The organism is Corallococcus sp. AB038B, from assembly GCF_003668955.1.
GTDB classification, from domain to species: domain Bacteria; phylum Myxococcota; class Myxococcia; order Myxococcales; family Myxococcaceae; genus Corallococcus; species Corallococcus exiguus.
Genome location: NZ_RAWO01000009.1, coordinates 166,482 through 281,824 on the forward strand (window position 1 = coordinate 166,482; position 115,343 = coordinate 281,824).

At 69.5% G+C, this 115,343-nt stretch carries 85 protein-coding genes (1 of these 85 only partly in view); 31 read left to right on the forward strand and 54 right to left on the reverse strand.

Features of this window, described 5'->3' with window-relative positions:
* Window positions 1-210 (forward strand): phospholipase D-like domain-containing protein (locus D7Y04_RS29450; RefSeq protein WP_199749750.1); only part of this gene is annotated, 210 nt, incomplete at its 5' end.
* A gap of 139 nt (window positions 211-349) precedes the next feature.
* Here the strand turns inward: D7Y04_RS29450 and D7Y04_RS29455 are convergent.
* Window positions 350-1,912: an AAA family ATPase gene (locus tag D7Y04_RS29455; protein WP_120575510.1), complete on the reverse strand. Its 1,563-nt coding sequence runs from the start codon at window positions 1,910-1,912 to the stop codon at window positions 350-352.
* On the reverse strand, window positions 1,909-5,619 hold the full coding sequence (locus D7Y04_RS29460) for an N-6 DNA methylase (protein WP_147452006.1): 3,711 nt from the start codon (window positions 5,617-5,619) through the stop codon (window positions 1,909-1,911). Before D7Y04_RS29460 ends, D7Y04_RS29455 begins: the two co-directional genes overlap by 4 nt.
* Before the next feature lie 321 nt (window positions 5,620-5,940).
* Between D7Y04_RS29460 and D7Y04_RS29465 the strand changes: the two genes are divergently transcribed.
* The gene (locus D7Y04_RS29465; RefSeq protein WP_158624352.1) at window positions 5,941-6,465 is read left to right on the forward strand and encodes a phospholipase D family protein; all 525 of its coding nucleotides are present in this window, start codon (window positions 5,941-5,943) and stop codon (window positions 6,463-6,465) included.
* Window positions 6,466-6,528: 63 nt separating this feature from the next.
* Here the strand turns inward: D7Y04_RS29465 and D7Y04_RS29470 are convergent, their stop codons facing one another.
* The 5 genes from D7Y04_RS29470 to D7Y04_RS29490 form a co-directional block, all read right to left on the reverse strand.
* Window positions 6,529-8,727 (reverse strand): ATP-grasp domain-containing protein, encoded by a 2,199-nt coding sequence (locus D7Y04_RS29470; protein ID WP_120594960.1) that lies wholly within the window; start codon window positions 8,725-8,727, stop codon window positions 6,529-6,531.
* A complete protein-coding gene (locus D7Y04_RS29475; protein WP_120594961.1) occupies window positions 8,712-9,329 on the reverse strand; it encodes an RDD family protein in 618 nt (205 codons plus the stop codon). Before D7Y04_RS29475 ends, D7Y04_RS29470 begins: the two co-directional genes overlap by 16 nt.
* Before the next feature lie 23 nt (window positions 9,330-9,352).
* Entirely contained in the window at window positions 9,353-9,763 is a 411-nt protein-coding gene (locus D7Y04_RS29480; protein WP_233601627.1) for a hypothetical protein, read from the reverse strand.
* 210 nt (window positions 9,764-9,973) lie between these two features.
* Entirely contained in the window at window positions 9,974-10,942 is a 969-nt protein-coding gene (gene hemB / locus D7Y04_RS29485; protein ID WP_121761428.1) for a porphobilinogen synthase, read from the reverse strand.
* Between the two features lie 63 nt (window positions 10,943-11,005).
* On the reverse strand, window positions 11,006-11,215 hold the full coding sequence (locus D7Y04_RS29490; protein WP_120594963.1) for a hypothetical protein: 210 nt from the start codon (window positions 11,213-11,215) through the stop codon (window positions 11,006-11,008).
* Between the two features lie 393 nt (window positions 11,216-11,608).
* Here D7Y04_RS29490 and D7Y04_RS29495 point away from each other — a divergent pair, with 393 nt between their 5' ends.
* The 4 genes from D7Y04_RS29495 to D7Y04_RS29510 all read left to right on the forward strand — a co-directional run bounded on the left by D7Y04_RS29495 (window position 11,609) and on the right by D7Y04_RS29510 (window position 17,816).
* Complete coding sequence (locus D7Y04_RS29495; RefSeq protein ID WP_233601628.1) at window positions 11,609-12,529, forward strand: ABC transporter ATP-binding protein; 921 nt, start codon at window positions 11,609-11,611, stop codon at window positions 12,527-12,529.
* Window positions 12,530-12,591: 62 nt separating this feature from the next.
* Window positions 12,592-13,365 (forward strand): hypothetical protein, encoded by a 774-nt coding sequence (locus D7Y04_RS29500; RefSeq protein ID WP_233601639.1) that lies wholly within the window; start codon window positions 12,592-12,594, stop codon window positions 13,363-13,365.
* A 2-nt stretch (window positions 13,366-13,367) separates the two neighbouring features.
* Window positions 13,368-14,489 carry a hypothetical protein gene (locus D7Y04_RS29505; RefSeq protein ID WP_120594965.1) on the forward strand — a complete coding sequence of 374 codons (1,122 nt, stop codon included), beginning with the start codon at window positions 13,368-13,370 and terminating at the stop codon, window positions 14,487-14,489.
* Window positions 14,490-14,606: 117 nt separating this feature from the next.
* Window positions 14,607-17,816 carry a fused MFS/spermidine synthase gene (locus tag D7Y04_RS29510; protein WP_121761429.1) on the forward strand — a complete coding sequence of 1,070 codons (3,210 nt, stop codon included), beginning with the start codon at window positions 14,607-14,609 and terminating at the stop codon, window positions 17,814-17,816.
* A 21-nt stretch (window positions 17,817-17,837) separates the two neighbouring features.
* Here the strand turns inward: D7Y04_RS29510 and D7Y04_RS29515 are convergent, their stop codons facing one another.
* The 4 genes from D7Y04_RS29515 to D7Y04_RS29530 form a co-directional block, all read right to left on the reverse strand.
* Window positions 17,838-18,824 carry a DUF6268 family outer membrane beta-barrel protein gene (locus D7Y04_RS29515; RefSeq protein ID WP_120594967.1) on the reverse strand — a complete coding sequence of 329 codons (987 nt, stop codon included), beginning with the start codon at window positions 18,822-18,824 and terminating at the stop codon, window positions 17,838-17,840.
* Between the two features lie 105 nt (window positions 18,825-18,929).
* The gene (locus D7Y04_RS44605; RefSeq protein WP_158627607.1) at window positions 18,930-19,088 is read right to left on the reverse strand and encodes a hypothetical protein; all 159 of its coding nucleotides are present in this window, start codon (window positions 19,086-19,088) and stop codon (window positions 18,930-18,932) included.
* An 11-nt stretch (window positions 19,089-19,099) separates the two neighbouring features.
* Window positions 19,100-20,245 carry a DUF1015 family protein gene (locus D7Y04_RS29525; protein ID WP_120594969.1) on the reverse strand — a complete coding sequence of 382 codons (1,146 nt, stop codon included), beginning with the start codon at window positions 20,243-20,245 and terminating at the stop codon, window positions 19,100-19,102.
* Between the two features lie 67 nt (window positions 20,246-20,312).
* On the reverse strand, window positions 20,313-21,587 hold the full coding sequence (locus D7Y04_RS29530; RefSeq protein WP_171807210.1) for a hypothetical protein: 1,275 nt from the start codon (window positions 21,585-21,587) through the stop codon (window positions 20,313-20,315).
* A 95-nt stretch (window positions 21,588-21,682) separates the two neighbouring features.
* Here D7Y04_RS29530 and D7Y04_RS29535 point away from each other — a divergent pair, with 95 nt between their 5' ends.
* Together D7Y04_RS29535 and D7Y04_RS29540 are read left to right on the forward strand one after the other, a co-directional pair.
* Window positions 21,683-23,152, forward strand: coding sequence for a deoxyribodipyrimidine photo-lyase (locus tag D7Y04_RS29535; RefSeq protein ID WP_121761431.1), 1,470 nt, complete (start codon window positions 21,683-21,685; stop codon window positions 23,150-23,152).
* Window positions 23,153-23,256: 104 nt separating this feature from the next.
* A complete protein-coding gene (locus D7Y04_RS29540; RefSeq protein WP_120594972.1) occupies window positions 23,257-23,580 on the forward strand; it encodes a polyhydroxyalkanoic acid system family protein in 324 nt (107 codons plus the stop codon).
* A 33-nt stretch (window positions 23,581-23,613) separates the two neighbouring features.
* Here D7Y04_RS29540 and D7Y04_RS29545 read toward each other — a convergent pair whose 3' ends face one another.
* The 6 genes from D7Y04_RS29545 to D7Y04_RS29570 form a co-directional block, all read right to left on the reverse strand.
* The gene (locus D7Y04_RS29545) at window positions 23,614-25,383 is read right to left on the reverse strand and encodes a CheR family methyltransferase (RefSeq protein ID WP_120594979.1); all 1,770 of its coding nucleotides are present in this window, start codon (window positions 25,381-25,383) and stop codon (window positions 23,614-23,616) included.
* Entirely contained in the window at window positions 25,377-26,378 is a 1,002-nt protein-coding gene (locus D7Y04_RS29550; protein WP_120575537.1) for a chemotaxis protein CheB, read from the reverse strand. Before D7Y04_RS29550 ends, D7Y04_RS29545 begins: the two co-directional genes overlap by 7 nt.
* 37 nt (window positions 26,379-26,415) lie before the next feature.
* Window positions 26,416-28,722, reverse strand: coding sequence for a hybrid sensor histidine kinase/response regulator (locus tag D7Y04_RS29555; RefSeq protein WP_120594973.1), 2,307 nt, complete (start codon window positions 28,720-28,722; stop codon window positions 26,416-26,418).
* Between the two features lie 65 nt (window positions 28,723-28,787).
* Window positions 28,788-30,047: a methyl-accepting chemotaxis protein gene (locus D7Y04_RS29560; protein ID WP_120594974.1), complete on the reverse strand. Its 1,260-nt coding sequence runs from the start codon at window positions 30,045-30,047 to the stop codon at window positions 28,788-28,790.
* Between the two features lie 5 nt (window positions 30,048-30,052).
* The gene (locus tag D7Y04_RS29565; protein ID WP_120594975.1) at window positions 30,053-30,457 is read right to left on the reverse strand and encodes a Frizzy aggregation protein FrzB; all 405 of its coding nucleotides are present in this window, start codon (window positions 30,455-30,457) and stop codon (window positions 30,053-30,055) included.
* A complete protein-coding gene (locus D7Y04_RS29570; protein ID WP_120594976.1) occupies window positions 30,454-30,942 on the reverse strand; it encodes a chemotaxis protein CheW in 489 nt (162 codons plus the stop codon). Before D7Y04_RS29570 ends, D7Y04_RS29565 begins: the two co-directional genes overlap by 4 nt.
* Before the next feature lie 174 nt (window positions 30,943-31,116).
* Between D7Y04_RS29570 and D7Y04_RS29575 the strand changes: the two genes are divergently transcribed.
* Window positions 31,117-31,977, forward strand: coding sequence for a response regulator (locus D7Y04_RS29575; RefSeq protein ID WP_121761432.1), 861 nt, complete (start codon window positions 31,117-31,119; stop codon window positions 31,975-31,977).
* 12 nt (window positions 31,978-31,989) lie between these two features.
* On the opposite strand, the gene D7Y04_RS29580 is transcribed toward D7Y04_RS29575, so the two are convergent.
* Window positions 31,990-32,691 (reverse strand): hypothetical protein, encoded by a 702-nt coding sequence (locus tag D7Y04_RS29580; RefSeq protein ID WP_121761433.1) that lies wholly within the window; start codon window positions 32,689-32,691, stop codon window positions 31,990-31,992.
* Between the two features lie 44 nt (window positions 32,692-32,735).
* Window positions 32,736-34,034, reverse strand: coding sequence for a radical SAM protein (locus D7Y04_RS29585; RefSeq protein ID WP_120599620.1), 1,299 nt, complete (start codon window positions 34,032-34,034; stop codon window positions 32,736-32,738).
* 181 nt (window positions 34,035-34,215) lie between these two features.
* Here D7Y04_RS29585 and ald point away from each other — a divergent pair, with 181 nt between their 5' ends.
* The 4 genes from ald (at window position 34,216) to D7Y04_RS29605 (ending at window position 39,128) form a co-directional block, all read left to right on the forward strand.
* The gene (ald, locus tag D7Y04_RS29590) at window positions 34,216-35,343 is read left to right on the forward strand and encodes an alanine dehydrogenase (protein WP_120599621.1); all 1,128 of its coding nucleotides are present in this window, start codon (window positions 34,216-34,218) and stop codon (window positions 35,341-35,343) included.
* A 259-nt stretch (window positions 35,344-35,602) separates the two neighbouring features.
* Entirely contained in the window at window positions 35,603-36,247 is a 645-nt protein-coding gene (locus tag D7Y04_RS29595) for a sigma-70 family RNA polymerase sigma factor (protein WP_121761537.1), read from the forward strand.
* Between the two features lie 50 nt (window positions 36,248-36,297).
* Window positions 36,298-37,149: an anti-sigma factor gene (locus tag D7Y04_RS29600; RefSeq protein ID WP_121761434.1), complete on the forward strand. Its 852-nt coding sequence runs from the start codon at window positions 36,298-36,300 to the stop codon at window positions 37,147-37,149.
* 188 nt (window positions 37,150-37,337) lie between these two features.
* Complete coding sequence (locus D7Y04_RS29605; RefSeq protein ID WP_121761435.1) at window positions 37,338-39,128, forward strand: response regulator; 1,791 nt, start codon at window positions 37,338-37,340, stop codon at window positions 39,126-39,128.
* A gap of 76 nt (window positions 39,129-39,204) precedes the next feature.
* On the opposite strand, the gene D7Y04_RS29610 is transcribed toward D7Y04_RS29605, so the two are convergent.
* Genes D7Y04_RS29610 through D7Y04_RS29635 form a run of 6 tightly spaced genes read right to left on the reverse strand, consistent with a single transcriptional unit; the run spans window position 39,205 to window position 45,977 of the window.
* A complete protein-coding gene (locus tag D7Y04_RS29610; RefSeq protein ID WP_121761436.1) occupies window positions 39,205-40,341 on the reverse strand; it encodes a hypothetical protein in 1,137 nt (378 codons plus the stop codon).
* Window positions 40,338-41,108 (reverse strand): type III pantothenate kinase, encoded by a 771-nt coding sequence (locus tag D7Y04_RS29615; RefSeq protein WP_120600356.1) that lies wholly within the window; start codon window positions 41,106-41,108, stop codon window positions 40,338-40,340. Before D7Y04_RS29615 ends, D7Y04_RS29610 begins: the two co-directional genes overlap by 4 nt.
* 12 nt (window positions 41,109-41,120) lie before the next feature.
* A complete protein-coding gene (locus D7Y04_RS29620; RefSeq protein WP_121761437.1) occupies window positions 41,121-42,122 on the reverse strand; it encodes a biotin--[acetyl-CoA-carboxylase] ligase in 1,002 nt (333 codons plus the stop codon).
* A 15-nt stretch (window positions 42,123-42,137) separates the two neighbouring features.
* Complete coding sequence (locus D7Y04_RS29625; protein WP_121761438.1) at window positions 42,138-42,764, reverse strand: hypothetical protein; 627 nt, start codon at window positions 42,762-42,764, stop codon at window positions 42,138-42,140.
* A 3-nt stretch (window positions 42,765-42,767) separates the two neighbouring features.
* Window positions 42,768-43,685, reverse strand: coding sequence for a HEAT repeat domain-containing protein (locus D7Y04_RS29630; protein ID WP_121761439.1), 918 nt, complete (start codon window positions 43,683-43,685; stop codon window positions 42,768-42,770).
* Between the two features lie 54 nt (window positions 43,686-43,739).
* Window positions 43,740-45,977: an HTH domain-containing protein gene (locus D7Y04_RS29635; protein WP_121761440.1), complete on the reverse strand. Its 2,238-nt coding sequence runs from the start codon at window positions 45,975-45,977 to the stop codon at window positions 43,740-43,742.
* A gap of 97 nt (window positions 45,978-46,074) precedes the next feature.
* Between D7Y04_RS29635 and D7Y04_RS29640 the strand changes: the two genes are divergently transcribed.
* Window positions 46,075-48,270, forward strand: coding sequence for a PQQ-binding-like beta-propeller repeat protein (locus D7Y04_RS29640; RefSeq protein WP_121761441.1), 2,196 nt, complete (start codon window positions 46,075-46,077; stop codon window positions 48,268-48,270).
* Between the two features lie 13 nt (window positions 48,271-48,283).
* On the opposite strand, the gene D7Y04_RS29645 is transcribed toward D7Y04_RS29640, so the two are convergent.
* Window positions 48,284-49,213 (reverse strand): hypothetical protein, encoded by a 930-nt coding sequence (locus tag D7Y04_RS29645; protein ID WP_171809353.1) that lies wholly within the window; start codon window positions 49,211-49,213, stop codon window positions 48,284-48,286.
* Window positions 49,214-49,248: 35 nt separating this feature from the next.
* Here D7Y04_RS29645 and D7Y04_RS29650 point away from each other — a divergent pair, with 35 nt between their 5' ends.
* Window positions 49,249-50,301: an alpha/beta fold hydrolase gene (locus D7Y04_RS29650; RefSeq protein WP_216669707.1), complete on the forward strand. Its 1,053-nt coding sequence runs from the start codon at window positions 49,249-49,251 to the stop codon at window positions 50,299-50,301.
* Here the strand turns inward: D7Y04_RS29650 and udk are convergent, their stop codons facing one another.
* From udk to D7Y04_RS29665, 3 genes are all read right to left on the reverse strand, one after another.
* Window positions 50,302-50,940, reverse strand: a complete 639-nt coding sequence (gene udk / locus D7Y04_RS29655; protein WP_120577057.1) for a uridine kinase — start codon at window positions 50,938-50,940, stop codon at window positions 50,302-50,304.
* A 68-nt stretch (window positions 50,941-51,008) separates the two neighbouring features.
* On the reverse strand, window positions 51,009-52,655 hold the full coding sequence (locus tag D7Y04_RS29660) for a DUF692 family multinuclear iron-containing protein (RefSeq protein WP_121761442.1): 1,647 nt from the start codon (window positions 52,653-52,655) through the stop codon (window positions 51,009-51,011).
* A 34-nt stretch (window positions 52,656-52,689) separates the two neighbouring features.
* Entirely contained in the window at window positions 52,690-53,142 is a 453-nt protein-coding gene (locus tag D7Y04_RS29665) for a helix-turn-helix domain-containing protein (protein ID WP_121761443.1), read from the reverse strand.
* Window positions 53,143-53,254: 112 nt separating this feature from the next.
* Here D7Y04_RS29665 and D7Y04_RS29670 point away from each other — a divergent pair, with 112 nt between their 5' ends.
* The 3 genes from D7Y04_RS29670 (at window position 53,255) to D7Y04_RS29680 (ending at window position 56,289) form a co-directional block, all read left to right on the forward strand.
* The gene (locus tag D7Y04_RS29670) at window positions 53,255-54,040 is read left to right on the forward strand and encodes an SDR family NAD(P)-dependent oxidoreductase (RefSeq protein ID WP_120595693.1); all 786 of its coding nucleotides are present in this window, start codon (window positions 53,255-53,257) and stop codon (window positions 54,038-54,040) included.
* 31 nt (window positions 54,041-54,071) lie between these two features.
* Window positions 54,072-54,821, forward strand: coding sequence for an SDR family NAD(P)-dependent oxidoreductase (locus D7Y04_RS29675; protein ID WP_121761444.1), 750 nt, complete (start codon window positions 54,072-54,074; stop codon window positions 54,819-54,821).
* 139 nt (window positions 54,822-54,960) lie between these two features.
* Window positions 54,961-56,289, forward strand: coding sequence for a ferritin-like domain-containing protein (locus D7Y04_RS29680; RefSeq protein WP_121761445.1), 1,329 nt, complete (start codon window positions 54,961-54,963; stop codon window positions 56,287-56,289).
* Here the strand turns inward: D7Y04_RS29680 and D7Y04_RS29685 are convergent, their stop codons facing one another.
* A complete protein-coding gene (locus D7Y04_RS29685) occupies window positions 56,290-56,712 on the reverse strand; it encodes a hypothetical protein (RefSeq protein WP_147477218.1) in 423 nt (140 codons plus the stop codon).
* 123 nt (window positions 56,713-56,835) lie between these two features.
* On the opposite strand from D7Y04_RS29685, the gene D7Y04_RS29690 reads away from it, so the two are divergent.
* From D7Y04_RS29690 to D7Y04_RS29700, 3 genes are all read left to right on the forward strand, one after another.
* Entirely contained in the window at window positions 56,836-57,639 is an 804-nt protein-coding gene (locus tag D7Y04_RS29690) for a GNAT family N-acetyltransferase (protein ID WP_121761447.1), read from the forward strand.
* A gap of 200 nt (window positions 57,640-57,839) precedes the next feature.
* The gene (locus D7Y04_RS29695) at window positions 57,840-59,093 is read left to right on the forward strand and encodes a hypothetical protein (protein ID WP_121761448.1); all 1,254 of its coding nucleotides are present in this window, start codon (window positions 57,840-57,842) and stop codon (window positions 59,091-59,093) included.
* A 203-nt stretch (window positions 59,094-59,296) separates the two neighbouring features.
* Window positions 59,297-60,757 (forward strand): ATP-binding protein, encoded by a 1,461-nt coding sequence (locus D7Y04_RS29700; RefSeq protein WP_121761449.1) that lies wholly within the window; start codon window positions 59,297-59,299, stop codon window positions 60,755-60,757.
* Between the two features lie 7 nt (window positions 60,758-60,764).
* Here D7Y04_RS29700 and D7Y04_RS29705 read toward each other — a convergent pair whose 3' ends face one another.
* The 9 genes from D7Y04_RS29705 to D7Y04_RS29745 all read right to left on the reverse strand — a co-directional run bounded on the left by D7Y04_RS29705 (window position 60,765) and on the right by D7Y04_RS29745 (window position 78,521).
* Entirely contained in the window at window positions 60,765-63,047 is a 2,283-nt protein-coding gene (locus D7Y04_RS29705) for a carboxypeptidase-like regulatory domain-containing protein (protein ID WP_121761450.1), read from the reverse strand.
* 54 nt (window positions 63,048-63,101) lie between these two features.
* Window positions 63,102-65,384 (reverse strand): carboxypeptidase regulatory-like domain-containing protein, encoded by a 2,283-nt coding sequence (locus D7Y04_RS29710; protein ID WP_233601630.1) that lies wholly within the window; start codon window positions 65,382-65,384, stop codon window positions 63,102-63,104.
* A gap of 28 nt (window positions 65,385-65,412) precedes the next feature.
* Complete coding sequence (locus D7Y04_RS29715) at window positions 65,413-67,701, reverse strand: carboxypeptidase-like regulatory domain-containing protein (RefSeq protein ID WP_233601631.1); 2,289 nt, start codon at window positions 67,699-67,701, stop codon at window positions 65,413-65,415.
* 58 nt (window positions 67,702-67,759) lie between these two features.
* Window positions 67,760-70,027 (reverse strand): carboxypeptidase-like regulatory domain-containing protein, encoded by a 2,268-nt coding sequence (locus tag D7Y04_RS29720; protein WP_233601632.1) that lies wholly within the window; start codon window positions 70,025-70,027, stop codon window positions 67,760-67,762.
* Between the two features lie 68 nt (window positions 70,028-70,095).
* A complete protein-coding gene (locus D7Y04_RS29725; protein ID WP_233601633.1) occupies window positions 70,096-72,219 on the reverse strand; it encodes a carboxypeptidase-like regulatory domain-containing protein in 2,124 nt (707 codons plus the stop codon).
* A 28-nt stretch (window positions 72,220-72,247) separates the two neighbouring features.
* Window positions 72,248-74,497 carry a carboxypeptidase-like regulatory domain-containing protein gene (locus D7Y04_RS29730; protein WP_233601634.1) on the reverse strand — a complete coding sequence of 750 codons (2,250 nt, stop codon included), beginning with the start codon at window positions 74,495-74,497 and terminating at the stop codon, window positions 72,248-72,250.
* A gap of 54 nt (window positions 74,498-74,551) precedes the next feature.
* A complete protein-coding gene (locus tag D7Y04_RS29735) occupies window positions 74,552-76,828 on the reverse strand; it encodes a carboxypeptidase-like regulatory domain-containing protein (RefSeq protein WP_121761456.1) in 2,277 nt (758 codons plus the stop codon).
* Between the two features lie 42 nt (window positions 76,829-76,870).
* Entirely contained in the window at window positions 76,871-77,683 is an 813-nt protein-coding gene (locus D7Y04_RS29740) for a TIGR02452 family protein (RefSeq protein WP_120595681.1), read from the reverse strand.
* 4 nt (window positions 77,684-77,687) lie between these two features.
* Window positions 77,688-78,521 (reverse strand): hypothetical protein, encoded by an 834-nt coding sequence (locus D7Y04_RS29745; RefSeq protein WP_120595680.1) that lies wholly within the window; start codon window positions 78,519-78,521, stop codon window positions 77,688-77,690.
* A gap of 363 nt (window positions 78,522-78,884) precedes the next feature.
* Between D7Y04_RS29745 and D7Y04_RS46600 the strand changes: the two genes are divergently transcribed.
* Entirely contained in the window at window positions 78,885-82,031 is a 3,147-nt protein-coding gene (locus D7Y04_RS46600; RefSeq protein ID WP_121761457.1) for an adenylate/guanylate cyclase domain-containing protein, read from the forward strand.
* Window positions 82,032-82,043: 12 nt separating this feature from the next.
* On the opposite strand, the gene D7Y04_RS29755 is transcribed toward D7Y04_RS46600, so the two are convergent.
* The 4 genes from D7Y04_RS29755 to D7Y04_RS29770 are packed head-to-tail and all read right to left on the reverse strand — an operon-like array spanning window position 82,044 to window position 87,783.
* Window positions 82,044-83,678, reverse strand: a complete 1,635-nt coding sequence (locus D7Y04_RS29755) for a M28 family metallopeptidase (protein WP_121761538.1) — start codon at window positions 83,676-83,678, stop codon at window positions 82,044-82,046.
* A 42-nt stretch (window positions 83,679-83,720) separates the two neighbouring features.
* On the reverse strand, window positions 83,721-85,745 hold the full coding sequence (mdoH, locus tag D7Y04_RS29760) for a glucans biosynthesis glucosyltransferase MdoH (protein ID WP_121761458.1): 2,025 nt from the start codon (window positions 85,743-85,745) through the stop codon (window positions 83,721-83,723).
* Between the two features lie 47 nt (window positions 85,746-85,792).
* On the reverse strand, window positions 85,793-86,308 hold the full coding sequence (locus D7Y04_RS29765; protein WP_120600297.1) for a hypothetical protein: 516 nt from the start codon (window positions 86,306-86,308) through the stop codon (window positions 85,793-85,795).
* Complete coding sequence (locus D7Y04_RS29770; RefSeq protein ID WP_370457246.1) at window positions 86,296-87,783, reverse strand: glucan biosynthesis protein; 1,488 nt, start codon at window positions 87,781-87,783, stop codon at window positions 86,296-86,298. Before D7Y04_RS29770 ends, D7Y04_RS29765 begins: the two co-directional genes overlap by 13 nt.
* Window positions 87,784-88,343: 560 nt before the next feature.
* On the opposite strand from D7Y04_RS29770, the gene D7Y04_RS29775 reads away from it, so the two are divergent.
* The 4 genes from D7Y04_RS29775 (at window position 88,344) to D7Y04_RS29790 (ending at window position 93,838) form a co-directional block, all read left to right on the forward strand.
* Entirely contained in the window at window positions 88,344-89,804 is a 1,461-nt protein-coding gene (locus D7Y04_RS29775) for a DEAD/DEAH box helicase (RefSeq protein ID WP_120598798.1), read from the forward strand.
* 233 nt (window positions 89,805-90,037) lie between these two features.
* Complete coding sequence (locus tag D7Y04_RS46605; RefSeq protein WP_121761460.1) at window positions 90,038-92,128, forward strand: serine/threonine-protein kinase; 2,091 nt, start codon at window positions 90,038-90,040, stop codon at window positions 92,126-92,128.
* 52 nt (window positions 92,129-92,180) lie between these two features.
* Window positions 92,181-93,002: a hypothetical protein gene (locus tag D7Y04_RS29785; RefSeq protein WP_121761461.1), complete on the forward strand. Its 822-nt coding sequence runs from the start codon at window positions 92,181-92,183 to the stop codon at window positions 93,000-93,002.
* Window positions 93,003-93,013: 11 nt separating this feature from the next.
* Entirely contained in the window at window positions 93,014-93,838 is an 825-nt protein-coding gene (locus D7Y04_RS29790; RefSeq protein ID WP_121761462.1) for a hypothetical protein, read from the forward strand.
* A 12-nt stretch (window positions 93,839-93,850) separates the two neighbouring features.
* Here the strand turns inward: D7Y04_RS29790 and D7Y04_RS29795 are convergent, their stop codons facing one another.
* Window positions 93,851-94,816, reverse strand: a complete 966-nt coding sequence (locus D7Y04_RS29795; protein WP_121761463.1) for a 3-oxoacyl-[acyl-carrier-protein] synthase III C-terminal domain-containing protein — start codon at window positions 94,814-94,816, stop codon at window positions 93,851-93,853.
* Between the two features lie 5 nt (window positions 94,817-94,821).
* Complete coding sequence (locus D7Y04_RS29800; protein WP_120598794.1) at window positions 94,822-96,738, reverse strand: thiamine pyrophosphate-binding protein; 1,917 nt, start codon at window positions 96,736-96,738, stop codon at window positions 94,822-94,824.
* A 394-nt stretch (window positions 96,739-97,132) separates the two neighbouring features.
* Here D7Y04_RS29800 and D7Y04_RS29805 point away from each other — a divergent pair, with 394 nt between their 5' ends.
* Together D7Y04_RS29805 and D7Y04_RS29810 are read left to right on the forward strand one after the other, a co-directional pair.
* A complete protein-coding gene (locus D7Y04_RS29805; protein WP_120579775.1) occupies window positions 97,133-97,546 on the forward strand; it encodes a hypothetical protein in 414 nt (137 codons plus the stop codon).
* 278 nt (window positions 97,547-97,824) lie between these two features.
* Window positions 97,825-99,453: a tetratricopeptide repeat protein gene (locus D7Y04_RS29810; RefSeq protein WP_121761464.1), complete on the forward strand. Its 1,629-nt coding sequence runs from the start codon at window positions 97,825-97,827 to the stop codon at window positions 99,451-99,453.
* A 3-nt stretch (window positions 99,454-99,456) separates the two neighbouring features.
* Here the strand turns inward: D7Y04_RS29810 and D7Y04_RS29815 are convergent, their stop codons facing one another.
* The 8 genes from D7Y04_RS29815 to D7Y04_RS29850 all read right to left on the reverse strand — a co-directional run bounded on the left by D7Y04_RS29815 (window position 99,457) and on the right by D7Y04_RS29850 (window position 108,268).
* A complete protein-coding gene (locus tag D7Y04_RS29815) occupies window positions 99,457-100,035 on the reverse strand; it encodes a GNAT family N-acetyltransferase (protein ID WP_121761465.1) in 579 nt (192 codons plus the stop codon).
* Between the two features lie 76 nt (window positions 100,036-100,111).
* A complete protein-coding gene (locus D7Y04_RS29820) occupies window positions 100,112-101,767 on the reverse strand; it encodes a HEAT repeat domain-containing protein (protein WP_120598797.1) in 1,656 nt (551 codons plus the stop codon).
* A 9-nt stretch (window positions 101,768-101,776) separates the two neighbouring features.
* Window positions 101,777-103,006, reverse strand: coding sequence for an ABC transporter permease (locus D7Y04_RS29825; RefSeq protein WP_121761466.1), 1,230 nt, complete (start codon window positions 103,004-103,006; stop codon window positions 101,777-101,779).
* A gap of 4 nt (window positions 103,007-103,010) precedes the next feature.
* On the reverse strand, window positions 103,011-104,171 hold the full coding sequence (locus D7Y04_RS29830; RefSeq protein ID WP_233601640.1) for an ABC transporter permease: 1,161 nt from the start codon (window positions 104,169-104,171) through the stop codon (window positions 103,011-103,013).
* A 74-nt stretch (window positions 104,172-104,245) separates the two neighbouring features.
* Complete coding sequence (locus D7Y04_RS29835) at window positions 104,246-105,001, reverse strand: ABC transporter ATP-binding protein (protein WP_120579769.1); 756 nt, start codon at window positions 104,999-105,001, stop codon at window positions 104,246-104,248.
* The gene (locus D7Y04_RS29840) at window positions 104,998-106,251 is read right to left on the reverse strand and encodes an efflux RND transporter periplasmic adaptor subunit (protein ID WP_120598156.1); all 1,254 of its coding nucleotides are present in this window, start codon (window positions 106,249-106,251) and stop codon (window positions 104,998-105,000) included. The genes D7Y04_RS29835 and D7Y04_RS29840 overlap by 4 nt, the downstream gene beginning before the upstream one ends.
* Window positions 106,248-107,573, reverse strand: a complete 1,326-nt coding sequence (locus D7Y04_RS29845; protein ID WP_120598155.1) for a TolC family protein — start codon at window positions 107,571-107,573, stop codon at window positions 106,248-106,250. The genes D7Y04_RS29840 and D7Y04_RS29845 overlap by 4 nt, the downstream gene beginning before the upstream one ends.
* A complete protein-coding gene (locus D7Y04_RS29850; RefSeq protein WP_121761468.1) occupies window positions 107,570-108,268 on the reverse strand; it encodes a YIP1 family protein in 699 nt (232 codons plus the stop codon). Before D7Y04_RS29850 ends, D7Y04_RS29845 begins: the two co-directional genes overlap by 4 nt.
* A gap of 216 nt (window positions 108,269-108,484) precedes the next feature.
* Between D7Y04_RS29850 and D7Y04_RS29855 the strand changes: the two genes are divergently transcribed.
* Together D7Y04_RS29855 and D7Y04_RS29860 are read left to right on the forward strand one after the other, a co-directional pair.
* Window positions 108,485-111,067: an AAA family ATPase gene (locus D7Y04_RS29855; RefSeq protein ID WP_121761469.1), complete on the forward strand. Its 2,583-nt coding sequence runs from the start codon at window positions 108,485-108,487 to the stop codon at window positions 111,065-111,067.
* 107 nt (window positions 111,068-111,174) lie between these two features.
* The gene (locus D7Y04_RS29860; RefSeq protein WP_121761470.1) at window positions 111,175-112,017 is read left to right on the forward strand and encodes a Rossmann-like and DUF2520 domain-containing protein; all 843 of its coding nucleotides are present in this window, start codon (window positions 111,175-111,177) and stop codon (window positions 112,015-112,017) included.
* 103 nt (window positions 112,018-112,120) lie between these two features.
* Here D7Y04_RS29860 and D7Y04_RS29865 read toward each other — a convergent pair whose 3' ends face one another.
* Complete coding sequence (locus tag D7Y04_RS29865) at window positions 112,121-113,446, reverse strand: hypothetical protein (RefSeq protein ID WP_120598151.1); 1,326 nt, start codon at window positions 113,444-113,446, stop codon at window positions 112,121-112,123.
* Window positions 113,447-113,535: 89 nt separating this feature from the next.
* On the opposite strand from D7Y04_RS29865, the gene D7Y04_RS29870 reads away from it, so the two are divergent.
* Window positions 113,536-115,343, forward strand: partial view of a hypothetical protein gene (locus D7Y04_RS29870; RefSeq protein WP_121761471.1) — the 5' portion only. Its footprint extends 1,309 nt past the window's final position; the window shows 1,808 of its 3,117 coding nt (coding positions 1-1,808); it begins with the start codon at window positions 113,536-113,538; the stop codon falls past the right edge of the window.

Sequence of the window (115,343 nt, forward strand, 5' to 3'; positions counted from 1 at the left end):
GAGGTGCTCACGCACAGCAAGCACTTCGTCTACTCGGGGAACTTCAACGGGACGGTGCGCAAGATGGTGCTGACGGGCTCGCACAACCTGTCCAAGAACTCGCTGCGCTACAACGACGAGAACCTGGTGAAGTTCTACTCGGACGCGCTGTGGCAGGCGTACCACGACAACTTCGAGAAGGGCTGGGCCCAGTCCCTCAACGACGGCTGAAATGAAACGGGGACGGCGCCTTTCGGGCACCGTTCCCTGCCCGCGCTTCAGCAACGCCCAAGCGCCGCTTCAACTCAGCAGGCCCTTAAAGATGCTCACAGCAATTACGCTCCACGCCAGCCACTTACCCATTAAACCACTACCCACCTACACCATCAAACTCACGATAAAGAGCCGCAATCAATTCAACACACACCATACAGAACGCAGCCGAAAATCCGATCGTAAACTCAAATCGATCTCGATGATTCCTCGCATTCCCCAAGCTCACAAGAAACTCAATAATCACAAACGTCGGCTTCGTTAGCCACTTCGCCTGCTGCGACACTTCCACTGTCCCCGTGGCCAGTCGAAGAATAGCGCAGTGCTCCCCTCTCTTATCCAGCGAAGGAAGCCGACGACTTGCGGGAAGCTTCTCTACAATTCCACCGACACCACTGAATTTCCAGTGTTGAACCCATGCCTCTGGAACACAACCATCTGGCGCCTCAGCATTCCACACGAACTCCAAGGCTCGCTCCACAATGTCACGCGCATTACCCAAACACCCAGCGGGATTACTGGAAACATCTTGAATCGCTCGCTTCACCAAGCGACGAAGCTCGGGATCTCCCCCACCAACATGCACCAGGCGGAGCTCGAGCAATGAACGGATGTTTGACTCATAATCATTCGGCTGCTCAAAAAGTCGTCTCGCGCTGCTTACATCCCCCTGCCTCCTTGTAGCGAGCCTTTCAATGAAGCGGTTCGCCAGCTTGACCTTGCTCCCGGGGCACACTGCGATGCCACGTTCCAGCAAGAACTTCAGGCGGTCGTCAGGAAAATCGGCTGCGGACAGTTCTCCACGTGTGAGTTGTACTATGTCGCCGCGATTCTCTTCGCCCCCATCCCTCCACATCGCCTCAAGAACCATACTCTCGCCAGCAAGGAGCCCATTCGCCGCCTCATCCACATCGCGTTTTTGCACTTGCTCAGGCGCAGACTCCAAGATGCGCTCTAAAAGCAGAGAGACAAGCGAGGGATTGCCGCCAGTCCAGTTGACTACCTCCTTCATCGCGGCGGCATCGAAGCTCATACCGAATGCCGAGGACAAGCCCCCCCAGTCCGCCTCATTAAATGGCCCAACGAGAAGAGGCGTACTATAAAAAATATTAAAAAACGGAGAATCACGAGCCTCAGGGTTGTAGCAAAGCTGCACCAATCGGTCTCGGGTGCCGGTCATGAGACTTAGTGAGTTCCGTTGGGCGAGCGCCCGTATACTGTTCCACAAATCGATTGGAATTTCTGGGTTCTGCAGGACCGCATCACATCCGTCTAGAGCGAGCAGCAAACGCTGCTCGCTTTCGGCCACAATATCGAGAGCGAACTTCAACTGATCATAGAGGCGTTCTACCGACCCGTTGAGATCAATCTCATCAGCCAAGAATGCAAACGACTGTCCGGATGTGGTCCTGAACATGTCGCGCAGCACCTCTCCCACTCTCTTAAGGGTTGCGTGGGTGGAAGTGGGTGGATTGTGCCGCAGGTCAACGACGCCTGCGCCAGCGAACAGTCTAGAACCCGCAGCGTGCTGGCGCACGACCTGCTGAAGCAAGGAAGTCTTGCCCATCGCTCGCGCCCCCACGATCGAGACGTGATGGCGGCCATGGAGCAACTCCTCTATTCGCTGAAGCAGCGAGGCTCGCCCCCAAAAAGTCGTCATGTTGATACGCCCCCCTGCGCCTCATTGACGGCTCTACGCCGCTGGGCTTCAGCATCCTCATTCTTGTTCATCCATAGTCCCATCAGCGGCAAGGCAAGTTCATACTGAGGCCCGTGCTCCGTGTTCCTCAGTCCGATTAGCTCAAGCTCAATGAGAAATCTGAGGTCGTCATCCACTAAGTCCACGGGAACAACTACACCAGCCTCCTCGAGGCGTTGAGTGAGCAGCGCCGCATTCATCCGGTGCGGTTCGTCAACAAGACGGTGACAGAGCCAGAGGAGATATCGTCGACGCTCGGTCGCCGCGCTGTTCCAAAGCACACGAAAATGCTCATTATCATAGACCATATGACTAGCGGCATCATCCACCTCAGCAGCTCGAATGCGCCGCCAATTATTGCGCTTTGCAAGTTCAAAAACCCGAGCACAGAGCGACTGGACCAAATAGGGTTGGCAGGCCGTCGTCCGTGTGATTGTCTGAATGGCATCCTCACTGAAGGCAAGGCGACCCTCCACAGGTCGCCTTACTAGGTCGGCGACCTCGGATGGAGCCAGCGGATCTACGCCGATCCGATGCCCAAACCCGAAAAGTGCTGACCAGTATTCTTCACGAAGGCGCTTGAGGCGACGCGATCCCGAAATAATGGCAGCGACGTTGGGGCGGGTCTGAAGCAAGTTGCGAATATTCTCCGGAACCAAGGGGCTTGTAACGCCGTTGTCGATACCAACCTTAAGCTTATCAAACTCATCAAGCATCAACAGCAGCCGCCTCGGGGCAATTGCAGCAACAACCATGTCAACGTAGATCTGCAATGCCTCATAGGGATCGATGCCAGAAAAATACACATCTAAATATTTCAAAAACCTAAAGCGAAAAGCATTAAGTTCAACCACAGATTCCATGCCCGGCAGGGGCACCTGCATGCCTGCCTTTGCGCAAGCGTCCCCAATGTCTCGAACGAGCATGCGGAAAACCTTCTCTGTTGGAATGCCGTCTCGCAGGGGATCCCCAATGGTCCCCTGGAGGCTGGATTCAACAAGGACACATCGGTCGACAAGCCCTATCTCTGGGCGCTGCAGTTGGCGCAGGATCGAGGTTTTCCCAGTGCGGCGATTGCCCTCAAGGAGAATTACCTTAGTGCCGCCGCCAACGTGAGTATGAATGTCGGCGAGCACGGCTTTGCGCCCAAAGAACATGCCCGGATCGTCGACAACGTCGCCCGCCACGTACGGACTGGTTCCGTAATCCAGCCACCGATCTCCAATTGGCGACTGTTCCATATGGAGAACTGGTGCAAAGGGACCGCTCGGCCCCCAATTGCTCCACATAAACCAGACCTGGACTTCAGATTCGCCTGTGAGGCCCTCTCCATCTGGTTTCTCGGCAGCCCAGTACAGAGGCTTCCTAACGCCACCACCGGATTCGTGTCCCTGCCAGTTCGATCCAGGTGGAAGTTCCAAATCGAGTTCGAAGCTTTGCCCCGGCTTTAATTCCTCAACGATGTGCACGTCTTGAAGCAGGCCAGGAACCTGCACCACGACGTCTCGGAGAGGCATCGCGCCTTGCAGCGTTACTTGGACTGTGGTGTGACTTTTTCCTTCGGCGTCCTTCCAGAATTCGCGCTCATCGTGCTTTACGGCAAGCTGTACCTGCGCAAGGAGGTCCAAGCGCTCTGTCTCTCCCCATTGCGCCAAACGCTCAATCAGGCGCGAAGCGTACCGCCCCAGCGCGCCGGGGAGGCGTCTCACTATTGGCATCGCCGCAACCGCCAAGTCCTGTGCGGCACTGACAGCCTCAAATGATGCTTCGCCTCCTCGACGCAGCGCCTGAGCAGGTACTGCCCCTAAAACCAGTAGAAGCTGGACTGCATCACCGGTTAGCTCGGCTCCACGCAGGAGATTCGAGTTAGCCATAGGATGCGCAACTGCATTGCGAAGTTGTCGCAGTTCCCTTAATGCCTCAAAAGTGAGGTTCCGGAGTTCTGATGATTCCGGAACTGCGTCTGCAATGAGGCGAGATAGCGCGGGACTGGTCCGGAAGAGACGCAGTAGCGGATCCTCATCGTCACCTGCAAGCACAAGTATCAGAGCATCTAGAGCGTCCCCTGGTTGATCTACAAGACGTCTTAACACTCGCTCCTGCACTGCAAGCGGCGGCACGGGCACCCTCACCATTCCCAATACGTTAAGCGGCAGATGGGCGATGGTCACGCCACGCGCAAGCCTGCGCAACAATGCCTGGAGCGTGTCGCTTGCCAACACAGCTGCAAGAAAGCGCGCATCAAGTGAGGGAGTCGTCGGTCGGAGAATTACTAGACCTTTCTGCGCGATCCCTACCACCACGTCCGAACTCACAAGAGCATCACGCGAAGTCGCGAACACCGTGCGAATATGCTGAACCTTGCCGATTGTGCCATCTATGGAGAGAAGCACATCTCCCCGCCGTACGAGTTGATCAGGTCGCGGAAGCCTAGCCGCTTTCGATGGGGATAGGTACCGGTCGCCAACTCGCACTACCCCATCGGATAGATCGCTGATGCGAAGCAGCGGCAGCGCGTTCTCGACACGATGGTCCGTTACAGCTTGGGGCGGCGGTTGAAAGCCCGAGACAATTTGCACTACATCTCTAAGAGCGACTAAGTCGACCTTGGCGGCTAACCCACTCAGGACATCGTCCGCAACTTCTCGTTCCGCTGGAACGACGAACTGCGCATCCATCTTAAGCAATTCAGAGACGGGAACATCTCGCACAGTGTGCGGTGCTACATCGTTGCCGGCCAAGAGGTCGCGAGCAAGATTGAAGCAGGCCGTTGCCGTTTCAGGTAGAACAACCAAATCGAGAAAACGCACTGAATCTGAAGGAGGGGCATTACGAACAAGCACCAGTGCCGGAGGGATACTCCGCAACCCTCGAAATGCTCTAGCCGGGAAGCGCAGAACGGCATCAATACGGTAGTTTTCGAGAAGCGACTTCCTCAGATCTCGGTCTGCCCCGCCACGCTCCAACAGCCCAGGGGGCACCGCTAGTACGGCACGTCCCCCAGTTCGAAGGGAGCGCACAGCATGCTGAGCGAACAGATTCTCGCTCGTACGTCCCTTAATTGGGAAGTCAAACAGATGGGAGCCTTCAACCTTCATTCCCCAAGGAGGATCTATGAAAACGCAGTCGAACCCTTGCTCTTGATGACGGCTAGCCACTTCACTCTCAAGAGCATCCCCGAGCATCAGTGCAGGGCGGGCGCCTCCGAGCAGAAGTTGCACAAAGGCAACGAGATATAGGTCTGGCTGACGCTCAACACCAAACAACGGAGATTCCTGAACTCGCGTCGATTCGCCTAGCGCGACCTCACCAGCTTTATTCCTCAGCACATGGCTCACCTCGATCAGCAGGCTGCCGGTGCCAAAGCAAGGGTCGTAGATGCGCTCGCCAGGACAAGGATTCGCGAGAGCTACCATTAACTGGCTGACGAGCCGCGGCGTAATGAACTCGCCACCGAAACGCGTGAGTTCAAGCGCTCGGAGCACAACCTCAGTTAACGCCTCGCCTGCCATGCGACGTGCAGCGGGCGTGTCGAAGGGGAGTTCATTGACCCAGGCCATCATGGCCGCAAGAAAACGACCGCTGGGAAGCTGCACTTCGTGCGGCATTTCTTCAACGGAGGCTGGAAGCATAAGAGCAGAATGAATGCCGCTCCAGAGGACGCGCACCTCGCTCTCGCTCAGTGGACGAGGAGCCTCACACCAAGTAGCCCAGCGAAGCCCTTTAGGGAGGATGGTCTGCGGCTTCTCGCCCTTGAGGACTGCTACGGTCTCCCGCTCAGCATCGTGCGCGTCGGCCCATCGAAGCGCGACGAGCGTCGCAAGCGGTCCAACAACCGCATCCAATGTGTGGGTCGAAAGGCCATCGGCTCGCGCTGCCTCAAGCAAGGGCCAATATGTTGGAGTCGAGGACACTGGACAGAACTCTCGCGACAAGGGGGGGCATCCTTATAGCTCAACCTTGTAGCCATGAAGCCACCCGGGGAGGGCTTGGAAAAGCCTTGGAACGATTTCGAGCCCTCCCTGCATTTCGCCTACACCGTGACGAACAACTTCACGGACTACATCAAGACGTACGTGTCGGGCTGCACGCTGGACGTGAACCAGAACCACTTCAACGACAGCCGCGTCATCGTGGCCACGGAGCTGGTGCGCATTGGCAAGCTGGGCTGCCGCGTGCGCGTGCTCTACACGGACATGGACGCGGGCATCAAAACGAAGCTCACCGGCGCGAAGAACATCACCCTGCGCCAGCTCTACGACGTCTCCGCCAACAACGTGAAGACGAGCGACGGCACGCCACGCGAGGTGCTCACGCACAGCAAGCACTTCGTCTACTCGGGGAACTTCAACGGGACGGTGCGCAAGATGGTGCTGACGGGCTCGCACAACCTGTCCAAGAACTCGCTGCGCTACAACGACGAGAACCTGGTGAAGTTCTACTCGGACGCGCTGTGGCAGGCGTACCACGACAACTTCGAGAAGGGCTGGGCCCAGTCCCTCAACGACGGCTGAAATGAAACGGGGACGGCGCCTTTCGGGCACCGTCCCCTTCCCTGCCCGCGCTTCAGCGGACGGTCAGGACTTGAGCTCCGGACGCGGCGGAGGCGTCGGCTCCTGCGGTGAGGCCGAGGCGGCGGCAGTGGCGTTGGCCCGCGCGTTCTGCTCCTCGATCCGCTGCACGACCTTGTTGAGCGGCGGCGCGTGGGTACCGGCCGGGTTCTCCGTCTGGGCCCGGCGTGCCTCGCGCTCCTTGTAGCGGCGGATGGCGGGGGCCATGATCTCGCCAATCAGCGTCCGGTAGTCCATGCCGGCACCCGCCGCGATGAGCACCAGGTCGCTCCAGCCGGGCGTGAGGCCGGGCAGCGGGTTGCACTCGATGAAGTAGATGCGACCCTTGTCGTCCATGCGGAAGTCGATGCGCGCCACGTCGCGGCACCCCAACGCCATGAACGAGTTGCGCGCCGCCGTGCGCAGCTTCTCCAGCAGCGCGGGTTCAATCTTCGCGGGCGCGTCGTAGCGGATGCGGTCCGTCCAATCCAGCTTGTGCTGGAAGCTGTAGACCGGGTTCTTCTCCGCCTTGTCCAGGAAGACGATCTCCATGGGCGGCAGCACGCGCGGACGCCGCTCGCCCAGCAGGCCCACCGTGAACTCGCGGCCGCCGATGTACTCTTCAATCAGCGCGGGCTGCTGGTACTTGCCGGCGATCTCCTTCACCACGTCGCGCAGCTCCGTCTCGGAGTAGCAGACGCTCTTGGTGACGACGCCCTTGGAGCTGCCCTCCGCCACCGGCTTCACGATGAGCGGGAAGGAGGTGAACTCCTTGTTGAGGCGCTCCTTGCCCGTGACCATCAGCTGGAAGTTGGGCGTGAGGATGCCCGCCTGACGGACGATCTTCTTCGCCAGCGCCTTGTCCAACGCGAGCGACAGCGTGGCCGGATCAGAGCCCGTGTACGGGATGTCCAGCAGCTCCAGCATCGCCGGCACCTGGCTCTCGCGGTTGCGGCCCTTGAAGCCCTCCGCGATGTTGAAGACGACGTCCAGCGGCGTGCTGGAGAGCACCGTGGGCAGCTCCGCCGTGGCCTCCAGGTCGATGACCTCGTGGCCCCAGGAGGCAATCGCCTCGCGGATGGCCTGGAGGGTGTTGGGCGAGTCGTACTCGGCCTCGCTGTCCTCCTGCACCGTCTCCGCCGTGGCGCTGGGCTTCACGCGCTTCACGTTGAAGCTGAAGCCCACGCGCAGCGGACCGGACTTGCGCGCGGGCCGGCCCTGGCGGCTCTTGGAGTCGCGGATCTTGTGACGCTTGCCCGCGCTCTGGATGATGGAGTTGATGACCCCGTCCAGGTGCAGCCCTTCCAGCTCCGCCGCGGCGTAGATGCCGGCGCCCGGCTCCAGGCTGGGCAGCGCGTTGATCTCCAGGAAGTACGGCACGCCCGCGTCGGACACGCGGAAGTCCAGCCGGCCCAGGTCGCGGCAGTCCAGCACCTGGAGGATCTTCTGCGCCATGGTGCGGACGTCCTCGGACATCTTCGCCGGGATGTTCGCGGGGGCGCGCACGGAGACGGCCTTCTCCCGGCGCGTCTTCAGCTCGTAGTCGTAGATGGCGTACTTGCGGCCCTGGGACGCCTCCGGGTCGATGACGTACTCCACCGGCGCGAGCACGCCGTCGAAGTCGTTGTCCACCGCGGCCAGGAACGGCACCGTGAGGTCGCGCCCGCTGATGTACTCCTCCACCAGCACGCCCGCCGGGTACTTCTCCAGCGCCTTCGCCACCTTCTCCCGCACCTGCTCCAGCGTCTCCGCGACGGAGTCCTGGGTGATGCCCTTGGAGGAGCCCTCGAAGTTGGGCTTCACGATGACGGGGAAGCGCAGGTTCTCCGGCTGCAGCTCGCTGAGCTTCTCCACGTACTGCCAGCCCGGCGTGCGGATGCCGTGCTTGGAGAGGATGAGCTTGGTGAGCTGCTTATCCAACGTGAGCGCCAGCGCGTATGCGTCCGAGCCCGTGTACGCGAAGCCCAGCTCGTCGAAGAGCGCCGGGTAGAACGCCTCACGGAAGCGGCCGCGGCGGCCCTCCGCCGTGTTGAAGATGAGGTCCGGGCTGTACGCCTCCAGGCGGGCGACGGTGCGCGACGCGGGGCCGCTCACCTCGAAGCGCTCCAGGCGATGGCCCAGCCGCTCGATGGCTCCCGCCAGCGTGTTCACCGTCTCCTGGGTGTCGAACTCCGCCTCTTCTTCCGAGTCCGAAAGCCGCAGGTTGTAGGTCAGCGCGATGCGCATGGCTTACCCCGTCTCCCTTTCCTGAATGCCTTGCCGCGGCGCACTTTCGCCGCTGACATCAAACGACCCGGGGCGCGCGTGGCGGCCACCGGCGTGCGGGCTGCAACCGTCGCGCCCGCGACAACCTTCCCGTCCACCACCTGCGTCTGCGCCCAGGTGTCTCCCAGCCGCAGGCCCAGCGGGTCGCGCAGCACGCGCCACGCCTCCACGCCGCCCATCACCACGAAGCCCGCCAGGGCGGCCACCACGCCATGCGGCGCGGGCATCATCCCCAGCAGCACCACCAGCGCGAGCGGCGCGTTGCGAAGCGTGCTGTCACGGTGCCGTGCGGCCGAGCGCGTGGGCAGGTGCATCACCTTCACGCCGAAGATGCGCTTGCCCACGCTCTGCCCCTGGAGCATCCCGTCCGCGAGCAGCAGGAACAGCAGCGCCACCACCGCGCCCGCCGCCCCGCACACCACGTACAGGCCCCAGGCCACCGCGCAGTCGATGATGCGCGCGCCCAGGCGCAGGAGCAGCGACGCCTTCGGGTACGGTGAGTCCGGTCCCGCGTCCTCCTGCACCAGCCGCAGCACGCGGCCCGCGCTCCGGCCTTCCGCCATGAGACTGCGATCGGGGGCGGTGCTCACTCCTCGGGCTCCAGCGTGAGACCCTCTTCGGTGGGCTCCGGCTCGTCCAACCCCGCCAGCTTCGCCAGCCGCTCGTGCGCGGACAGCGGGTGGACGAAGGGCACCACCGTCTGCGCGTGCTCTCCGGCGTGCTCCGCCGCCAGTCGCGCCGTGGGGCTTCCGCCTTCCGACATGCGCAACAGCTTCTGCCGCGCGTTGTCTTCGTCGTGCCGCGCGGCCTCGCCCTCGCGGGTGAAGAAGATGAAGGCCATGGCCGGGCGCTTGGAGGACTCGCGCATCGCGAACTGCACGCCGTCCAGGTTCCAACCCTTGGCCGTCCACTCGTTCAAGGTGCGCTCCAGCGCTCCCTCGTCCACCGTGGACAGCTCCACCACTTTGTACTGCAACGGCCCGGGTTCACGGACCACCGGAGCGCGGCCCTTTCCGGGGCGCTGGCTCGACGGGGTGCGCGGTGCAGGGCCCTTACGGACCTTGGACGTCGCGCCACGTCTGGGCGGAGGCTTCTCGGTTCTGCGTCCCGGCCGCTTCTTCTTTGTGGGCATCGTTGTGGGGACCATTTGGGCGCAAGCGGCGGAAGCGATCAAGCCTTCCGCCGAACACGGGCGCCCGGGTGTCGCCTACAGGAGCTTGGCCGCTTCCAGGGCGTGGTAGGTGATGACCAGGTCGGCGCCCGCGCGCTTGATGGATGTGAGGACCTCCAACATCACGCGCTCGTAGTCCACCCAGCCGTTCTGCCCGGCGGCCTTGAGCATCGCGTACTCGCCGGAGACGTTGTACGCGGCGAGCGGCAGATCGAAGTTCTCCCGCAGCGCGCGGATGACGTCCAGGTACGACAGCGCCGGCTTCACCATGATGAAGTCCGCGCCCTCCTCCACGTCCAGCGCCGTCTCGCGGATGGCCTCGCGCACGTTGCCGGGGTCCATCTGGTAGCCGCGGCGGTCGCCGAACTGCGGCGTGCTCTGCGCAGCCTCACGGAACGGACCGTAGAAGCCAGAGGCGTACTTCGCCGAGTACGCCATGATGGGCGTGTCCTGGTGCTTCACCTCGTCCAGCGCCTTGCGGATGGCGCCGATGCGGCCGTCCATCATGTCCGACGGAGCGATGATGTCCGCGCCCGCCTGCGCGCAGGTGACGGCCATCTGGGCCAGCAAGGGCAGCGTGGCGTCATTGGCCACGTGGTTGCCGTCCAGCACGCCGCAGTGGCCGTGGTCGGTGTACTCGCACAGGCACACGTCCGCGATGACTTGCAGGTCCGGCTCCGCGGCCTTGATCTCCCGGATGGCGCGCTGGACGATTCCGTCCGTCGCGTATGCCTGGGTGCCGCGCGCGTCCTTGTGGTCCGGGATGCCGAAGAGGATGACGGACGGCACGCCCAGTGACTTCGCGAGCTTCGCCTCCTTCACCGCGTGCTCCAGCGAGAAGTTGAAGACGCCCGGCATGGAGGAGATGGGACGGCGAACGTCCCGGCCCTCCACGACGAACAGCGGATAGATGAAGTCCGTGGGCGAGAGACGCGTCTCTCTCACCATGTCACGGAGGGCCGCCGAGCGGCGCAGCCGGCGGGGACGGTGGACGGGGTGGGCCATGGGTCGCCGGTATAAACCGCCGGGCCCCGCGCTTCACCCCTTCCGCGTCCTGAATCCGCCTGCTCAGCCGGCGACGGGGCGCCAGGTCAGCTGCTGGCGGCGGGAGTCGCGCGCCAGGCGGTCGGCCCGCCGCCCGGCCAGGTCCGCTTCGTACAGCGCCCGGGCGTAGCGCACCCGCGCCGCCTCGGTCCCGGTGTTCAGCTCCCGCTCGGCCGCCTCCAGCTCACGGCGCGCGTCCTGAAGCTGCTGCTCGGTCCCGTTTGCCCACGTCATTCCCATGTCTCCTGTTTGGTGTGTCCGCGAGGGTTGGCGTTTCGTCCCGCGGGTCGATGACTGGCATTGCAGGGTCTGGACCAGGGGCACCGTTGGAACTCCCAGGAGTGCAACGCCCGGGAAAGACGAGGTGTCGCGTCGCGCCACGCGCGCTCAGGGTGCGCAAGGCCTTTCCCATCGGCGCGAACGCGGGAACGCGGAGGGGCAACCCGCATGCAGGGCCGCCCGTCCCTCCCCCGAGGGCACTGGTTTCCATGCGAGTGCAATCATCCGCCCAGCGGGTCGTCTACAGTCGTAACCGTGACGACTCCTCCTCCCGCCCTTGAAGTGCAGGGCCTGCGAAAAACGTATCGCCGAGCGTTCGGACGCGGCGGCCATGAAGCCCTCCGGGGCATGGACCTCCACGTCCCGGCGGGCAGCGCGTTCGGGCTGATTGGCCCCAACGGCGCGGGCAAGACGACCTTCATCAAGAGTGTGCTCGGCATCGTCCGGCCCACCGCGGGCACGGTGCGCGTGCTGGGCGGGTCGCCGGAGGATCCCGCCATCCGCGCGCGCATCGGCTACCTGCCGGAGCGGCTGCACCTGCCCGGCACGTGGAAGTCGCCCGCGTTCCTGGCCACCGTGGCCCGGCTCAAGGGGCTCAAGGTCGACGCGGCCGCGCACGCACGACTGCTGGAGCGCGTGGGTCTGTCGGACGCGGTGGACCGGCGCATCGGCGGCTACTCCAAGGGCATGCGGCAGCGGCTGGGACTGGCGGCGGCGCTGTTGGGAGACCCGGCGCTGCTCGTGCTGGACGAGCCCACGGACGGCATCGATCCCATGGGCCGGCTGGAGGTGCGCCGCATCCTCCAGGAGGAGGTCCGGAAGGGCGTGACGCTGTTCCTCAACTCTCACCTGCTGGCGGAGACGGAGCGCGTGTGCGACCGCGTGGCCATCCTCGCGGACGGGCGCGTGCTGCGCGAAGGCAGGCTGGAGGAGTTGGCGAAGGCGGGGGCCCGCTGGCGCGTGCGCTTCGCGCCCGGCGCGGATACGCAGGCGCTGACGGCGGCGGGCTTCATGGCCGTGGCGGATCCACCGCGGGATGGAAGGACTGGCGCGGCGGTGGGCGGTGACGCGCGGGCGGGCGTGACGCCCATGGTCGGTGGCAGGGAGGACGGCGTGTACACGGTGGAAGCGGCGGACGTGGCGGTGCTCAACGCGGCGCTGGACCGGGCGCGGGCCTCGGGCGCGCTGCTGATGGAGCTCAAGCGCGAGGGCGCGGACCTGGAGGCGGTGCTCCTGGGCGCTGTCGGCGGGCCGGGGGTGGCGGCGTGAAGAGCCCTGTCTTCGTCATCGCCGGTTACGTGCTGCGCGAGGCGGCGTCGCGCAAGTTCATCATGGCCTTCATGGTGGGGCTCACGCTGGTGCTGGCCACCGTGGCGCTCAGCCTCAAGCTGGAGGTCGTGGACGGAGCGCTCGCGGCGACGCGCCTGTTCGGCGAGGTGATGCGCTCCAACATCATGTCCGTGGACGTGGCGCTGCGGCCCATGTACCGCGCGGCGGCGTACCTGGTGTTCTACGGCGGCATCCTCTTCGGCATCGTCGCGTGCTCGGACTTCGCGCCGGGGCTCCTGTCTCCCGGCCGCATCGAGCACCTCCTCTCCCTGCCCCTGCAGCGCTGGCACCTGCTGGCCGGCACGTTCCTGGGGGTGATGACGCTGGCCCTGGGCGGCACGGTGTACGCCGCGGGCGGGCTGACGCTCATCTTCGGGGTGAAGACGGGATACTGGACGGTGGGGCCGCTCATCGCCGGGGGCCTGGCGTGCGTGGGGTTCGCGGCGGTGTACGCGGTGATGCTCACCACGGCGACGCTGGTGCGCAGCGCGGCGCTGTGCTCGGCGGCGGGCTTCATACTGCTGGTGGGCGGCATCCTCGCGGGCTTCCGCGCGGACGTGTCGCGCTACCTGGAGTCGGGCTTCGGCCGCACGGCGTTCGACGCGGTGACGCTGGTGCTGCCCCGGCTGTCCGCGCTGGCGTCGCGCGCGGCGGACCTGGCCAGCTCCACGCCGCTGGAGAAGGGTTCGCTGGGCATGCTGCTGGGCGGCGTGCTGGTGTTCGGATTGGGGGCCCTCTCCGTGGGCTTCTGGCACTTCGAAGGAAAGGACTGCTGAGGATGGATTCGCGCGGGCGCAGGAGGGTGTGGCTGGTGGGGGCGCTGCTGTTGTTCGCCGGAGGCGCGGTCCTGATGTTCACGGGCCAGGGCGACAAGCCGGCCGCGGAAGCTCCGGACGTGGAGTTCCCCCGGCGCATGCGGGGCACGGACCTGGAGCGCGCGGAGAAACGGCGCACCTGGGTGATGCCCGCGGTGGTGGACGCGGGCGTGGCCGCGCCAGCGAAGCCGAGGGATCCGCTGCTCGCGGCGCTGCCCCGCGGCCCGGGCCGCACGGCGGTGGTCATCGAGGCGAACGCGCTCCGCTACTCGCCCGTGGGCGAGCTGCTCATGGACTGCCTCTTGCGCGACGGCGGCAAGAACCTGGAGCAGTTCAAGGCGCTGAGCGGCGTGGATCCGCTCCAGGACCTGGACCGGCTGGTCGTCACCGACGAGGGCGTCATCCTCTCCGGCGACTTCAGCAAGGCGAAGTACCAGGAGCTCCTGGGCGAGCGCGTGGCATCCGACCACGGCCCGGGCGCGCGCGTGTACGAGCCTGGCGACACGACCTTCGCCTTGCCGGACGGCGGCACGCAGCGCGGGCGCATGGACAGCGCGGTGGGCACCTGGAACAACCAGATGCTGGTGTTCGGCAAGTCGCCGGACTCCGTGAAGACGGTGTTGGATCGCATGGACGGGCGCGGCCAGGAGGAAGGCGCGCCGCTGCTGGATGAGAACAGCACCTACGGCGAGATGTACGGCGTGCTGGCGGTGGAGACCCTGGCGAAGCTCCTGGGGCCGGGCCAGGAGGACCTGGCGCGGCGGCTGACGGACGTGGCCCAGAACGTGGAGCTGCACCTGGACACCAGCGGCGACGTGGCCATGGTGGCCAACGTGACGGGCCTGGACGCGGAGAAGATGACGGACCTGGGCAAGTCCCTGGGCGGCGCGCTGTCCATGGCGCGCATGAAGGCCCAGGCGGACGGCAAGGACGACCTGGCGCAGCTCCTGGACTTCGCGAAGATCCGGCCGGACGGCTCGTCCTTCAAGCTGGAGCTGGCCGTGCCCCTGGCCACCCTCCAGGAGCAGCTCGCCTGGTGCCGCCAGGAGCGCCAGGCCTCCGAGCGCGCGAAACCGGCGCCGTAGGGGCAGGCAGGCCCCGCTTCACTGTTTTCAGCCGGACAACTCGTACGAGATACTAGGACCCGGTAGGGAGCCGCGACCCGCCATGAAAAGGACGGGCGCCGGCTCCCCGAGGGTTCGATGAACGCACGCGTCTGGAGGGTGGCTCCCCTCCTCTTCGGTTCGGGGCTTTGCGCACTCGTCTATCAGACGGTGTGGGTGCGGGAGTTCCGCCTCATCTTCGGGGCCTCGACCGCCGCTTCGGCCGCGGTGCTCGCCATCTTCATGGCGGGGTTGGGTCTGGGCAGCGCGCTCCTGGGCGCTCGGGCGGACCGGCAGACGCGGCCTCTGGGCTTCTACGCGAACCTGGAGCTGCTCATCGCCGCGAGCGCCGCGCTGAGCCCCTTCCTCGTGGAGGCGGTGCGCGCCATCTACATCGCCCTGGGCGGCACGCCGGTGATGGGCCTGGGCCTGGGCACCGTCGTGCGGCTGGTGCTGTCGCTGCTGGTGCTCGCGGTGCCCACGGTGCTCATGGGCGGCACGCTCCCGGCCGCCGCGCGCGCGGTGCTCTCCGACGCGGACCCGCACCGCCGCGACCTCGCCCTGCTCTATGGCATCAACACGCTGGGCGCCGTGACGGGCGCGGTGGCGTCCACGTTCCTGCTGCTGGAGGTGCTGGGCAACCGCTCCACGCTCTGGTGCGCCTGTCTGCTCAACGCGCTCGTGGCCATCACCGCGCGCTCCGTGAGCCGTTCGATGGAGTCCGACGCTCCGGCCACGCCCGTGCCCGCCGAGGCGGTGCCCGCCACCGGGCCCGTGGCCAACGCGAGCGCGCTGCCGCCCCAGGGCTTCGTGCTCGTGGCCGCGGCCGTGGTGGGCTTCGCGTTCCTGCTGATGGAGCTGGTCTGGTACCGGATGCTGGGACCGCTCCTGGGCGGTACGACGTTCACGTTCGGGCTCATCCTCGCCCTGGCGCTGCTGGGCATCGGGTTGGGCGGCACCGCCTACACCGTCTTCTTCCGCCACCGCCCGGCAACGCTCCAGGGCTTCGCGCTCACCTGCGCCGCGGAGGCCGTGCTGATGGCGCTGCCGTTCGCGCTGGGGGACCGGGTGGCCATCCTCGCCGCGCTGCTGCGCCCCCTGGGAGGCATGGGCCTGGCGGGAATGGCGCTGGGCTGGACGTTCATCACCTCCATCGTGGTGTTGCCCGCCGCGTTCGTGTCCGGCGTGCAGTTCCCGCTGCTGCTCGCCCTCATCGGGCGGGGCAGGCAGGACGCGGGCCGGCAGGTGGGCCAGGTGTACGCGTGGAACACGGGCGGCTCCATCGTGGGCTCGCTCGCGGGCGGCTTCGGAGTGATTCCGCTGCTCACCGCGCCGGTGACGTGGCAGGCCGTGTCCGGACTCCTCGCGGCGCTGGGCCTGGGCGCCGCCCTCCTCTCCTTCCAGCGGGAGCGCCAACGCAGCGCCCTGGTGGCGCCGGTGCTGGCCGCCGCGCTCGCCGTGCTGCTGCTCACCGCGCAGGGCCCCACCGCCGCGTGGCGCCACTCCGGCGTGGGCGCGGGCCGGACGGGGTTGGAGAACGCCAACAACCAGCGGATCGACGGATTCCTGCGCACCAGCCGGGCCGCCATCGCCTGGGAACACGAGGGCGTGGAGAGCAGCGTCGCGCTGGGGGATGACGACGCCCTGCACTTCATCGTCAACGGCAAGGTGGACGGCAACGCCATTGGTGACGCGACCACCCAGGTCATGGCGGGCCTCGTCGGCGCGATCCTGCACCCGGCGCCGCGCACGTCGCTGGTCATCGGGCTGGGCACGGGCAGCACCGCGGGCTGGCTGGGCCGGGTTCCGGAGATGGAGCGCGTGGACGTGGTCGAAATCGAACCCGCCATCCTGGAGGTCGCGCGCCGCAGCCACTCGGTGAACGCGGACGTGATGAACAACCCGAAGGTGCACACCGCCTTCGGCGACGCACGCGAGGTGCTGCTCACCACCCGCCAGCGCTACGACATCATCTTCTCCGAGCCCTCCAACCCGTACCGCGCCGGCATCTCCAGCCTCTTCACGCGCGAGTTCTACCAGGCGGCGAAGCAGCGGCTGTCCGAGGGGGGCCTGTTCCTGCAGTGGCTCCAGGCCTACGAAGTGGATTCCCTCACCGTCCAGAGCGCCTACGCCACGCTCGTCTCGGAGTTCCCGGAGGTCGTCACCTGGCAGACGCAGTCCGGCGACCTGCTGCTCATCGCCTCCACGAAGCCGCAGTCACTCGAGCTGCAAGCGCTGCGCGCCCGCATTGCCCAGGAGCCCTTCCGCACCGCGCTGTCCGCCGTGTGGCGGACGGACGAACTGGAGGGCGTGCTCGCGCACTTCATCGCGAACGCAGGGCTGGCGAAGCTGGCGGCGGAGCGCGGCGCGAACATGATCAACACGGACGATCTGTCCTCCATGGAGTTCGCCTTCGCGCGCGGCCTGGGCCAATCCATCTCCTTCTCCACCGCGGACATGGGCCGCCTGTCGCGGCGGTTCGGGGTGGACCGGCTGGCGTTCACGGGGGGAAGCCCGGACTGGGGGCGCGTGGAAGAGCTGCGGTTGTGGCTGGGGACCACGCTCCCTGGGCAGGTGTCCGAACAGGCCCGTCCCTACAAGGCCTTCGTCGACGCCGCGCTGGCGGGCCAGGACGCCGTGGCGCTGAGACACTGGACGCGCTTGAAGCGGGAACCCCGCGGCCCCCGCGAGCAGTACCTGGTGGCACGCGCGCTGGTGATGACCCGCAACCCCAAGGCGCTCGAGGCCGTGCAGGCCTTGAGGACGATCCTCCCCGTCGAAGCGGACTTCCTGGAGGCCCTGCACCTGGAGTCCCAGAAGCAGGATGCTCCCGCCACGGCGTTGCTCGAGCGCGCGTTCACGGCCCTGCGAGAGGATCCATGGCCGACGCGGGAGCTGACGCGCACGGCGCTGGGCGCCGCGGTCCGGGTGGGCCAGCGCTCTCCGGAGTTGGCCCGGCGGCTCTACGTGGCGCTCGAGCAGCCCTTCGCGGCCAGCGCGGCCACGGAGCGGCGGAAGCTGGTCCGCGCGAGGCTCGCGGTCGCGGCGGGAGGCATGGCGATGTGCGTGGAGGGGCTCTCGCCCCTGGAGCCGCATTTCCCATGGAACCGCGAGCTGTTGATGGAGCGTGCCGCGTGCTACGCCCAGCATGGCGACGCCCGGGCGGAAACGGCGCGGGAGGACCTGGAGCGCTTCCTGGCCCAGGCGCCCCCTCCCTTCCTGGAGGACGCCCTCCCGGAAGAGCCCCCGAAGAATGAGGCGCCGAAACAAGAGGCGCCGCAGGCCACGGACGTCCCAGAGGGACAGTAGGTCCGCCCCGCTCCGCGGTGCTCAGGGCGCCGGGCGCGGGCTCTTCGCCTTCGCCTGGGGCCGTCCGGGCCGCCAGCCCAGGACGACGCGCCCATACGGAGCGGGCCCCATGTCCAGCCCGCGGACGTTCAGGCTTTCGCGCTGGCGGTCCAGCAGCGCGTAGTCGTTGATCAGCGACAGGCCCACCGACGAGCTCAGCCACAGGTCGCGGCCCAGGTGGACGTTCACGGTGGGGCCCACGCGGACCTGCGTCTCGCGCAGGTAGCTGGCGTTCAGCGCCCGGAGCTCCGGGTCGAAGCGGGTGCGGAGCACCTGCATGTCCAGCGCGCCCACCAGCCCCAGCTCCACCGTGTCGCCCAGCTTGCGCAGCAGCGTGAGCCGGGGCAGGCCCACCTCCAGGACGTACGGGCCCCGGTTGTAGGTCAGGCTCAGCATGGGCACCACCGGCAGCTTGTCGAACGGCCACAGCGCCACCACTCCGAACGTCACCCCGAGCCCCGGCGTGTCCTCGAACTGGTAGTTGGCCATCGCGAACGCCACCCACGACGTGTCCAGCGCCATGTCGAAGGAGGACTGGAAGTCCGTGCGGGTGCTGGCCATCACGCCCGTGACGAGCAACCAGCGCGGCACCAGGGGCCGGACGACCGTGAGCCCCAGTTGGATGCGGTGGAACTGCCGATCCACCGCGTCATCGCCCACGGCGGGCACGTCCGCGCCCATCCACCGCGTCTCGTAGCCCACCGACGGCAGCAGGTACGTGCGCCCCAGGACGAGCGGCGGCAGCGGCACGCGCAGCTCCAGGGTCCGCCGCTCCTTGATGCGGGCGCCTCCCGCTTCCAGCGCGCCGCCGCCGGAGAGGCCGTAGCTCAGATAGAGCCGGTCGGCCTGCGTCTGCGCCAGCACGCGGGTGCCCATGAGCAGCAGCAGCGCCACGACCCAGCCGCTCAAGCCCGCGGCCATCCGGGCCCGGAGTCGCCATTGCACGGCGCGGTGGAAGTCCACGCGCATCACACCCTGCCTTCGCAAAGACGGAGCGGCCGGACCCCGCCCCGAGGCCGGGGAGTCTACCCTGCCCCGCCGCACCCGGGGTGAAGCGAAAGGCGTGTGGGTGTGTCAGCCCACCATGGCATTCACCTCGTCCGTGAAGGCCGCGTCCTCGTCCGCGTGGACGACGAGCGGAGGCAGCACGGTGAGGTCCGCCCGGCCACCCTTCACCGCGTGGAGCAGCACTCGCCGGGGCCAGTCCTGCGCGGTGCCGGTCAGCGCACGCACACAGGGGGCCGTCAGGCTTCGGGATCCATGAAGAGCAACCCCGCGGGCACGCGCGGCTCCACGCGCAGGGTGCGCGGAGGCAACGTGGCCTGGGCCTCCATCACCGCCCGCACCTCCCACACCGGCGGAGGGTTGAGCGCGAAGCCCGCCTGGAACGTGCCGGCCTCCACACCCGCCACCAGCGCGCCCAGGCCGTGCACCGGGAACACCTGCGGATGTCCGGACGCCTCTGGCTCCTGGATGCCCAGCACCGTGCGCAGCACCAACGCGTTGAGCAGCGCCAGGTCCAGGCTGCGCAGCGTGGGGTTTCGAGGCGCGCCCTTCAGGTGCGCCAGGTCCAGCCCCTGACGGAAGCGCAGGATGCGGCCCCGGCCTCCCGGCAGCACCAGCAGCACGGCGTGCTGTCCGGGCACCAGCGTGGCCAGCCGCTCGCGCGCGGCGGAGAGTCCCTGCGGCGTGGTGAGAGGCGCGTCCAGCTCCGTCACGCGCGCGTACGCGGCCACCAGGGTGAGGAAGGTGTCCTCCTGGAACGTCTCCACGCCCTTCAGGGCACGGTGGATGGGGCACAGCTCCAGGCCCGGCTCGGACAGCGGCACCACCGCGGCCAGCGTCTGGCCCTGCTCGCTCAGGGCCGCCAGCGGCCGCATGGGCGCCTCGTCCAGCACCGCCTGCAGGCGCTTGGACACCGGGGACGGTTCGATGCGCAGGAGCGACACCGGGCTGCCGTCGTACTGCCCCTTCCAGACGGAGATGCCGCGCTCGGCGGCTTCGGCCAGGAGGGCGCGGAGGGCGCCGTGGTCATCCGCCACCAGGGTGACGGCGGGCTCCACCTCCCACGCGCGGGGCCGGTACGGGTCCTGCTCCAGCGACGGCACCGCGTCCGGAGTCAGCGCGCACAGCAGGTAGCGCACGGGTGGACCGGAGAAGCGGCCCGCGGGGCCGTGCAGCTCCACCACGTAGAGGGCGGGACGCGCGTCCTTCAACAGCCCGCCCGAGTCGCGCAGCCGGCGCAGCTCGGCGCTCGGGTTCGCGGCCTCCAGCAGGGGCCGCACATGCGTGGGCAGTGGAGCCGCGTTGCCGCGAGGAGGACCGTCATCGGGCTCCAACGAGGAGCCCAGCGAGGTCAGGAGGGCCGAGAACGGAAGGACGCGCGCCATACCGGGGAAAGGTGATGCCGCCCTTCCCCGCGTGCCATGACGCCTGCTCGCCCGTCCGCCTGGCCGTCTACCACCAGACGTTCTTGTAGGGCCGGTCCTTGGCGCTGCGCAGGGAGGACCGGTCCACGCTCTCTTCCCACAGCAGGCTCACGGTTGTGATCGCACCCGCGGAACCCAGGAAGGACAGCACGTAGGGGGTGGACTGGTTGAAGCCGCCCAGTACCAGGCCGGAGATGAGCAGCACCGCCGCGCCCACGCCGCCGCCGAAGAGGTCCGCACGCAGAATCTGCGACGCCGTGGGGTTGTAGCGCATGGTCGCCAGGGCCAGCACGCCCGCGCCCACTCCCGGGGAGATGAGCAGCAGGTCCTTCCACGTCTTGCCGGAGATGGCCGTGCCGGAGAAGTGCACGATGGCGAGGAACAGCGCGCTGTACGCCGCCGCCCAGCCCGCGCCGGACGCCACCAGCAGGCCGTCCGAGAGCGGCAGCTGCCCGCCGCCGATGCCCGCCGTCAGCCACGCGCCCAGCTCCGCGCCCAGGAACCCGGCCCAGGTGAGCACGCCCGCGTCCTGGGTGATGAGGTCCATGAAGCCCGCGAGGAACATGCCGCCGATCCCCGAGTTGAGGATGGTGAAGTTCGCCATGGGCGTGTCCACCCAGTTGTTGAACTGCCACCACGAGGAAGCGCCGAAGCCCAGGCCCGCGCCGATGAGGGTGCCCGCGAGCATGGACTCGCGCGAGCTGCGGTCGAAGTTGAACTCCTTGTTGAACGCCTGCGTGAAGAAGCCGCCCAACGCGCCCAGGGCCGTGTGGTGCAGCACGAAGCGCGTGCTGCCGGGACCGGACAGGAACGGCCCCCGGCGGCGCTGGCCGTCCAGGAACACGCCGTTGTCCTCCGGCGGCGGGCGGAGCCGCGAGGCGGCCGTCGCGGTCTCGTCGCGGATGGACTCCGGGCGAATCTCCCGCGTGCCTTCCGTCAACGGAGCCTGAGGTTCGGTGCGCAGGCGGTCCGGATCCGGCGGCGCGAGCGGCGCGTCGCTCGCGCGGGGAGGCACGTCATCCGGGTTCGTCTGCGCGGACGGCGGATACGCGTCGATGTTCGACGGCCGCGCGGGAGGCATCTGCCCGTCAGCGTCGCCGGAGGGCGACACAGGCTGAGGTTCTTCCGCCTGGGGCTCGGCCTGCGAGGACGGCGCCGGGTACATGCCCGGCGCGGGCGGAGGCGGCGGCTGCGGTGCCGGATAGACGCCCGTGCCACCCGCCTGCGCGAGTGCGAGGCCCGGCAACATCAGCGCGACCGCGAGGACGGTGACAGGGAGGTTCCAGGTTCGACGGTGTGACACGCGAGGCGCTCCTTGGGTCCGGCCGTCCGGCAGAAAACCACAACCGGTGCGCGCGTGTTGGTTTTCCGCCGCGTGTCGAAGATTCTCGCGCGCCCATGCCCGAAGGCATCTCGTGGTCCGAACTCGGCGTCGACTCCGCCCGTGTGCAGGCGGTGAACGAAGCCCCCTTCCCTCCTGGTCAGCGCGACTTCGTCCTCTACTGGTGCATGGTGAACCATCGGTGGGAGGAGAACCACGCGCTGGACGCCGCCATCGCGCTGGGCAACCACCTGGGCCTGCCCGTCGTCGTGTACCAGGCCATCCGCCCGGACTACCCCTACGCATCGGAGCGGCTCCACGCGTGGGCCCTGGAGGGCATGGCGGACATGGCGAAGGGCTGCGTCGCGCGCGGCCTGCAGTACTGGCTGGAGTTGCCGCGCACGAAGAAGGAGCACAAGCCGCGGCTCGCGAGCCTGGGCCGGCGCGCGGCGGCCGTCGTGTCGGACCTGTTCCCCACGTACATCATCCCGGGCCACCTGCGCGGCGCGGCGAAGGCGCTGCGGGTGCCGCTCATCGCCGTGGACGCCTCCTGCGTGGTGCCCATGCAGCGCATCCCCGCGGCCCAGGTGGGCGCGTACGCGCTGCGTCCCAAGCTGCGCAAGCTGTGGCCGGAGTACCTGGAGCGCACGCTGCCCAAGCGCAAGCCTCGCGTGTCGGGCGCGAAGCTCCAACCGGACTTCGAGCTCTCCGACGCCGTGAAGGCCCGCGCCGCGCTGGACACGTTCGCGTTGGATCATTCCGTGAAGCCCGTCTCCGAGCGCGGCGGACGCAAGGCAGGCCTCAAGGCCCTGGATGCGTTCCTCCACGAGCGGCTGGAGGGCTACGACACAGGCCGGAATGATCCAGGCCTGGGCCAGCAGTCCAACCTGTCGCCCTACTTCCACTGGGGCAACCTCTTCCCCGGCGAGGCAGCGCGCGCGGCCATCGCGGCGAAGGGCAAGGACCACCCCGCCGTGCAGTCCTTCGTGGAGGAGCTGCTCGTGCGCCGCGAGCTGGGCTTCAACTACTGCTTCCACACGCCCGGCCCGAAGCAGCTGAGCACGGACTCCCTGCCCGGCTGGGCGCGCGAAACACTCTCACGCCACCGGAAGGATCCGCGTCCGCACCTCTACTCGTTCGAAGAGTTGGATCAGGGCCAAACCCAGGACGCACTGTGGAACGCGGCCCAGCGCGAGCTGCGGGAGCGAGGGCGGATCCACAACTACCTGCGCATGCTCTGGGGGAAGAAGATCCTCGAATGGAGCCCCACGCCGGAGGAGGCGCTGGCCCGCATCGCGCGGCTCAACGACACCTACGCGCTGGACGGACGCGACCCGGCGAGCGTCTCCAACTTCATGTGGGTCCTGGGGCTGCACGACCGGCCCTTCCAGGAGCGCGCGGTGATTGGGAAGGTCCGGCCCATGAGCTCGCTCCGCACCGCGGAGAAGTTCGACCTGGACCCGTACCTGGAGCGCTGGGGCACCCCGGCCGAGCAGCCCGAGGCCCCCGCGAATGTGAAGAAGTCCCGCCGGAAGACAGCCCGGTAGGCCGCCGGTGGACATCCCCCTGAAGACGGCGGTTCACTTTCCGGCCCGGGGTCACTAAACCGGACGGACGCACCCGCTTTCGCGGAATGAATCAGGAGTCAGCCATGGGCACGATGAAGTTCGAGGTCCCCCACAACCTTCCCAAGGACGAGGTCAAGAAGCGCGTCGAGCAGCTCCTCCAGTACTGGGGCTCCAAGTACGGCGTGAAGTCCGACTGGCAGGGCGACGAGGGCGCGAAGCTCGTCGGCAAGGTGATGGGCATCAACCTGGACGCCAGCTTCGTCATCACGGACAAGGCCATCTCCGGCGAGGGCACCGACCCCGGAATGCTGCTGCGCAGCCAGGCCAAGACGTACATCCAGAAGAAGTTCGGCGCGGTGCTGGATCCGTCCAAGAGCCTGGATCAGGTGAAGGGCAACCTGGACTGACGTCGTTCCGCCGTGCGCCGGGCTGTGCTGCTTTCAGCCCGGCTGCTCCTCCAGCGCGGCCAGCGCATAGCGGGCCGCGCGGGAGATGGCCTCCGCGGAGTCGAGCATCTCCGGGTAGTGCCCCGCCAACGGGCGCTGCGGATACTTCAGCTGAGCAACGGCGTTGCGGTAGCTGCGCCGGGCCGCCTCGAAGTCCTGCGTGCGCTCCTGCACCTGGGCCAGCAGGTAGTGGCCAATGGCCAGCGTGGGCTCCAGGAACAGGGCCTTGGCCAGCTCGGAGCGAGCCTCGGTCAGGCTCCCCGCCTGCATCGCCGCCACCCCGCCGAAGACGCGCGCCTCCACGCACAGCGGCTCGCGCTGGAGCGCCTGACCGAAGGTTTCGCGCGCCTCGTCGATGCGGCCGGTGAGCGAGTACAGGTTGCCCAGCGTCAGGAGCGCGTCCAGGTCGGAGGGCTCGTCCACCAGCAGGCGCTTCACGCCGTCGATGGCGCCAGGGAAGTCGCCCTGCGCCATCTTGCGCACGGCCATGTTCAAGCGCTCGGCGGGCGGCAGCAGCTGCGGCCACGAACCGCTAGGGCGCGCGGGCACCGCTTCCGTCAGCGGCCGGGACGCGGGCGGATCCACGCGCACCGCCGCGAAGGAACCAGTCGTCGCGGTCCGGCGCGGAGGCTCTCCGGGACGGGTCGGATCCAGCTTGATGGCGGGGAACTCCCCGGTGCGTGTCGGCTCTGGCCGGACCGCGGGGAACTCCCCGGTGCGGCGCCCCGCCAGCGCGCCCACTGCGGGCATCTCCAGGGTGGGCCTGCGCACGGGCGCGTCCGGCCCCCTGGCACTCGCCGCGTCGGTGCGCAGCCTGGCCGCGGTCTCCGCGCCGGCCTGCATCCGCTGGCGCAGCTCCACGGCGAAGGACTCCGGGCTGCCCGGCCGGAGCTCCGACGCCATGGGCGCCAGCGGCGGCGGCGGACGGGGGCGCTCGCCCAAGGGGCGCCGGTACACGAACGCACCGTCCACTTCGATCATCTCGAAGCGGTCATAGACCTTGAACAGGCTCTCCGAGTACCCCAGGAAGAGCAGCCCGCCCGGACGCAGCGCCGCGAGGAAGCGGTCCATCAGCGCGCGGATGGTGGGCAGGTCGAAGTAGATGATGACGTTGCGGCAGAGGATGAGGTCCAACGACGCGGGCGCCACCTTGTCGAACACCGGCACGGCCAGGTTCTGACCGTCGAAGCGGATGTACTCGCGCAGGATGGGAGACGCCTCGTAGCCGTCCTCCACGGGCCGGAAGAAGCGCTTGAGCCGCTCCGGTCCAATGGCCATCGCGCGACGCGTGGTGAAGCGCCCCTGCCGCGCGGCCTCCACCGCGGCCAGGTTCAGGTCGGTGGCCCACAGGTCCACCTCCACCGCGAGCGCGCCCAGCTCCGCCATCACCAGCGCCAGGCTGTAGGGCTCCTCGCCCGTGGCGCAGCCGGCGGACCAGATGGTCACCTTGCGCATCTCGCGCCGGGCCCGCGCGAGCAGCTCCGGCAGCACGCTCTGCTCCAGCGCGCGGAACTGCTTCGCGTCGCGGAAGAACTCCGTGTGCCCCACCGTCACCAGCGGCAAGAGCGCGCGCAGCTCCTCCTCGCCGCTCACGCTCATCAGCTTCTGCAGGTACTTCTCCGGGTCGCTCAGCCCCAGCACGGGCATGCGCGTGGACAGGGCGAGCCGCAGGCTGTGGTAGCCATCCAGGGTGATCTTCAGCCCCGCGCGTTCCAGGAGGAGCGCGGCCAGCTGCTGGAGCACCTTGTTGCCCACGTTCAGCACGCGTCCACCCACTGCACGAGCGTCGGCGCGATGACGTCCAGCGGAAGCACCTGCTGCGCCGCGCCCAGCAGCACCGCCTCGCGAGGCATGCCGTAGACGACGCACGTGGCCTCGTCCTGCGCGATGGTGCGCCCGCCCCGCTCGCGAATCTCCTTCAACCCCCTGGCGCCGTCGCGGCCCATGCCCGTCAGGATGACGCCAATGCACCGCCGGCCGAAAGACTCCCCGGCCGAAGTGAGCAGCATGTCACACGAGGGCCGGAAGCCCCGCAGGGCAGGTCCTGTATCCAGTTCCAGACGGCCGTCCGGCTTCACCAGTAGATGTCCTCCCGAAGGGGCGATGTACACCGTGCCCGGCTCCATCCACGCGTCATGCGTCGCCTCGACGACGCGCAGCGCCGTCTCCGTGGAAAGCCAGTGCGCCAGACCTTCCGTGAAGCCCTGGCTGATGTGTTGACAGTAGGCGATGGGCGCGGGGAAGCCCCGCGGAATCATCCGCAGCACGGAGGCGACGGCCTTCGGCCCGCCCAGCGAGGCAGCCAGCGCCACCAGGGGGAACGGCGCGGTGGGCCCCTCCTGCACCGGCTGTTTGGCCTTGGGCGAGGAAGGCGGCGAGCGCACGCCCTTCACCTGCGCCAGCATCACCAGCTTGCGGTTCACCGCGTGCCAGAAGTCCGGCCCCGGAGTCATGGGCCGGTCCATCACGTCCAGCGCGCCCATGGCCAGCGCCTGGAACGCCTGCTGGCCGGTGAGCACGCCCGGGTGCAGCGCCAGGATGGGCGTGGGGCGCTGGGCCATGATGCGCTCAATGGCGCCCAGCGCCTCCGACGACACCAGGTCCACCAGGAGCACGTCCGGGAAGTGCCTGCGCACCACCGCTTCCGCGCCCACGAAGTCCGCCTCGGGCGGGCCCACGGCGACCAGGGACTCGCCCTCGAAGAGCCCGCGCACCAGCCCGCGCAGGCCCCGCCCCACCAGGAGTACCCGGAACGCCAGCCCCATCACCGCCGTGCCGCCGCCCACGAGAGGCTCCTCAGGTCAGCCTATCGATGGACTGCGCCAGGATCTCCACCCCCAGCTCGCCCTTCACCAGGTACGCATCCGCGCCCGCATCCAGGCCGCGCCGCTTGTCCTCCGGCGACGCGAGCGACGACAGGATGATGACCGGGATGCGCGCCACGGCGGGTGTGCCCTTCAGCCGCCGCGTGAGGGAGAAGCCGTCCAACTTCGGCATCTGCACGTCGGTGAGGATGAGGTCGTACGTGTTCGTCTGCACCTTCACGTACGCCTCCTCGCCGTCCTGGGCCTCCTCCACGGAGTGGCCCAGCGCCTTGACGAGCGCGCCTTCCGTCGCACGCGCGATGGGCGAGTCGTCCACCAGGAGCACGCGCAGCCGGCGGCTGGCGGGCGCCTGGGTGACGGGGCGGGCCATGCGGCGCACCTCCGTCATGATGTCCGGCACGTGCAGCAGCACCGCGATGCGCCCGTCCTCCAGCGCCGCCGTGCCCGCGATGAACGGCGCGCCCTTGAGGAACTCTCCTCCACAGGGCTTCACCGCCACCTCGCGCTCGTCCACGAAGCCGTCCACCACCAGCGCGGCGTAGTCGTCGCCGTGGCGCACCACCACCGCGGGGGGCTTGTCGAAGCGGTTGCCGCCGTTGAGGCCCAACAGCGGCCCCAGCGCCACCAGCGCCGTGGGCTTGCCCCGGTGCCGCACCGCCAGCGTGCCGAACACCTCCATGCGGTCATCCGGCTTGATGCGCATGACGGCCACCACGTCCGCGGCGGGCATGCCGTAGACGTCGTCGCCCAGGCGCACCAGCAGCACCTTCATGAGGGCCAGCGACTGAGGCAGGCGCAGCGTGATGGTGGTGCCGCGGCCCTGGCGGCTCTGCACGCCCACGGACCCGCCCAGCGTCTCCACCTTGCGCTTCACCACGTCCATGCCCACGCCGCGGCCGGACAGCTCACTGACCTGTTCGCGCGTGGAGAAGCCAGGGCGGAAGATGAGCTCGATGGCCTCGCGCTCCGACAGCGCGGCGGCCTGCACCGGTGACAGCAGGCGCTTGTTGATGGCCACCTGCTTGAGCCGCTCGGTGTCCATGCCCCGGCCGTCGTCCTCCACCTCGATGTGGAGCATGTCGCCGTCCACGCGCACGCGGATGCGGATGCGCCCCGTGTCGGGCTTGCCCATCTGCTGGCGGAAGTCCGGGGACTCCAGGCCGTGGTCCACCGCGTTGCGAAGCAGGTGCACCAGCGCGTCGCGCACGTCGGCCAGCATGGACCGGTCCACGCCGATGTCGGCGTTCTCGATGACCAGGTCCACTTCCTTGTTCTGCGTCTTCGCGATGTCGCGCACCGCGCGAGGGAACGCGTCGAACACGGTGGACAGCGGCACCAGGCGCGCCTCGGCCACGTGGTCCGCCAGCTGGGCCAGGTTGCCGTGCAGCGTGTTGATGCCGTCCCCGTTGCGGCGCACGAAGCGGAACGCGTCGTCGCGCAGCATGTGCAGGTCCGCCTCCGCGCGCTCCAGCTCCGTGCGGACGGTGTCCGGGACGTCTACCTCCTCGGAGATGCGCAGGAAGCGGTCACCCAGGCGGCTGAAGCGCTCGAAGAGCTGCGCCGTCTCGCCGCTGCGAAGCCGGCCGCGCGCGCTCTCCACCAGCAGGTCGCCGGCGAGCAGGCCCAGCGAGTCCAGCACCTCCACGTTCACGCGGATGCTGCGGTCCGCGATGGAGTTGCTCTTCGCGGTGTTCGGAGCCTCCTCCTCCTTCGCGGCCGGAGCGGGCGCGGCGGCCACGGCGACAGGTTCCGCCACACGGGGCGCGGCCTGCGCGGGCGCCGGAGCAGGCACGGGGGCCTGCACCACGGCGACGGGTGGCGCTACCGGCACCTGCACCGCGGGCTTGGGCGGCGAGGCGGCGGGCCTGCGCACCGGGCCCAGGGCGGGCACGGGGTGGCCGGACACCTCCGACAACGCCTTCACCATCTCCTCGGTGGCGGACGAGCCGGTGTGGGCCGCGTCCAGGTCCTCCAGGAGGTCCGACAGCACGTCGCAGGCACGGAGCATGACGTCCGTGGCCGTCTCGGTGGCCGTCTTGCCTTCGCGCTCGGCGCGCAGGACGTCCTCGGCGGCGTGCGCGAGCTGCCCGATGGCGGCCAGGCCCAACATGCGGGCCTCGCCTTTCATCGTGTGCAGTTCGCGCGCGACGTCGTCCGCGGCCTGCTCCGCGGTCTCCTTCTCCAGGTCGATGACTCCCAGTTGGATCTTCTGGAGTCGGTCGGCCGTGACCTCCTGGAACTTCTTCAGGAGGGACTTCTTGAGGGCCTCGGTGTCCATGGGTCGCGGGCCTCAGGGCGCTCTGCACGCCCCTCGACCCATTTCTCCCCTCAGGAGAACGCCTGCTAGTCGGCCTTGAAACGCTTGATGAGCTCGGCGAGCCGGGCTGCGAGCTGGGTGAGCTCGGCGGCGGCCCCGGTGGCCTGCTTCGACGCCTGCGTCGTCTGGCGCGTCACGTCTTCAATCTCCGCCATGGACGCCACCACCTGCTCGGTGGCCGTGCGCTGCTGCTGGGTCGCCAGGTTGATGACCCGGGCCGCGTCGCTCGTCTCCTGCACGCCGGCGAGGATGCCTTCCACGGCCTGCGCCGCCACCGCGCCCAGCTTCTCGCCGGACTCCGTGGCGTGCTTGGACGCGTCCGCGGCACCCGCGGCGGCCTGCGTGGCCTCGCGGATCTCGGTGATCAGGTTCTTGATCTCCTTGGTGGACTCCAGGACGTTCTCCGCCAGTCGGCGCATCTCCGCCGCGACGATGGAGAAGCCCTTGCCCGCCTCACCCGCGCGGCTGCCTTCCAGCGCCGCGTTGAGCGCCAGCAGGTCGGAGCGGTCCGCGATCTCGTCAATCACCTCCACCACCGTGCCAATGCGCTCCACGCGCTTGGACAGCTTGGAGATGGAGTCCGCCACCGCGACGCCGTCGCTGCGGATCTGCTGCATGGCCTGGATGAACTCGCCAATGGCGCCACGGCCCGCGCGGGCCGCGCCCAGCGTCTCCTCCGCCACGCGCGCCACGCTGCCCGCGTTCTCCGCGATCTGCGCGGAGGCGTGCTTCAGCTCCTCCATGGTCGCGGTCGTCTCGTGGATGGCCGCGGCCTGCTCGGTGGAGGACGTCTCATGCTGCGTGGACGCCGCCAGCACCTGGTTGGCGGAGGACGACAGCCGCAGCGCGGCCTCGTTGATCTCCCGCACGAAGATGCGCAGCGTCTCGATGACCTTGCCGAAGCCCTCCAGCAGGGGCCCGAGCTGGGGGTCTTCGGTGGACGTGTTCCAGCGCGACAGGTCGCCTTCACGCACCAGGATGATGAGCGAGTCGAGCGCCTGATCGATCTCCTGGGCCGCCACCTGCTTGCGGTGCTCTGCGGAGGAGAACTGCTCCAGCACCTGGTTGAGCAGGTGGCCAAAGCCGCTGGCGTCCGCCTGCACGCGGTCCTGAGGCACGCGCGCGTTCAGGTTGCCGGCCAGCACCGACATCAGCGTGTCGGTGAAGGGCTTGAGCGGATCCGCCACCGTGTTGGCGATGACGGACTGCGCGCCGGCCTTCACGCCCGGGGACTTCCTCGCGCCGCGGGACTTCGCGGGCTTCTCGTTGGGGCTCTCCAGGGACATGTGTGTCAGTGCCTTCCTTGCGTCTTCAAGGTTTCCGCCAAATCAATGAGCAACACGGGACGACCCGCCTCTTCATCCAGGCAGATGCCCACCGCATACGAAGCCGCCGCGGCGGCGGCCGGCATGCGGCGCAGCCCGGCGACGGGGATGGTGCGCACCCCGTTGACGCCGTCCACCTTCAGGTGGCCCTCGCCCTCGGGGGTGTCGAACACGAGCGCGCGGTGCCCCTTGTGGGGCAGTCCCAGGTCGCGCACGGTCAGGTCGTCCGGGAGCGCCCGGTCGATGCGCAGCACGGACGACGCGTCCGTGCCGTACTCCGAATCACCAATCTGGAAGAAGAGGACGTCCACCTCTCCCACGGCCCGTTCCTGCTCGGGGGCTTCCTCATCCAGCAGGACGTCGCCGCTCATCGCACCACCGCGCGCTGACGGGCCGTCTGGAGCAGCTTGGAGAAGTTGAGCAGGTTGAGGCCATCCGACGGGCCCGCCCCCTGCACCACTCCCAAGAGGTGCTCCGCGGCCTGATCACCGCCCAGGGGCGGCGGCAGGATGTCCGCCACGGGGATGCGGCGCAGGCCGAGCACGACGTCCGCCACCACGCCAGAGACGTAGTTGCCGCTGACGCCCACGAAGATGCGGGTGCGCGGACCGATGCGCGCCTCGCCCTTGCTGAGGAAGCGCAGCATGTCCACCACGGGAAGCACCTGGCCTCGGTGGCCGGTGACGCCCAGGATGAAGGACGGCGTGCGCGGCAGCGGCGTGAGCAGCCCGGCGCGCAGCACCTCGAGCACGTTCTCGCTCGGGACGCCAAAGCGCAGCTCGCCCACGCGGAAGCAGAAGAATTCCAGCTCCGGCCGGGCCTGGGCGGCCACCGTGCGGTCTGGCGCCTTGCGCAAGGCGCGTTGAAGGGGGGAGGAGTTCGGGGTCAAGGCAGCGAAGTATCCGAGACCAGGATAAAGAGGGTCAAGGGTCCATCGTCCGGTGATGGACCGGCCGCCTGCTCTCCGTTTCGATGGTCCATCGTGACCCAAAGGTGTAGGGTTGTGCGCTGGCAGCCCTTGAGGAGGACGATGTCCCGCGTACTGGTCATTGACGACAGCCCGATGCTTCTGGAGCTTACCGTCCGGGCCCTGACGGCCGCCGGCTATGAGGCCATTGGCGCGCCGGACCTGGCTACGCTCAACCAGAAGCTCACCGAGGGCCCGTTCGCGCTCATCCTCATGGACGTGAACATGCCGGAGATGTTCGGCGACGACGTCGTCGAGTACCTCCGCACGGTGAAGGGCGTCACCTCCAAGCTCGTCCTCTACTCGGACATCTCGGAGCAGGAGCTGGAAGCGAAGGTGAAGAACTCCGGCGCTGACGGCTACATCCTCAAGAGCGGAGGCCTGGAGGGCGTGCTGGGAGGCGTCATGGGCATGATTGGCGCCCCTGCGCTGAACATCCCTGTCCCCGCCCCGGCCCCGGTCGCTGCCCCTGCCCCGGTGGCGGCTCCGGCCGCACCCGCCACGGGTTCCGGCGGACTCCCCAAGGCCCCGATGGCCGCCGGGGGGCGCAAGCCGCGCATCCTCATCGTGGACGACAGTGAGATGACCGCGCGGATCATCGAAGCGGACCTGGTGTCCAAGGGCTTCGAGGTCCACGTCGCGGACACCGCGGACAAGGCCACGAAGATCATCCTGAAGAAGCAGACGCGCCCGGACCTGGTGCTGCTGGACGTGCGCATGCCCAACGTGAACGGCGAACAGTTCTGCCGCTTCATCAAGAGCAACAGCCTCTTCAAGGGCATCAAGGTGCTGCTGTGCTCCGGCGAGAACGTCGAGGAGCTCCAGCGCATCTGCCGCGAGGCCGGCGCCGACGGCTACATCCCCAAGGATGCCGTGATGGGCAACCTCGTCGCCAAGGAGCTGATGCCCCCTGGCGCCGAGTAGTCGCCGCGCGCTTCAGGGCTTCGTCGCCGCCTCGGGCGTCACGGACGCGTCGGGCGCCGCGGTCTCCTGGGCCGGGCAGCTCGTCTTGGCGGCCCGCTCCTGCAACTGCTCCTGCACTTCCGCGGACTTCGCCTCGGAGGGCTTCGCGTTCTCCACGAAGCGCTGGTAGGCGGCCAGCGCCTCGCAGGACTTGCCGAGCGCGTCGTAGGACTTCACCAGCGCGTTGAGGATGGGGCGCTGGCCGGGCTGAAGGTCAAAGGCCTTCTGCAGCTCCGCCGCGGTCTCCTCGGTCCGCCCCAGCGCCTCCAGTGAGAGGCCGCGCCACACGCGATAGCTCGCGTTGTCCGGCTGCGCGGTCACCAGCGCGGTGGCGGCCTTCAGCGCCAGCTCCTTCTCCCCGGCGCGCGCGTTGGCCGTGTATGCCAGCTGGAGCAGGACGATGTTGGGGCCGCACTTCTCACCGAACGTGTCCGTCACGCGGGTGAGGCCCTTCAGGTCGCCGGTGTCCAGCAGCAGCTGCGCCAGCTGCTGCGCCTTCGCCTTGTCGCACGGCGTCTCCGTCAGCTCCTCGCGCAGCTTGCGCACGAGCGGCTTCTTCAGGCCGTGGTCGAACTCCGGCTCCTCGGGCGCCTTGCTGCACGCACCGAGGACGGCGCCGGAGGAGAGACAGAAGACGGCGAGGCGGAACACGGAACGGAAGGAGGAAGCGGACATGCCGCCCTGCGTAGCCCTTCCCTCCCGGACGGTCAAACCTCCGGTCAGCCCGCGGCGTTCTCCCGCTCGTCCAGGCCGCGCGCGAAGTTGCCGATGACGAGCCCCGGCCGCGCCGCCTTCAGCCGCTGGAGCAGCGTGCGGATGCCCACCGCCTCGCCGCCCGCGCCCACGCCGCGCGCGACCTCCAGATACTGGAGCGGATCAATGCACAGCGAGCGCGTCTGCACCTGATCCACGCGGTACTTGCGCACCAGGTTCTCCAGCGCCTGCACTTCACCCTCGCGGTCGGTGACGCCGGGGAACAGGAGCAGGTTGAGCGCCAGGTACGCGCCCCGCTCGCGCGCCAGCGCGATGGACGCCTCCACGTCCTCCCAGCCGTACTTCACTGGCTTGTAGTAGGCCTCGTAGAGCCCCTTTGACGCGGAGTTGAGCGACACGCGCACGGCGTCCAGCCCCGCGTCCAGCAGGGCCTCGAGCCCGTGCGTGAGGCTGGCGTTGGTGTTGATGTTGATGGAGCCCTTGTCCGTCTTGGCGCGCATCAGGCGGATGGACTCCGCGATGAACTTCCAGCGCGTGAGCGGCTCGCCTTCGCAGCCCTGGCCGAAGCTCACCATGGTGCGGCCCGGAGCGTGCTCCAGGTGGTACAGGCCGATGGCCGCCATCTCTTCCGCGGAGGGGCCGTCATCCATGCGCTCGTGCGAGGCCGGCGGGCCGTCCGCGGGCTGATCCGAGATGCAGCCCACGCAGCGCGCGTTGCACATCACCGACGCGGGGATGGCGCCCTCGTCGCGTGCGTAGAAGATGTTCTGCGACGTGAAGCACCGGTACAGCAGCGCGCACGTCTTCAGCTGCTTGAGCACGCGGCTGTCCGGGAAGCGCTCCATGTGCGCCGTCACCAGGCCCTTCAGCTCCGGCGTGGAGTACGCCTCCGGCTCCCAGTGCGAACGCCGGTCGGTGTGGATGGCCCACGCGAGCGGCCCGTCCTTGCCCCACGCCGCCGCCGTGTACGCCCACTGCGGCAGCACCGGCCCGCTGCCCTTCACTTCACCGGGCAGGAACGTGCGCGTGTAGCCCGGCGGCAGCAGCGCGCCCACGGCGTTGGGCACGAAGGTCTTTCCGCCCATCTTCATCTCGCGCACCAGCTCCAGCTCACCGGAGTCCGGGTTGAGTCCCACGGGCAGGCGGCCAGGCAGGTGCACCAGGCGCCCGGTCGCAGGCAGGGCGATGGGCTTGTCCTGCGGGGGCACGAGTTCCTCGCCGCTGCGCAGGGTGGCGATGAGGTAGGGATGCTCCATGACCCGGCCCTTGGGGTCCGCGAAGAGCAGTTTCGGCGCGTGCGTCATGCGCTGTTAACTAACACGGGTGGGCCGCCCTGCGTCCAACGCCTCGCGTCATATGGATGGATGAATGAGGCCCATCACGCGTGGCCCCTTTCCTCGCCCGTGCGCGCCTTGAAAGCGCTCATGCCCTGGTCTATGGGTCCGCCACGTTTTCCAGGCAGTCCCCCATTCGTCGGAGGCAGTCGTGATCGTCGGAGTCCCCAAGGAGATCAAAACCCGCGAGTACCGTGTTGGCATGGTGCCTGCGGGCGTGCGCGCGCTCACCATCGCGGGGCACACGGTGCTGGTCGAGACGAACGCTGGCGTCGGCTCCGGCATCCCGGATTCGGAGTACCAGCGCGTCGGCGCGCAGATCATCACCACCGCGGATGAGGTGTGGAAGCGCGCGGAGATGATCGTGAAGGTGAAGGAGCCCATCGCGCCGGAGTACGAGCGCATGCAGCCCGGGCAGATCGTCTACACGTACTTCCACCTGGCCGGCGTGGATCCGGAGCTCACCAAGACCCTCATCAAGAAGAAGGTCACGGCGGTCGCCTACGAGACGCTCCAGCTGGACGACGGCAGCCTCCCGCTGCTCAAGCCCATGTCCGAAGTGGCCGGCAAGATGGCCATCCAGGTGGGCGCCGCGTGCCTGGAGAAGGCCCACGGTGGCAAGGGCATCCTGCTGGGCGGCGTGCCCGGCGTGCGTCGCGGTCGCGTGGCCGTCATCGGCGGTGGCGTGGTGGGCCTGTGCGCCGCCAAGGTCGCCGTCGGCATGGGCGCGGAAGTGACCATCCTGGACGTGAACCTGGAGCGCCTCACCTACCTGGACGACGTGTTCCTCGGCCGCGCGCAGACGCTGGCGTCGGACACGGAGTCCATCGCGCGTACCGTGCGCGAGTCGGACCTCGTCATCGGCGGCGTGCTCATCCCCGGCGGCAAGGCCCCGAAGCTGGTGTCGCGTGAGCTCATCGGCGAGATGGAGCCCGGCTCCGTCGTCGTCGACGTCGCGGTGGACCAGGGCGGCTGCATCGAGACCTGCAAGCCCACCACGCACGACAACCCCACCTTCACCGTGAGCGACGTCGTCCACTACTGCGTGGCGAACATGCCCGGCGCGGTGCCCCAGACGTCCACCTTCGCGCTCACCAACACCACCCGCCCCTACTCGCGGAAGATCGCGGACCTGGGTCTGGTGGAGGCCATCAAGTCCGACCGCGCCCTCCAGCGCGCCATCAACACCTACAACGGCCACATCACCTACGAGGCCGTCGCCAAGGACATGGGGTACGACTACGTGCCCCTGATGGACGCACTCGGCGGCAAGAAGTGACGTAGCGGCTGCCTGCTCCACAACCGGCCAGCCATGTGCTGGCCGGTTGCCTGGAGGGGACGGTTGGACGGGTGTCCCGTTCAGTTCCCACCCTGTGGAATAAATGATCCCGCCGGACGTCTCCGCACTCCAGAAGCGGGCATGCGGGCGGCGCGGCAGGGGAAAGCGTTGTTGACCCGTCTGTTCCGGTGCATAGATTGACCGTTAGGCAGGCGACGCATTCCCCAATCATTTCGGGCCCCTGGAAGGCGGGAGCATGATGCTGGACTTCAGGCAACCCAACCGGACGAAGCAGGAATTCGAAGAGCTGGCGCTGGCACACCTGGACCCGCTGTATTCAGCGGCGCTCCGGTTGACCAAGAACGAGCGTGACGCCGAGGACCTGGTGCAGGACACCTGCATGCGGGCCTACCGCTTCTTCGACAAGTTCGAGCGCGGGACCAACATCAAGGCCTGGCTCTTCAAGATCCTCACGAACACCTTCATCAACCGCTACCGCCGCAAGGTGAAGGAGCGGACGGTGGTGGAGGGCGTGGAGCGCGAGGCGGTGCATGAGCGCTTCGTGAGCCGGGACGCGACGGACTTCGCGGCCAACCCGGAGCAGTACTTCTTCGACCGGCTCCTGTCGGACGACGTGCTGCGCTCCATCGACTCGCTGCCCATCGACTTCCGGCTGGTGGTCATCCTCGCGGACCTCCAGGAGTTCTCCTACAAGGAGATCGCGGAGATCCTGGAGTGCCCCGTGGGCACCGTGATGAGCCGCCTCTTCCGTGGCCGCAAGCTGCTGCAGAAGACGCTGCGCGAGTACGCGGAAGGCCAGGGCGTATTCCGGCACGACGGGGAGCCGGTTCAGGCGGCCCCGGCGGATCTGGAAGAGTTCAGGCGCCGGAAGAAGGCAGGCTAGAAAGAGGTTGGAGGGGCGTTGCTTCCCTCCGCCCACCTCATCGAGCGCCCATGACCTGCCAGGAACTCGAGCGGTTGCTGTACCCGTACCTCGACGGCGAATTCCAGCCCGAGGAACGCCACGACGTGGAGTCGCATCTCGAAGGCTGCTCCGCGTGTGTCGCGCGGGTGGACGAGGAGATGCAACTTCGTCAGACGCTTCGCCGCGCGGCGAAGCACTCCATCTCCTCGCAGGGCACGCGCGCGCCGGCCTCACTGCGCGCGGGCATCCAGTCCGGCCTGCACCGCGAGCACCGCCGTGCGCAGGTGGGCCAGTGGCTGCGCGCCGGGGCCATGGCCCTGGTGGTGGTGACGGTGAGCGGTGGCTGGATGATGTACCAGTCCGGCAAGGCGCAGAAGGCCACCATCCTGGAGGCCGTGCAGCGCCACACGCGCCAGCGGCCCCTGGAGTTCGTCGCGGGCACGCCGGAGCAGATCGAAGCGTGGTTCAACGACAAGGTGGAGCACCGCATCACCCTGCCCCGCCTGCAGCAGGCGCGGCCCGTGGGCGCGCGCTTCTCCACGCTCAACGGCCAGGAAGTCGTCTACGTCAGCTACGAGACGCAGCCCCGCCTCACCAACGAGCCCAAGCGCAACATCGGCGTGTTCGTGTACCCGGCCACGGGTCAGCGGGTGATCAAGGACGAGGGCCCCACGGTGGAGAACGTCGCCGTGGACTCGAGCCAGGCGTACAACGTGGTGACGTGGCGTGATCAGGACGTCACCTACGAGCTGGTGACGGATCTGGACGACGCCGCCATCCTGCAGATGCTGCGGGATCAGGAGCACCGCTCGAACGGGCTCGTGCGCCCCGCGCAGGTGAAGCCCGCGGTGAGCGTGCAGCCCGTCTCGCTACAGCCCTGAAGCCCTCGGAAACCGGGGGCTCGGGTGGTCGGCTGCTCAACTGAATACCGGGCGTTGCGCCCGGTGTGAAGATTGACGGTCCCATGCATGGCCGATAGCCTCGACCACGTCTTTACTCTCGCGCGCCGCCGCTGCTGTCTGACGCGGTGACACACCGCGCGCCGCACCCCCAGGATGGCCGTCCCTTCATGTCCAAGCGAATCCTGATCGTCGAAAGCGACGCCACCCTCGCCACCACCCTGCAGCAGGCCATGGAGTCGCGAGGCTTCTCCGCGCAGACGACGGGCGACGGCAAGGGCAGCGTGGAGCTGATCCGCCGTGAGCGTCCGGACCTCGTGGTGCTGGCGGTGGACCTGTCCGCGGGACAGAACGGCTACCTCATCTGCGGCAAGCTGAAGAAGGACGACGAGCTGAAGACGGTGCCCATCGTCATCATCGGCAGCCCGGACGGCTTCGCGGCGCACAGCAAGCTGAAGGCGCGCGCGGACGAGTACGTGGCGAAGCCGGTGGACACGGACGTCCTCATCGACCGCGTGGGCGGCGTCATCGGCTTCCCGGAGCTGCCCGCGAGCGACGAGGTGGTGGACGAGAGCCTCACGCTGGACTCGCTGGGCGAAGAGCCCGCGACGGACTTCGGCTCGGAGGAGATCGCCGTCGACACGGGCGAGGAGCCTGCGGTGGCCGGGGAAGACCTGGACATGCTCGACGACGCCTTCAGCGACATGTCCGAGCCCGTGACGGGCACGGACGAGGAGCCCGTCGTCGCGCCGCCGGAGGAGATGGAGTCCCCGTCCGGCCTGGAGGAGATCTCCGCGCTCGACTCGCTGGGCCCGGACAACGACGACTCGCTGGACATGCTGGGCAGCCTGGACGAGCCGGAGGAGAAGACCGTCGTCGGCTTCATGCCGCCGGTGGATCCGGAGCCCGTCGCCGCCCCCACCCCGCCGCCCGCGCGCGCCGCCCCCACGCCGCTGCGCGCGGTGCCGCCGCCCGCCGCTGCCCGCCCCGCCGTCGCCGCTCCGGTGACGCCGGCCGCCGCCCCGGGCCCGTCCGCCGCGGATCTGGCGGAAATGCGCAACCTGCGCGCGAAGGTGGCGGAGCTGCAGAGCGCGCTGGAGGACTCGCGCGCGGAGACGACGCAGGTCGAGGACCGCGTGCAGTCCCTGGAGTCCGAGCTCCAGGCGAAGGCCACGGAGCTGGAGGCGTCCCGCTCCACCTCCGGCAAGAGCGACAAGGACACCTTCGCGCTGCGTGACACCGTCAACAAGCGCGACAAGGAGATCCTGCGGCTCAAGTCGGAGCTGAACCAGAAGGACCAGGAGATCATCGAGCTGAAGGATCAGCACCTGGAGCTGGAGCAGAAGGCCTCCACCTCCGACGAGGAGCTGAACCGCCGCGACGCGCAGATCAAGACGCTCACCACGCGCACCGAGCAGCTCACCACTGAGCGCAAGCGCGTGGATCAGCAGCTGGCCACCGCGAAGGAGGAGGCGCGCGGCGCCACCGCGAAGCTGGGCACGCTCCAGGCGGAGCTGGATCAGCACCAGGCCCAGGCCCAGGAGATGGCGGCCGAGGCGGACAGCCTGCGCGCCCAGGTGGCCCAGCAGGACACGGACATCCAGGCGGCGCGCGACGAGTCCGAAGGGCTGCGCTCGCAGGTGGAGGCGGCACAGGGCGAGCTGGAAGGCCTGCGCGGCGAGCTGGAGGCCCTGCGCGGCCAGCTGGAGCAGTCCCAGTCGGACCTGTCCAACCAGAGCGCCCAGGCGGCCGCGGAGGCGGACGGCCTGCGCGCGCGCATCACCGAGCTGGAGCAGGCGGCGGTGCGCAACGAGGAGCGCGTGACGAAGCTCTACGCGCGCATCAAGGGCGACGAGAAGCTGCGCGAGAAGACGAAGAAGGCGCTGGCCATCGCGCAGCAGCTGCTGGACGAGCCGGGCACCGCCGTGGGCGACGACGCCGACGAGGAAGCCGCGGCCTGAAGCATCGCGGTACCGCCTGACGAAGCCGGGGGAAGGCGCGGGCTGGTGTGCCGCCCTCCCCCGCTCCAGGCCCCGGTTACTTGCCGGGTTGCTTCGGGGCCGTCTTCTTCTCGTGCAGCTTCTTGGCGAAGGACTGCACCGCGGCGGGCACGTTCTTGTCGCGGGCCAGGTCCTTCAGCTCCGCGTCGCGCAGCGTGTTGAGGAACTTCATGGTGACGGTGAGCGGCACCTTGGGGTTCTTCACCAGCGCGAGCTTCACCTTCTGCATCTTCGTCCACTCGCGGTTGTTGTAGATGACGCGCAGCACGTCGTCGTTGACGGCGCGGTTCGCGGCGCACGCGAGCACCTCGCCATCGGTGATGCGGGGGCTGCGGATGACGGCCACGCAGACGAGCTTGTTGGTGTCGCGGATGAGCGCGGAGCGGGCTTCCTTGTTGCCCAGCGTGCCCAGCTTGATCTTCTCCGCGATGGACATCTTCATGATGCGCTGGGCAAGCGTCATGCGCTTGCCCTCCTCCATGGGAGCGGCGTCCTCGGACTGCGCCTCCGTGCCCAGCTCCTGGAGCACCTCCTCCGCGGTGGGGCCCGGATCCGGCGGCGCGGCGGCGGCCTGCGGGCCGTAGATGCGCACGCGCGCGGCCTGCATCGCGGGCACGTCCGCCAGCACCAGGCCGCTGCGGACCGCGAAGTCGCAGACGCTGTCCACCAGCGACACCGGGGCGCCGGGGTTGGCGCACAGGCCGCGGATGATGCCCTCGTTGCGCAGCAGGCGCAGCTGGTTCTGGGAGATGATCTCCGCCACCTTCGGGCTGCACGTGCCGGCCACGCTGGCCACGGCGTCGTCCGGCGTCTCCGAGTTGAGGACGAGCATCTCCGCGTAGGCTTCCTTGTCCTTGAGCAGGCCCAGGAAGTAGCCCAGCACGGGCGGCTGCACGCCCTCGTCGCGCAGCGCGGATCCGAGGATGCGGTCCGGCAGGCCCGAGGACGTCTTGGCGGCCGTCTCGCGCACGCCCGCGTCCGGGTCGAACGTGAGCATGTAGAGGGCGCCCAGCATGTCCGCCGGATTGAGCGGCACCAGGGACTTGGCCGCCATCATCCGCAGGGGCACGGGGGCGTTGGGGTCCACGTGCTTGCGCAGGTTGGGCGGCAGGAACTCCGCGTTGAAGGGGCAGCCCGGGGGCGGGGCCGGAATGCTGGGGTCGGCGGTGCTCATGACGCGTGATTCCTTCCGTAGATGATGCGCAGCCCCTCCAGGGTGAGGAACTCATCCACCTCCTGGATGGCCTTCGATTCACTGGCCACCAGCGGGGCCAGGCCCCCGGTGGCCACCACTTTCGCGGAGAAGCCCATCTCCGCCTCCATGCGCGCGCACATGCCGTCCACCATGCTCACGTAGCCGTGGACCAGGCCGGACTGCATGGAGTGCACGGTGTTGCGGCCCACCACGTGGGGCGGCCGGGCGAACTCGACGCGGGGGAGCTTGGAGGCGTTCTGGAACAGGGCCTCCATGGAGATGTTGATGCCGGGGCAGATGGCGCCGCCCAGGTACTCGCCCTTGGGTGTCACCGCGTCCAGCGTCGTCGCGGTGCCGAAGTCCACCACGATGAGGCCGCGGTGGTGCTTCTCGTAGGCGGCCACCGCGTTGACGATGCGGTCCGCGCCCACTTCGCGCGGGTTGTCGTAGAGGATGGGCATGCCCGTCTTCACGCCCGGGCCCACGAACATGGGGCGCGTCTTGAAGTAGCGCTCGCTCATCTTCTCCAGGATGAACTGGAGCGGCGGCACCACGCTGGACACCGCCACGGCCTTCACCTGGTTCGCGTCGACGCCGCTCCACGCGAAGAGCTGGCGCACCTGGATGCCGTATTCGTCCGCGCTCCGGCGCGCGCTCGTCTCCAGGCGCCAGTGGTCCAGGAGCCGCCGGCCCTCGTAAACGCCCAGGACGGTGTTGGTGTTGCCGACGTCGATGGCCAGGAGCATCAGGGGCGCACTCTAGCGCTGGGGGCGCAGCTGCTCCACGTCCCCCGCCAGCACGCGCTCCACGCGGCCGTCCGCCATGCGCACCATCAGGGCGCCCGTGGGGTCGATGTCCTCCGCGAACCCCTCCCAGTCCCCCCGGTCCGTCCGCACCCGGACCGGGACACCCAGGGTGCTGGAGAGCGCCTTCCAACGGGTGCGCACCGCGTCGAAGCCGGTGGCCAGGTACGTGTCCAGCCAGGTCTCCAGCCGGTTCCACAGGGCCGCGGCGAAGGGCGCGCGGGCCGCGGGCCGCCCCAGCGACAGTGCGAGCGACGTGGCCGTGGCGCGCAACTCGTCCGGGAAGTGCTCCTCGCCGGAGTTGAGGTTCACCCCCACGCCCACGATGACGAAGTGCACCCGCTCGGGTTCGGCGGACAGCTCCGTGAGGATGCCGGCCACCTTCTTGCCGGCGATCTGCACGTCATTGGGCCACTTGATGGCAGCGTCCACGCCCGCGTCGCGCAGCGTCTCCGCCAGGGCCACGGCGGCCACCAGCGTGAGCTCCGGTGCGCGCTGCGGGGGAAGCTCCGGGCGCAGGATGGCGGAGAAGTACAGGTTCAGGTTCGGCGGCGACACCCAGGCGCGGCCCCGGCGCCCCTTCCCCGCCGTCTGCTGTTCGGCCACCACCACCGTGCCGTGGGCGGCGCCGTCCTGGGCCAGCCGGAAGGCCGCCGCGTTGGTGGAGCCGATGGTGTCGTGGTGGTGCAGCACCCGGCCCACCGCGCGCGTGGCGAGCAGCGGGTGGAGCTCCAGCGCGAAGAGCCGGTCCGGCCGGCCCACCAGCCGGTAGCCCTTCGCGGGCACTGCTTCGATGCGGTAGCCCTTCAGCCGCAGGGCCTCCACGTGCTTCCACACCGCCGTGCGCGACAGGCCCAGCCGATTGGACAGCGCCTCACCAGAGATGAAGCCCTCCCCGCCTTCCGCGAGGAAGTTGAGGATGCGCGCGTCCTGCGTGAGCTCGTTCGTCGTCTCCACGGGAGGCGGGCCGCTTCAGTTCGGGGCGGGCGCGGCGGGGGTGGCCGGGGGGCTGCTGGCGCCATCCGCCTTGTAGGAGATGAGCTCCAGCTCCGTCTGCGGCACGCGCTTGCCCTCGTGCTCCGTGGCCACGTCCACGCGGACCAGGCCCACGCCCGCGGCGAAGGTCATCGTGTTCACGAGCGTCGTCTGGCCATCCACCTTGTTGCGGCCCTCCACGCTGACGCAGTTGGAGAACGAACCCGCGGGCACCTTGCAGGCGAAGCCCACCTGCACCAGCTGGTAGCGCTCCGTGGAGGACACGGACACGACGTTGTTCCAGCCGCGCCCGGCCTCCAGCGGGCCGCGCAGCAGGTAGCGCTTGGGGTCGCGCAGGCCGAAGGCGTCCACCGTGAGCTGGCCGCCCTGGTTGTCCACGAAGTAGCCGTCCTGCTCCTTGACGATCTCCACCGTGACGGGTTTGTCGTCGCGCCCGTCAATCCGGTACGTCCATGCGTTGCCCACGGCCAGCGGGTAGAACTGGCCGATGGACTCGGGCGAGGGGCGCGTGTCCGACTCGACGCGCTTCGCACAGCCGGAACCGACGAGCGTGGAGGCCAGGAGGGTCAGGCCCCCCACCATCGACAGCGATTGCTTCATCATGCGCTAGGGGTCCGCGTGGCCCTGGCCACGCGCCTCCGCGGTTGCGTGGTTGCGTGATGCGTAGAGCGTGTCCAGCGCCTGCTGCGCGGCGGCCTGGACCGACGGCGTGTCGTGGCCCTGGGCCACCGTGTACAGGTACGCCTCCGCCTCCGGGCCGCCAATCTCGCCCACCGCGAAGACGATTTCCTGCAGGAAGCCCGAGTCGCGGCCGCGCGCCAGGTCGATGAGCGCCGGCACCGCGCTCTTCGCCTTCATCTCCGCCAGCGCGCCAATGGTGCGGCGCACCTGCTCCGCGTCGCTGGTGTCCTTGAGGCGCTCAATCAGGAGCGGCGCGGCGGACGGGTGCTTGCGCTCAGCCAGCGTCCGCAGGGCGAACTCGCGGATGCGCGAATCGGTGGCCTGGAGGTCCGCCACCAGCGCCTCGTCCGTGCGGTCCAGCGCGGAGAGCTGCAGCACCGCCGACTCCGTCACCTGCCGCAGCACGTTCTCCAATGCGCTGCGCATCGCGGCCCGCCGCCCTTCCGTCGAGTCCACCTCCACCGCCGCCTCGCCCAGGCCCACGACCTCGTAGCGCTGGGGCGTGTTGCTGCCAAAGCGCTCCAGGGACAGGTTGACGCCCACCTCCGCGAAGCTGTGCGGGTTGCCGTCCTTCAAAACCTCTCGGGTGAAGGGCACGTCCAGCGACAGCCGCCAGGGGCGGGCCTTCTTGGGAGACTCGTCGGCCACCAGCTCGAAGCGGCCGGAGGACTCCAGCGCGTCATCGAACAGGTCCCGCACACCTTCCGGGCCGAAACCCAGGAGGGCGTTGTCCCGCAGGGTGGTCCCGGAGAGCTCCACCGGCGCCACCGGATAGCGCGGGGCCTGCGAGCGGCAGGCCCCGAAAAACAGCACGCAGGAGGTTAGCAGCAGGGCCGGCTTCATGGCCCCCACAGGCTAACACTCCCGCGTCCACCGCACCCGATTCCGTGCGGGGGATCAGCCTTCCTTGTTGCCCTCGGACGAACCGTCCGTCCCAGGGGCCACCGGCGCCTCGTGCACCTCGCGGACCTCCGCGGGCTGCGAGGACGCGTCGGCGGGAGCCTCTTCCGGAGGCAGTGCCTGCGCGGCGACCGGGGTCACCGCATCGGACGCATCACTCGCGGCTTCGGCCCGGGCCCGCGCGGCTTCGTCGGACTCCGGAGAAGCCTGCACCGCTTCGCCCGCCTGCCAGGCGTTGCCCACGACAGGCGGCGTGGCGGCGGCCTCCCCGTTCGAGGGGCTGACCTCCCTCATCACGGGCAGTGACTCGCCCGCGAGCGCGACCGTCTCACCGGTGACGCTGCCACCCGGAGACGGCGCGGCGATGCCACCCGAAGACTCCGTGCCCTCACCGGCGGCGACGTCGGCCACGGTGGTGGCACCGGCCTCACCCGCGCTGGCGGCGGCCTCACCGGTGGGAGCGCCGGCTTCACCCGCGGGCGTGCCCTCCGCTCCGCGCGTGCCACGGCCGCGACGGCCCCGGCGACGACGGCGGCGGCGCTTGCGCTCGGAGGCGCTGCCCTCGGCGGAACCGGCCTCGGCGCCCTCCTTGCCTCCACCCACGAAGGCGCTGGCGGCCTCCAGGTCCTCGTCCTCACCCTCGTCGTCGCCCTCCTCGGACTCGTCCTCTTCCGATGCGGGCGTGAACCCGGCGGCGGCCGGCGGCGCGGGAGCCACCGGCGAGGCCTTGGCCTCGGAGTCCTCGGCGCCGGACTGGGCAGCGTCGCGGGCCTCGGCCCGTTCGCGCTGACGGTCGCGGCGGCGCTCGGAACGTTCCGAACGGTCGCTCCGCTCGGGACGCTCCGCGCGCTCCGGCTTCTCGGTGGTGGCGGCGACTTCGACTTCGCCACCGCCCTCCTCGCGGGCCTGCTTCTCGCTCTTGCGCTCCTCGCGGCGGCGCTGGGCCTCTTCGGCGTCCAGCTTCGCGGCCTCGAAGAAGCGCTCGTCGATGTCGTACAGCTCCACCTGGGTGACGGTGACGGCCGTCTTCGCCTCCAGGAACTTCTCACCCAGGGCGTCCCCGCACCACAGCATCACCAGCGAGCCAGTGGCCTGCGCTTCCGAGCGCGCGTCGCCGCGCACCTCGCCCGCGCTCACCAGCAGGCCCACCTGCGCCGAGTAGTGGCCCAGGTCGCGCCGCAGCTCCTGCACCGTCTTGCGGTCGATGCCCGGCATGCCCTTGAGCATGCGGACCGCGTAGCGCAGCTCCACGCTGCCCTCGCGCTTGCGCGCGGTGAGCAGGGGGCCTTCCTTGGAGCGCTTGGCGACCTTCAGCTCGCGGAAGCCCAGCCCGTGCATCATCTTCACCACGGACTTCTCGAAGGTGCCCACGTCCGCGTCGCCCAGGCGCTTGCGCAGCCCGCGAGCCACCGCCCGGCGCGCGTCCTTGAGGGCCGTGCGCGCGGTGGTGATGAGGGCCTCGTCCACCAGGGGCTCCCCAGCGGCGGCGGGCTTGCCCAGCACCGGGCGGCCCCCCTCCAGCGGGATGCCCAGGGCCTGCGCGAAGGCTGCCTGGAGCTCCAGGGGCGGCGCCTCGCTCGGCGCGCCCGCGCGCTCCAGGGACACCTCGCCGGTCTCCTGGTTGAAGGCGTACTGGGGCCGGCGGCCCGCGTCGATGCGGCGCTGGTTGTCCTCCAGCAGGGCGGTGAGCACCGCCTCCACCGTGGTCTCCTCCGCGCACAGCTCCTTGGCCTTGGCGCGCTCGATGAGCTGATCCGTGCGCAGTCCGGCTTCCGCCTCGCTGAGGATCTCGAACACGACCTCCGGCAGCGGCGGGAAGCGCTTGCGGCGTCCACCCCGCTCCTCTTCACCCTCGTCACGGCGGCGCTTGCGCTCCGTGCCACGACCCGACGCGCGGACGTTGTCCGTGCGGGGCTCCGGGTGACGCTCCACCGGCCGCAACGGAGGCAACTCCTCCTCCGGATGCGGCTCCATCACGCCCGTCTGTGCAAGTGCCTCGACGTCCTCGGAGAGCGACCAGTCCGTCAGCGCGAACGTATCCTTCGCGGTGACAATCACCTTTCGATCCCGCGTCCGTCGCGCCATCGCGGCCAGTCGCGACAGCATCGTCACTTCCGGCGTCTTACCGATGTGGGACAGCAGGCTCAGCTGGATGGACTTCTCCGTGATCTCAAGGAAATGCAGGGGGCGACCTTCGCTCTCCAGTACACGGAGCGCGGCCTCGTAAAATGTCATCGAGTATTCCCCAAGAATTCCGAACGGTTACAAAAATGTAGGTCCGTATGGGCGGCGGATGCTAGCCATCGCTAAACTGGCTTGTCAACGAACGTCAATGACCCGTCTTCGCATCGGCCACCATTGGAAGCGCGAACCGTCGGCTTCCCCGCTCGATTCCATCGCGCTGGAGCTCGACGGCGTGAACCTGCTGTCCGGGGCGGTGGAGGAGCCCCTGACGGAGGTCGTCCCCGCTCTGGTGGAGGCGGTCGCGGCCCTGCACGCGGGGAGGCGGCGGATGGCGCAGGTTTCGCTGACGGAGGCGCACCTGGAGTTGGTGTTGCGGCGCGTCGGGCCGGACATCGAACTTTCGGTGGCGAGTCTCGCCCGCCCCGCCCACCTGCTGCGTCCGCCCATCCGGGTGGACGCCGAGGAGCTGACGAAGGCCACCCGCCAGAGCGGCCAGAGATTCCTCCAGGACGTGACGAAGCTCGCGCCCAAGGCCCTGTCCGCCACGGCCGCCCGGAAGCTGGGCGAGGCGCTCCAGGGCCTGGGCAAGGCCGCGCCGCATGCGGAAGAAAAGCCCGTTCCCCCCACCCCGCTGCGGATTGAACCCGTCTCCGTGCCGGGGTTCGGCTTCGAGCTGAAGGACATCTCCCCCGCCTCGCGCGAGGCGCCGTCGAAGGGCCCCTCCGGGGAGCTGGCGCCGCTCCTGGGCGCGGGTGAGGTGTGGCTGGCGCTGCCGGGACGGCCGCAGGCGTGGCGTGCGCCAGGGCCGCCGTTCCTCACGGTGCTGGAGCTGTCCCGGCAGGCCGTGGAGCTGGCGCGGGCCGTGGAGCTGGGCGAGGCCCGCTTCGAGTTCGAGCCCGCGGGCGTGCGTCCCCGCCTGACGCTGGACCTGCCCGGACGGCGGGCGAAGCTGGGGCCCACCGGCACGTGGTTCGAGCTGGAGCCCAAGGCGCTGCTGTCCGCCCTCTTCCAGTTGGGGGAGGCGCTGGGCCTGGCGTTCGCGGAGGCGCACCGGGTCCAGGTCTCCAACCCGTACCTCGTGGAGGTGGCGGAGCGTTGCCGAGAGGGGCTGTCGCACCTGCGAGGCGCGCACAAGCCGCCCGAGGCCGAGGGCGAGGCCCGCGAGCGCAAGAGTTCCCCGGCGCGCGGCGAGTCCCGTCCGCTGAAGGTGCCCGGAAAGCTGCGGCGCCTGCGCTTCGAGAAGCTGTGGGAGCAGCGCGGGCTGGAGGAGCCGGAGGAGGCGCGGCTGCTCCTGGGCAGGCACGGGCCGGTGTACTGCGCGCCGGGTCTGGCGGGCGCGTTCTCACGCAAGGACGGCGCGCTGCTGTGGCGGCGGGCCGCGTCGCTGGGCGTGGCGGCGTCCGCGGATGGCCACGCGGTGGCGGCGGACGACACCCGCGTGTACGGCTTCACCGGCCGGGGCTCGGGCGCGCGGTGGCTGCACGACCATGACGGCATCCCGCTGGGGCCGCTGCTCTTGCGCCAGGATGGGCTGCTGCTGACCCTGTCGGAGGACCGCACGGCGGTGGCCTTCGCGGAGGCCACGGGCCGCGAGGTGTGGCGCCTGGCCCCGCCGCGCACGCAGCGCGGGTGGATGGCCACGCAGGGACACCGGGCGCTTCTGTCCACGGACTCGGGCTACCTGTACGGCCTGGACCTGGAGGACGGTCAGGTGCGCTACCGGCTGCGCTCGCCCCTGCCCTTCCATGGGGCTCCGGTGGCGTGGGGCCGGCGCTTCCTGGCGCTCCTGGGACGCGGCTCGCATCACGCGCTGCTGCTGGCGGACGCGCACACCGGCGAGGCGCAGTGGACGTTCGAGCCGGACCTCATCCTGCCCTCCACACCGCTGCCGGTGGGCCAGCGGGTGCTCCTGGCCGGGATGCGTGACCAGGACGGGTTCCTGGTGTGCCTGGACGCGCGCGGACGCAAGGTCTGGGAGCGCGCGCTGCACCTGGGCCCCGGGCCCTATGCGCTGGCGCCGCTGCCTCGCGCGGTGGTGGTGACGAGCGCGTCCGGGGCCGCCGCTCGCGTGGCCTTGTCCGGGCAGGTGGACTGGCGGGTGGGGGCGGCCGGTGAGCCGCTGATCAGCGCGCTGCCGGCGCGCACCGCCCGCGACGTGACGCTCATCGCGGGAGAGGTGGTGCGCGCGGTGGATCCTCGCGGCGGTCAGGTGCTCGCGGAGGTGAGCGCGGGGGTGGGGCTCGTCGCGCTCCAGGCCGACGTGCGCCTCAACCTGTACTTCCTGGACGACGCCGGCACGCTGTCCGCGTACCGGCTCGGTTCCCACTTCGCCGTCGTGAAGTGACGGAGACGAAGGGCTATTCGCCCTTCTTCGCCGAGGCCTTGGCCGGGTCGATGTCCTCCTCCGGCCGCTCCTCCTGCGTGGCGCCTTCCCACGTCTCGTTGGCGCCCAGCTTCCACTCCGACGGCACGTCCAGCTTCCACGCGTAGGTGGCGTTGGCGTTGCCACCGGACGCCGCGTGCGAGGCGACGTTGATGGTCATCTCCAGCTTCGCCACCTCCGCGGGCAGCAGGTCCAGGTCGTAGTGGCCCAGCACCATCTGCGGAGGGAACCCGGCGATGAGGCGCTCGGGGTAGTCGATCTTCATCGACGGGTCGGCGCCGCGCATCTCGCCCAGCAGCTTGCCCTTCGCGTCCGTGAGCTTCCACACCGTGTCGAACGAAGCGCTGGTGACCATCTTCTTCACCTTGCCCTCGTCCTTCTCCACACGCTGCGCGCCCCAGAGCACCAGTTGCAGGCGGATCTGCGGCTTGCCCATCACCATCACCACGTCGTTGGACACCACGTCCAGGCGCATGCCCTTGTCCGTGGCGGACAACACCGGGCGGTAGCGGCCCTCCCGCAGGGAGTCGAACTGCTTGCGCGCGTACTCGTAGAAGGCCTTGCGGTCTCCCGCGCGGTTGTCCTTCTTTTCGCCCCCCGACTCCGCGCGCTGATCCAGCTCCGCCAGATAGCTGTCGAACTTCTTGTTTCCCCCAAAGCGGTCCAGGTGCGCGTCGACGTCGTCGAAGTAGCCCTTGAAGAAGGACTTCAGCTCGTCCTTGTAGGAAGCCTCATCCGGGTTGGAGCGCATCCAGCTCACGCGCTCCATGTAGACGGACTGGATGCGGCGGAAGTCCGCGTCCCGCTCCGCCTCGGTGGCCCGCGCGGAAGCGGTGCGGTGACTCGCCACGGCGGCGACGATCACCAGGGCGATGACAACGATGATTCCGAAGTAGCGCTTCAAGCGACAGGCTCCTGTGCGTACGGGCAGGCAATGATATGAGCCCCATCATCGTGCCCCAGGCCGAGGGAATCCAACTGTTCACCGTGCCCCTTCCACTGGAGGAAGGGGACCTGCTGGGAAGCCCCCAGATTGCTTGGCAGGCCTACGGGAAACCGTCGGATGGCAAAGCGGTGGTGGTGCTGCACGACCTGTCCCATTCCCACCAGGCGTTGAGCACGGAAGTGAACGGTGCGTACCAACCTTCGGGCTGGGGGCGGGAGCTGATCGGTCCGGGCAAGGCGCTGGATCCGGACGTGACGCCGGTCATCGTGCCCAACCTTTTGGGCAGTCCGTTCGGTTCCACGTCCCCGCTGACGCCGGATCCGCACAGCGGAAGGCCTTGGGGCACGGCGCTGCCGCCACTCACCGTGCTGGACATGGCGCGCGGCGTGTCCGCGCTCCTGCGAGCCCTGGGGCTCACGCGCGTCCGGGCGGTGGTGGGGATTGGCCTGGGCGGGTTGGTGGCGCTGCGACTGGCGGCGCTGTTCCCGGAGCTGGCGGACGGCGTGGTGGTGCTGGGCGCGGCGCGGGCGCTGCCGGAGGGGCTGCGCGAGAAGCTGGGCCTCACGTCGCAGGTGCTGCGCATGGCGCCCGACAACGAGGACACCCCGCCCCTGCGCGAGCGCGCCCCGAACCGGACGCTGTCGCGGCTGCGCATGGACTACCTCAAGCTGCTCTACGGCCGCGACCACCTGGGCAGCGCGTATCCGGACAGCGCGGCGGCGCAGGCGGCGCTGGAGGCGGAGGCCGCGTCATTCGCGGACACGTTCGATCCGATCGCGTGGTCGATGCTCTGCTCCGCTTACGCGGGCTGCGACCTGACGGAGACGTTCTCGAAGATCCACGCGCGGGTGCTGCTGCTCGCGGGCGCGACGGACGCGCTGGCTCCGGCGGGCCGCGTGCGGGACACCTACCACCAGTTGACGGCGGCGGGGGTGCAGGCGCGGTTCGTGGAGCTGCAGGGGCCGGGGGACCACGGCACCCTGCTGTCGGACGCGCACCGGCTGAAGGGGCCGGTGCAGGACTTCCTGCGCTGGCTGCGCGGCTAGCTAGCGCTGCGACTGGTGCTGCGAGGCGAGCCGCGCCCGAAGCGCGCCCACGAGCATCCCGATGGCGATGTCGTTGTTGCCGCCGTGCGGGATGATGATGTCCGCGTGGTGCTTGGACGGCTCCACGAAGCCCATGTGCATGGGGCGCACGTGGCGCAGGTACTGGCCCACCACGTGGTCGAAGTCGCGGCCACGGTCCTTGATGTCGCGGGTGAGGCGGCGAAGGATGCGCAGGTCGTCGTCCGCGTCGACGTAGATCTTCACGTCCATCTCGTCGCGCACTTCCTTCATGTGCAGCACGAGGATGCCCTCGATGAGGACGATGTCCCCGGGGTCCACGCGGTGCGTGTGCGGCTGACGTCCGGACGTGACGAAGTCGTAGACGGGCTTCTGGATGGCCTGGCCCTGCTTGAGCGCACGCAGGTGACTGACCAGCAGCTCCGTGTCGAACGCGTCGGGATGGTCGAAGTTCACCTCCCGCCGGTCCACCAGGGACATGTCCTTCAGGTCCCGGTAGTACGAATCCTGATCAATGAAGGCGACCCGGCAGTCGGCGAGAGCCTCACGCACCTTGCGGGCCACCGTGGTCTTGCCGGACGCGGTGCCGCCTGCGATGCCAACGACGAGGGGTGACGACATGCGGCGGGCACTACCCCACCAGACAGGTGGGCGCAAGGATCCGTTGACCGGCCGACATGTGTCCGCCCTTATGCCCGCCGCAAGAGCCCGCGCGCCTGCCCATCCGCGAGCAGCCATCCGGGCAGGGCCTCCACCGGAAGCGGCCCATCCGCGAGCCCCTGGAGCCCCGCGGCCACCTCCGGGGGCAGCGTCAGGACCTCGAAGCCGATGGCCTTGCGGCGGATGGCGAAGCGCCATGGCCCCGGACCCGGCCGGGCAGCCACCTGCGCCAGGGCCTCCAGGCCGGACACCTCCAGCGCCCCGCAGGCCCACGCACGGCCGGTGAGATGCCGCCGCAACGCCCGTGTGGCGAACACCAGCTCCGTCAGGTCGGCGGGGAAGGAACCCAGGCGGACGTCCTCGGCCAGCGCCACCTGGCCCGGGGCTGGTGCCGGCGGCGTCTGGAGGAAGGCGTGCGGCAGCATCATCTCCAGGGACAGCGCGGCGGCCACGCCGTCCGACGGTGCGGCCATCACGCGCTTGCGCGCCCAGGACGCGAACGCGTGGGACAGGGACTTGCCCAGCCCATCGAAGAGGCCTCGGTACTCTCGCGAGCGGGTGAAGGACTCCAGCCCCTCCGGCGTCGCGGCGAGCAGCAGGCGCGTGAGGGGCCAGTCCTTGTCCAGCTGCTCCGCCACCACCGCCAGGCGGAAGTCCCGGTCCGCGCGCGTGCCCTCGGGGTCCTCGTCCTCCGTGGCCGGCGTGACGCCGTGGCCCGCGTCGAACAGCGCCCACGGGCGGCTGTCCCCGGTGAGTGCCGGCACGGGCTCGCGCGACGCGGGGATGTCGAAGGCGGGACGGGACTCCTTCGGGACGAGCGCGCGCAGCCGCCGCAGCGACGCGAGCGCCACCTCCGGCGGATGGCCGTCGCCCTCGAAGGTGACGGCGCGCAGGCGCGGGCAGCGCGGGAGCACCTCCGCCAGCAGTTCGAACAGCTCCTCGCGCACGGGCTGCGTGTGGTCATCCACGTAGAAGGTCCGCCCTCCCCTGCGCGTCACCACTCCGCCCGCGATGTGGATCTCCACGACCTGATCCAACGGGAAGCCATCCAGCCCCGTGCGCAGGGGCAGTCCCGCGGACAGCTGGTGGCTGAAGAGGTGGCCCAGGTCCAGGAGCAGCGGCAGGCCCGTGCGCGCGTGCAGCTTCGCCATGAAGTCCAGCGCGTGCAGTCCGCCGCGCGTGGCGAGCACGGCGGGGTTCTCAATCACCAGCGGCACGCTCAAGCCCGCCTGGATGTGGAGCGCGTGCGCCGCGCTGTCCCGCACGCCCGCTTCGTTGAACGGCGGCGTGACGTAGAGGTAGCCCGGGAAGGGCTGACCGCCCGCGTGCCACCAGCCCACGTCGTTGCCCACCCACGGACTGCCCACCGCGCGCGCGTGCGCATCCAGCTCCGCGAGCGCCGACGCGGGCTCCAGCTCCGGGCCCCACAGGTTCAGGTGCACCGGATGGAAGAGGACGGGCACGTCCGAACGACGGCGCCACATCTCCGGGAAGAGCGTGGCTTGGGCCTTCGCCTCCTCCAGCGCGATGGGCGCGCTGTACTCCACGAAGTCGAAGAGACCGGGCGAGGCGTCGAGCAACCGGTACGGATGCGGCACGTCCGAGGCGCTCAGGTTGCTGCTCAGCCCCAGCCCCATCCAGGGCAGTGACCACGAATCCGATGCAGGGCGCGTCATGGGCACACCCTAACCAGCCCGGCTCCGGGTGGCGCTAGCCTTGTGTGGCCGGCCGATCCAGGCGCACGTCCTGGACCGTCAGCACCCTGCCGTCCGCGGCGCGAACCTCCAGCGGCTTCACCGGCTGCCCGTGCGCCTTGTCGAGCACTCGCGTCCGGGGCTCTCCCGACGCGAAGCAGTGCTGCTGCCCCCACTGCCCCAACGCGACCAGGATGGGAAAGAGGCTCTGCCCCTTCTCCGTCAGCACGTACTCCTGCCAGGCGCTACCGTCGGACGCCGGCTGGGTTTCGAGGATGCCGTGGTCCACCAGGTGCTTCAGACGCTGGGCCAGGATGTTCTTCGCCACGCCCAGGCTCTTCTGGAACTCGCCGAAGCGGCGCAGGCCGTACTGCGCATCGCGCACGATGAGCAGTGACCACCAGTCCCCGATGACGTCCAGGGACCGGGCCACCGGGCACACCGCCCCTTCCATGCTCGTCCGCTTCATCACCGCCTCCTTCCAGAGGGCCGCTCCACAACTGGTTGCATAACGAAACCGGGCCTTTTATTCATCCGGCAATTGGTTTCATCATGAAACCACTCAAACCGGAGGCAGTCGGATGCGGCTCAAGGGAAAGACGGCGCTGATCACGGGCGGTAACAGTGGCATCGGGCTGGCGACGGCGCGGCTGTTCGTGGCGGAGGGGGCGCGGGTGGCCATCACCGGGCGCAACCGGGAGACGCTGGACGCGGCGGTGAAGGAGCTGGGCGCGAACGTGCTGGCGGTGCAGGCGGACGCCACGGATCCGGCCGCGCTGGAGCATGCGGTAGCGGCGACAGTGGAGCGCTTTGGCGGGCTGGACATCGTGTTCGCCAACGCGGGCGTCGCGGCTCAGACGCCCGTGGGCAAGACGACGCAGGAAGCGTTCACGTCCGTGCTCCAGACCAACGTCACCGGCGTGTTCTTCACGGTGCAGGCCGCTGCGGCGCACCTGAAGCCCGGCGCGTCGATCATCCTCACCAGCTCGGTGCACAGCGAGTTGGGGATGCCGGGGTACTCCGCGTACGCGGCGAGCAAGGGCGCGCTGAAGGCGATGGGCAGCGTGCTGGCGGCGGAGCTCGCCCCCAAGGGCATCCGCGTCAACGTCGTGTCTCCTGGCGCGACGAACACGCCCATCTGGGAGAAGAACGCGCCCACGCCGGAGGCCTTCGCGAAGATGGAGCGCGGCATGTCCGCGACCATTCCCATGGCGCGCATGGGCAGGCCGGAGGAGATCGCGAAGACGGTGCTCTTCCTCGCATCCGACGATGCGTCCTACGTGAGCGGGCAGGATCTGTTCGTTGACGGTGGCGTCAACGGCGCGGCGCTGGGTGCGCCCTTGTTCCGCGCGCCCCGGGAGGTTTGATGCCGCCAGTCCCCTCTCCCGGAGCTTTCCGATGACCTCCTCTCTCAAGCCCACCGCGGTCGTCGTGGGCGTCGGCGCTGAACAGGGCCTGGGCGCGGCCCTGTGCCGGAAGTTCGCCTCGGAAGGCCACCACGTGCTCGTCGCCGGGCGCACGCGGGAGAAGTTGGACCGGGTGGTCGCGGGGCTCACGGCCTCCGGTGGCAGTGGCGAGGCGGTGGTCGCGGACGCGACGCGGGAGGCGGACGTCGCGCGGCTGTTCGACCGGGCCCTGGCTCCGGGAGCGGGCTTCGCCCCCGTGGACCTGGTCGTGTTCAACGCCGGCAACAACCGGCAGGTCCCCTTCCGCGACCTGGACGCCGCGACGTTCGAGGACTTCTGGCGGGTGGGCTGCTTCGGCGGGTTCCTCGTTGGACGCGAGGCGGCCCGGCGGCTGGTGCCCCTGGGCCGGGGCACCGTCATCTTCACCGGCGCCTCCGCCAGCCTTCGAGGCCGCGCGGGCTTCGCGCACTTCGCCGCCGCGAAGGCGGGCCTGCGGATGATCTCCCAGGGCATGGCGCGCGAGTTCGGTCCGCAGGGTCTGCATGTGGCCCACGTGCTCATCGACGGCGGCATCGATGGTGAACGCCTGCACACGCTGGCCCCGGAGCGGGTGAAGGCGCTGGGCGAGGACGGGCTGCTCCACATCGACGCCATCGCGGAGACGTACTGGCAACTGCACCGGCAGCACCGTTCCGCGTGGACCCAGGAAGTGGACCTGCGACCGTTCAAGGAGTCGTTCTAGGGCCTCAGGTTTCTGAAGACGCCTCAGCTTTCCGAGCACGCGGACACGCTTGCTGGACGGTGCCGCCCAGAGGGAGCACTGCGATGGCATCGCAGTTGCTCTGCTCGCGGGACACCTCGTCCCACGGGAGCAGGCATCCATGAACACGAACCGATTGCGGCATCTCTTCTCTCGCGCGCTGCGGGCCTCGCTCGCGACGCCGCTGGTGCTGGCGGGCTGTGGCACCGGCAGCACGGACCTGCGGGGCTACTCGGGCATCGAGTGCACGCCGCAGGGCGATCCCGCCATCGATGACCTGAGCATCCAACCCGCGGCGGACTCCGTCGAACTGCGCATCAGCTCAGGCTTCGGCCGCGAGGGTCCGGTGGGCTTCGAGACCCGAGCCTCCACCGGCGAGGCGTGCGCGACCGCCACCAACGTGTCCGCTTGTCAGACAGCTTTGGCCGAGGCGAGCTCCGGCGACGGATTCACCGGCAACTGCGTCCAGCTCTGCTCGAGATACTTTCTGGCGACGACGCGAGGCGATGAGGTGAAGACCTGGGCGTCGCTGCAAGAGCTCCAGGCGTTGCTGGGCGCGGTGGACACCGCGCAGGAAGCGGTGCTCCTCACCTTCGCCGCGGGCTACCGGCTCAGCTGCGACACGCTCAATCAGGGCGCGGTGAAGCGGAATCTGGACGGGGGCTTCAACGTCGTGGCCACGAAGGGCTTCACATGTGGCGAGGGCTCGAACCTGATGCAGTACGTGGTCAAGGTGTCCGCCAACGGCGAGCTCCGCGAGGTGGAGGATCACGTGCTGGAGAAGGGCTCGGGCCCATGCTCCGTGGGCCGCCGGCCCGTGGGGCTGGAGGGCTCGGTCGCGGGGGGTTGCGAGGACGCGCTCGGGCACCACTTCGCGCAGACAGCGCACCTGGAGGCTGCGTCCATCCACGCCTTCCTGCGACTGCGTGAGGAGCTGGCCCTGCATGGCGCGGAGGCAGCCCTCCAGGACGCGGCGCTCGCGAGCGCGGTGGATGAAGTCATGCACACGGAGATGACGGGACGGCTCGCGCGCCGTTACGGGGCCACGCCTCCGCCGCCCGCCGTCGCGGCCGTGCCCCTGCGCCCGTTGCGCGAGGTGGCGTTGGACAACGCCGTGGAGGGGTGCGTGCGCGAGACGTACGGCGCGCTGGTGGCCCATCACCAGGCGCTGCATGCGCGCGACGCGGAGGTGCGCGAGGCCATGGTCCGCATCGCCGAGGACGAGACGCGGCACGCGGGCCTGTCGTGGGACATCGACCGGTGGGCGCGCTCGCGTCTGTCCGCGCCGGAGCAGTCCGCGCTGCGCGAGGCCCAGAAGCGCGCGGTGGCCCTGCTGCGCGCGGAGGTCGCGCTGCCGCTCGATTCAGCGCTCGTCACGGAGGCGGGGCTGCCCACGCCCGAGGCCGCGCTGGCGCTGCTCGACACGCTGGAGCAGGAGCTCTGGGCCTGATCAGCTCGTCGGCTTGTTCCGGGTCGCGGCCTCGCGCGCGGCCTGGAGCGTGTCGTCCACCGCGGACTCCACCGCGTCGCTGACCAACTCCGGCGCGGAGGTGCGCCAACGCTCCAGCGCCGCCTCGTGCATCGCCTCCGGATCCTGGAGCTTCGCGTCCGTCTCCGGAGCCACGTCCGCGATGCAGTCCGGGCACACACCTTTGAGCGCGCGCGACCACACCTCCAGATGCGTGGTGATGAGCACGCCCTCCATGGCCAGGGCCTCGCGCAGTCCCCTTCGACCCGCGCCGCGCATCTGCGTGCCGTGCACGCGGTCCAGCATCGTGCGCATCCAGGCGGCCACCGCCTCGGGTTTCGGACACGTCTGCCTTCCGCATACCCGGCAGGTCGTCTGCCAGGACTGCCCTTCCATTGGAGTCATCGCGACCCACTCCTCGCACCCGGGTTGCGCACGGGCTTTAGCAGGGCTCCTCCTCTCACGCACGTAGACGTGAGCGTCTATGAATGCGGAGAATCCGACTTCCTGGATCCTTCTGGAGCCCTCATGTCCCGAGCCGAGATCGACGAATCGCATGCGCAGTTCCGTGGAGCCTGGCGGCTCATGACGCTGGGGCTGCCCCGTGGCGAGGTCGTGGAGCGTGCGGACGTGTTCATCACCGCGGGCCACGTGACGTGGTCGCTGATGAACATGGCGTTCCTCAATCGCCCCGCGGAGACGGAGGCGGAGCTGATGCGCGCGGTGGACTCGGCCGCGAGCTACTTCGCGCAGGGACAGCACGGGTGGGCCTTCACGCTGACGCCGGAGTGGCTGGCGCCGGGGCTGCGGGAGCAGGCGGACGCGCTGCTCGCCACGCGGGGGCTCAAGCCGGGGATGACCACGTCGGGCATGGTGGCGGACCGGATGCTGGAGCCGGTGCGGCCCCTGCCGCCGCTCGACCTCCGGCCGGTGAACGACACCTGGGGCTACAACGCCGTCGCGGACGTGAACGCCGCGAGCTACGACACACCCCAGGCGCTGGGACGTGAAGCCCTGGCCGCTCCCGGCATCTTCGGCCCCGAGAGCCGGGCCTTCGTCGGCTGCCACGACGGCGCGCCAGCGACGAGCACGGTGGCGCTGCGCGTGGACGGCATTGTCTACATCGCGCTCGTGGCGACGCTCGCGGAGCACCGCCGCAAGAGCGCCGCGGAGACGGTGCTCCGACGCGCGCTGGAGGAGGCGAAGCACGCGTGGGGGCTGGAGCGGACGGTGCTGCATGCCACGGAGGCCGGAGCGCCTGTCTACCGCCGCATGGGCTACCGGGACGTGGCGCCGTTCGTCTCGTACTTCGCGCCCCCGAAGGGAGCGTGAAGCCCACGGCACCGGTTTCCCAGGAAGACATGTGTACTCGCGGGAGTCCGGAGCTGACCCCGCGCGTCAACCGCGCGCACCTGTGCCCAAAGGGTCGTCCACTCAACGCAGCATGAGTCCCACGTCGGGGGCTGGGGTTTGGACTGGCGTCCCCGCTGTCTAGCTTGGTCGATCAGCCCCCCCACCCCTGGACCCCCACCTTGGCGACTCCCACTCGCACCGACGTGCGCCGCTCCACTGCCGCGCTCCTCGGCGCGCTGCTCGTCCTGACCTCCGCCTCCGCCCAGGCGCAGTCCGCGCCCACGCCGCTGGAGGACAACCGCACCATCACGCTGGGCTACATCGACATCGCGTATGAGCTGGGCGGCATCATCGACCCCACGCTGCAACCCGGTGGCACCAGCAGCGTGCGTCCCAACTGGTTCACCTTCGCGCCGCATGCGTCCCAGGCCGGCGGCAAGGGCATGTACAGCGCGGCGCTCGCGCGGCACTTCATCAACACCGCGCGGCTTCAGCCTTCGCTGTCGCTGACGAACGCGCTGGACCGGCTGGGGCTGGACGGCGTGCTGCGTCTGCGGCTCCAGGACCTGTCCCTCCAGCTCATCGCGCAAGGCCTGACGGTGGACGCGGCCACTGCCCTCAGCGTGCTGACGAGCGCGCTCAACGCCGGGGCGCTCACGGACGGGCGCACCCTGCTGGCCACCGCGTCGCGCATGGGCGCGCTGTACTGGAGCGCTCCGGGAGCTACGCCGCTCGACAAGGTGGAGGCCATCGTCATCACCCTGGAGCGCACGCTCCACGAAGGCAACCTCGCCATCTACAACGACATCGGCGGTTCGGCGCGTCTGTATCTGGACTGGCGCGCCGCCGCCACCGGGCCCATCACGCCCGCGCGCGTGCTCACCGAGTTCACCCTGGTGGACGCCAACAGCGTGGAGGCGCAGCAGGCGTATGCCTATGCCATTGCGCACGCGGAGGACTCGCCGCGTCCCACGCGCATGGATTTGATCTTCCCCGGCATGCACTGGAAGAGCCTGCTCCTCGCCGCGTTCGCGCTCTACGAGGACGCCCGGCTCGCACCCACGCCCGCACGCCGTGACGCGCTCGTCGCCATGGGCACCAACTTCGTCGCGTGGCGCGAACAGTACGACCAGGCCCAGCCTGTCTTCACGCCCGCGGGTTCTCCTACCGACGAGGTGTCTCGCGCGGCCGTGCTCCAGATGCTGACACCCTTCCTGATGACGGACTTCGGCACCGTGCGCTGGACGTACGCGGACTATGCGTATGCCCAACCGGACCGCGACGGAAACCCGCTCACCTCCCCTCCGTGCGAGTACAGCTGGGCGGACTTCTGGGATCGGTGGAACGGCATCCTCTTCGCGTTCGACAAATCCTATGCACGGCCCACCGAGTTGTGGGTCATGCCTGAACCCCTCACGGATCCGCTGGGCTGACAGACGGCCCGGACGCCCGGTGCGCTCGCTTGACGGGCGCGGGCGCCGTGCGGGAGCGTGCAAACCCGATGAGTCCTCTCCCCGGTGGTCCGTTCGAACCTGTTCGCCACGCATCCAAGGACGATGCGTCCTCACCGGGCACGGCCGCCGCGCGCGCGCCGCGAGACGCGAATCAGCCCCCTGTTCCGGCCGACGAGGCCAGCATGTCCGCGCAGACCCGCTTGCAGGTCCTGCGGGAGATGATGGCCGAGGCGTTCCTGGCGCTCGACGCGCAGGGAACCATCCATGAGCTCAACCACCGTGCCGCGTCGCTGCTGGGCCTGCCGTATGGCACCTGCCAGGGCCTGACGCCGTGGGAAGCGCAGCCGATGCTGGCCGGCACGACGTTACACGAGCGGCTGCTGGACGCGCTCACCACGCGCGAGCCCGCGCGCTTCCTGTCGGAGCTGCCGTCAGGCGTCTGGCTGGAGTTGTCCGTGCGGCCGGTGGGCGGCGAGACGTGGGTGCTGGCCACGGACATCACCCGCCGTCAGCGCGCGGAGACCGAGGTCGCGCGCACCGAGGAGCGCTTCCGCCAGCTGGGCGAGCGGTTCCAGGTGGCGCTGGAGTCCGCGCAGATGGCGGTCTGGGAGACGAACCTCGTCACCGGGCAGGTGTTCCGCTCGGAGGGGCATGACCGGCTCTACGGCTACCCGCAGCCCCTGGCGGAGTGGACGCACGAGCAGTTCCTGGCGTCGCTGCATCCGGATGACCGGCCGGCGGTGGAAGCGCAGGTGACGGCCATCTTCCACAACGACGTGCTGTCGTATTCCTCCACCTTCCGCACGCACTGGCCGGACAACACCTGGCACTGGCTCATCAGCCGGTCGCGAGTCATCCGCGACGCGAACGGCAAGGTGATGGTGGTGCGCGGGGCCATCCTGGACATCACCGCGCTGAAGGAGACGGAAGAGGCGTTGCAGGAGGCGGTGCGTACGCGCGACGACTTCCTGTCGGTGGCAAGCCACGAGCTGCGCACGCCGCTTACGTCGCTGCGCTTGCAGGTGGACCTGCTGCGGCGCATGGCCGAGTCGAAGGGCCACGAGCCCCTGGGCTCCGAGAAGGTCACGACGCGGCTGGACGCGGCGGACCGGCAGCTCAAGCGGCTGACGTCGCTGTTGGACAACCTGCTGGACGTGAGCCGCATCCGCACGGGCAAGCTGGACTTCGATCTGACGAGCGACGACCTGGCGCCGGTGGTGCAGGACCTGGTGGCGCGCTTCGGGGACGAGGCGAAGCAGGCCGGGGTGGAGCTGGACGCGCGCGTGGAGGGCCCCGCGCCGTGCCGGTTCGACCGGCTCAAGCTGGAGCAGGTGCTGAGCAACCTCATTTCCAATGCGCTGAGATACGGCCAGGGCACGCCGGTGCTCGTGGCGCTGCGCCGTCAGGACGGACAGCTGCGGCTGACCGTGCGGGACGGCGGCCCGGGAGTCCCCGCCACCGAGCGCGAGCGCATCTTCCAGCGCTTCGCCCAGGTGCAGGGCTCCGCGCGCACGGGAGGCCTGGGACTGGGGCTCTACATCGTGCAGCAGATCGTGGAAGCGCACCGCGGCCGCGTCTGGGTGGAAGAAGCATCCGGCGGCGGCGCGGCGTTCGTGGTGACGCTGCCGGTGGACGGGGCGTAGGCGGGCTTCAGGGCTCGAGCGACGCTTCTCCACTGTCGACGGGAAAGCCCAGCCGGAGGGACTGCGTCTCGCCTGGCTTCAGGTCCACGGGCACGCGCATTGCCACCGGGCCGAACAAGCCATCGATGGCGAAGAAGGTGTAGCGGCCGGGAGGCAGCTGGCTGAAGGTGAGGTCCCACGGCCAGTTTTGAAACTCCGGCACATCCGGATCGTCCGACGGCCACTCGGTCGCGGCGGGATCGCGGGTGAATCCGGAGCGCTGGAGGGCTCGCAAGCCTCTGAACGTCTTCGGCATGTCCACATGGCCGGGAACGAGGAAGGTCTCCAGCCGTTCGCGTGAATCCGGGAAGTGCACCTGGAGCGCGCCCCCTCCAGTCCTCGGGACGAAGTCCCTGCGTTCGCGTTCGCGTGACGAGAGCGAGACGGGCTGGGGTGAGAAGACCAGCGGTGCGGGCCTTGGCCACGGAGCATCCCGGACCTGCTCCTCCGAAACGTGCACGAAGCACTCACGGCCCCCTGGAACGCTCAGCACGTAGTGGCCGGCTTCATCCGTCGTGGTGCGGGTATCGAGCCCGGCCTCGCAGCGCGCCCGGACCGTCACGCCCGCGAGCGGAACACGCGCCCCATCCGTCACGAAACCCTGGAGCACCGCGTCCGCGGTCAACCGCAGCTCCACCTGGTCCTCGTGCGCTCCGACCTCGTGCAAGGCCGTTCCGCCCTGCTCCTCGTTCACCCGGAGGAACACGGGGCGATGGGGCAGGCCCGCGAGACGGAAGCGCCCGGCCTTGTCCGTGCCATTCCCGCCCCCGGTGAATGCGTCGCGCGGGATCTGCAGGTCGTCGGGCTCCACCAGGTCGATGCGAGCATAGGGAACCTGGGTTCGCCCATCTTCGTGGAACACCTGACCCTGAACGATGTGCCCGGGATCGAGCGTGATGTCAGGGAGCGTCCGCTCCTCGTGCGCGTGCCCTTCGAATCGCAGGCGGACCGAGGCCATGTCCGGCGCCCCGAAGGACAGGGTGTAGGGACGCGAGGTTTCCGTGGTCCAGGCGAAGCGGCCTTCACGATTGGCCACCGTCCAACTGTGGATCCAGTACAGCGACAGGGGCTTCCCAACCGGATCGACGACACGGCCCACCAGACGGCCCGTCGGCTGGAACACCACGGGCCCGCCATCCGGGCCGGAAGGACCTTGTTCCGCGAGGCCCACGAGCTGGTCGATCCCATCCGTGGACCTGAGCTCGAGCTTGTGGGGCCGAGCCAGGGGATGCATCAACTCGAAGCGCCCGTCCGGGCCGGTGCGGGTCGTGCACTCGCCCTTGAGGCCCCTGCCCTCCGGAGACTCGAGCGCCGTGGCCCGAAGCACCAGGCCGGCCAGCGGTTCCCCGTCGGGAGTTACCGCCCGTCCTGTCCAGGCCCCCGCCTTGGCAGCGCCTTCGAAGCTCACCGTGACTTCGGACTTCTGTCCGGGAAGGACCTCGACGTCCACGTCGCGATCCCACCGGCATCCGGCGGCAGGCTCGTAGCCCGCCGTCACGCGATAGCGCTGCGGCGCGAGTCGCAGGTAGCGCATTCCCTCAGGCGTTTGCTCGGACTCACGCGAAACGTCGAGCCACCGGTCGACGGGATGCAAGAGGTTCGTGGCGTTCGGGACGACGCGTCCCTCGGTGTCGACCACCCGCACGAGCAATGGCGAGCCTCGTCCCATCACGACGGTGAGCTCGGGCTGGGGCGTGATGACCTTCAACCGCCGCCAGGCCCACTTCGGCTTGGTGGAATAGAGCAGGCCCTCGCCAGCGGCCGCGCCCTGGAAGTTGAACCGGCCCTGCGCGTCACTGGTGGTTTGCACGACCGGGGCGCCGACGTGGGAAGAGACGAACCGGAGCCGGACGTCGCTCACGGGCTTCCCCTCCGTATCCACCACGCGTCCTGAGAGTGGCACCGCGCGAGCCAGGGGCAGCTCCATCCGGGGCCTCGGTTCCGGCGCGATCCGGATGTCCGTGCGCGAGGTCGTCACGAAGCCGGGTGCCTGGATCTCGGCGGCATACCAGCCTGGCTTCAGCGCAACGCGTCCCGTTCCGTGTGCGTCCGTCGTGCCGGGCAGTGCCGTGTCTCGCTTCAAATCCGCGCGCCAGATTTTCACCTGCGCGCCGGGGACAGGTTGTCCCTCCGGGTTCACGACCCGGAACTTCCATGTCACTTCATTCGCCGGTCCGGGCGTTTCCCACTCCGGACGCGTGCCCGCGCACGCGAGCACCACGGCAACGAGCCCCACCCAGCTCCATCGCATGCCCCTCAGATTAGCAGGGCGGGACGCTGCCAGTGGAGGGCGCGTCGCCGGGATTCAAGGCACGAGGAACGTGCCTCCACTGTCGACGGGAAAGCCCGGCTGGAGGGACTGCGTCTCGCCCTGCTTCAGGTCCACGGGCACGCGCAAGACCGCTGTCGCTCCGTCCTGGGGCTCGACGGCGAAGAGCGTGTAGCGCTTGTCCGGCAGATGGCTGAAGGAGAAGTCCTTCTGCCAGTATTCATTGACGGGCATGTCCGGATCATCCGTCCGCCACGGGTTTAGAGCCGGATCGCTGATGAAGGCGGACCGCTGGAGCGCTTTCAGGTCCGCGAATGTCTTCGGCATGCGCGCGTTGCCAGGAACGAGGAACGTCTCCAGCCCATCCCTCACCTTTGGGAAGTGGACCTGGAGTCGCGCACCACCGCTCCTCGAAACGAAGTCCCTGCGTTCGCGCTCCCGAGGTGAGAGGGAAACAGGTTGGGGAGAGAAGACGGGCGGCGTGGGCCGCGGCCACGTGTAGATCCAGCGCCGATCCACCGGAAAGTGCACGAAGCAATCCCTGTCCGCTGGCACTCGGAGCACGTAGTGGCCGGCATCGTCGGTCTTGGTGCTGGCATCGAGCCCGGCCCCGCACCGCACTTCGAGCATCACGCCCGCAAGCGGAACACGCGTTCCATCCGTCACGAAGCCTTCGAGCGTTGCATCCGGCTTCAGCCGGAGCTCCACCCGAGACTCACGAGCCCCAAGCTCATACAGGAGGGTCCCGCCTTCCAGGCGATTCAACCGGAGGTACTGCGGACGCCGTGGCACATGGTCCAAGCGAAAGCGGCCGGCCTCGTCGGGGCGAGCCCCGAAGCGGGAGTTCCAGAGCTTGATGTCCACGTCGGCGGGGTCCACCAGCTCGATCCAGACCTTTGTCACGGGTGTGCGTCCATCCGCCTCGAGCAGCCTGCCCAGCACAGAGTGCCCCGTGTCGAGCTGGATGTCCGGGACCCTTCGCTCCTCATGCGCGCGAGCCTCGACCCGCACGCGCGAGGAGGCCATGTACGCGGCGTCGACACGCAAGGAGTAGGTCCGGGACCGGGTCGGCCCCCGGATGAATCGGCCATCACGGTCGGACTGGCTCTGCCAGTCGACGTCGAAGTAGGTCATGGGTTTCCCATCAGGGCCGAGGACGCGTCCCACCAATGTTCCGGGAGCGTGGAACACCACGGGTTCGTCCTTCGCATTGGAAGGTGCGAGCTCCGCCTCGCCGACCCGCTCATGGGGTTCAGCCGCGTGTCTGAGCTGGAGTCGATGGAGCCCTGCCTGGGGATGCGACAACTCGAAGCGTCCGTCCGGACCGGTCGTGCCCTCACAACCCTCTTCGACCTCCATGCCCTCCGCGGAGGGAGGCGCCGTGGCCCGCAGCTTCATGTTGGCCAGCGGCCGCCCGTCGGGTGTCACCGCCCTGCCCGTCCAGGGGCCCGCGCTGGTAGCGCCTTCGAAGCTCACGGTGACTTCGGCCTGCTGTCCGGGGAGGACTTCAACGTCCACGGCGCGGCGCCACCAGCAACGCGGGGCCGGAGCGTAGCTGGCGATCACGCGATAACGCTGCGCTGGGAGCAACTGGTGGACCGTTCCTTCAGGCGTCTGCTCGGACTGATGCCGGATACCAATCGGCCGGTCCAGGGGGGTGATGGAACTATGGGAGTTGGGGATCAGGCGTCCCTCGAGGTCCAGACCCCGCACGAGCAACGACGAGAGCTGTCCCATCACGACAGTGAGTTCCGGCTGGGGCGTGATGACCTTCAACCGTTGCCAGCTCCAACCGTCCTTGTCGGAGTAGAGGAAGCCCTCGCCAGCGGCTGCACCCTGCATGCTGAACTGGCCCGCCTCGCCGCTGATGGCTTCCACGAAGGGAGCGGCGGCGTTGGAGGACGCGAAGCGGATCCGGACGCCCGACACGGGCTTTCCCTCCGCATCCACGACGCGTCCAGCGAGGGGCGCCGAGCGCGCCAGGGACAGCTCCATCCGGGGCTTCGAGTCCGGCGCGATCCGGATGTCCTCGCGGAAGGCCGTCACGAAGCCACGCGCCTGCACCTCCGTGCCATACCAGCCCGGCTTCAGAGCAACGCGTCCGGTCCCCTGCGCATCCGTCGAACCGGGCTGCCCATAGGCTGGCGACTGATCCGCGCGCCAGACGTTCACTCGCGCACCGGACACGGGTTGTCCCTCCGGGTCCACGACCCGGAACACCCATGTCACGTCCTTCGCCGGTCCGGGCGTTTCCAACTCCGGACGCGTGCCCGCGCAAGCGAGCACCACGGCAACGAGCCCCACCCAGCTCCATCGCATGGCGTGAAGCATACGCGATGGGTTCGCATCAGCGCATGAACGGCCTTCCGCCTCCGCGACCAGGACGCGCGGACTGGATGACGTGCACGCCGGTCCCGGTCAGCTCCACGGGGATGCGCAGGATCGCGTCCGTTCCCTCCAGCTCGTCCCGGATGAAGAGCGTGTAGTGCCCCAGGGGAAGACGACTGAAGCGGAAGTCCGCCCCCAACATGAAGTGGGGAGCGAAGGACTCGTGCCCGGACTCCGACTCCCATGTGTTCGGCATCGGGTCGGGTCCGAAGCCAGCCCGGAGCAGGTCATCCAGCGCCTCGGGCGAGCGAGGCCAGGGGACGTCTCCCGGAAGCACGAACGCGGTGATGAGCTCGCGAGATGCCTCGACGCTCACCTCCAACGACGCGGGCCCCTCACGGGACTCGAAATCCAACGCCTGCCGTGAGCCGGACGACACACGAAGCCGCGTCGAGGAGAAGGACACCGGAGGCGGCTGGGGCGGAAAAGGCGGCCGGATGTTCAGGGGGCTCCCTTCGGGATGCACGAAGCACTCGCGGTCTCCCGGGATGTTCATGGAGTAGAGGCCCGCCCCGTCGCTCCTGGAGCTCACCGTGAACCCACCTTCGCAGCGGACGTTCAGGCTCACCCCCGCCAGCGGAACCCGCGCTCCATCCGTCACGGAACCGTGCAGTTCCGCATGGGGAACGAGCCGCAACCGCACCGCCGTCTCATTCGGTTCGAGCGCATGGAGCACGGTCCCGTGTTCCTTCGAATCGACGCGCAGGAACTGGAGCCGGCCAGGCACATGCTCGAATTGGAAGCGCCCCTCTGCGTCGGTCATCACCGCCCGCAGGCGACGCGGCGGTCCATGGCCGTCCAGGTCGAACGCCTCCACGAGCTGGACCTCCTGATGGGGCACGCCCGTGCGTCCGTTCCTCGCGAAGACGCGGCCCTGCACGGTGCGGCCCTCGTCGAGCACGACGTCTGGAACCTGGAGCACTTCCCCTTCCCGCCCCTGCGCGCGCACGAGGGCGGGGGCGAATCCCAACACATCGATGACCCACTGATAGGTGTGGGTCAAGTCCACGTATCGCACGTACTCGCCCCGCGGATTGTGTGGGGGGTGTCCGTCGACTTCGAAGAAGCCCACGGGCTGCCCATCCGGGCGCACGACACGACCCTTCAGAGCACCTCCATCCTTGCGAAACACCAGCGCTTCACCCGTCCCCGGCGGCGGTGACCCTTGCGACCTCCATTCGAAGCGCGCGCTGGAATCCGTCATCGAGATGAAGTCGGGATTCTCCAACAGGTGCGGGAGGATGAAGCTCCCGTCACTTGCCGTGCGGAAATCACACTTCCCTCGCAGCCCTGCCTCGGTGGTCGATGTGCTTCCCGTCCACGCCATTCCCTCGCGGTCAGCAACCCCCTGGCCCTTGGACTCCACTGCACGTGCCCGCCAGGGCCCCAGCCCGTGGATCCCCTCGAAGCTGACCGTCGCCTCCGTCCGTGTACCTGGCGCGACCTGGACTTCGATGGAGCGATCCCACCAGCACTCCGGTGAGGGCTCGTAGCGGCCGGTGACGAGGTAGCGTCCTGCGCGAAGCTGCTGGAAGACGACGTCCTCCGGACCCTGCTCCGGGAACCGCTCGAAGGGGCGCCTTTCGTCCATCGCATTGATGTGAGTGGCCACTCCTGGCAACGCCCTGCCCTGGGGGTCCAGCACCCGGACACGCAGCGAACTGAGCCCGCCCATCACCACCGTCAACTCCGGTGCGGGCGCCACGAACTCCAGCCGCGTCGGACTCCAGTCGTACTTCTCCGCACGAAGCGTCACGCTCCCTGCGGGAACGCCGTCGAAGTGGAAGCGCCCTTCCGCATCGCTCTCGGTCGGCTGGACGGACACAGCCTCGTTGGCGAGGCTGAGTCCAAGCCGGGCCCTCGCGACGGGCCGTCCTTCCAGATCCACCACGCGCCCGGCGATTGGCGCCGCGCGCTCCAGCGTCACATCCAGACGCGCCTCTCCGCCAACGGGGACCCGTGCATCCGCGCGGGTCACACTCACGAAGCCCGCCGCCTCCGCCTGGACGACATACCAGCCCGGCATCACCCGGAGCCGGGCCGTCCCCGTCGCATCCGTGGTGCCTGACCTGATGACCAGGCTCCCGCGATCCGCGCGGCGTGCCACCAGCCTCACGCTGGAAACAGGCTGTCCGGCCGGATCCAACGTGCGGATCGTGAACGCCACCTCCTCCATGGGCCATCGGGTCTTCGTTTGCACCGGACGCGGCGCCTCCGCGCACGCGAGCACCACGGCCAAGAGCCCCACCCAGCTCCATCGCATGCCCCGCAGGTTAGCAGGGACTGGCGCGGATGCGGCGCCGGCATCAATCCATGAGCAGCGCCCCTCCACTCTCCAGGGGGAAGCGGAGCGGAAGGGACTTCGTCTCCTCGCGGATCAGGTCAACCGGCACGCGCAGGACCGCGAACGCGGTGTCCTGGGGTTCGACGACGAAGAGCGTGAAGCGCTTCCCCGGGAGGTGGCTGAACGTGAAGTTCTTCTGCAGGAATTGATATCCGGGCACGTCCGGATCATCCGAACGCCAGGTGAGTGAAGGCGGGTCGATGCTGAAGGCGGACCGCTGGAGTGCTTTCAGCTCCGCGAAGCTCTTCGGCATGCGCGCATTGCCAGAGACAAGGAACGGCTCCAGTCGTTCACGCGGCTCGGGGAAGTGAACACGGAGCGTGGCACCAGCACTTCGGGGCACGAAGTCCGTGCGCTCACGCTCACGCGGGGAGAGCACCACGGGCTGGGGCGAAAAGACGAGCGGTGGAGGCCTGGGCCAGGGCGCTCTATCCCGGAGTTGCTCCTCTGAAGCATGCACGAAGCAATCCCGGTCCGCGGGAACGCGGAGCACGTAGTGCCCGGCTTCGTCGGTCTTGGCGCGGGCATCGAGCCCGGCCTCGCAACGCACCTGCACTGTCACCCCCGCGAGAGGAACCCGCGCGCCATCCGTCACGAAGCCTTCGAGCGTTCCGTCGGGTTTCAGCGTGAGGTCCACCCGGTCCTCGCCGGGCCCGAGCGCGTACAGGATCGTCCCGGCCTTCTCGTCATTCACCCGAAGGTATTGCCGTCGCCGGGGCACGCGGTCGAACCGGAAGCCGCCAGCCATGTCGGCGGGAAGCACATGAGGAAAGTACGAACGCCGGATGTCCACATCGTCGGGGTCCACCAGTTCGACCCTGGCTTGGGGCACCGGGGTAAGGCCATCCGCCTCGACGACCCGCCCCACCACGGAGTGCCCGGCGTCGAGCATGATGTCCGGGACCGTCCTCACCTCATGTTCGCGGCCTTCGACACGCACGCGCGTCGGAGCCATGTTCGGAGCACTGGCGATCAGCGAGTAGGTGCGAGACGCCCACAGCTCCCGGCTGAAACGACCTTCGGGTTCGGTAAAGGATGCCCAATCGACGCTGTACTCGGGCACAGGCTTTCCGTCGGGCCCGAGGACCCGTCCCACCAGCGTGCCAGGCGAGCGGAACACCACGGGTCCGCCCTTCATGTCGGAAGGCGCTTGTTCCGCCACGCCCATCTGCCGGTGAGCTGCCTGGGTTCGGAGCTCGAGCTTGTGAGGCCGCGCCAGGGCACCCAACCACTCGAAGCTTCCGTCCGGGGCGGTGAGGGTCTCGCACTCGCCTCCGGGCCCCTTGTCCTCCGGAGCCTTGAGCGCCGTGGCGAGCAGTCGCAGTCCGGCCAGCGGCTTGCCGTCAGGCGTCACCGCCCGGCCCATCCAGGGGCCCGCACGGGTGACATCCTCGAAGCTCACGGTGACATCGGCCTGCTGCCCGGGAAGGACTTCGACGTCCACGCTTCGCTTCCACCAGCAACCGGCGTGAGGAACGTAGACAGCCGTCACGCGATAGCGCTGCGCCGCGAGTCGCAGGTGGACGGTCCCCTCGGGCGTTCGCTCTGACTCGTGCGAGAGGTCGACCCACCGGTCGATGGGGCTCACGAAGCTCGAGGAGTTCGGGGCCACGCGTCCGTCGATGCCGAGCACCCGCACGAGCAATGACGAGCGCCGGCCCATCACGACGGTGAGCTCGGGCTGGGGCGTGAGGACCTTCAACCGCTGCCAGCTCCACTCCTCCTTGTCGGAATAGAGCAACCCCTCGCCAGCGCTCACACCCGCGAAGGTGAAGTGGCCCTGCGCATCACTGGTGGTTTCGACGACCGGGGCGGCGACGCTGGAAGAGACAAACCGGAGCCGGACGTCGCTCACGGGCTTCCCCTCCGCATCCACCACGCGTCCGGAGAGTGGCGCCGTGCGCGCCAGGGACAGCTCCATCCGGGGCTTGGATTCCGGCGCGATCCGGATGTCCGTGCGGAATGCCGTCACGAAGCCTCGTGCCTGGACCTCCGCTGCATACCAGCCCGGCTTCAGGAGATGGGCCCCCGCCCCCTGTGCATTCGTCGTCCCAGGCCGCGCGCTGTCTTGCGACAGATCCGCGCGCCAGACGTTCACCCGCGCACCGGACACGGGCTGTCCCCCCGGATCCACGACCCGGAACACCCACGTCACTTCATTCGCCGGTCCGGGCGTTTCCAACTCCGGACGCGTGCCCGCGCAAGCGAGCACCACGGCAACGAGCCCCACCCAGCTCCATCGCATGCCCCACAGGTTAGCAGGGCGTGACGCTGCCGTGGACGGAATGCAGGCGGGCTTCAGGGCACGAGCAGCGTCCCCCCACTGTCGGCGGGAAAGCCGAGCCGGAGGGCCTTCATCTCGCCCTGCTTCAGGTCCACGGGCACGCGCAGAACCGACGGTCCGAACTCCCCATCGATGGCGATAAAGGTGTAGCGGCCGGCCGCCAGATGGCTGAAGGCGAAGTCCGTGCGCCAGTAGTAAGCCTCCGGCACATCTGGATCCTCCGGCGGCCATTTCCTCGCGGCGGGATCGCTGGTGAATGCGGAGCGCTGGAGGATCCGCAGGGCTCCGTACGTCTTAGGCATGTCCACATGGCCGGGAACGAGGAAGGTCTCCAGTTTCTCGCGTGGCTCCGGGAAGTGGACCTGGAGCGCGACCCCTCCGTCCCTCGGGACGAAGTCCCTGCTTTCGCGCTGGTGAGGCGAGAACGAGACGGGCTGGGGTGAGAAGACCAGTGGCGCGGGCCGGGGCCACTGGGCATCCCGGAGCGGCTCATCCGAAACGTGCACGAAGCACTCGCGGTCCCCCGGAACGCGCAGCACGTAGTGGCCTGCTTCATCCGTCGTGGTGCGGGTGTCGAGCCCGGCCTCGCAGCGCGCCCGGACGGTCACGCCCGCGAGCGGAACGCGCGCCCCATCCGTCACGACCCCCTGGAGCACCGCGTCCGCGGTCAGCCGCACCTCCACCTGGTCCTCGTGAGGTCCGACCTCGTACAAGGCCGTTCCGCACTGCTCGTCGGTCACCCGAAGGAACTGGGTGCTTCGGGGCAGCTGTTTGATGTGGAAGCGGCCCGCCTCGTTCGCTTCATTCGCCGCGCGGTGCTCGTCGCGCGGGGTCTCCAGGTCGGCGGGGGCCACCCGCTCGACGCGGGCATGGGGAACCCCTGTCTGCCCATCTTCGTGGAACACCCGGCCCACGACGGTGTGACCGGGTTCGAGCGTGATGTCAGGGAGCGTCAGTTCCTCGCGCGCGCGAGCTTCGACTCCTAGCAGCGCGCCAGGAGGATGGAACACCACGGGCCCGCCATTGGGGCCGGAAGGTGCTTGTTCCGCGACGCCCATCTTCCGGCGAAGCCCATCCATGGACCCGAGTGCGAGCTTGTAGGGCCGAGCCAGGGGATGCCTCAACTCGAAGCGTCCGTCCGGGTCTGTCGTCGTCATGCATTCGCCCATGAGGTCCCCGCCCTCCGGCATCTTGAGCGCCGTGGCCCGAAGCACCAGGCCAGCCAGCGGTTTCCCGTCGGGAGTCACAGCCCGGCCCGTCCAGACTCCCGCACTGGAGACGCCTTCGAAGCTCACCGTGAATTCAGCCTGCTGTCCGGGAGGGACGTCGACGTCCACGGTGCGGTCCCACCAGCACCCAGACGCAGGAGCGTAGCTGGCCGACACGCGATAGCGCTGCGCCGGGAGTCGCAGGTGGCGCGCTCCCTCAGCCGTTTGCTCGGACGCGTGCGAGATGCCGACATTCCGGTCGATGGGCCTCACGAAGCTACGGGAGTTCGGGACCACGCGGCCCTCGGGGTCGACCACCCGTACGAGCAATGACGAGTGTTGGCCCATCACGATGGTGAGTTCGGGCTGGGGAGTGACGACCTTCAAGCGGTGCCAGCTCCAATCCGCCTTGCTGGCATAGAGCAGGCCCTCGCCCGCGGCCACGCCCTGGAGGGTGAACTGGCCCTGCGTGTCACTGGAGGTTTGCACGAGCGGGGTGGCGACGGTGGAAGAGACAAACCGGAGCCAGACGCTGTTCAGCGGCTTTCCCTCCGTGTCCACCACGCGTCCGGAGAGTGGCACCGTGCGCGCCAGGGACAGCTCCATCCGCGGCCTCGAATCCGGCGCGATCCGGATGTCCGTGCGGAATGCCGTCACGAAGCCCCGGGCCTGGACCTCCGCGGCATACCGGCCCGGCTTCAGCGCAACACGTCCGGTCCCCTTTGCGTCCGTCATGCCGGGCAGCGCGTTGTCTTGCGACAGCTCCGTGCGCCAGACGTTCACCCGCGCACCGGGGACAGGTTGCCCCTCCGGGTCCACGACCCGGAACATCCACGTCACATCCTTCGCCGGTCCGGGCGTTTCCAACTCCGGACGCGTGCCCGCGCAAGCGAGCACCACGGCAACGAGCCCCACCCAGCTCCATCGCATGGCGTGAAGCATACGCGCAGGACTCACGTCAGCGCGTGTACGGCCTTCCGCCTCCGAGACCGGGGCGCTCGGACCGGATGATGTGCACGTCGGTTCCAGTCAGCTCCACGGGCATGCGAAGGACCGCATCCGCTCCATCAATCGCATCCCGGATGAAGACCGTGTAGTGCCCCAGGGGAAGATGGCCGAAGTGGAAGACCGCCCCCCACATGAACGAGGGAGTGAAGCCGTCGTCATCATCTTCCGGGTTGAAGCCGGCCCGGATGAGCGCATCCAATGATTCGGGCGAGCGGGGCCACGGAACGTCTCCTGGCAGGACGAACGCAGTGACGAACTCGAGGGATGCCTCGACGCTCACCTTCAGCGAGGCAGCGCCTTGGCGAGGCGTGGGGTCCAGCGCATGGCGCGAGCCGGGCGCCAGACGAACCCGCGTCGGAGAGAAGGACACCGGAGGCGGCAGGTGCCCATCCCGGACATTCAGAGGGCTCACGACGGGATGCACGAAGCACTCGCGGTCTCCCGGGATGTTCATGGAGTAGAGGCCCGCCGGGTCCGTTCCCGTGTTCATCTTGAAGCCACCTTCGCAGCGGACATGCAGGCCCACTCCCGCCAGCGGAACCCGTGCGCCATCCGTCACGGAGCCATGCAGCTCCGCGTTGGGAACGAGCCGCAACCGCACCGCCGACGCATCGGGTTCGAGCGCCTGGAGCACGGTCCCCTGGTCCTTCGCATCCACGCGCAGGTACTGGAGCCGGCCCGCCACATGCTCGAATTGGAAGCGCCCCTCTGCGTCGGTCCTCGCCGCCCGCGGGCGATTCGACCGATGCCCGTCCAGGTCGAACGTCTCCACGAGCTGGACCTTTTGATTGGGCACGCCCGTGCGACCGTTTCTCGCGAAGACGCGGCCCTGCACGGTGCGGCCCACGTCGAGCACGACGTCCGGAACCTGGAGCTCTTCCCCAACCTGCCCCTGCGCGCGCACAAGGGCGGGAGCAAAGCCCAACACGTCGATGACCCACTGATAGGTGTGGTTCATCCACACGCCCTGCACGTACTCGCCCCGTTGATTCCCCGGAAAGTATCCGTCGACTTCGAAGTAGCCCACGGGCTGCCCATCCGGGCGCACGACACGGCCCTTCAGGGCCCCGCCCTCCGTGGGAAACACCAGCGCTTCGCCCGTCCCCGCCCCGAGCGCGCCCTTCAAGATCCGCGTGGGTGACGGTTTGTCGGAGTTCCAGACCACCTGGACCGGAGGCCCGGTCACACGTGAAAGAGAGAAGGAGCCATCCGGCTCCACGCCGGCTTCGCACCTTCCGCGCAGACCAAGTGCGTCCTCTCCGTGATCCCCCATCCAGGCCATCACCCGTCCACCGCCGAGCGCCCTTCCCTTGTCGTCGACAGCACGCCCGCGCCAGGGCCCGAACCCCTCGACCCCTTCGAAGCTCACCGTCGCTTCCGTCTGTTGCCCCGGAAGCACGTGGACTTCGATGACACGTTCCCACCCGCATCCCACCGAGGGCTCGTATCGACCCGAGACGTGGTAGCGACCGGCGGGGAGGTTCAGGAACAGGATGCCCTCGGGCACCTGAATCGGGCTCTTCGTCATCGGACGCTCGCCTTCCTCCTCGAGTGAGATCCACACGGAAGGCTCAGGCAGTTGATGCTGTTGGGGATCCAGCACCCGGACCCGCATCTTGCCGAGTCCCCCCATCACCACCGTCAACTCCGGTGCGGGCGCCGCGAGCTTCAGCCGCGTCGGACTCCAAGCATCCTTCTCCGCGCGAAGCGTCACCGCTCCGGCGGGAACGCCGTCGAAGTGGAAGCGCCCTTCCGCATCGCTCTCGGTCGGCGGGACGGCCACGTCTTCGTTCGCGAAGCGGAGTTCAAGCCGAGCCCCCGCGACGGGCCGTCCGTCCAGATCCACCACGCGACCGGCGACGGGTGCGGCGCGCTCCAGCGTTACGTCCCAACGAACCTCATCACCGAAAGGAACCCGCGCATCCGTGCGGGTCACGCTCACGAAGCCGGGCGCCTCCGCCTGGAGGACATACCAGCCCGGCATCACCTGAAGCCGCGCCGTGCCGGTCGCATCCGTGGTGCCTCCCCTGGCGACGGAGGACCCGCGATCCGCGCGGCGCGCTACGAGGGACACACCTGGAACCGGTTGGTTCGCCGCATCCACGACGCGTACGCCCACCGGCACCTGTTCCTGAGGCCAACGCTTCATCACCGGACGCGGCGCTTCCGCGCACGCGAGCACCACGGCCAAGAGCCCCACCCAGCTCCATCGCATGCCCCGCAGGTTAGCAGGGCATCGTGAGGCGCGACTCCATCAGTGAACGAAGTGCACGCCCCCCACCACGGCGCGCTTCGTCTCGAACCTGTGGACACCAGGCTCCGTGAGGTTCACGGAGTAGCGGAGCACAAAGAGCCCGTTACGGTTTCCGAGCACGAAAACCGTGTAGCGGCCCAGCGGCAGCTGGCTGAACCGGGGCTCACCCCAGGAGCGATAGAACCAGTTCTCGACCTGGCGTTCCGGGCGCTGCTCGGCGGGGGCCGAATCCGGTTCGGCAGCGGAGGCTATCAGCGCGTTCATGGCCTCCGCCGTCGACGGCATCGGAACATCCCCCGGCACGAGGATGACCCGATCCCACTCGCCCGCATCCGGAAACAAGACCTGCACGGCAGCGGGGCCCGTGCGCGGCCGCAGCTCCACCCGGACCGTCTCTCCTGGACGGCCACTGTTGAATCGCAAGGGCCAGAAGACGCGCAGCGGGGGCATGGGCCAACCGCCTGGGTCTTTGTATTGATAGACACTCAAGACACACTCGCGCTCCGGGACGACCGACAAGCTGAACCGTCCCTCCGCGTCGGTGACGGGCACCCGGTCGGGATAGACCTCGCACCCCGTCATCAGGCTGAGGCCCTGCAAGGGGCGCCCCACTTCATCCACCATCGTGCCAGCCAGCGTGGCCTCCGGACTGAGCCGCATCGTCACCTCCTCCACGTCCGCGCCCAACGGCTGTGAGGCCGTTCCATCTTCTTCCGTCTCCGCATCGAGGATGAACGGCTCTCGCGGCACGTGATCCAGCACGTAGCGGCCCTCCGGATCCACGTTCAGGAACGTCTGGAACCAGGCGAACGTCGACTTGCGCCCGGGCAACGGATGCAGGTCCATTCTTCCCTTCGACACGGCCGGCTGCCCGTTCTCCCGCACGAGCCGGACGCGCACGGTGCGGCCTGCTTCCAGGCTCACGTCTGGCAGGGCGGTCCGTTCCTCCCGGGGATCCACCCGCCTGCGCGCGCTCGCGAGTCCCTCCGCCTCGAAAACCAGGCCCGCGGGCCCAGGGCCTTCCAGGGTGTACCGATAGCGCCCCTCCGGATCCTCGTAGGTATCCGAGTTCACCTTGAAACGGGTCAGGGCCTTTCCATCCGGTCCCAGCACGCGTCCCTCCACGAAGGGACTGGGGCGCCGCTCCAACAACACGTCCTTGGCCTCCGGACCGAACTCGACCTTCACGATCCCGCTGGAGACCTCCACGCGAACAGGTCCCCGCGGCAGGTGTTGCAACGTGAAGCGCCCCTGCGCGTCGGTCCGGGTGGAGTCCTCGCTCGCGAAGGCGTCCTTCATCGGCTCACCCGATGAGGCGCTCAGCCACACGCCCGCCACGGGCCGTCCGCCGGCGTCGATGACGCGGCCCCGAAGCGGTGCGCGTTCCACCACCCCCTCGAAGCGGAGCGTCAGCTCGCGAGTCTGCCCCGCCACGACCTCCACCTCCGAGGACGCACTCCACTCCGCGTTTCCACCCAGCGGATGCGTGAACGTCACCCGGAAGCGCCCTGCCTCCAGGCCCCGGTACATCCGGGCGTCCTTCACGTGCTCATCGATCCAATCGCCCTCCTTCGCCACGGGATCGAGCGCCTTGAGTTCCACCCTCGGCACGCCCACCGGACGCCCATCCGGAGCGAGGGCCGTCACCCGCAGCGTGCCCTGCTCGCGCAGGACGAGCGACAGCTCCGCCGGTCGCGCGTCATATACCCACCGCTCGTCGCTGTAGCCTTCGCGCCGCGCCAGCAGCACGCCCGGGCCGGGCCCCATGCCTTCGAACCGGAAGGTTCCGTCCGGGTTCCCCACGAGGTCCAGCCGGGGCGCCGTCGTGTCCGCCGGTATCCACGAGAGCGACACGGCCCGGATGGGCTGGCCCGCGCCATCCACCACGCGTCCGGGGACCGATTTGGAGGACCGGAGCGTCATCGTCACGGTCGCCGGGTGTTCGCGCCCGAGCCGCACGTCCGGATCCACGAAGGTCTGGTAGCCCGAGGCCTCGGCGGTGAAGACGTACCAGCCGGGAGGCACCGTCAACGCGGCAGCCCCCCGAGCATCCGTCGTGCCCCAGATCACCTCGGGGTGATCCGCAATGGCTTCCCGGATCCGGAACGCGATGTGGGGCAGCGGCCTGCCCTCCGCGTCCTTCGCCAGCACCGTGAGCAGCGCGGATGCGGGCGCGGCCTCGGTGCGCGCCACCTCGGATACGGACACCGGCTTCTGATTCGACGTGCCCGCGCACGCGAGCATCCCCACCACGAGCCCCACCTGGCTCCATCGCATGCGCGCAAGGCTAGCAGGCGCGCACGCGCACCAGACAGGCCCTCAGCCGAAGCGCTCGCGGAAGGTGCTCAGGTTCGGCCCCTTCCCGCCGCGCTCGTACACCGCGAACACCACGCGGCTGAACGCGCCCGCCATCGTGGAGAGCCCTCGCGCGAAGGCCTCCGCCGCGTCGTGCGGGTTGTTGCGGAACGCGCCGCAACCCCATGCACCCAGGATGATCGTGCGGTGCCCATGGTGCGCCGCCACCTGCAACACCTTGAGCGCCCTCGCGGCCAGTACTTCGCGCAGCTTCTGCGCGACCTCCGGATCCTTCGCCGGCAACTCCCTCGCGTTGGGTGCGGGCGCCGTCAGCACCGATACGGAGAACGGCCGATCCAGCAGGTCGTAGTGCTCGTTGCGGAAGAACGGCACGTCCGGCGAATAGATGAAGTGGTCCGTGTACAGCGGCGAGCGCAGCTTGCGGTTCACGTCGTAGTACTCCGGCCACTTCAACAGGCACGGATACAGCGCCGAGCACCGCGCCAGGTCTTCCTCCTGCGCCTTCGCGCCCGTGAGGAAGCCGCCGCCCGGGTTCACCGCCGACGCGAAGTTGAGCGCCAGCACCCGCCGCTCGCCCTCCTGTTCCACCAGCCGGCGCGCGGCGTCGCCCGTCTTCTCTGGCGTCACCTCGATGGTGAAGCCCGGCACCGGCGCGGGCCGCGTGAGGTGTTCGAAGTCACCGGGGCGCACCAGCACGGTGCCCTCGACCGCGCGCGACACCGCGTCGCGAATGGACACCTCCCGCCCGGACAGCGGCACGTAGGTGCCCTGTTCCAGGATGTGAAGGGTCTCGTCCGCGACGCGGTTCAGCGACATGGCGTCACTCGCAGCCGATGCGCTCGGTCGCCACCGCGAGGTCGTCGACCCACGTCTCCGACGCGGAGTCGCCCTTGGGGTGCACGAAGCCGTAGCCCACCCCGAAGTTGGTGAACGGCCGGATGCCCACGTTGGGGAAGTCGTAGGCCTGCTTCCCATCCACCCACACCAGCGCGTGGCCCGTGGTCGCGGTGCTGTTCGCGCGCTCCACGCCCCACTCGATGCAGGTCCACTTGTTGGGCGACACCGTGACCTTCGTGTCCTCCTGGAGGTTCCAGCCCGTGCCCTTGATGCCGCTCCAGTCATCCAGCGCGAACGCGCCGTTGTGCATCCCCTGGAGTTCGATGCCGCCGAAGTCGTTGTCCTTCGGCGAGAAGAGGATGAAGTACGTCCCCATCACGCCCTCCGGCGAGGCCCGGTTCAGGTACACGTACGCGCGCGTGTAGAGCTTCGTGCCGAACGCCGGGATGTCCTTGCGCAGGTGCGCGATGGCCTGCTGGTCGCCGGGGCCCGTGTCCTCGTTGTAGCCCGGGTCCGTCTTCACGTGCAGCGCGCCGCTGCCAGAGCGGGTGCGCGTGCCGTCGATGGCGATGGTGGCGTGGTGGTCCTCGTCCGGGTGCTTCCAGCCGTTCTGCCCCTTGTCGAAGTTCTCGCAGATGATCGCGGAGGCGGGGCACTGGCCGTTGCCCGTGCTCGTGCCGGCGTCGGTGTTCGTGCCCGCGTCCGTGCTCGTGCCCGAGTCCGGGGTGTTGTCCGTCTTGTCGTCATCGCCGCAAGCCGACAGCGCGCCCACCGCGAGGGAAGCCATCATCAACGCCAGTGCCGAAGTCGAACGCATGAGTCCTTCCAGGAAGAGGCGTCGCGCCCTCGCGCTCCAGCCGCGGGGACGGGACGTGTCTCCGTCCTAACACGGCCCCCCGTCTTCCTTGGAATGGGGCCCGGCAGACCCCGGCGGCGCGGCAAGCGGGCAGGCGGTGACGACCGGCCCCACGGGGTCATGCGGATGTCGTCCGTGGATGGATGCGCGGGCGGCGCGATCACAAGTGCTCACTAGCGGCGCACCACCCTGCCCGTCAGGTGCGCGTTGCCGTTCCGGCCCGTACTGCTTTCCATGTGAGGCGCCAGCGGCACGGGGGTCACCCTCACGGGCGACAGGAGGGTGGGAGCGGGTGGGGGTTCCTGGCATCGGGGAGAGCGGGAGATGGGAGAGGCCTTCCGAAGACTCACGGTCGTCGCGCCCCCGGCCGACGATGGCGCCTCCGTCCCTGCTCCGCCGCCCGCCCGGCACCTGCCGCCCACCGGTTCGGTGGCGCTCGTCTTCACCGACATCCAGGGGTCCACGCGGCTGTGGGAGCGCTGTGGCCAGGCCATGCGCGACGCGCTGGAGCTGCATGACGGCGTGCTGCGCGCGCTGCTGCTGGGCACCGACGGCTACGAGGTGAAGTCGCAGGGCGATGCCTTCATGGTCGCGTTCGCGTCCCCGGTGGAGGCGGCGCACTGGTGCCTGCGCGCGCAGGAGGCGCTGCTGCACACGAGCTGGCCGGAGGCCTTGCTGGAAGAGCCGGACGCGGCGGAGGAGCACGCGCCGGAAGGGCTGAGCCACCGGGGCCTGCGCGTGCGCATGGGCGTGCACGTGGGCGAGCCCGACTGCCGCCTGGATCCGTCCACGCACCGGCTGGACTACCTGGGGCCTCCGGTGAACATCGCGGCGCGGGTCGCGGACGCGGGACATGGCGGCCAGGTGCTGCTGAGCGGCGCGGCGTGGACCCGCATCCAACCGGAGCTGGCGGCGCTGGGGATGCCCATCGCGCGCGCACTGGGGTCCTTCCGCTTGCGCGGCGTGAGCGACAGCGTGGCGCTGGTGGAGCTTCTGCCCGCGTCGCTCGCGCACCGCCGCTTTGGCTCCCTGCGAGCCCCGCGCGAACGGCCCGGCAACGTGCCCACGCTGCGGCAGGACCTGGTGGGGCGCGCAGAGGAGCTGGACACGCTCCGTCAGTGGGTATCAGAAGGCGCGCGGCTGATCAGCATCCTGGGCCCTGGGGGCATGGGCAAGACACGGCTGGCCACGCACTTCGGCGCGCTGGAGTCCGACGCGGGCACGTGGGAGGGCGGCGTCTGGCGATGCGACCTGGAGGAAGCGCTGACGGAGGGCGACCTCTGTCACGCGGTGGGCCGGGCCCTGGGCGTGCCGCTCACCGCGGACGGAGACGGCAGCACGCCCGCGGAGCGGCTGGGGCGCGCGCTCGCGGGATGTGGCGACGTGCTGGTCATCCTGGACAACGTGGAGCAGGTGGTGCGGCACGTGCCCTCGACGCTGGGGCGCTGGTGGGTGCTGGCGCCGCGCGCCCGTTTCCTCGTCACGACCCGAGAAGCCCTGCGGCTGCCAGGGGAGCGAGTGCTGGATCTGGCCCCGCTGGCCCTGCCGGATCCGTACGAGACGCGCTGGGACGTCATCCTGCGCTCGGACGCGGTGCGCCTGTTCGTGCAGCGGGCCCGGGAGACGCGCGGCGACTTCATCCTGACCGACGCGGACGCCCCGCGCGTCTCGGACATCGTGCGGCAGCTGGACGGCATCGCGCTGGCCATCGAACTGGCCGCGGCGCGCGTGAGCGTGCTGGGCGTGGAGCAGTTGCGCGAGCGGCTGTCGAAGCGCTTCGATCTGCTGCGCGTGGGGCGGCGGGACGCGCCCGCGCGACAGGCGACGCTGCGAGGTGCCATCGACTGGTCGTGGAACCTGCTGGAGCCGGCCGAGCGCGACGCGCTGGCGCAGTGCTCGGTGTTCCGGGGCGGCTTCACGTTGGAGGCCGCCGAAACCGTGCTGGTGCTGCCGGAGGGCTCGCCGGACGTGCTGGAGGTGGTGCACTCGCTGCGCTCCCAATCGCTCCTGTGCGCGCGCGAGGTGGGGGCTCCCGGCGGATTCCTGCGCCTGGGGCTGTACGAGAGCATCCGCGAGTACGCGGCGCTGCGGCTGCACGAGATGGGCGACGAAACGGCGTGTGAGACCCGGCACGCGGACACGTACCTCCAGGTCGCGGGACTGCTGCGGGAGCGCGTGCAGAAGACGGGCGGCGCGACGGCGCTGCGGCGGCTTGCCCTGGAGCGAGAGAACCTGCTGGCCGCGTGCGCCAACGCGATGGCCGTCCGTCCCGCGACCGCCGAGTCCCTGGGCCGAGCGATGGAGACGCTGGTGGCGCTGGAGCCGGATGCGCGCACGCGTGGACCGGTGGGGCTGCTCGTGGAGCGGCTGGAGCGTGTGCTGGAGGCATCGGCCCACGTCTCCGTGGCACCACTGAAGCGCGCGGAGGCGCTCGCGGTGCTGGGCCGCGCGTACATGGACGCAGGACAGGCGGAGTATGCGCGCCAGGCCCTGGAGGAGGCGCGTGGTGTCTTCCACATGTTGAGGGAGTCGGCGGCGGAGAAGCGCGTGCTCGTGGACCTGTCCATCGTCGCCCGTCACGCCGGAGACGGGGCCGCCGCGTGGACGCTGATGCGCGACGCACAGGCGCTGCCCTCCGGAAGCGACCGCTGGCTGGAGGCCTACGCAGTGGGCAACCTGGGCCTCGTCGAACAGGTGCGCCACGGGCCGGAGGCGGCCATCCCCCACCTGCGCGAGTCGCTGGCGCTGTTCCGCGAAGTGGGCGACGTGACGTTCGAGGTGGGCTTCCTCACCAACTGTGCGGTCGCCATCGGCGAGGCGGGCGACGCCGGTGAAGCCGTGATGCTCCTGGGCGAGGCGCTGGGCCGCGCGCTGAGCGTGGAGGACCGCGCGGGTCAGGCGCTCGCGAGCATCAACCTGGGCTGCTACCTGATGGACGCGGGCGGCATCGCGGAGGCCTGCGAACACCTGGAGTCCGCGGTGCGCCTGTCGCGGCTCCTGGGGCTGCGGCTGCTGGAAGGCACGGCGTTGGGCGAACTGGGCCGCGCCTCGCTCGCCCGGGGGGACTGGACGCAGGCACGCGCGGCGCTGACGGAGGCGGTCACCATCCTGGGCCGTGCGTCCCGCTGGCAGGCCCTGCGGTTCATCGCGCACCGGGCCGCGCTGGAGGCCGCGTGCGGTGAGCTGCGCGCCGCGCGAGAGGGCTTCGCCGGACTGGAAGGAGCCCCCGAGCTGCGCGAGGACCCTGCCCTCTTCCAGCTCGTGGATCTGCTCCGCGCGGCGCTCGACCTGGCCGAAGCCGACGCCGCGCCCGCGCGAAGCCCCGAAGGCAACACTGCCAGGGCCGCCGCCCGACGCCGTATCGAAGCGGCCCGGAACGCCCCGCGTGAAACCGCGTCGTCCGACATCCGCTGCGCGCTCCGCTTCCTGGAGGCCCGCCCCGGCGTCACCGACACGCGCCTGGATGCGTGAAGGCGCTCCGGCTTACGGGGCCGGAGCCGCCTCCGGCGCCGGCTTCGCGAAGCGACGGAAGAAGCTGTCGTCGTTCCAGTACGGCCGGCCGGGGGCGTCCGCCACCGCGTTCGTCAGCGTGGTCAGGAAGGTGATGAAGCGCGCGGCGCCCTCGTGGTCCACGGGCTGCTGCGCCAGGTCATCCGACGGCGCGTGGTAGCGCTCGGCCAGCCACTGCTTGAACACCTTCTGCTCCTCCGAATCCGGCGTGTAGCCGAACTTGAAGAAGAGCGCGGGCACGCCCTCGCGGATGAACGAGTACTGATCGCTGCGCACGAACAGGTTGCGGTCCGGCTCCGGATCCGGGAGCACCTGCACGTCCAGCTTCGCCGCCACCTCCGCCAGCGGCACCGCGAGCGAGGACTCGTCCTTGCCGTGCGCCACCACGGAGGTGAACGGCCAGTGGGGCATGAACATGTCCAGGTTGAAGTCCGCCACGATGGAGGTGATGGGCACCGGCGGCCGGGACGCGAAGTACTTCGACCCCAGCAGCCCCTTCTCCTCCCCCGTCACCAGCGCGAACACCACCGAGCGCTTCGGCTTCTCCTGCTGATCATGCAGCTGCCGCGCGACCTCCAGCACCGCCGCCACGCCGGACGCGTTGTCCATGGCGCCGTTGTAGATGCGGTCCCCCTTCACCGGCTCGCCGACGCCCACGTGGTCCAGGTGCGCGCTGAGCACCACGTACTCCTTCGCGAGCACCGGATCCGTGCCCGGCATCACGCCCACCACGTTCATGGACTTGAGCGGCTTCACGTCGAAGGCCAGCTTCGCCTTCAGGCGCAGCGGCAGGTCGAACTTCGGCAGCGGCTTGTCCGCGTTGGCCAGCGCCACCAGCTCCTCGTAGGTGTGCGGCGCGCCCTCCAGCCACTTCTGCGACTGCGTGACGTTCGCCACCACCGTGACCTTCAGCCCGCGCGAGTCATTGAGCGACGAATCCGCGAACACCACCGTGGGGTTCTTGTTGGAGCCCACGACGCGCTCCCACGGCAGCTCCAGCAGCTTCGGGTTCTGGAGGTACACGACCCCCACGACCCCCGCCGCCTTGAGCACCTTCAGCCGCTCCGCCCACGAGGAGAAGTGCGACTTCACCGGGCCCGGGATGTTCCCTGGCCCGCCCTGAAGCATCACCACCACCTTGCCCTTCAGGTCCAGGCCCGCGTAGTCGTCGTGGCCCATCTCGGGGATGGACAGGCCGTAGCCCACGAACACCAGCGGAGCTTCCACGGTGCCGTTGTCGCCTTGCCGAGACGACAGCACGACGTCCTCGCCCTGCACCAGCGGCAGCGTCTTGCCGTCCTTCACCAGCGCGACGCTGGACTTCGACTCGATGAGGCGGCGCGACTGCAGCGCCATGGGCTGCAGGAAGCCCGTCTTCAGCATCGGCTTCACGCCGAGCGAGGCCAGCTCCTTGGACACGTAGCCCGCGGCCGTCGCGTAGCCCTTGCTGCCCGTGTCACGCCCCTCCATCGCGTCACTGGCGAGCACCTCCACGTGCTTCCACCAGCGGTCCTCGGCCACCTGGGGCTTGGATGCGGGAGCCTCCGCGGCGAAGACCCCGGAGGACACGAACAGCGCGAGCGTGGCGGCGGACGAGACCCGTTTCATGCCCCGGAGCATCCAGGGCGAAGCGGAGTCATGCAACCGGGATCAGGCCTGCACGCCCAGTCGCCGGCCGCGCAGCTCCGACAGTGTGCGCGCGTCCAACAGCACCGCGGACTTCTCCTGCGGGGACAGGGGCTCTACCCCGCCCGCCAGCAGCTTGCGCCGGGCGGAGGCCAGCGCCACGGGGACGCTCGCCGTCGGGTGGGACTCCAGCAGCGCCAGGTGCAGCGCATGCGCGCGAGGGTCGGAGAGCACGTGATCCAACGCGTCGTCCACCGGCTCCATCCCCTCCTCCGCCAGCTCCTGCGCGCGCACCAGTACGGTGGGCGGCTCGGCCTCCTCCGGAATGAGGAACAGGCCCTTCCGCTGCGCCCACAGGCCCAGCGACGCGCGGGCGGTGAAGACGGAGATGGCCGGAGCCAGCCACAGCCCGACGATGACCGGCGACAGCCACGCCAGCATCCCCGGCGCCACCGCGATCGTCAGCGCCGCGAGCACCCCGCCAATCACCATGTGCCACTTGTGCCGGCTCAGCGCCTCCGACCACGGCAGGTCCGTGTCCTCGCGCTGCTGGCTGGACCAGTTCACCTTGTAGCCAAGCAGCGTCCCGAACACGAAGTGCGACTGGAAGAGCATCATCACCGGCGCCATCAGCGTGGACACCACGCCCTCCAGCATCACGCTCAGCACCAGCTTGAACCGGCCGCCCATCCGCGCCGCCTCCTCGCGGTTCGCGAGCAGCAGGCCCAGGCCCATCAGCCGGGGAATCCACAGGAGCGCCAGCGACAGCGCCATCAGCCGCAGCGCGCCCACGGTGTCGAACGCGTCTCCGCCCGGCAGCGTGGACTGGAACTCCAACAGCGTCGCGGGCGCGAAGAACCACTCGTGCAGCGCGGCGAACAGGCCCGCCACCAGGAAGATGAGCCACAGGGGCGACGCCACGTAGGACATCACGCCCATGAGGAAGTGCATCCGGCTCATCGGATGCAGGCCGCCCGCCATCACCAGGCCCAGGTGCTGGAGGTTGCCCTGGCACCAGCGGCGGTCGCGCTGCGCGTACGCGAGCAGGTCCGGCGGCGGCTGCTCGTAGCTGCCGCCCAACTCCGGCACCAGCCACACCGTGTAGCCGGCGCGGCGCATCAGCGCGGCCTCCACGAAGTCGTGGCTGAGGATGTGACCGCCAAACGGCTGCTGGCCCGGCAGCACCGGCAGGCCGCAGTGCTCGATGAAGGGCGCCATGCGCAGGATGGCGTTGTGGCCCCAGTAGTTGGAGTCCCCCATCTGCCACGCCGCCGCGCCCGCGGCCACGATGGGTCCGTACACGCGCCCGGCGAACTGCTGAAGCCGCGCGAACAGCGTGGATCGCCCCACGTTCTGCGGCGGCACCTGGAGGATGCCCGCGCCCGGGTTCAGCTCCATCAACCGGGCCATCTGCACCACGCTGTCGCCCGCCATCAGGCTGTCGGCGTCCAGCACCAGCAGGAAGTCGTAGCGGCGGCCCCAGCGCTCACAGAACTCCGCCAGGTTGCCCGCCTTCTTGGCCGTGTTGTCGGAGCGGCGGCGGTAGAAGATGCGCCCCTGCCCGCCCACCCGGCGGCACAGCTCCGACCACGCCAGCTCCTCCGCCACCCACGACTCCGCCCGCGTGGAGTCGCTCAGCACGTAGAAGTCGAACGCGTCCAGCTGCCCCGTCGCGGCGATGGACTCATACGTGGCCTGCACGTGCGCGAACACGGCGGACGGGTCCTCGTTGTAGACGGGCATCACCACCGCGGTGCGGCGCGTGAGTGGACCGGCCGCCTCCTCCTCGGTGGGCCAGCGCAGACCCGGCAGCCGCTGGTTCGCCACCAGCTGGATGAAGCCGGCGACGCCGCTCCAGAACGACAGGGCAATCCACGCGAAGCACACCGCGAACAGGCCCAGCACGAACAGCTCCGGCACCGTGGTGCCGTGGGCCGCGAGCAGCCGGTGCATCTCCACGGAGGCGAAACCGGTGGACAGGGCCGCCAGGCCCAGCACCATCACGCGACGGGGCCGCGCCAGGGCCGGAGTGTAGGGTTGGGCGTTCATGCGGACTCCGGGCTCCCGTGCGGCTTCGCGGTGTGTGAGGTGCGCGCCTAGCGCGACGGCGACACGCCGGCCTGGCCAGCTGCGGGACGCAGCCAGCGGCGCAGCATGTCCATGAAGGGATTGAGCACGAGCACCTGCTCGCGCATCTGGCAGGGCACCTCCGCCGGGGCGGACATGGGCACTGCTTCACACACCGCGCGGCGCCAGGCCTCCGGCAGCGAGGACGGAGCGCGCATCAGCACGTCCGCGCCCCAGCGCGCGCCGCCCACCAGCACGAACGCGGCCCGGCCCCGCACCATCAGCGACGGCCCCACATGCGACGGCCCCAGCACCTCCGCCAGCCAGCCCTCCACGCGCCACCGCGCGAGCGCCAGCGCGGCCTCCGGCGACAGGGACAGCTCACGCGTGCCCAGGACCCAGCCCGCCAGCTTCTCCAGGTCGTTGCGGCCGGTGAAGCCGAAGTCCTGGAAGAAGCTCACCAGCGCGGCGCGGGTGTCCGCGCGGGCCTCCTGGGGCATCGCAGGCGCGAAGGTGATGAACGGGTGCGTGGTCACGGAATCCACAGGTAGCTCCAGGTCTCGGTGAGGGTCTCGGAACCGCGTTTCAGGAAGCAGCGCAGCTCGACGGGGCCTTCTCCGTCGGGCATGAGCTCGAAGGCCGCGCGGAAGCCACCCGTGACGGCGTGGACCTCCGCTCGCGGGTGCAGCACCTGGCCGCGGGAAGCGGTGACGACCGCCTCCACGGGACCCGTGCCCTCCACGCTGGCCTTCGTGAAATCGAGGACGAAGCGACGCGCCCCCGGCTTGCTGCCCGCCGCGACACGCGTCGCCGCGACGGTGGAACCTCCGGCCTTCGCGCCCTCGGGGGAGAAGCCCCAGGACAGCCGGTAGGAGAAGCGAAGTTGTGCACCCGCCTGCACCGGTGCATCCGGCACCCAGAAGGCCACGATGTTGTCGTGGATCTCTTCACGGGTGGGCAGCTCCACGAGCCGCACGGAGCCCGCGCCCCAGTCACCCACCGGCTCCACCCAGGCGCCAGGACGACGCTCGGAGTGCGCCTCCAGGTCCTCATAGCTGGTGAACGCCTGGTCGCGCTGCAACAGGCCGAAGCCCGACAGCCCGTCCGTGTGGAAGCTGCTCGTCTGGATCTGCTTCGGGTTCTTCAGGGGGCGCCACAGCTTCTCGCCGTTCTTCGTCCACACGGAGATGCCGTCGGAGTCGTGCACCTCCGGGCGGAAGTCGTCGAAGTCGCCCCGGTCGTTCTCTCCAAAGAGGAACATGCTGGTGAGCGGCGCCACGCCCAGTTGGCGCACCGCCTTGCGCGCGAACACCGTGGAGTCCACGTCCATCACGGTCCGCTCACCGGGGCGGATGGCGAAGCGATACGCGCCCGTGACGCTGGGGCTGTCCATCAGCGCGTGCACCACGACGGTGTCGGAGCCCTTCGCCGGCGTCTCCAGCCAGAACTCGCGGAACGTGGGGAACTCCTCGCCCCCCGGCTGCGCCGTGTCGATGGCGAGCCCGCGCGCGGACAGGCCGTACAGGTTGCCCTTGCCCAGCGCGCGGAAGTAGCTGGCGCCCAGGAAGACCACCAGCTCGTCGTAGTAGTCCTTCGTGTTGAGCGGCGCGTTGAGGCGGAAGCCCGCGAAGCCGTTCACCTTGCCCTTGGGCGGCGTGCCCACCAGGGGGCCGTAGGTGAACTGCTCCGTGGAGAACGGGACCGGGCGCGCCTTGCCGCCCTCCACCACGTTCACGCCCACCGGACGGGTGTAATAAAAACCGGGGTGGAAGAACTGTGCCCTGAAAGGAAGCGCTTCTTCACCCCACAGCGACGCGGAGTCGCGGAAGCGGATGTCCCGGTACTGATCGTAGGTGAGCTTCTCGAAGGACGGCGGCACGCCAATGGGCGGCTCCTGGTACGGCTTCGCGGCCAGCGCGCGGGCCTTCTCCTCCACCGTCTGGGCGGAGAATCCGGAGGCCTTCGCCGTCCCCGCCTTCGGCTGCTGGGCGCACGCCAGTGCCGCCACGCACAGCCCCATCCCCCAGGCCATCCCCACCGTCTGTCGCTGCCACCGCTTCAAATCCCGCTCCTCACCAGGGTCCACCGCCCGCGCCAGTACGGCGCGACGCGGCAAAGGCTAGCAACGGTCATGCCAAGCGGCAGGGGTTGGGGAATTTCCCAATCATTCCAAGGACCTGCCCAAAGCAGGCTCCCGTCACTTCCTTGCAACACCAATGATTTCGGCGGCTTGAGAGGGCGCTGAGAGAGGGGGCTGGCGGCGCCTGGAGTGGAGGGTTGTGGACGATGGGGACAGGCGGCCAACAGCCCTGTCCGAAATCTCCACAGCGGTCGGGGGCAGGCGGGCGGGGAGATTTCCCGGGACATTGCCTCCCGTTGCAGGCAGTGTGGCCGGGCCCTGGGCGGCACCGGGAATCGTTCCGGAGGCTCAGGGGTTCCAAGTCGTTCGCAGGTGCCTCGGGCCGCTGATTGGCCTGACCGCGTACCGCCAGGCGCCCCCGCAATACCGCGAGAGGGCGCGCTGCGCGGTCGGTCCCCCGCCTGAGGGGGAGTGCGCCGACCCTACTCATGCGGGATTTCATGACTTTTGACGAACTGCAGTTGACCGATTCGCTCCTCAAGGCCGTCAAGGCGGAGGGCTACACCACGCCGACGCCCATTCAGGCGAAGGCGATTCCCCATGCCCTGGCGGGCAAGGACGTGCTGGGCGTGGCCCAGACGGGCACGGGCAAGACGGCGGCGTTCGCGCTGCCCATCCTCCAGCGTCTGTCGGCGAAGGCGCCCGCGGGCGGCGCGCGTCCGGTGCGTTGCCTGGTGCTGACGCCCACGCGCGAGCTGGCCAGCCAGGTGAGCGACAGCTTCGTCACCTACGGCAAGAACCTGCCCCTGCGCCACGCGGTGGTGTTCGGCGGCGTGGGCCAGAATCCGCAGGTCCAGGCGCTGCGCCAGGGCGTGGACATCCTGGTGGCGACGCCGGGACGCCTGTTGGATCTCATCGACCAGGGGTTCGTGACCCTGCGCGCGCTGGAAGTGTTCGTGCTGGATGAAGCGGACCGCATGCTGGACATGGGGTTCATCCACGACGTGCGGCGGGTCATCAAGGTGCTGCCGCAGGTGCGCCAGACGCTGTTCTTCAGCGCGACGCTGCCGCCGGACATCATGGACCTGGCGCGCAACATCCTGAAGGATCCGGTGCGCGTGGAGGTGTCTCCCGCGTCCAGCACCGCGGAAACGGTGAGCCAGCAGGTGTACTTCGTGGAGCGCGAGGAGAAGCGCGCGCTGCTCACGCACCTGCTCCAGGACGCGAAGGCGATTCCGCGCGCGCTGGTGTTCACGCGCACGAAGCACGGCGCCAACCGCGTGGCCAAGCAGCTGACGGCGGCGGGCGTGCGTGCGGATGCCATCCACGGCAACAAGAGCCAGAACGCCCGCGAGCGCGCGCTGGACGAGTTCCGCGCCGGCACCCTGCGCGTGCTGGTGGCCACGGACATCGCGGCGCGCGGCATCGACATCGACGGGCTGTCGCACGTGTTCAACTACGACCTGCCCAACGTGCCGGAGCAGTACGTGCACCGCATCGGCCGCACGGGCCGCGCGGGCGCCAGCGGCCAGGCCGTGTCCTTCTGCGACTCCGAGGAGCGCGCGTACCTGCGCGACATCGAGCGCACCATCCGCCGCAGCGTGCCGGTGGTGGCGGACGCCGCGTTCCGCTCGCACCTGCCCCCTCCCCTGCCCGGTGACGTGGAGGAGAGCCGTCCTCCGATGAACCGCGGTGGCCGGGGCCAGTCGCGCGGCGGTGGCGGTGGTGGCGGCGGCGGTGGTCAGCGTCGGAGTGGCGGGCAGCAGCGCCGCGGTGGTGCCGGCGGCGGTCAGGGCCGTCCGAATGGTGGCCAGTCGCGTCAGGCCAGCGGTGGCGGGAATGCCCAGGCGCCGCGCGGTGGTGGCCAGGGCCGTTCGCAGCAAGCCCGTCCGGCGGTGGCTTCGCCTGCCGCGGGGCCGAGCTCGCCTCCGCCTCGCCGCACGATGTCCAAGTGGGGCTGAGTCCCCTTCCCGGGTAGGGCGCGGCCTTTTGTAAGGCGCGCCTTTTCCGGGTGTGAGGGTTGGACTTGAGTTCATGACGCCCGGCTCCTCTCACGAGGGTCCGGGCGTTCGACTGTCCGGGGTATGGCGGCGGGGAGTCGGGCGCGTTCCCTGGCGGATGGGGCGTGGTAGCGTGGCGCCGTGTTTCACGGCGGTGCATCGCACCCCTTTTGTCATCAGGACACGCCCTCTTCATGACGCGCTCGGCTGACGGTGAGCTGCACATCGATTCGGTCCTCCGGAATACCTACAAAGTCGTCTCCGTGTTGGGGCGGGGCGGCATGGGTTCGGTATTCCTGGCCCAGCACCTGCGGCTTCCGGGCAAGCAGGTCGCGGTGAAGGTGCTGCGGGTAGGTGATCACGTGGGGCCGGACCTCCACGTGCGCTTCCGGCGCGAGGCGGAGATCGCCTCCCGGCTGGGGCACCCGAACATCGTGGAGGTGCTGGACTTCGACACGCTGGAGGACGGCAGTCCGTTCCTGGTGTTGGAGTACCTGCGTGGCGAGAGCCTCGCGGACCGGCTGCGTCGCGGGCGGCTGACGTTGGAGGAGGTGTTCTCCTTCACGCGGCAGATGGGGTCCGCGTTGCAGACGGCGCACCGCGCGGGTGTCGTGCACCGCGACCTGAAGCCCGCGAACATCTTCCTGGTGCCCACGGACTCCGGCGGAGTGGTGGGCGAGCGGGTGAAGCTGCTCGACTTCGGCATCTCCAAGGTCATGTCGTCGGAGACGCTGCAGACGCAGGAGGCGGTGCTCATCGGCACGCCGCAGTACATGTCGCCGGAGCAGGCGCAGGGGCAGAACAGCCGCATCGACGCGCGGACGGACCTGTTCGCGCTGGGCGGCATCGTGTTCGAGATGCTCTCCGGGATGACGCCCTTCGGTGGCGGGTCGCTCGTGCAGATCATCTACCGCGTGGTGCACGAGCCGCCGGTGTCGCTGGCCAATCTGATGCCGGACCTGCCGCCGAACGTCGCTAGGGCGGTGGCGCGGGCGCTGGAGAAGAACCCGGATCACCGCCATCAGGACGTCGCGTCGTTCATCGCGGAGCTCACGGGCACGCAGCTCCAGTCGCTGCCGGAAACGGCGGAGCAGATCGAAGCCCGGACCTTCGGGCGCGCGAAGCGTCCCTCTGGCGTCGCCCTCCCCTCCGTGGCGCCGAGCGACGACGACGGGACGGGCGCCACGATGGCGCCGTCGAACAAGGGGCCTGGGACGGGCCGCTTTGGCGCGGATGCATTGGCGGCGCCGGATGACATCGGCTTCGACGCGACGATGGCGCCGCGAGCCGGCGGCACGGTCCCATTCGGACAGCAGCCGCAGGTGGCTGGCGGCACGATGGGCTTCGGCGCCACGCAGATGCCCGGGAGCGGCATGGGGAGCTCGGGCGTGGCCCTGCCGGTGCCCGGTGTCCCCGCGCAGTCACCGGCCAGCTACAGCGGACAGCAGGTCGCCCAGGGCTACGGTACGGGTCAGCACGTCGCTCCGGGCAGCATGGGCGGACAGCAGGTCGTACCGGGAAGCTACGGTGGCCAGCAGGCGGTGCCGGGCAGTCTCGCGGGGGCTGTCGGTCCCCAGGGGCAGCCACTCGCCCCGGTGAGCATGTCGGGCCAGCCGGGAATGCCGGGGCCGATGACGATGCCTGCCGCGGTCCCGCCCAAGTCGCGCGTGATTCCCATCGCGGGCGCCGCCGCGTTGATCCTCGGTGCCGTGGGACTCGGCTGGTGGTTGCGGCCCGGACCGCCGCCCATGGATCCGCCGCCCGTCATGCACGCGGGTCAGGATCACGTCCCGCCGCCGCGCGCAGGGCCGCCTCCCGAAGGCCCGCCGCCGGTCATGCACGCGGGCCCGAATCACGCGCCCCCGCCGCCCGTGGGTCCGCCGCCACAGCCTCCACCGCCTGTCATGGCGCAGAACGATCCGCCAGCGATCGTCGATCCCCAGGTGCAGCAGACCAAGACGACAGGCAAGCCGAACACCCGGCCGGGCGGCAAGACGCAGGCTCCGCGCATCCCCCTGGAGCCTACCGACGCCGTCGCGATCAGCGATCTGAAGGACGCCCGCGCCGCGGCTGCGCGCAAAGACGTGGACTCCGCGGTCCGAGCGGCCCAGCGCAGCTACGCGGCCCAGGACAATCTGGCCGCGCACTACCTGGCCATCAAGCTCCGGTGTCAGACCGGAGACATCGTGAACGCCGGCCCCGAGGCGCGAAAGATCAAGCCTTCGGAGCTGACACCGCAGCTCATCACCGAATGTCAGAAGCACGAGATTGAATTGCAGCATTGAGCGAACACCGCCCGTCCGCGCAATCACGGACGGGTGAGGGGGATACACCAACATGAAATGCATCGTCGCCGTGGCCGTGCTGGCCACCCTTCTGGGCACCCTGCCCGCCCGGGCCGCGCCGCCCGCTCCCGTGGAGGCCGGCAAGGTGTTCGTCGGCCCGCAGGGAGAACTGGTCGCCGTCGTTCCCCTCGCGCCCCGTGAGCAGAAGAAGTTCCTCCTGCGCATCCAGGGCACGGGCTCCGTGCTGGACAACCTGGTCCTCCCCTACGTCCTGAACGACTGGAGCAGCCCCAGCACGCGGCGCCAGAACTACACGACCCAGTGGCACGGCAAGGACTACTCGCCGCTCGTCGTCGTGGGCACGCGCACGGAGCTGTACTTCCCCGGCGGCCCCGGCAACGGCATCACCGTCCAGTTCGACGAGGCGCGTTCGCAGAAGCTCAAGCCGGAGGAGGTCTACGCCCAGCACCAGCAGCAGACCCAGAGCGGCCAGCTCGCGAAGCTGATGGCCTTCGACCGCAAGGCAGAGGAAGCCGTCCACGACACCGCCTACTCCGAAGCGCTCCAGGAGCTGAACACCACCTGCGGCACCTCCGTGGCGGGCGCCATCGACTGGACCACCGTCACCGAGCCCTTCCTCAAGGCCCAGAAGATCTCCCGCTACTGCGTCTTCCCCCTCACCGCGCTGAAGGCACTGTGCGAAGTCTCCGAGGAGGCCCGCACCACCGTGAAGGCCCGCCTGAAGCAGATGGACTGCCGCTTCGGCGCCGCGCTGGAGCCCGCGCTGCAGGGCGACCGCTTCGTGTGGACCACCACCCCGGAGGCGACCCAGCAGGAGAAGGCCGCCATCCGCTACTTCAAGAAGCACCTCTAGGCTCGCGCACCATGCTCTTCCAACGCATCCTTCCCGTGGCCGTGCTCCTTTCCGCCACTCCCGCCTCCGCCGTCGAACCGCCGTGGGGCAAGGCGGAGAACCTGGGCCAGCGCATGCTCCTGGAGGCCACCGCCGTCTGCACCGACGGCCGTGGCCACTACGTCGTCTCCGTGCCCCGCGAGGACACGGACGACCTGGAGGATCAGCTCTACTACGGCGACGGCAAGTCCCTGGTCGTGGTGCCGCGCCCCCGCAGCAGGAACCTGTCCGCCACCACCTTCCAGGATCCGCGCTTCTTCAACCCCAGCGGCACCGCCGACTACGACGGCGTGGACCTGCGGGTGCACTCGCAGCTGAACGTGGACACGAAGGAGCGCACCTGCTCCCTGCGCTGCGGCGAGCGCAAGGTGACGCTGGAGATGCTCCCCGGCGCCCAGGCGCGGGAGCTGCTGCGCAAGGCCACCTACGTGCCCAACCCGCAGAAGTTCGTCCCCCACGCGCTGCTGCGTGACTCGGAGGGCACGTACTACTACGTGGACAAGGGCTCCTCGGCCGCGGAGTCCCGCAACTTCCGCGTGTTCATTGGCCCCCGTGGGGACCTGAAGCCGCAGAAGATGACCAACGTGGTCGCGGACTCCGAGGGCGAAATCTTCACCACCAAGAAGGGCCAGCTGCGGCTCGTCATCGACCGCGCGCAGAAGCCCATCTGGATCGAGAAGGCGCGCAAGGAAGTGGAGCTGCGCAACGTCCCCGTGGAGCAGAACCTGCCCCTCATCTACAACGAGCTGGGTGTCTACACGGGCATCCGGCTGGGCACGCCCTGCGACGACCAGTAGCGAGCAGTCCCGCTAGACGCGCACCAGCAACGCCATCTGGTGCGCGCCAATGCCCAGGCCGACCATCACCAGGTACTTCGTGCGCAGCTCGCGGCGGAACCGGGCCAGCGTCACCGGCATGGACGCGTGCACCATGTTCCCGTACTCCTCGAAGGTGTCCAGGTACTCGCGCGGGCGGATCTCCTGCGCCCAGTGGTCCATCAGCTTGCGCGTGGCCTGGTGGGAGATGAGCGTCACGTCCTCGCGCGCCACGCCATGCTTCGCGAGCAGCCGCTCCACCAACCGGGGCGGCCCGTTCATCCCCGACTGCAGGAACGCCTTCACGCCCGCCGCGGGGGCGATGCCGTAGGTAGGGTACGCCAGACCGGACTCCGGCCGCGGGCCCATCATCATCGCGCCGTATTCGTCGCTGAAGGTGTCCGCGCCCCAGTCCACCAGCGTGAGCCCTTCACCCGCGCCCACCACCACCGCGCCCGCCCCGTCGCCAATGCCAATGGCGTGGCCCTGCGTGTAGTCCACGTTGCGGGTCCACGCGGAGCCCACCGCCACCAGCGCGTGCCGGAGGGTGCCCGCGCGCAGGGCCTCCCAGGCCAGCACGATGCCCATCAGGAAGTTGGCGAAGTCCGCGTTCACCGGCACCACCAGCGTGCCCTGGGACAGGCCCAGCTCGCGGTGCACGGCGTACAGCTCGTTCGGCGCGACGAACTCCGACACCGACACGTAGCCGTACAGCCGCTCCACATCCGCAGGCGTCAGCCCCGCGTCCTGCAGCGAGGCGGCGCCGGCCTTCGCGGTGAGCGCGGCCAGGGACTCGCCCTGACCCAGCACCCGGCGCTCACGGTTGCCGTAGAAGAGCGCGTGCTCCCCGCCGCTTCCGGCGGCGCGGCGCAGGGACTCGAACAGCGGGTCGTCGTTGCCGCGAACGTGCTCCGGGACAGCGGCGCCGACTCCCAGGAGCGCGAAGGTCGCGGCGGTCATGGAGGCTACTTCGCGTCCGACGCCACCGCGGCGAAGCGGTCGCCGTACGGCGGGACCTCGCGGTAGTCGATGTGCGCGACGATGACCTGCGGCTGGCCCGTCTCATCCGCGCGGCGCAGCACTTCGGGCAGCAGCGCGTCCAGCTGGCCGGGGCCGTTCACCGTGTAGGCGCGCGCGCCCAGCGACTCGGAGAAGGCCTTCAGGTCCGGGTTGCCCAGGCCGTAGTAGTCATCCTCCAGCGGCACGGTGCGGTCCTGCACGTGCTCGCCGTGGTTCACCATGCCCAGGAAGTTGTCGTTGAGGACGATGGTCACCGTGCCCACGCGGTAGCGCGACGCGGTGATCATCTCCGTGCCGTTCATCAGGAACGCGCCGTCGCCGACGACGGCCACCGCCGCGCGGTCCGGCCGGCCCACCTTGCCGCCGATGACGGCGCCGCAAGACCAGCCCATGGACGACAGGCCGCACGGGTAGAAGATGCGCGCGGGGGGCGTGATGTGCAGCAGGTGCGACGTCCAACCCGTGCAGTTGCCCATGTCGATGTACAGGTCCATGTCCGGGCTCAGGTGCTTGTCGAGCTCCGCCATCAGGTCCTGCGGCTTCACCGAGTCCCGGTCCTGCGGGGTGCGGATGACGGGCGCGGGCTCCGTCAGCGCCATCACCTGCGCCCAGCGCTCCTGCACGCGCGCGCCGCTGGACGGGCCAATCATCTGCCCCAGCTCCGCCAGGCCCGTCATCACCGAGCCCACGTCCGCCACGATGGGCAGCCGCACCGGCAGGAACTGGCCGATGTTGGAGGCGTTCACGTCCACCTGGATGACGTGGTGGATGGCCTGGAAGTAGCGGTGGAAGCTGCGGGAGGCCCACTCACCCAGGCGGCTGCCCAGGACGAGCATCACGTCCACGCCGTCGCGCAGGTACGCCTCGGCGCGCTTGCTGCCGGCCAGGCCCAGCACGCCCAGGGACAGCGCCTCGCGCTCGGAGAACAGCCCCTTGCCGCGCATGCTGGTGGCCACCGGGATGCCGTGCTGGGTGACGAACGCGGTGAACGTCTCGGCGTGCTCCGCCATCGCCTCGCGAGCGCCCGCGCCCAGGAAGATGAGCGGACGGCGCGCGGTGCGCAGCAGCGTGAAGGCGGCGCGCAGGTCCTCGAAGGGGGCGGTCGCCGGACGCGCGCGGAAGGCGCCGCGCGTGGTGGGAACGGAGGCGCGGTGGATGGGCTGGCGCGCGATGTTGGCGGGCACGCTCAGGTGCGCGGCGCCGCCGGGCAGGCCCTGCGCGGTGCGCAGCGAGCGCGCCAGCAGCCGCTGGAAGCTCTGCGCGTCCGGAACGATGGAGGAGCTGGCGCACGCCTGGCGGAACATCTCCACCGTGTTCACGCCGTGGGTGCTGCTGCTCTCCTGGATGGCCATCAGGCCCACGCGGTCCGTGGCGATGTTGCCGCTGATGGCCAGCATGGGCACGCCGTCCAGGTGCGCGGAGGCCACGCCCGTCAGCGCGTTGGTGGCACCCGGGCCCGCCGTCACCATGCACACGCCCAGCTTGCCGGTGGCGCGCGCGTAGCCGTCCGCCATGAACGCCGCGCCACCCTCGTGGGACGCGATGATGAAGCGCATGGACTTGTGCTTGCGCAGCGCCTGCTGGAACGGGGCGATGTTGCCGCCCGGGACGCCGAACACCGCGTCCACCTCTTCCGCCTCCAGGTGCGCGATCACGCAGTCGGCGACCGAGAGGTCCTCCACCGTCTTGAAGCCCCGCGCATTCACGTCCCCGTACATCGGGATCGGATCGCCGTGACGAGCCTCCAGCACGTTCGTCTTTCCCTGGGTCGGCGTCTCGTGCCGGAGTGCCTCGACGGGCACCTCGTTCCGCAGGGTGTTCGACGTAACGGCCTGGAGCTCAGCGAGCGAGGAGTTGGACATTGAAGGACGTCTCCAAGGCCCCGGAACCCGTGAGGTTCGACGCGGATGCTGCGTCGATTCGCTGCCACCGAGTCCGGGGGGACCTCGATGCGTGTGACAGTGTTGCGGGGGTGCTGAAAAACTGCATCCCCTTAATAGCCGAGAAGCGAGCGAGTGTGAAGTAAAATCAGCGGAAAGTTCGCCTGACGCTGGATTCTCAAACTTCGTGACGAGTACCACGTTTACCCGGAGACGTCTCCATCTTCACGGGGAGGACGTGGCTCGCGCGCGTACGCAGGCGCGACAGCAGTGGATCCACACGCGTGCCGACTGGGGTAGGCTTATGAGTGCGCTGCCATCCAGCCGGAGTCGCACGGGAATGGCGCGTGCACCACAAAAACAACGTGGGGGTTTCATGGCTGAGAATCTGAGGACGGAGTACGGCTTCCGGCTCAATGCGCCGGGCTACATCACCCCCGCCGAGGCCAAGGTCTGGTTCGAGGACCTTCGCGCCAAGGTGGCGATCAAGCGTGGGCGGCCCTTCGGACTGATGGTGGACATCCGGGGCCAGAAGGCGAACCCGCCGGAGACCCAGGAGATCATCAAGCAGGCGATGGGCTGGCTCCGGCAGAACGGCATGGTGCGCTCGGCGGTGGTGCTCGACAGCACCGTGGCCCGCCTGATGATGGTGCGCATGGCCAAGCAGAGCGGCGTGTACGAGTGGGAGCGCTACATCGACGCGTCGAAGGACTCCGATTGGGAGCACAAGGCGATCGATTGGATCACGAACGCCACGGAGCCCTCGAAGGAAGAGGACGCGGCGGCCTGACGTCGTTCCCCGGGTGACGGCGGTGGAAGCCTCCTTCCGGTAGAGGCCCACCGCCTCCCCCGCCCGTTCGCGGGCACTGTTCCCCCTCTACCTGCCAGGTCGTGTCCGTGATTCCCGGGTCCCCGCGGACGCCAGGCTGGTTCAGGGCGGTCCTGTTCCTCCTCGCCGGATTCCTGGGGCTTCGCTGCGCCGCTCCGTCACAGTCGCGTGACACCGCGCGAGCGAGGACCTCACTGTCAGCGGATTCCTCCCCTGCCCTTACGGCGAAGGTGTTGCGGGTGCGCGTGTACGCGGACATGGACCACCGTGCGCGAGGCCTCCATTGGGAACGGGCCGTCGCCGGATGGCTCCAGCGCGCGAGCGAGTCGGTGCGCGGCCCCCTGGGCATCACGTTCGAGCTGGAGTCCGCGCGTGCGTGGGATCGGCGCGGCTCGGACGGTCCGCTGGAGCCGGTGCTGGACGCGCTGGAGGAAGTGGACGCGGGCGAGGACGTGGACCTCGTCGTGGGCCTGGTGGCGGCGCCCGCGACGTTCAGCGGCGCGCAGCACGAGCTGGGCTTCGCGCGCGTGCTGGGGCGGCACTGTGTGTTGCGAGGACTTGGCGGAGAGCTGCCAGTGGAGGCGCGGCAGCGGCTGGAGGTGGCGGTCCTGCTGCACGAGTGGGCGCATACCCTGGGCGCGCCGCACGTGCGCGACGGACGGGGATGGATGTCGCCGAAGTACGACGCGGGCCAGACAGCCTTCGATGCGCGGACGCTCGCGCTGCTGGGCGCGGGACTCAAGCACCTGCCCGGTGCGCGCGTGGAGCTGGAGGCGCAGAAGGCCTGGGCCCGTGAGCTGCGCGTGGCGGTGGAGGCGATGACGGGCCCGGCGTGGGAAGGGCCGGAGCGGGACTTCCTTCTTGAATGGACGAAGCGCGTGCGCGCCTCCAGCGTCGTGCTGGGGCCGGAGGGCACGCCCCGTTCGTTGACACCGCTGGAGCGGCAGCGGCTGGCGGAGGTCATCGCCCTGGAGAAGGCGGGCCGGCCGGAGGTGGCCGCGGAGGCCTTGGAGCCGCTGGCCGTGCGGCATCCCCAGAACGAGCGCGTGCAGCTGCTGGCGTGCTACCTCGCCGTGCACCTCACGCCGGGGCTGGACGCCACGCGTGAGCGCTGTGAGCGAGCCATCGCGCGGTTTCCCCGCGAACCATCCCTGCGCATGAACGTCGCGCTGCTTCACCTGCACGCGGGCCGCTTCGACGAGGCCCGGGACAGTCTGGTGATTGCGAGGACGAACCTGGAGGCCCGTGCGGACGTGGAGCCCGCGCAGTGGGCGGATCTGGCGGGCCTCTTCCTTCGCGCCCACTGCGTGACGTGGGCGGAGGAGACCGCGGCCCGGGCTCAAGGACTGGCGGCTTCCGCGGCCGTACTGGAACAGGCGGCCCGTCTCCGAAGACAGGTGGCGCTGCCGGCCCGGTCGGATGCGAGCACCGCTGTCGTCGATCCCGCGCGAGAGGGAGCCCTGGTGCGAGCGGTGTCCGACGTGGAGGCGCTGCTGCATGCCGGCTCCTCGAAGTCCGCGCGCGAGCGCATCGCCGCGCTGGCTCGGGCGTATCCGGCGAGCCCTTCCGTCACGCTCCTGCAATGCGAGCTGCACCTGTTCCAGGGGCGCCTGGGCCCTGCGCGCACCGCCTGTGAGCGGGTGCTCGCGTTCCGGGAGGATGCGGTGCAGGCGCACCTGATGCTTGGCGTGCTGGCGACGAACACCCGTGCGCATGCGCGCGCACGCAAGCATCTGGAGCGGGTCATCGACCTGGAGCCTTCACGCACGGAGGCGTGGCACCTGCTCGCGCGCGAATACCGAGGCACCCGCCAGTTGAAGACGCTCCAGGCCCGCTACCGCGAACAGTTCGCGCGCGACCTGCCGTGAGGCCTACGTCGCGACGGACGCGCGCCAGGCGTCCTCGAGCAGCGCGAGCAGGATGATGTCGTTGAACCCGCCCCCGTTCCCATCGACCTGGTAGCCGCGCATCACGCCTTCCTGCTGGAAGCCCACGCGCGTCAGCGCCTTGCTCGACGCGCTGTTGCGAGTGTTCACCATGCCCTCGATGCGGTGCAGGTTCAGCTGCTCGAAGCCGAAGCGGATCAGCGCGGGCAGGATGCTCGACATCACGCCCTGCCCCCACATTGAGCGCCCCACCATGTAGCCCACCTCCGCGCGACGGTCCTTCTGGCTCCAGTTGAAGAGCGTCATGTAGCCCAGGGGAGTCGGGTCTTCTTCCTTCGACAACACCCACCGGATGCCCTTGCCCTGGCGCATCGCCTCCAGGTCGCCGGTCAGCTTCTGGTGCAGCGTCTCGCGCGGCACGGGCACCGTGAAGTTGAGGCTCCGTGCCACCTCCGGATGCGAGTACAGCGCGATGACGCCGTCCATGTCCTCGGGAGTGAAGACGCGAAGCCGGAACGGAGTGGGGACGACGGGCAGCGGCAGCGTGGCGTAGGACATGGACATGCGGTGCAGCCCCCCTCCGGTAGGGACGGGATCACCCTACCGGGTGAGCGCCATCACCGCCATGACACTGGCGTGTTCACTCTTCCATCAGCAGCCGGCGCCGCTCTCGCAGGACGTCGCGAATCGGATCCCACTCCCCCCGCGCCCAGGGCAGCACTTCGTCCACCATCGCCCGGTGGAGGAAGGCCAGCGCCTCGTCGGACGTGCGCTTCCAGGTGAGGGTGGAGTCTCTCCACCCCTCGTCCACGGTCATGCAGGCGCCGCTCCTCAGCGCCCGGTACGCGGCGAAGACGCATGTCGCCAACAGGTGCTCGGGTTCCCTGGGTGTGAGGCCGGTAAAGCCCACGTGCCGCTTTTCGGCGTCCGCCACCATCAGCGTCGCGTAGTGGAGGCACCACGCCGCGTTGAACAACTCCGACGCCAGGAGCTGGCTGGGGACGAACAAGCCGATCTCCATCGCCTGGCGCTGGTGCGCCTCATCCGGCGCGAGGACCCACTCCTCCAGCGCGAGGAGGGCCGACTGGGCGCCGTCGTTCTCCGGCCCATGCCTGTCCCAGACACGCGCCGCGACGCGCGCCACCGCCACGCACAGCCGGACCTCCTCCTCCTGACTCAGCGGCCCCAGCGAATCCACCCAGGCCTGCAGCCGGTCGGAGTCCGGATGCTCCGCGTCCACCGTCAGCGGCCCCGGCCCCGCGAGCGCCAGGGCCAGTCGCGGCGAGCCCGGCCCCGCGGTCCGCGCCTCCACGGGCAACGGGACACTCCGGACGATGGCGTCCGCCACCGACTCGGCGTGCACGCGCATGCGCCAGGTAAAGGGATCTCCATGTCCCCGCTTCACGGCATGCGTCACCACGCGCCGCAGCAGGCCCACCGCCGGCCGGGCCTGCGCCCCCATCCCCGCGAGCAGATGGAGCGCGAAGAGCCCCTGCCGCGCCCCGTCCCGGTCATTCGGAAGAAGGCCCACCAGTCCCCGCGCCGTCTTGTCCAGCAGGGGCAGCGCACGCGAGGGCGACAGCCAGGACAACACCTGGAGGGCGACGACGCGGCTCTCGTCGTCCAGCACCACCTGCTCCTCCAGCGCGTGAAGCACCGCCTCGGAAGGCGGGGTGCACCGGCCCAGCAGGCGCAGCGCGGAGCGGCGGACGTAGGGACTCTCGTCCGACAGCCTCTTCAGGGCTTCGTGCAGCACGTCGTCCGGGACGGGACCGTCCAGCGTCGCGAGCGCGTCCAGCGCCGTCGCTCGCGCCTGCCACTGTGTCTTGTCCTGGCAGGCCTCCAGCAACAGTTTCACCGCGAGCCGGGTGGGCCGGGGACGCAGGTACACCAGGGCCCGCATCGCCTGGCGCTGGACCCGAGCGCTCGGCCGGGACAAGAGCCCCATCACGGCGGGCACCGCGCACCGGGGCGGCGGGCTCGGCGCCATCAACGCCTCGAGCACGTTCAAGCGGATGTTCGCGTCCGCGGACTCCTTCTCCGCCAGTTGGGGATTCGCCAGCACCTCCAGCAGCGCGGGCACCGCCCCCAGGCCGATGGCCCGCAGCGCTTCGTGCGCGTTGTACGTATCTCCCCTGCGCAATCTCCCCTGCGCCACCAGCTCCGCCACCCACTCCCGGGGCGTGCGGTCCGAGTGCCGGAAGCCCGAGCGCACCATCAGCGCGTCCAGCCTGCGCAGCGAAGCGAGGTCGTCTCCGGAGGCCTGCCGCCGCGCCTCCGCCAGTGCGTCACCCATTCCGGCTCCCTACTCCGCGCGCATCGCCTCCACCGGATCCAGCCGCGCCGCGCGCGACGCCGGGTAGATGCCGAAGAGAAGCCCCACACCGCAGCTCATCCCCAGCGACAGCGCCACGGCCCACGCCGGCACGCTCATGGGGAACAGCAGCACCCACTTGCCCAGGAAGACGAATCCGAAGCCCAGCCCCAGCCCCAGCACCCCGCCCACGAACGACAGCATCACCGCCTCCGTGGCGAACTGGCCCAGGATGCGGCGGCGGCGCGCGCCCAGCGCCTTGCGGATGCCAATCTCCCGCGTCCGCTCCGTCACCGACATCAGCATGATGTTCAGGATGCCGATTCCGCCCACCACCAACGACAGCAGGCACACGCCCACGCCCGCGAGCGCGATGACCTGCGACAGCTCGTTGAAGGACGCCGTCATGGACTCGTTGGTGTGCAGCTCGAAGTCGTTCGGCTCCTGCGGCGTGAGGCCCCGGCGGCGGCGCATCAGGTTCACCACTTCGTCCTGCGCCTTCTGGAACGACGCCCCGTCGCGCGCCTGGATGTCGATCTCCACCGAGCGGTTCTTGCCGTAGAACTGCTGGAAGGCGCGCATGGGCAGGATGGCCTGGTTGTCCTGGCTGGCCATCCCCATGACGCTGCCGCGCTTCTGCAGCACGCCAATCACCTGGAACGGCCGGCCCTGCAGCCGCACCTCGGAGCCCACCGGGTTCATGCCCGGGAAGAGCGTGTCCGCCAGGTCCACGCCAATGACCATCACCGGGCGGCCATCCAGCGTCTCCGTCTCGTTGAAGAAGCGGCCGGTCGACACGACGACGCCGCTCGTCTCCAGGTACGTGGGCTCCGTGCCCAGGATGCTCACCGAAGGGGGCGTCTCCCGGAACGCAGTGGTCAGCTTCTTGCCCCACTCCTGGGCCAGGGGCGTGGCCGCGCCCACCGAGGGACACGACTCCACGATGGCGCGCACGTCGTCGCCGAGCAGGTCCTTGCGCTTGGCGTACTTCGCCCAGTTGATGCGGCCGAAGCCGGTGGGCCACTTCGTCACCTCGAAGGTGTGCGCGCCCAGGCTGCCCAGGTTCTTGTTCACCTGTTCGCGCAGGCCCTCGATGAGGGCCATCATCGTGATGACGGTGGCCACGCCGATGACGATGCCCACCAGCGTCAGGAGCGAGCGCAGCGGGTTGCCCAGGAAGGTGCCGAGCGCCAGCCGCAAGTTGTCCAGGAAGGCCCGCATTGCCCTATTCGTAGCGGAGCGCTTCCACCGGGTCCAGCCGGGCCGCACGCGCGGCTGGCCAGATGCCGAACAGCAGGCCCACCAACGCCGCGAACGCCACCCCGCCCACCACCGTGCCAGGGCGCACGTCCGCCGCCAGCGGCGTCACCAGTGACACGATCTTCGCCGTGCCCAACCCGACCGTCGTCCCCAACAGTCCCCCCACCGCGGACACGCTGGAGGCCTCCATCAGGAACTGGAGCACGATGGTGCGCTGGCGCGCGCCCAGCGCCCGGCGGACCCCAATCTCCCGCGTCCGCTCACGCACCGACACCAGCATGATGTTCATGATGCCAATGCCGCCCACCAACAGCGTGATGAGTCCCACGCCCGTGGCCACCGCGTAGAGCGCGCCGGTGAGCTGCTCGTAGGTCGCCGCGAGCGAGTCCGTCCGGTTGACGTTGAAGTCGTCCGGCTGGCCCGGCGGCGTCGCGCGCACGCGCCGCATGATGCCCACCAGCTGGTCCTCCACCTTCGCCATCTGCCCCGCGTCCGCCACGGCGATGGCGATCTGCATGGGCCGCCCCTTGCCGAAGTTGGAGTTGAAGGTCTTGAACGGCATGAACACGGACATGTCCATGTTCTCCGCCACGACCTTCCCCTTGCGCCCCAGCGTGCCCACCACCTGGAAGGGCCGCCCGTCGATGCGAACGGTCTGCCCCAGCGGGCTGATGCTGGGAAAGAGCGAGGCCGCCACGTCCGCGCCCAGCACCGTCACCGCCCGGTTCACCTCTTCGTCCGCGCGGGTGAGGAAGCGTCCGGACACGACCTCGTAGTTGCCAATGGCCAGGTAGTCGCTCCACACGCCGTTGATGCGCACGTTGGAGACCTGGAGGGCGCCGTGCGACACGTCGGAAGTGCGCAGCACCGCCGGGGAGATGGCGGTGATGAAGTCCGCCTGGGCCCGTAGCTGCGCCACCTGCTCCAGCGTGAAGTTCTTCCGGTTGCGGTAGAGCCACCAGTTGCCCTTCACCATCCAGGGGTACTTGGAGATGAAGATCGTGTTCGCGCCCAGCGTGGCCAGCTGCTTGTCGAACGACGCGTTGAGCCCCTGGATGATGCCCACGATGGCCAGGAGCGTCGCCACGCCAATGCCGATGCCCAGCGTCGTGAGCACCGTGCGCATCCGGTTCGCCCGGAGGGAGAACACCGCGATGCGGGCCCCCTCCAGCACGTCCACGCGGAAGCCCTTCGGGAAGCTCACGCGGTGCCCGCCTGGGGTGCCGCGTGCACGCCCAGCGCCACCTCCGGCCCCGGCCCGTCCGCGACGATCTCCCCGTCACTCAACCGGATGGCCCGGGGGCAGCGCGCGGCCAGCTTGGGCTCGTGCGTGACGAGCACCAGCGTGTGCCCCGCGCGGTGCAGCTGCTCGAAGAGCTTGACGATCTCCTCGCCGGTGGCCGAGTCCAGGTTGCCCGTGGGCTCGTCCGCCAGGAGCATGGACGGCTCCGACACCAGCGCCCGCGCGATGGCCACGCGCTGGCGCTGACCGCCCGACAGCTCGTTGGGCCGGTGGTGCATGCGGTGCGTGAGCTGCACCTTGTCCAGCGCCGCCTTCGCCCGCTCGCGCCGCTCCTTCGCGCCCATGCCCCGGTACACCAGCGGCAGCTCCACGTTGGCGAGCGCCGTCTCCCGGGGAAGCAGCTGGAACGTCTGGAAGATGAAGCCGATCTCCACGTTGCGGATGACGGCCAGGTCGTCGTCGTCCATGCTCGACACGTCCTTGCCGTTGAGCATGTAGCGACCGCTCGTGGGCGTATCCAGGCAGCCCAGCACGTTCATGAGCGTGCTCTTGCCAGAGCCGGACTGGCCGATGATGGCCACCCACTCACCCCGCTGGATGCCAAAGGACACGCCGCGCAGCGCGCGCACCTCTTCACCGCCCACGAAGAAGGCCCGCGTGAGCCCCTCCACCTGGATGAGGGGGCCCGCGTCCGGTGCAGGGGCCGACGTCACGACTTGCCCTTCGCCGCGGCCTTCTCCGGCTCGCGCACCGCGTCCCCGTGGGACAGCTCCTTGGACAGCGTGCGGTAGGGGCCCTCCACCACGCGGTCCCCGACCTGCAGGCCCTCCAGCACCTCCAGCTCCGTATCGGAGGCGATGCCGGTGCGCACGCGGCGCACCTGCGCCTTGTTGTCGTTGTCCACCACGAACACGACCTTGGCCAGCGACTCCGTGCGGCGCTTGGCGGTGAGGGACGTGCCCTCCACCGGCGCCTGGTAGTCCGGCAGCGAGCGCTCCGCGCGCACCGTGACGGCCTGGATGGGCACGAGCACCGCGTCGTTGTGCGTCTCCGCGCTGATGCGCGCCTCGGCGCTCATGCCGGGGAGCACACCCGGCGGACGCGCGTCCAGGGCAACGGTGATGGGGAAGCTCGTCACTTCAGCCTCCGTGCCCGGGTTCTTGATGGTGGCCTTCTGGGCGATCTCCACCACGGTGCCGGTGAAGGACTGGCCCTCCAGCGCGTCCAGCGTCACCTCCGCGGGCTGGCCGTACTTCAGGTGGACGACCTCGTGCTCACCCACCTCGAACTTCACCTCCATCTGGTTGAGCGCGGCGATGGTCATCACCACGTCCTCGGAGAAGTCGGAGCCGCGCACGCGCTCGCCCACTTCACGCGTCAGTTCAATCACGTTGCCGTCGATGGGGGACAGGAGCGTGGTGCGCGCCAGGTCCGTGGAGGCCTGCTCCAGCACGGCGCTGCTCTGGGCCACGCGCTGCTTGGCGGCCGCGAGGCGCGCCGCGGCGGTGTCCACCACCGCCTGGGACTGCTCCACCTCCGCGGCGGACGCGAGCCCCTTCTCCGCCAACCCCTGCACGCGAGCCAGCTCCGCGCGCTGGCGCACGGTGTCCACCTCCGACACCTGGACCTCGGAGCGGGCCGCGTCGCGGGACGCGGTGGCCTGCTTCACGGCCGCCTCGTAGTAGCGCTTGTCGATCTGCCCCAGCACCTGCCCCTTGGTGATGGGGTCACCGTCCTTCACCTTGAGGGCGACGAGGTCGCCGGACAGGTTGGAGGAGATCTTCACGGTGGTGGCCGCCTGCACCTTGCCCGCGCCAGTGATGGTGCGGGTGATGGTGCCCTTGCGGGCCTTGGCCATCTGGACTTCCTGCGTCGGGGGCGGCCGGTCCCGCAGGCCGCCCACGGTGATGGCCACCGCTCCAAGCAACAGCGCGCCGGCGATTGCCGCCTTCCACCACGTCATTGTGAGTCTCCCGGGTTCAGCGTGCCCATGGCCCGGAACAGGGCATAGCGGGCGATTTCGACATCGATGCGGCTCTGGAGCAACACCAGCTCCGCCTGGGTCAACTTGAGCTGCGCGTCTCGCACGTCCAGCGTGGAGCCGGCGCCCGCGCGGAAGCGCTCCTCCGCCAGTGCCAGGCCCTGCTGGGCGACCGTCAGGTTGTCCGCCGCGAGCTTCGCGGAGGCAATCTGTCCTTCCAGCACCTGGTGGGAGCGGCGCACCTCCGCCTCCAGCTCCCGCGCCGTCTGCGCGAACGTCAGCTCCGCCTTGCGGATGTTGACCTGGGCGCGCGCGGACTGGGCGTCGGTATTGAAGCCGTTGAACAGGTCCCACGTCAGCGTGACGCCGCCGTTGAAGATGTTGCCGTAGCCGGGCTCGCTGAAGAACGAGCCCGGGGCCTGGCTGTTGTGCGAGTACTGCGCGGACAGGCCCACGCGGGGGATGTAGTCCCCCTGAACGATGGCCCGCTGGAGCTCCGCCACCTGCACGCGCTGCTGGAGCGCCTTGAGCAGGGCGCGGTGCTCGCGGGCCTGCTTGATGGCGTCATCCAGGGGAGGCGCGGGCGCGGGCTCCTGCTGGAACACGCCGGGGTCCACCGCCTGGAGCAGCTCGGTGCCGGGGCGCGCCAGCCACACGGCCAGCTGCACCTGGTCCGCCACCAGTTGGTTCTGGCGCTGCACGATGTTGATGCGGTCGTTGCCCAGGTTGACCTGGGCGGCGATCTCCTCGGACTTGCCCACGCGGCCCGCGGTGAAGAGGGCGCGCGCGCGCTCCAGCTGCACCTCGCTGCGCTGCGCGGTGGCGTTGAGCACGCCCAGCGTGGCCTGCGACAGGAACAGGTTGAAGAAGCGGCGGATGGCCTCCAGCTCGGAGGTATCCGACTCTTCAATGGACTGGTTGCGCGTGGCGTCCACGTTGACGCCCGCCTGCTCCAGCTGCTTCCAGAGGCCCCGGTTGTAGATGACCTGCGACACGCCCAGGGACGCGGAGTAGCTGTCCGCCGTGTTGGAGGTGGCCACCACCTCCCGCGTGACGGTCTCCGTCTCACTGATGGGGACGGTGAAGACCTGCCGTCGCCGGCCCACGTAGTCCAGGCTGGGGCCCAGTCTGAGCTGCACCTGCGGCAGGAGGCCGGAGCGCGCCACGCGCTGGTCCTCCTGGGCCACGGCGACATCCAACGCGGCCTGGAGCGCCTGGGTGTTCTTCCGGCCCAGCTGGCGCGTCTCCTCCAGCGTGATGGGCGTAGCGGTGAGCAGCGTCGCGACAACGAGGAAGGCGCTCACTGCGCACCTCCCGCCGGCAGGCCGATGAAGAAGACACCCACGTACATGAGGTACATCACCCCGATGAGCACCAGCGCGCGCCCCAGGCGCATGCCGGTGGCGGTGGAGAAGCCCACTCCCAGCAGGCCCACGCTCCACAGGTTGAAGAAGTCCACGCCCTTGAGCACGCGCTGCATCTTCGGCGTCAGGCCGTCCAACAGGGCCAGGCTGGAGGGCACGAGCCGCTCCGCGCGCAGGTCGGTGAGCGAGTGCTGGTAGCCCGCGCACAGCGCGTAGATGAGGTGGTACAGCGCGATGGGCAGCAGCGCCACCGCGGCGGCCGTCATCAGCTGCCCGAAGGCCGCGGGCTTGTTGAAGAGCCAGGCCGCGACCCAGAGGATGCACGCGAGCGCCAGCACCATCAGGGGCATCACGATGAGCCCCTTGGCGATGCCGCCCACCAGCGCCTTGCGCGACGCGGTTTGAATCTGCTCGGCGATGTCGGACTCGGACACGCTGGACGCGGTCGAGTCCGTGGGCAGGGCGCCCACGATGGAGGTGGTGGCGTCCCAGCGCAGCGCGTAGACGGTGCCGGAGATGGCGACGCAGAAGGCGAGGATGAGGAGGGGCCACAGCCAACGCCGGGCCTCGACGGCGGCGCGCATCCCCCCAAGAGGGTCCACGAAGACGCGCGCCGGTTGAGCAAGGGAGGTCATAGGGATGGGGTCTCTGGGCGGATTACGCAGCCCTCCCGGAGTGATTGCCCGGTCCCTTGAATTGAGTCGGGAAACGGGCGGGCAGCCAACCGAAATCCGGCCGCGGCCCAAGGTTTACCCTGCCTTGCATCCATCCTGTAGCGGTCTGTAGCCTAAATTTTGCGGCGGAGCGGCGGACGGTGTATTCCGCTCGGCTGGACGCTTGCCGGAGCATGAATGGTCGACAGCACGGATCTCGCCCAGGTTCTCCATGAGGCGCATGACATCGCCCGCAGCGTCGCCCAGAAGCCCACGTCGGCCCACGTGTTGCTGGCGCTCTTCACGGTGGAGAACCGTGCTCAGCGCCTCCTGAAGGAGAAGGGCGTGGACGAGGACGCCCTCCTCCAACTCATCACGGAGGCCCCGGCGGAGACGGGCAACGTGGTGCAGGAGTTGACCGCGCGCGCCCGCGAGCTGGCCAGCACCACCGGAGAAGGCGAGGCACACTGCCTGCACCTGCTCATCGCCATCATCCGCAGGCGCTGCGCCGCGAGCGACCTGCTGGGCCGGACGGGTCTGGACCTCATCTCGTTGTCCAACACAGCTTTCGCCTACTGCACGAATGGCGGACTGCCGCGCCGGCTCCAGCCGGGCTACGGCCAGGCGGTGGCCACGCGCGCGCCGGTGAGCCGTCCGGTGGGAGCGCCGCCGTCTCCCCTTCCCTCCTCCACGTTCGCGCTGAGCGTGCCGCGTCCGGCCCCCGCGCCGGCTCCGGTGATGACGCCCCCGGTGACGACCCCGCCGCCGGCCGCGCGCACGACGCCCGCGCTGTCGCCGAGAGATCTCATCGACGTGGATGAGGACGACGTGACGCAGGACGCCGTCGCGGAAGCCCCGCCTCCGCCGATGCCGCGCATGGCGCCGCCCGCGCCGCCGGCCCCGGTCGCCCGCGCGACGCCGCCCGCCCCGCCGCCTCCCGCGCCCGTGGTCAAGCCGTCCTCGACTCCGCCGTCCCAGGCCAAGGGTCAGCCGCTGACGCTGGACGCCAAGGCGTTCCCGATGCTCACGTCCATGGGCCGCAACCTGAGCCAGGCCGCGCGCGAGGGGAAGCTGGACCCGGTGGTGGGCCGCGCGAGGGAGGTCGAGGAGGTCATCGACATCCTGGGCAAGCGCCGCACCAACAACCCGTGCCTGCTGGGCGAGCCCGGCGTGGGCAAGACGGCGGTGGTGGAGGGCGTGGCGCAGCGCCTGATGGGCCTGCGAGGCACGCTGGCGGAGAAGATCCTCATCGAGTTGGACATGGCCACGCTGGTGGCGGGCACGCAGCTGCGCGGCTCGTTCTCCGAGAAGCTCAACGCCCTGAAGGAAGAGGTGCGGCGGGGCGAGGGGCGCGTGGTGGTCTTCATCGACGAAATCCACACGCTGGTGGGCGCGGGCTCCACGGGCGAGGGCCCGCAGGACGCGGCCAACGAGCTGAAGACGGCGATGGCTCGTGGCGAGTTCCCCTGCATCGGGGCGACGACGCACGACGAGTACCGCAAGTTCATCGCGGCGGACCCGGCGCTGGAGCGGCGCTTCACGCCGGTGGTGGTGAACGAGCCGTCGGTGCCGGAGACGGTGCAGATCCTCCAGGGCATCATCGGGCGCTACGAGGAGCACCACGCGCTGCGCTACCTGCCGGAGGCGCTGGAGGCGGCCGCGTCGCTGGCGAGCCGCTACGTGACGGACCGGTTCATGCCGGACAAGGCCATCAGCGTGGTGGACCTGGCGGGCAGCCGCTGCCACCGCGAGGGCAAGCACCGGGTGGACGCGGCGGACGTGGCGCGCGTGGTGGCGAAGCTGGCGGGCGTGCCGGAAGAGCGGCTGCTGATGAACGACTCCGCGCGGCTGCTCCGGTTGGAGAACGACCTGGCGGAGCGCGTGATTGGCCACGGCGACGCGGTGGTGCGCATCTCGCGGGTCATCCGCCGCAACTACGCGGGCTTCGCGTCGCGCCGTCCCATGGGCAGCTTCCTCTTCCTGGGCCCCACGGGCGTGGGCAAGACGGAGATGGCGCGGGCGCTGGCGGAGGTGCTGTTCGGCAACCGGGACGCGCTGGTGCGCCTGGACATGAGCGAGATGTCCGAGTCCCACGGCGTGTCGCGCCTCATCGGTTCGCCCGCGGGCTACGTCGGCTTCGGTGAAGGCGGACAGCTCACGGAGCCGGTGCGCCGTCGGCCGTCGTCGGTGGTGGTGCTGGACGAGATCGAGAAGGCGCACCGCGAGGTGCAGATGCTGCTGCTCCAGGTGCTGGAGGAGGGGCGGCTGACGGACGGCAAGGGCCGGCACATCGACTTCTCGAACACGGTCATCGTGATGACCACGAACCTGGGCGCGGAGGCGTTCAGCCGTACGGGCCGCGCGGTGGGCTTCGGCGCGGCGGACGCGGCCGAGGGCAAGGCGCTGGACATGGCGTCGGACACGGCGCGCAAGGCGCTGCCGCCGGAGCTGTGGAACCGCATCGACGAACGGCTGCCGTTCCGTCCGCTGGCGGAGCAGGAGGTGGCGAAGATCGCCACGCTCATCCTGGCGGAGAGCAGCAAGCGGCTCGCGACCGAGCGCGGCATCGTCTACACGGCGGGCACGGACGTGGTGGGTCACCTGCTCAAGTCCGGCGGCTTCGACCCGATGCTGGGCGCGCGGCCGATGCGCCAGGTGGTGCAGCGGCTGGTGGAAGGCCCCCTGGCGGAGCGCATCCTCTCCGGAGAGTTCGGCGCGGGCGACCGCGTGCGAGTGGCCGTGCAGGCCGGTCAGCTCCAGTTCGCCCGGGACGCCGCCTGACGGTGGCGCGGCGAGGCCGGAGCACGCGGAGCGGCACCGTTCGCTCCGAGCTCGAAAATCCGGCGCGTCCACGCACGGCGGGCTCGCGAAGCCGGCCCAGCTCTTCCGTGACGGCGAAGGCGAAGCGCGTCCCCGTGGTCATCGTCGGCGCGGGGCGGCTCGGTGGTGCACTCGCGTTGGCACTGCAGGCGAAGCGTTGGCCCGTGCGCGTGTACTCGCGTGACGACGCGGGCCATGAGCGCACGCGCGCCCTGGGCCTGAAGCCCGCGACCCCAGCGGACCTGAAGAAGGCGCACGTCTGCGTGCTGTGCGTTCCGGACGCGGCCGTGCCGTCGATGGCCGACGCCCTGTCACGCGAACTGCCGCGCACGGTGGCGCTGGTGCACACCGCGGGCGCCCTCCCCCTCTCCGCGCTGGGCACGCAGCGGGGCCGCGCGGTGGGTTCGTTCCATCCACTCTGCGCCGTGTCCTCCGCGTGGGACTCGCTCGCGGGCCACACCGCCGCGATCAGCACGCGCTCCCCTGCCCTGCGCGCCGTGCTCCAGCGCATGGCGGAGGACGTGGGCTTCGCGATGTTCGACGTGCCGGAGGCGCACCGGGCCGCCTACCACGCGGGCGCGGTGCTGAGCGCCGGTGGACTGGTGGCCCTGGCGGACGCAGCCGTGGGCGCACTGGGCACGGCGGGCATCGAACCCGAGGCGGCCTTGAAGGCCCTGCTGCCGCTGATGCGCTCGGCGCTGCGAGGCATCGAAGCGCGCGGTCTCTCGGGTGGACTCACCGGCCCCATCGTCCGAGGGGACGCGGGCGTCGTCGCGGCACACCTCGCGGCGCTGCCCTCGGACATCGCTCCGCTCTACGCACAGCTCTCGCGGCGGGCCCTGCGGCTGGCCTCGGAGCGACTCAGTCCGGAGCCCCATGCCGCGCTGGAAGCCCTGCTCGCGAAGAAGTGAGGCGTTTCCGGCTCCGCGCCAGCCCGCGGCGCTGGAAGCCCTGCTCGCGAAGACGTAACGGCGCGCGTCCCGGTCGCCCCGGACGCGCGCCCCTCCCACCGGACTAGGTGAGGATGATGCGCGGGCTCTGCAGCGCGCGGCGCACGATGGCCAGCGCCTGCTCGGAAGCGGCCTCGGCCTCCGTGAGACGGCGCAGGCAGATGTCGCCGCCCACCGACACGGAGCGCTTCAGGTCCGCCAGCAGCGTCAGCGCCGCCTGCAGCATCTCCTTGCCCTGCGGAGACTCCGCGGCCGGCTTGCCCGCCGCCTGGGACACGTGCGCCGTGAAGCGCTGCACCGCGTCCATGGTCGCGTTCGGGTCGTACTTCTCCAGCATCGGCTTCAGCCGGTCCGGGTTGATCCGGATGAGGCGCAGCGCGCCGACCTTCTGGAAGGCCGGGTGCACCAGGCCGATCTCCGACATCTCGAACGCGCCCAGCAAGCCTTCGTCCGGCGCGCGGTGCGAGTGCGGCACCACGTCCACGAAGAGCGCCAGCGGATCCGCGCCCTGCTTGAACGCCTCCAGCTCGTCGTCATCCAGCGGCGGGAAGCTCGCGGGCGTGCCGATGAACAGCAGCGGCAGCACCACGTCGTGCCAGAACTCCTCCGGCGCGGAGCCCGTGCCGCCCACCGTCGCCACCAGGTGCGTCAGCAGCTCCGCGAGCCGCGGGGCGCGCTCGGCCTGCTCCGCCAGCGTCTTGCCCTGCTCCATGCGCTGCAGCGACGTGACGATCTGCCCCTCGAACTGCTGGCGGGCCTCCGGCGGCAGCGGAGGCTGGGTGCGGCCCAGCGCGTCACGCACGTCGCGCGCCAGCGCGTCCGTCTTCGCCTCCAGCGCCTGCTTCGTCTTGGCCGGATCCACCACGATGAACTGGAGGAAGCCCGGGTCGAACAGGCGCTGGTACTCCTGGGGCCCCAGCCGCTGGGGCTGACCTCCGCCCAGGGCCTGCGCCGGGTTGGTGCCGAACTTCACCTGTCCCAGCGAGCGGCGGATGTCGGCGGCCAGGTCGTCCAGCCGCGTCAACTTGCCCTGCGCCAGCGCGTCCATCACCGCCCCGAACGGGGACAGCATGATGATGGCTTCGGGGAAGCCCAGCGAGGCGCCTTCCGGCGAGTCCCGGTTGGGGAACCAGAACGCCTGGTGCTCGGAGATGAGGCGCAGCGCGAAGCCGCCCGCCAGGCCCAGCGCCGCACCCTGGTGGTTCGGGTTGTTCGGGTCGAACCGGCCGCCCAGCAGCTGGATGACCGACGTCTCCACGTCCGCCCACGGAGCCTTCGTCAGGTCGACCGGCGCGCCGCTGGCCTTCTCCAACGCGGCGGAAAGCTGGAGCTGCGCATTGTGGACGTGCTGCGGAACAGGGAGCCCCTGGGGCTCGGCGGGTTCGGTCATGGGAAGGTTCCTGTGAGGAATGCGACGCGTTCCCTTATCGTGAAAAACGCGTTCCTGACTACGATTTGTGCTCGGTAGGATGCACCGCCATGTCAGCTTCTCGCGGGCCTGCCCGCCAGCCCGCCATCCTCGCTTGTCTCCTGCTGCTGACGTCGGGGTGTGCTTTCGTCGCACCCCGTTTCCCGCAGAACGTCCAGGCGTCGTTTGCCCGGGACGACATGCACAAGCTGACCACGCGGTCGATGGAGCTGTACTACCCGGTCCATCTGCGCGGGACGGCGCTGCGGGTGGCCGCCCGGATGGAAGGCTGCGTGGAGCGGCTGCGCGGCGACGCGTGGAGCAAGACCGAGCGCAAGCGGGTGCTCGTCTACCTGACGAGCGCGGACTTCAACAACGCGTACGTCCAGTCGGAGTTCGCCAGCACGCCGCAGCAGATGGTGCTGCCGCAGCACATGACACTGGAGCAGTTCAACCTGCTGGGTCTGGGTGAGACGGACATCGGCGACGTGGCCTGTCACGAGTCCGTCCACTACGTGCAGATGCAGCAGGTGGGCGGGCTGTGGAACGTCCTGAACCAGGTCACGGGCGGCCTCTTCCAGCCCAACATCTTCACCGAGTCCTGGTTCCTGGAGGGCCTGGCCACCTACTACGAGGGCCGGCTGGGCAAGGACACGGGACGTCCCTACAGCCCGGTGTGGCGCGGCTGGTGGGAGGGCGCGGTGGTGGCCCAGAAGGGCGAGCTCAACGCGGGCTACCTGTCACCGGAGAACCGTGCGCTGGATCCGTTCGGCGGCAACTACCTGACCGGTATGAACTTCGTCGAGTACCTGGCGAAGACGTACGGCGAGAAGCGTCTGTGGAAGCTGGTGGACGAACAGGGCAGCTCGCTGTTCCCACCCCTCGCGGTGACGCTGCGGTTCAAGCGGGTGTACGGCAAGGACATCGGTTCGCTGTTCAGCGAGTACGAGCAGAGCCTCCAGAAGGACCTCCAGCTTCGCGAGCGCCCCGCCACGCAGCAGGTGCTCGCGCGGGATGCGGGCTACTTCTCGCGGCTCGTCGCGAACCCGGTCGACGGCAGCACTGCGCTGGTGAGCGTGGGCCGTGAAGCCATCACCCACCTCACCGTGCTCGAGCGAGACGGCCGCGAGCGCTTCAGCCGCGCGCTGGTGCGGTTGTTGCCGGGGCGCCGCTGGGTGGTGGCCAGCCCGTCGCTGGTCAGCGGCATGACGTTCAGCCGGGACGGCCAGTGGTTGTACCTGGTCAGCGCGGACATCGACTCGGTGGGCAGCTACACGGGGAAGCTGTGGCGGGTGGACGCGCGCACGGGTGACGTGGTGCGGCTGTGGGACGACCTGGTGGGCATGGGCGGCGACCTGACGGCGGATGGCCGGTCCTACGTGTTCGTGGAGGTGAGCGGCGACGCGGCCAACCTCGTGCGGTTGGATCTGGAGAGCGGTCAGCGTGAGCGGCTGACGGACTTCAAGGCGCACACGGCATTGGGCACGCCGGTGACGTCACCGGACGGTGCACGGTACGTGTTCCCCATGAACGGCGTGGAGGGGTGGGACCTGGTGCTGCGCGAGCCGGACGGTTCGCTGCGCTGGCTCACGCGGGATGGGCTGTTCAACTACTCGCCCCGGTGGCTGGACGACGACCACCTCGTCTTCCTGCGCGAGCACGAAGGCCGGCTCCAAGCGCACGTGATGACGGTGTCCACCCGGCGCATCGCCCGCGTCACCGATGCGCCAATCCTGGTGATGGACGCGGCACCCGCGGGCGGGGACGCCGTGGTCTTCCTCAACCGCGACGGCATCAACTTCACCGTGGACCGCGCGCCCCTCACGGGAGCCCTGGCGGAGCTGAGCGCGACGCCCGAACCGCCGGCAGAGAGCGTCGC

Coding starts and splice junctions, on each gene's coding strand:
- D7Y04_RS29675 (WP_121761444.1), top strand. CDS start 54,072: ATGACCTCCTCTCTCAAGCCCACCGCGGTCGTCGTGGGCGTCGGCGCT.
- D7Y04_RS29555 (WP_120594973.1), bottom strand. CDS start 28,722: ATGGACACCGAGGCCCTCAAGAAGTCCCTCCTGAAGAAGTTCCAGGAG.
- hemB (WP_121761428.1), bottom strand. CDS start 10,942: ATGGCCCACCCCGTCCACCGTCCCCGCCGGCTGCGCCGCTCGGCGGCC.
- D7Y04_RS29790 (WP_121761462.1), top strand. CDS start 93,014: ATGCTCTTCCAACGCATCCTTCCCGTGGCCGTGCTCCTTTCCGCCACT.
- D7Y04_RS29500 (WP_233601639.1), top strand. CDS start 12,592: ATGGCCTTCATGGTGGGGCTCACGCTGGTGCTGGCCACCGTGGCGCTC.
- D7Y04_RS29855 (WP_121761469.1), top strand. CDS start 108,485: ATGGTCGACAGCACGGATCTCGCCCAGGTTCTCCATGAGGCGCATGAC.
- D7Y04_RS29455 (WP_120575510.1), bottom strand. CDS start 1,912: ATGACGACTTTTTGGGGGCGAGCCTCGCTGCTTCAGCGAATAGAGGAG.
- D7Y04_RS29725 (WP_233601633.1), bottom strand. CDS start 72,219: ATGCGATGGAGCTGGGTGGGGCTCGTTGCCGTGGTGCTCGCTTGCGCG.
- D7Y04_RS29630 (WP_121761439.1), bottom strand. CDS start 43,685: ATGAAGCCGGCCCTGCTGCTAACCTCCTGCGTGCTGTTTTTCGGGGCC.
- D7Y04_RS29650 (WP_216669707.1), top strand. CDS start 49,249: ATGAGCCCCATCATCGTGCCCCAGGCCGAGGGAATCCAACTGTTCACC.
- D7Y04_RS29475 (WP_120594961.1), bottom strand. CDS start 9,329: ATGGCGGAAGGCCGGAGCGCGGGCCGCGTGCTGCGGCTGGTGCAGGAG.
- D7Y04_RS29740 (WP_120595681.1), bottom strand. CDS start 77,683: ATGTCGCTGAACCGCGTCGCGGACGAGACCCTTCACATCCTGGAACAG.
- D7Y04_RS46605 (WP_121761460.1), top strand. CDS start 90,038: ATGACGCGCTCGGCTGACGGTGAGCTGCACATCGATTCGGTCCTCCGG.
- D7Y04_RS46600 (WP_121761457.1), top strand. CDS start 78,885: ATGGGAGAGGCCTTCCGAAGACTCACGGTCGTCGCGCCCCCGGCCGAC.
- D7Y04_RS29510 (WP_121761429.1), top strand. CDS start 14,607: ATGAACGCACGCGTCTGGAGGGTGGCTCCCCTCCTCTTCGGTTCGGGG.
- D7Y04_RS29535 (WP_121761431.1), top strand. CDS start 21,683: ATGCCCGAAGGCATCTCGTGGTCCGAACTCGGCGTCGACTCCGCCCGT.
- D7Y04_RS29680 (WP_121761445.1), top strand. CDS start 54,961: ATGAACACGAACCGATTGCGGCATCTCTTCTCTCGCGCGCTGCGGGCC.
- D7Y04_RS29625 (WP_121761438.1), bottom strand. CDS start 42,764: ATGATGAAGCAATCGCTGTCGATGGTGGGGGGCCTGACCCTCCTGGCC.
- D7Y04_RS29755 (WP_121761538.1), bottom strand. CDS start 83,678: ATGAAACGGGTCTCGTCCGCCGCCACGCTCGCGCTGTTCGTGTCCTCC.
- D7Y04_RS29600 (WP_121761434.1), top strand. CDS start 36,298: ATGACCTGCCAGGAACTCGAGCGGTTGCTGTACCCGTACCTCGACGGC.
- D7Y04_RS29800 (WP_120598794.1), bottom strand. CDS start 96,738: ATGTCCAACTCCTCGCTCGCTGAGCTCCAGGCCGTTACGTCGAACACC.
- D7Y04_RS29665 (WP_121761443.1), bottom strand. CDS start 53,142: ATGAAGCGGACGAGCATGGAAGGGGCGGTGTGCCCGGTGGCCCGGTCC.
- D7Y04_RS29700 (WP_121761449.1), top strand. CDS start 59,297: ATGTCCGCGCAGACCCGCTTGCAGGTCCTGCGGGAGATGATGGCCGAG.
- D7Y04_RS29785 (WP_121761461.1), top strand. CDS start 92,181: ATGAAATGCATCGTCGCCGTGGCCGTGCTGGCCACCCTTCTGGGCACC.
- D7Y04_RS29525 (WP_120594969.1), bottom strand. CDS start 20,245: ATGGCGCGCGTCCTTCCGTTCTCGGCCCTCCTGACCTCGCTGGGCTCC.
- D7Y04_RS29580 (WP_121761433.1), bottom strand. CDS start 32,691: ATGTCCGCTTCCTCCTTCCGTTCCGTGTTCCGCCTCGCCGTCTTCTGT.
- D7Y04_RS29495 (WP_233601628.1), top strand. CDS start 11,609: ATGGACCTCCACGTCCCGGCGGGCAGCGCGTTCGGGCTGATTGGCCCC.
- D7Y04_RS29705 (WP_121761450.1), bottom strand. CDS start 63,047: ATGCGATGGAGCTGGGTGGGGCTCGTTGCCGTGGTGCTCGCGTGCGCG.
- D7Y04_RS29605 (WP_121761435.1), top strand. CDS start 37,338: ATGTCCAAGCGAATCCTGATCGTCGAAAGCGACGCCACCCTCGCCACC.
- D7Y04_RS29595 (WP_121761537.1), top strand. CDS start 35,603: ATGCTGGACTTCAGGCAACCCAACCGGACGAAGCAGGAATTCGAAGAG.
- D7Y04_RS29840 (WP_120598156.1), bottom strand. CDS start 106,251: ATGACGTGGTGGAAGGCGGCAATCGCCGGCGCGCTGTTGCTTGGAGCG.
- D7Y04_RS29540 (WP_120594972.1), top strand. CDS start 23,257: ATGGGCACGATGAAGTTCGAGGTCCCCCACAACCTTCCCAAGGACGAG.
- D7Y04_RS29505 (WP_120594965.1), top strand. CDS start 13,368: ATGGATTCGCGCGGGCGCAGGAGGGTGTGGCTGGTGGGGGCGCTGCTG.
- D7Y04_RS29745 (WP_120595680.1), bottom strand. CDS start 78,521: ATGCGTTCGACTTCGGCACTGGCGTTGATGATGGCTTCCCTCGCGGTG.
- D7Y04_RS29865 (WP_120598151.1), bottom strand. CDS start 113,446: ATGACCGAACCCGCCGAGCCCCAGGGGCTCCCTGTTCCGCAGCACGTC.
- D7Y04_RS29585 (WP_120599620.1), bottom strand. CDS start 34,034: ATGACGCACGCGCCGAAACTGCTCTTCGCGGACCCCAAGGGCCGGGTC.
- D7Y04_RS29735 (WP_121761456.1), bottom strand. CDS start 76,828: ATGCGATGGAGCCAGGTGGGGCTCGTGGTGGGGATGCTCGCGTGCGCG.
- D7Y04_RS29515 (WP_120594967.1), bottom strand. CDS start 18,824: ATGCGCGTGGACTTCCACCGCGCCGTGCAATGGCGACTCCGGGCCCGG.
- D7Y04_RS29470 (WP_120594960.1), bottom strand. CDS start 8,727: ATGCGCATCGCGCTGACCTACAACCTGCGGCTTTCGGACTCGGAAGAA.
- D7Y04_RS29635 (WP_121761440.1), bottom strand. CDS start 45,977: ATGACATTTTACGAGGCCGCGCTCCGTGTACTGGAGAGCGAAGGTCGC.
- D7Y04_RS29830 (WP_233601640.1), bottom strand. CDS start 104,171: ATGCGCACGGTGCTCACGACGCTGGGCATCGGCATTGGCGTGGCGACG.
- D7Y04_RS29795 (WP_121761463.1), bottom strand. CDS start 94,816: ATGACCGCCGCGACCTTCGCGCTCCTGGGAGTCGGCGCCGCTGTCCCG.
- D7Y04_RS29685 (WP_147477218.1), bottom strand. CDS start 56,712: ATGACTCCAATGGAAGGGCAGTCCTGGCAGACGACCTGCCGGGTATGC.
- D7Y04_RS29560 (WP_120594974.1), bottom strand. CDS start 30,047: ATGTCCCTGGAGAGCCCCAACGAGAAGCCCGCGAAGTCCCGCGGCGCG.
- D7Y04_RS29805 (WP_120579775.1), top strand. CDS start 97,133: ATGGCTGAGAATCTGAGGACGGAGTACGGCTTCCGGCTCAATGCGCCG.
- udk (WP_120577057.1), bottom strand. CDS start 50,940: ATGTCGTCACCCCTCGTCGTTGGCATCGCAGGCGGCACCGCGTCCGGC.
- D7Y04_RS29640 (WP_121761441.1), top strand. CDS start 46,075: ATGACCCGTCTTCGCATCGGCCACCATTGGAAGCGCGAACCGTCGGCT.
- D7Y04_RS29660 (WP_121761442.1), bottom strand. CDS start 52,655: ATGACGCGCCCTGCATCGGATTCGTGGTCACTGCCCTGGATGGGGCTG.
- D7Y04_RS29690 (WP_121761447.1), top strand. CDS start 56,836: ATGTCCCGAGCCGAGATCGACGAATCGCATGCGCAGTTCCGTGGAGCC.
- D7Y04_RS29575 (WP_121761432.1), top strand. CDS start 31,117: ATGTCCCGCGTACTGGTCATTGACGACAGCCCGATGCTTCTGGAGCTT.
- D7Y04_RS29615 (WP_120600356.1), bottom strand. CDS start 41,108: ATGCTCCTGGCCATCGACGTCGGCAACACCAACACCGTCCTGGGCGTT.
- D7Y04_RS29670 (WP_120595693.1), top strand. CDS start 53,255: ATGCGGCTCAAGGGAAAGACGGCGCTGATCACGGGCGGTAACAGTGGC.
- D7Y04_RS29770 (WP_370457246.1), bottom strand. CDS start 87,783: ATGGGGCTGTGCGTGGCGGCACTGGCGTGCGCCCAGCAGCCGAAGGCG.
- D7Y04_RS29825 (WP_121761466.1), bottom strand. CDS start 103,006: ATGCGGGCCTTCCTGGACAACTTGCGGCTGGCGCTCGGCACCTTCCTG.
- mdoH (WP_121761458.1), bottom strand. CDS start 85,745: ATGAACGCCCAACCCTACACTCCGGCCCTGGCGCGGCCCCGTCGCGTG.
- D7Y04_RS29820 (WP_120598797.1), bottom strand. CDS start 101,767: ATGGGTGACGCACTGGCGGAGGCGCGGCGGCAGGCCTCCGGAGACGAC.
- D7Y04_RS29565 (WP_120594975.1), bottom strand. CDS start 30,457: ATGAGCGGCGACGTCCTGCTGGATGAGGAAGCCCCCGAGCAGGAACGG.
- D7Y04_RS29850 (WP_121761468.1), bottom strand. CDS start 108,268: ATGACCTCCCTTGCTCAACCGGCGCGCGTCTTCGTGGACCCTCTTGGG.
- D7Y04_RS29775 (WP_120598798.1), top strand. CDS start 88,344: ATGACTTTTGACGAACTGCAGTTGACCGATTCGCTCCTCAAGGCCGTC.
- D7Y04_RS29490 (WP_120594963.1), bottom strand. CDS start 11,215: ATGACGTGGGCAAACGGGACCGAGCAGCAGCTTCAGGACGCGCGCCGT.
- D7Y04_RS29710 (WP_233601630.1), bottom strand. CDS start 65,384: ATGCGATGGAGCTGGGTGGGGCTCGTTGCCGTGGTGCTCGCTTGCGCG.
- D7Y04_RS29610 (WP_121761436.1), bottom strand. CDS start 40,341: ATGAGCACCGCCGACCCCAGCATTCCGGCCCCGCCCCCGGGCTGCCCC.
- D7Y04_RS29815 (WP_121761465.1), bottom strand. CDS start 100,035: ATGTCCATGTCCTACGCCACGCTGCCGCTGCCCGTCGTCCCCACTCCG.